At 56.7% G+C, this 110,544-nt stretch carries 120 protein-coding genes and 3 pseudogenes (2 of these 123 running past the window's edge); 65 read left to right on the plus strand and 58 right to left on the minus strand.

Annotated features, from left to right (window positions below):
• A protein-coding gene (locus tag EDF75_RS12565; protein WP_045858404.1) for an MFS transporter crosses the window boundary here: on the minus strand, positions 1–1,003 show its 5' portion. Its footprint begins 251 nt before the window's first position; the window shows 1,003 of its 1,254 coding nt (coding positions 1–1,003); its start codon is at positions 1,001–1,003; its stop codon lies off the left edge, out of view.
• A 117-nt stretch (positions 1,004–1,120) separates the two neighbouring features.
• On the opposite strand from EDF75_RS12565, the gene EDF75_RS12570 reads away from it, so the two are divergent.
• The 3 genes from EDF75_RS12570 (at position 1,121) to bioD (ending at position 4,316) form a co-directional block, all read left to right on the plus strand.
• Positions 1,121–2,023, plus strand: a complete 903-nt coding sequence (locus EDF75_RS12570) for a LysR family transcriptional regulator (RefSeq protein WP_041145753.1) — start codon at positions 1,121–1,123, stop codon at positions 2,021–2,023.
• Positions 2,024–2,147: 124 nt separating this feature from the next.
• On the plus strand, positions 2,148–3,368 hold the full coding sequence (mlc, locus tag EDF75_RS12575) for a sugar metabolism global transcriptional regulator Mlc (protein ID WP_045858401.1): 1,221 nt from the start codon (positions 2,148–2,150) through the stop codon (positions 3,366–3,368).
• A 252-nt stretch (positions 3,369–3,620) separates the two neighbouring features.
• Positions 3,621–4,316, plus strand: a complete 696-nt coding sequence (gene bioD / locus EDF75_RS12580) for a dethiobiotin synthase (protein WP_076946855.1) — start codon at positions 3,621–3,623, stop codon at positions 4,314–4,316.
• On the opposite strand, the gene clcB is transcribed toward bioD, so the two are convergent.
• The 5 genes from clcB to EDF75_RS12605 all read right to left on the minus strand — a co-directional run bounded on the left by clcB (position 4,278) and on the right by EDF75_RS12605 (position 10,110).
• A complete protein-coding gene (gene clcB / locus EDF75_RS12585) occupies positions 4,278–5,561 on the minus strand; it encodes a voltage-gated ClC-type chloride channel ClcB (RefSeq protein ID WP_133599630.1) in 1,284 nt (427 codons plus the stop codon). The genes bioD and clcB overlap by 39 nt on opposite strands.
• Before the next feature lie 180 nt (positions 5,562–5,741).
• On the minus strand, positions 5,742–6,350 hold the full coding sequence (dmsD, locus tag EDF75_RS12590; RefSeq protein ID WP_133599631.1) for a Tat proofreading chaperone DmsD: 609 nt from the start codon (positions 6,348–6,350) through the stop codon (positions 5,742–5,744).
• Between the two features lie 43 nt (positions 6,351–6,393).
• Entirely contained in the window at positions 6,394–7,251 is an 858-nt protein-coding gene (locus tag EDF75_RS12595) for a DmsC/YnfH family molybdoenzyme membrane anchor subunit (protein WP_133599632.1), read from the minus strand.
• Between the two features lie 11 nt (positions 7,252–7,262).
• Entirely contained in the window at positions 7,263–9,698 is a 2,436-nt protein-coding gene (gene ynfE, locus EDF75_RS12600) for a selenate/tellurate reductase subunit YnfE (protein ID WP_133599633.1), read from the minus strand.
• Positions 9,699–9,846: 148 nt separating this feature from the next.
• Positions 9,847–10,110: a DUF1161 domain-containing protein gene (locus tag EDF75_RS12605; RefSeq protein WP_133599634.1), complete on the minus strand. Its 264-nt coding sequence runs from the start codon at positions 10,108–10,110 to the stop codon at positions 9,847–9,849.
• A gap of 136 nt (positions 10,111–10,246) precedes the next feature.
• On the opposite strand from EDF75_RS12605, the gene EDF75_RS12610 reads away from it, so the two are divergent.
• Complete coding sequence (locus tag EDF75_RS12610; protein WP_249792210.1) at positions 10,247–10,924, plus strand: YnfC family lipoprotein; 678 nt, start codon at positions 10,247–10,249, stop codon at positions 10,922–10,924.
• On the opposite strand, the gene speG is transcribed toward EDF75_RS12610, so the two are convergent.
• Positions 10,918–11,478 carry a spermidine N1-acetyltransferase gene (speG, locus tag EDF75_RS12615; RefSeq protein WP_041145744.1) on the minus strand — a complete coding sequence of 187 codons (561 nt, stop codon included), beginning with the start codon at positions 11,476–11,478 and terminating at the stop codon, positions 10,918–10,920. The genes EDF75_RS12610 and speG overlap by 7 nt on opposite strands.
• Before the next feature lie 70 nt (positions 11,479–11,548).
• The gene (locus EDF75_RS12620) at positions 11,549–11,890 is read right to left on the minus strand and encodes a DUF1283 family protein (protein ID WP_133599636.1); all 342 of its coding nucleotides are present in this window, start codon (positions 11,888–11,890) and stop codon (positions 11,549–11,551) included.
• Between the two features lie 148 nt (positions 11,891–12,038).
• Here EDF75_RS12620 and EDF75_RS12625 point away from each other — a divergent pair, with 148 nt between their 5' ends.
• The 8 genes and pseudogenes from EDF75_RS12625 (at position 12,039) to EDF75_RS12660 (ending at position 20,324) form a co-directional block, all read left to right on the plus strand.
• Entirely contained in the window at positions 12,039–12,365 is a 327-nt protein-coding gene (locus EDF75_RS12625; RefSeq protein WP_133599637.1) for a YnfA family protein, read from the plus strand.
• Positions 12,366–12,586: 221 nt separating this feature from the next.
• Positions 12,587–13,801, plus strand: a complete 1,215-nt coding sequence (manD, locus tag EDF75_RS12630; protein WP_133599638.1) for a D-mannonate dehydratase ManD — start codon at positions 12,587–12,589, stop codon at positions 13,799–13,801.
• 10 nt (positions 13,802–13,811) lie between these two features.
• The gene (locus tag EDF75_RS12635) at positions 13,812–14,816 is read left to right on the plus strand and encodes a Zn-dependent oxidoreductase (protein ID WP_133599639.1); all 1,005 of its coding nucleotides are present in this window, start codon (positions 13,812–13,814) and stop codon (positions 14,814–14,816) included.
• 51 nt (positions 14,817–14,867) lie between these two features.
• Positions 14,868–16,244: an MFS transporter gene (locus tag EDF75_RS12640; RefSeq protein WP_133599640.1), complete on the plus strand. Its 1,377-nt coding sequence runs from the start codon at positions 14,868–14,870 to the stop codon at positions 16,242–16,244.
• A 109-nt stretch (positions 16,245–16,353) separates the two neighbouring features.
• A pseudogene (locus tag EDF75_RS27345) lies at positions 16,354–16,578 on the plus strand (bifunctional D-altronate/D-mannonate dehydratase); the annotation flags it as partial.
• 62 nt (positions 16,579–16,640) lie between these two features.
• Complete coding sequence (locus EDF75_RS12650; RefSeq protein ID WP_133599641.1) at positions 16,641–17,975, plus strand: MFS transporter; 1,335 nt, start codon at positions 16,641–16,643, stop codon at positions 17,973–17,975.
• A 161-nt stretch (positions 17,976–18,136) separates the two neighbouring features.
• Complete coding sequence (locus EDF75_RS12655) at positions 18,137–19,600, plus strand: mannitol dehydrogenase family protein (protein WP_133599642.1); 1,464 nt, start codon at positions 18,137–18,139, stop codon at positions 19,598–19,600.
• Between the two features lie 292 nt (positions 19,601–19,892).
• Complete coding sequence (locus EDF75_RS12660) at positions 19,893–20,324, plus strand: universal stress protein (RefSeq protein WP_133599643.1); 432 nt, start codon at positions 19,893–19,895, stop codon at positions 20,322–20,324.
• Between the two features lie 52 nt (positions 20,325–20,376).
• On the opposite strand, the gene EDF75_RS12665 is transcribed toward EDF75_RS12660, so the two are convergent.
• Positions 20,377–21,063, minus strand: coding sequence for a GntR family transcriptional regulator (locus tag EDF75_RS12665; RefSeq protein WP_041145734.1), 687 nt, complete (start codon positions 21,061–21,063; stop codon positions 20,377–20,379).
• Positions 21,064–21,152: 89 nt separating this feature from the next.
• Positions 21,153–21,902, minus strand: a complete 750-nt coding sequence (ydfG, locus tag EDF75_RS12670) for a bifunctional NADP-dependent 3-hydroxy acid dehydrogenase/3-hydroxypropionate dehydrogenase YdfG (RefSeq protein ID WP_133599644.1) — start codon at positions 21,900–21,902, stop codon at positions 21,153–21,155.
• Positions 21,903–22,096: 194 nt separating this feature from the next.
• On the opposite strand from ydfG, the gene dcp reads away from it, so the two are divergent.
• Positions 22,097–24,184: a peptidyl-dipeptidase Dcp gene (gene dcp, locus EDF75_RS12675; protein WP_133599645.1), complete on the plus strand. Its 2,088-nt coding sequence runs from the start codon at positions 22,097–22,099 to the stop codon at positions 24,182–24,184.
• Positions 24,185–24,818: 634 nt separating this feature from the next.
• Here the strand turns inward: dcp and ydfZ are convergent.
• A complete protein-coding gene (ydfZ, locus tag EDF75_RS12680; RefSeq protein WP_133599646.1) occupies positions 24,819–25,022 on the minus strand; it encodes a putative selenium delivery protein YdfZ in 204 nt (67 codons plus the stop codon).
• A gap of 459 nt (positions 25,023–25,481) precedes the next feature.
• Between ydfZ and EDF75_RS12685 the strand changes: the two genes are divergently transcribed.
• Positions 25,482–25,691 carry a hypothetical protein gene (locus EDF75_RS12685; RefSeq protein ID WP_133599647.1) on the plus strand — a complete coding sequence of 70 codons (210 nt, stop codon included), beginning with the start codon at positions 25,482–25,484 and terminating at the stop codon, positions 25,689–25,691.
• Positions 25,692–26,017: 326 nt separating this feature from the next.
• Here EDF75_RS12685 and EDF75_RS27620 read toward each other — a convergent pair whose 3' ends face one another.
• Complete coding sequence (locus EDF75_RS27620; RefSeq protein ID WP_220432782.1) at positions 26,018–26,188, minus strand: YnfU family zinc-binding protein; 171 nt, start codon at positions 26,186–26,188, stop codon at positions 26,018–26,020.
• 319 nt (positions 26,189–26,507) lie between these two features.
• Positions 26,508–27,362: a TER family class A beta-lactamase gene (gene blaTER / locus EDF75_RS12690; RefSeq protein WP_133599648.1), complete on the minus strand. Its 855-nt coding sequence runs from the start codon at positions 27,360–27,362 to the stop codon at positions 26,508–26,510.
• 281 nt (positions 27,363–27,643) lie between these two features.
• Here blaTER and EDF75_RS12695 point away from each other — a divergent pair, with 281 nt between their 5' ends.
• Together EDF75_RS12695 and EDF75_RS12700 are read left to right on the plus strand one after the other, a co-directional pair.
• Positions 27,644–27,904 (plus strand): hypothetical protein, encoded by a 261-nt coding sequence (locus EDF75_RS12695; RefSeq protein WP_045859573.1) that lies wholly within the window; start codon positions 27,644–27,646, stop codon positions 27,902–27,904.
• Positions 27,905–27,988: 84 nt separating this feature from the next.
• Positions 27,989–29,077 carry an AAA family ATPase gene (locus EDF75_RS12700; RefSeq protein WP_133599649.1) on the plus strand — a complete coding sequence of 363 codons (1,089 nt, stop codon included), beginning with the start codon at positions 27,989–27,991 and terminating at the stop codon, positions 29,075–29,077.
• Between the two features lie 28 nt (positions 29,078–29,105).
• On the opposite strand, the gene EDF75_RS12705 is transcribed toward EDF75_RS12700, so the two are convergent.
• Both EDF75_RS12705 and EDF75_RS12710 read right to left on the minus strand, forming a co-directional pair.
• Positions 29,106–30,371, minus strand: coding sequence for an MFS transporter (locus tag EDF75_RS12705; protein WP_133599650.1), 1,266 nt, complete (start codon positions 30,369–30,371; stop codon positions 29,106–29,108).
• Positions 30,372–30,614: 243 nt separating this feature from the next.
• On the minus strand, positions 30,615–33,722 hold the full coding sequence (locus tag EDF75_RS12710; RefSeq protein ID WP_133599651.1) for a beta-galactosidase: 3,108 nt from the start codon (positions 33,720–33,722) through the stop codon (positions 30,615–30,617).
• Positions 33,723–33,943: 221 nt separating this feature from the next.
• Here EDF75_RS12710 and EDF75_RS12715 point away from each other — a divergent pair, with 221 nt between their 5' ends.
• The 3 genes from EDF75_RS12715 (at position 33,944) to EDF75_RS12725 (ending at position 36,508) form a co-directional block, all read left to right on the plus strand.
• Positions 33,944–35,008 (plus strand): LacI family DNA-binding transcriptional regulator, encoded by a 1,065-nt coding sequence (locus EDF75_RS12715; RefSeq protein ID WP_133599652.1) that lies wholly within the window; start codon positions 33,944–33,946, stop codon positions 35,006–35,008.
• 765 nt (positions 35,009–35,773) lie between these two features.
• Complete coding sequence (locus tag EDF75_RS12720) at positions 35,774–36,184, plus strand: Spy/CpxP family protein refolding chaperone (RefSeq protein WP_133599653.1); 411 nt, start codon at positions 35,774–35,776, stop codon at positions 36,182–36,184.
• A 27-nt stretch (positions 36,185–36,211) separates the two neighbouring features.
• Entirely contained in the window at positions 36,212–36,508 is a 297-nt protein-coding gene (locus tag EDF75_RS12725; protein WP_243733533.1) for a glycine zipper 2TM domain-containing protein, read from the plus strand.
• A 135-nt stretch (positions 36,509–36,643) separates the two neighbouring features.
• Here the strand turns inward: EDF75_RS12725 and EDF75_RS12730 are convergent, their stop codons facing one another.
• Complete coding sequence (locus tag EDF75_RS12730; RefSeq protein WP_133599654.1) at positions 36,644–36,838, minus strand: hypothetical protein; 195 nt, start codon at positions 36,836–36,838, stop codon at positions 36,644–36,646.
• A gap of 330 nt (positions 36,839–37,168) precedes the next feature.
• A complete protein-coding gene (locus EDF75_RS12735; protein WP_133599655.1) occupies positions 37,169–37,789 on the minus strand; it encodes a helix-turn-helix transcriptional regulator in 621 nt (206 codons plus the stop codon).
• A 559-nt stretch (positions 37,790–38,348) separates the two neighbouring features.
• Here EDF75_RS12735 and EDF75_RS12740 point away from each other — a divergent pair.
• Together EDF75_RS12740 and map are read left to right on the plus strand one after the other, a co-directional pair.
• The gene (locus tag EDF75_RS12740) at positions 38,349–38,567 is read left to right on the plus strand and encodes a ParD-like family protein (RefSeq protein WP_041145722.1); all 219 of its coding nucleotides are present in this window, start codon (positions 38,349–38,351) and stop codon (positions 38,565–38,567) included.
• A complete protein-coding gene (map, locus tag EDF75_RS12745) occupies positions 38,548–39,327 on the plus strand; it encodes a type I methionyl aminopeptidase (RefSeq protein ID WP_133599656.1) in 780 nt (259 codons plus the stop codon). Before EDF75_RS12740 ends, map begins: the two co-directional genes overlap by 20 nt.
• Before the next feature lie 60 nt (positions 39,328–39,387).
• Here map and EDF75_RS12750 read toward each other — a convergent pair whose 3' ends face one another.
• Positions 39,388–39,720, minus strand: a complete 333-nt coding sequence (locus EDF75_RS12750) for a winged helix-turn-helix transcriptional regulator (protein ID WP_133599657.1) — start codon at positions 39,718–39,720, stop codon at positions 39,388–39,390.
• A 111-nt stretch (positions 39,721–39,831) separates the two neighbouring features.
• Here EDF75_RS12750 and gstA point away from each other — a divergent pair, with 111 nt between their 5' ends.
• Positions 39,832–40,476: a glutathione transferase GstA gene (gene gstA / locus EDF75_RS12755; protein ID WP_133599658.1), complete on the plus strand. Its 645-nt coding sequence runs from the start codon at positions 39,832–39,834 to the stop codon at positions 40,474–40,476.
• A gap of 57 nt (positions 40,477–40,533) precedes the next feature.
• Positions 40,534–40,743 (plus strand): hypothetical protein, encoded by a 210-nt coding sequence (locus tag EDF75_RS12760; protein ID WP_045858319.1) that lies wholly within the window; start codon positions 40,534–40,536, stop codon positions 40,741–40,743.
• 166 nt (positions 40,744–40,909) lie between these two features.
• Here EDF75_RS12760 and EDF75_RS12765 read toward each other — a convergent pair whose 3' ends face one another.
• Positions 40,910–42,322 carry an aminotransferase-like domain-containing protein gene (locus EDF75_RS12765; protein ID WP_133599659.1) on the minus strand — a complete coding sequence of 471 codons (1,413 nt, stop codon included), beginning with the start codon at positions 42,320–42,322 and terminating at the stop codon, positions 40,910–40,912.
• A 98-nt stretch (positions 42,323–42,420) separates the two neighbouring features.
• On the opposite strand from EDF75_RS12765, the gene EDF75_RS12770 reads away from it, so the two are divergent.
• Positions 42,421–43,227, plus strand: a complete 807-nt coding sequence (locus EDF75_RS12770) for an arylamine N-acetyltransferase family protein (protein ID WP_133599660.1) — start codon at positions 42,421–42,423, stop codon at positions 43,225–43,227.
• 90 nt (positions 43,228–43,317) lie between these two features.
• On the opposite strand, the gene EDF75_RS12775 is transcribed toward EDF75_RS12770, so the two are convergent.
• Positions 43,318–44,565: a diguanylate phosphodiesterase gene (locus EDF75_RS12775; protein WP_133599661.1), complete on the minus strand. Its 1,248-nt coding sequence runs from the start codon at positions 44,563–44,565 to the stop codon at positions 43,318–43,320.
• A gap of 314 nt (positions 44,566–44,879) precedes the next feature.
• On the opposite strand from EDF75_RS12775, the gene EDF75_RS12780 reads away from it, so the two are divergent.
• Positions 44,880–45,491 carry a glutathione S-transferase gene (locus EDF75_RS12780; protein ID WP_133599662.1) on the plus strand — a complete coding sequence of 204 codons (612 nt, stop codon included), beginning with the start codon at positions 44,880–44,882 and terminating at the stop codon, positions 45,489–45,491.
• A gap of 142 nt (positions 45,492–45,633) precedes the next feature.
• Here the strand turns inward: EDF75_RS12780 and EDF75_RS12785 are convergent, their stop codons facing one another.
• The gene (locus EDF75_RS12785) at positions 45,634–46,095 is read right to left on the minus strand and encodes a GNAT family N-acetyltransferase (protein WP_133599990.1); all 462 of its coding nucleotides are present in this window, start codon (positions 46,093–46,095) and stop codon (positions 45,634–45,636) included.
• Between the two features lie 146 nt (positions 46,096–46,241).
• On the opposite strand from EDF75_RS12785, the gene pdxR reads away from it, so the two are divergent.
• From pdxR to EDF75_RS12805, 4 genes are all read left to right on the plus strand, one after another.
• Positions 46,242–47,711 carry a MocR-like pyridoxine biosynthesis transcription factor PdxR gene (pdxR, locus tag EDF75_RS12790; RefSeq protein WP_133599663.1) on the plus strand — a complete coding sequence of 490 codons (1,470 nt, stop codon included), beginning with the start codon at positions 46,242–46,244 and terminating at the stop codon, positions 47,709–47,711.
• A 70-nt stretch (positions 47,712–47,781) separates the two neighbouring features.
• The gene (locus EDF75_RS12795; RefSeq protein ID WP_133599664.1) at positions 47,782–48,597 is read left to right on the plus strand and encodes an aminoglycoside phosphotransferase family protein; all 816 of its coding nucleotides are present in this window, start codon (positions 47,782–47,784) and stop codon (positions 48,595–48,597) included.
• A gap of 348 nt (positions 48,598–48,945) precedes the next feature.
• Positions 48,946–49,131 carry a con-10 family general stress protein gene (locus tag EDF75_RS12800; protein ID WP_133599665.1) on the plus strand — a complete coding sequence of 62 codons (186 nt, stop codon included), beginning with the start codon at positions 48,946–48,948 and terminating at the stop codon, positions 49,129–49,131.
• Positions 49,132–49,605: 474 nt separating this feature from the next.
• A complete protein-coding gene (locus tag EDF75_RS12805; RefSeq protein ID WP_133599666.1) occupies positions 49,606–50,010 on the plus strand; it encodes a YdeI family stress tolerance OB fold protein in 405 nt (134 codons plus the stop codon).
• Positions 50,011–50,294: 284 nt separating this feature from the next.
• Here the strand turns inward: EDF75_RS12805 and EDF75_RS12815 are convergent, their stop codons facing one another.
• The gene (locus EDF75_RS12815) at positions 50,295–51,224 is read right to left on the minus strand and encodes an aromatic alcohol reductase (RefSeq protein WP_133599667.1); all 930 of its coding nucleotides are present in this window, start codon (positions 51,222–51,224) and stop codon (positions 50,295–50,297) included.
• A 143-nt stretch (positions 51,225–51,367) separates the two neighbouring features.
• Between EDF75_RS12815 and EDF75_RS12820 the strand changes: the two genes are divergently transcribed.
• Entirely contained in the window at positions 51,368–52,267 is a 900-nt protein-coding gene (locus tag EDF75_RS12820) for a LysR family transcriptional regulator (protein ID WP_133599991.1), read from the plus strand.
• A gap of 69 nt (positions 52,268–52,336) precedes the next feature.
• Here EDF75_RS12820 and EDF75_RS12825 read toward each other — a convergent pair whose 3' ends face one another.
• Both EDF75_RS12825 and EDF75_RS12830 read right to left on the minus strand, forming a co-directional pair.
• A complete protein-coding gene (locus EDF75_RS12825; RefSeq protein ID WP_166646174.1) occupies positions 52,337–52,738 on the minus strand; it encodes a colicin-like pore-forming protein in 402 nt (133 codons plus the stop codon).
• A gap of 20 nt (positions 52,739–52,758) precedes the next feature.
• Positions 52,759–53,595: a hypothetical protein gene (locus EDF75_RS12830; RefSeq protein ID WP_133599669.1), complete on the minus strand. Its 837-nt coding sequence runs from the start codon at positions 53,593–53,595 to the stop codon at positions 52,759–52,761.
• A 63-nt stretch (positions 53,596–53,658) separates the two neighbouring features.
• Here EDF75_RS12830 and EDF75_RS12835 point away from each other — a divergent pair, with 63 nt between their 5' ends.
• The 3 genes and pseudogenes from EDF75_RS12835 to EDF75_RS27350 form a co-directional block, all read left to right on the plus strand.
• Positions 53,659–54,093, plus strand: a complete 435-nt coding sequence (locus EDF75_RS12835) for a TonB family protein (RefSeq protein ID WP_133599670.1) — start codon at positions 53,659–53,661, stop codon at positions 54,091–54,093.
• A 20-nt stretch (positions 54,094–54,113) separates the two neighbouring features.
• Positions 54,114–54,407 (plus strand): hypothetical protein, encoded by a 294-nt coding sequence (locus EDF75_RS12840; protein ID WP_133599671.1) that lies wholly within the window; start codon positions 54,114–54,116, stop codon positions 54,405–54,407.
• A 36-nt stretch (positions 54,408–54,443) separates the two neighbouring features.
• Positions 54,444–54,548, plus strand: a pseudogene (locus EDF75_RS27350) (NAD-dependent epimerase); the annotation flags it as partial.
• Positions 54,549–54,599: 51 nt separating this feature from the next.
• Here the strand turns inward: EDF75_RS27350 and EDF75_RS27355 are convergent.
• Both EDF75_RS27355 and EDF75_RS12855 read right to left on the minus strand, forming a co-directional pair.
• Positions 54,600–54,701, minus strand: a pseudogene (locus EDF75_RS27355) (glutathione peroxidase); the annotation flags it as partial.
• Positions 54,702–54,779: 78 nt separating this feature from the next.
• Positions 54,780–55,013, minus strand: coding sequence for a DUF6434 domain-containing protein (locus EDF75_RS12855; RefSeq protein WP_133599672.1), 234 nt, complete (start codon positions 55,011–55,013; stop codon positions 54,780–54,782).
• Between the two features lie 254 nt (positions 55,014–55,267).
• On the opposite strand from EDF75_RS12855, the gene EDF75_RS12860 reads away from it, so the two are divergent.
• Positions 55,268–55,816: a GNAT family N-acetyltransferase gene (locus EDF75_RS12860; RefSeq protein WP_133599673.1), complete on the plus strand. Its 549-nt coding sequence runs from the start codon at positions 55,268–55,270 to the stop codon at positions 55,814–55,816.
• Positions 55,817–55,866: 50 nt separating this feature from the next.
• Here the strand turns inward: EDF75_RS12860 and EDF75_RS12865 are convergent, their stop codons facing one another.
• Positions 55,867–56,082: a DUF6500 family protein gene (locus tag EDF75_RS12865; RefSeq protein WP_045858294.1), complete on the minus strand. Its 216-nt coding sequence runs from the start codon at positions 56,080–56,082 to the stop codon at positions 55,867–55,869.
• Positions 56,083–56,330: 248 nt separating this feature from the next.
• Here EDF75_RS12865 and EDF75_RS12870 point away from each other — a divergent pair, with 248 nt between their 5' ends.
• Together EDF75_RS12870 and EDF75_RS12875 are read left to right on the plus strand one after the other, a co-directional pair.
• Positions 56,331–57,092 carry a DeoR/GlpR family DNA-binding transcription regulator gene (locus EDF75_RS12870; protein ID WP_133599674.1) on the plus strand — a complete coding sequence of 254 codons (762 nt, stop codon included), beginning with the start codon at positions 56,331–56,333 and terminating at the stop codon, positions 57,090–57,092.
• 14 nt (positions 57,093–57,106) lie between these two features.
• A complete protein-coding gene (locus EDF75_RS12875; protein WP_133599675.1) occupies positions 57,107–58,498 on the plus strand; it encodes a M24 family metallopeptidase in 1,392 nt (463 codons plus the stop codon).
• Positions 58,499–58,843: 345 nt separating this feature from the next.
• On the opposite strand, the gene EDF75_RS12880 is transcribed toward EDF75_RS12875, so the two are convergent.
• Positions 58,844–59,170, minus strand: coding sequence for a gamma-glutamylcyclotransferase family protein (locus EDF75_RS12880; protein WP_133599676.1), 327 nt, complete (start codon positions 59,168–59,170; stop codon positions 58,844–58,846).
• A 117-nt stretch (positions 59,171–59,287) separates the two neighbouring features.
• Between EDF75_RS12880 and gcvA the strand changes: the two genes are divergently transcribed.
• Complete coding sequence (gene gcvA, locus EDF75_RS12885) at positions 59,288–60,190, plus strand: transcriptional regulator GcvA (RefSeq protein ID WP_208113314.1); 903 nt, start codon at positions 59,288–59,290, stop codon at positions 60,188–60,190.
• Between the two features lie 288 nt (positions 60,191–60,478).
• Here the strand turns inward: gcvA and EDF75_RS12890 are convergent, their stop codons facing one another.
• The 5 genes from EDF75_RS12890 to EDF75_RS12915 form a co-directional block, all read right to left on the minus strand.
• Positions 60,479–60,943: a hypothetical protein gene (locus EDF75_RS12890; RefSeq protein WP_133599677.1), complete on the minus strand. Its 465-nt coding sequence runs from the start codon at positions 60,941–60,943 to the stop codon at positions 60,479–60,481.
• A 25-nt stretch (positions 60,944–60,968) separates the two neighbouring features.
• Entirely contained in the window at positions 60,969–61,430 is a 462-nt protein-coding gene (locus tag EDF75_RS12895) for a DUF2569 family protein (RefSeq protein WP_133599678.1), read from the minus strand.
• Between the two features lie 29 nt (positions 61,431–61,459).
• Positions 61,460–61,759 carry a MerR family transcriptional regulator gene (locus EDF75_RS12900; RefSeq protein WP_133599679.1) on the minus strand — a complete coding sequence of 100 codons (300 nt, stop codon included), beginning with the start codon at positions 61,757–61,759 and terminating at the stop codon, positions 61,460–61,462.
• A gap of 377 nt (positions 61,760–62,136) precedes the next feature.
• Positions 62,137–63,147: a type I glyceraldehyde-3-phosphate dehydrogenase gene (gene gap / locus EDF75_RS12910; RefSeq protein ID WP_133599680.1), complete on the minus strand. Its 1,011-nt coding sequence runs from the start codon at positions 63,145–63,147 to the stop codon at positions 62,137–62,139.
• Between the two features lie 78 nt (positions 63,148–63,225).
• A complete protein-coding gene (locus EDF75_RS12915) occupies positions 63,226–64,206 on the minus strand; it encodes a GlxA family transcriptional regulator (RefSeq protein ID WP_133599681.1) in 981 nt (326 codons plus the stop codon).
• A 52-nt stretch (positions 64,207–64,258) separates the two neighbouring features.
• Between EDF75_RS12915 and EDF75_RS12920 the strand changes: the two genes are divergently transcribed.
• Positions 64,259–64,543 (plus strand): LysR substrate-binding domain-containing protein, encoded by a 285-nt coding sequence (locus tag EDF75_RS12920; RefSeq protein WP_463671431.1) that lies wholly within the window; start codon positions 64,259–64,261, stop codon positions 64,541–64,543.
• Between the two features lie 164 nt (positions 64,544–64,707).
• Positions 64,708–65,004, plus strand: coding sequence for a chorismate mutase (locus tag EDF75_RS12925; RefSeq protein WP_133599682.1), 297 nt, complete (start codon positions 64,708–64,710; stop codon positions 65,002–65,004).
• A gap of 189 nt (positions 65,005–65,193) precedes the next feature.
• Here the strand turns inward: EDF75_RS12925 and EDF75_RS12930 are convergent, their stop codons facing one another.
• Both EDF75_RS12930 and EDF75_RS12935 read right to left on the minus strand, forming a co-directional pair.
• Positions 65,194–65,676 (minus strand): glutathione peroxidase, encoded by a 483-nt coding sequence (locus EDF75_RS12930; protein WP_133599683.1) that lies wholly within the window; start codon positions 65,674–65,676, stop codon positions 65,194–65,196.
• 249 nt (positions 65,677–65,925) lie between these two features.
• Positions 65,926–66,843: a LysR family transcriptional regulator gene (locus tag EDF75_RS12935; RefSeq protein ID WP_133599684.1), complete on the minus strand. Its 918-nt coding sequence runs from the start codon at positions 66,841–66,843 to the stop codon at positions 65,926–65,928.
• A 103-nt stretch (positions 66,844–66,946) separates the two neighbouring features.
• Here EDF75_RS12935 and EDF75_RS12940 point away from each other — a divergent pair, with 103 nt between their 5' ends.
• The 3 genes from EDF75_RS12940 to EDF75_RS12950 all read left to right on the plus strand — a co-directional run bounded on the left by EDF75_RS12940 (position 66,947) and on the right by EDF75_RS12950 (position 69,587).
• A complete protein-coding gene (locus EDF75_RS12940) occupies positions 66,947–68,146 on the plus strand; it encodes an MFS transporter (RefSeq protein WP_133599685.1) in 1,200 nt (399 codons plus the stop codon).
• 299 nt (positions 68,147–68,445) lie between these two features.
• Complete coding sequence (locus EDF75_RS12945) at positions 68,446–69,018, plus strand: cytochrome b (protein WP_128878120.1); 573 nt, start codon at positions 68,446–68,448, stop codon at positions 69,016–69,018.
• On the plus strand, positions 69,015–69,587 hold the full coding sequence (locus EDF75_RS12950) for a YceI family protein (RefSeq protein WP_041145653.1): 573 nt from the start codon (positions 69,015–69,017) through the stop codon (positions 69,585–69,587). The genes EDF75_RS12945 and EDF75_RS12950 overlap by 4 nt, the downstream gene beginning before the upstream one ends.
• Positions 69,588–69,894: 307 nt before the next feature.
• Here the strand turns inward: EDF75_RS12950 and mgtS are convergent, their stop codons facing one another.
• The 3 genes from mgtS to ftrA form a co-directional block, all read right to left on the minus strand.
• Entirely contained in the window at positions 69,895–69,990 is a 96-nt protein-coding gene (gene mgtS, locus EDF75_RS12955; RefSeq protein WP_004102377.1) for a protein MgtS, read from the minus strand.
• A gap of 171 nt (positions 69,991–70,161) precedes the next feature.
• Complete coding sequence (locus EDF75_RS12960) at positions 70,162–70,377, minus strand: DUF4177 domain-containing protein (protein WP_041145651.1); 216 nt, start codon at positions 70,375–70,377, stop codon at positions 70,162–70,164.
• A 53-nt stretch (positions 70,378–70,430) separates the two neighbouring features.
• The gene (ftrA, locus tag EDF75_RS12965) at positions 70,431–71,444 is read right to left on the minus strand and encodes a transcriptional regulator FtrA (protein ID WP_133599686.1); all 1,014 of its coding nucleotides are present in this window, start codon (positions 71,442–71,444) and stop codon (positions 70,431–70,433) included.
• Between the two features lie 68 nt (positions 71,445–71,512).
• Between ftrA and EDF75_RS12970 the strand changes: the two genes are divergently transcribed.
• From EDF75_RS12970 to urtE, 7 genes are all read left to right on the plus strand, one after another.
• A complete protein-coding gene (locus tag EDF75_RS12970) occupies positions 71,513–71,905 on the plus strand; it encodes a rhodanese-like domain-containing protein (protein WP_133599687.1) in 393 nt (130 codons plus the stop codon).
• 195 nt (positions 71,906–72,100) lie between these two features.
• The gene (locus EDF75_RS12975) at positions 72,101–73,204 is read left to right on the plus strand and encodes a cobalamin-independent methionine synthase II family protein (protein WP_133599688.1); all 1,104 of its coding nucleotides are present in this window, start codon (positions 72,101–72,103) and stop codon (positions 73,202–73,204) included.
• Between the two features lie 174 nt (positions 73,205–73,378).
• Positions 73,379–74,650, plus strand: coding sequence for an urea ABC transporter substrate-binding protein (gene urtA / locus EDF75_RS12980; RefSeq protein ID WP_041145647.1), 1,272 nt, complete (start codon positions 73,379–73,381; stop codon positions 74,648–74,650).
• 98 nt (positions 74,651–74,748) lie between these two features.
• Positions 74,749–76,314 (plus strand): urea ABC transporter permease subunit UrtB, encoded by a 1,566-nt coding sequence (gene urtB, locus EDF75_RS12985; protein ID WP_133599689.1) that lies wholly within the window; start codon positions 74,749–74,751, stop codon positions 76,312–76,314.
• Positions 76,314–77,387: an urea ABC transporter permease subunit UrtC gene (gene urtC / locus EDF75_RS12990; protein WP_133599690.1), complete on the plus strand. Its 1,074-nt coding sequence runs from the start codon at positions 76,314–76,316 to the stop codon at positions 77,385–77,387. The genes urtB and urtC overlap by 1 nt, the downstream gene beginning before the upstream one ends.
• Positions 77,387–78,184, plus strand: coding sequence for an urea ABC transporter ATP-binding protein UrtD (gene urtD, locus EDF75_RS12995; protein WP_133599691.1), 798 nt, complete (start codon positions 77,387–77,389; stop codon positions 78,182–78,184). The genes urtC and urtD overlap by 1 nt, the downstream gene beginning before the upstream one ends.
• A 9-nt stretch (positions 78,185–78,193) precedes the next feature.
• Entirely contained in the window at positions 78,194–78,892 is a 699-nt protein-coding gene (gene urtE / locus EDF75_RS13000) for an urea ABC transporter ATP-binding subunit UrtE (RefSeq protein WP_133599692.1), read from the plus strand.
• Between the two features lie 48 nt (positions 78,893–78,940).
• On the opposite strand, the gene EDF75_RS13005 is transcribed toward urtE, so the two are convergent.
• Together EDF75_RS13005 and ydeE are read right to left on the minus strand one after the other, a co-directional pair.
• Positions 78,941–79,411 carry an XRE family transcriptional regulator gene (locus tag EDF75_RS13005; RefSeq protein WP_133599994.1) on the minus strand — a complete coding sequence of 157 codons (471 nt, stop codon included), beginning with the start codon at positions 79,409–79,411 and terminating at the stop codon, positions 78,941–78,943.
• Positions 79,412–79,527: 116 nt separating this feature from the next.
• Complete coding sequence (ydeE, locus tag EDF75_RS13010; protein ID WP_133599693.1) at positions 79,528–80,724, minus strand: efflux MFS transporter YdeE; 1,197 nt, start codon at positions 80,722–80,724, stop codon at positions 79,528–79,530.
• Positions 80,725–80,918: 194 nt separating this feature from the next.
• On the opposite strand from ydeE, the gene eamA reads away from it, so the two are divergent.
• On the plus strand, positions 80,919–81,818 hold the full coding sequence (eamA, locus tag EDF75_RS13015) for an O-acetylserine/cysteine exporter (RefSeq protein ID WP_133599694.1): 900 nt from the start codon (positions 80,919–80,921) through the stop codon (positions 81,816–81,818).
• 43 nt (positions 81,819–81,861) lie between these two features.
• On the opposite strand, the gene marB is transcribed toward eamA, so the two are convergent.
• Genes marB through marR form a run of 3 tightly spaced genes read right to left on the minus strand, consistent with a single transcriptional unit; the run spans position 81,862 to position 82,931 of the window.
• Complete coding sequence (gene marB / locus EDF75_RS13020) at positions 81,862–82,068, minus strand: multiple antibiotic resistance protein MarB (protein ID WP_045858245.1); 207 nt, start codon at positions 82,066–82,068, stop codon at positions 81,862–81,864.
• A 30-nt stretch (positions 82,069–82,098) separates the two neighbouring features.
• Entirely contained in the window at positions 82,099–82,479 is a 381-nt protein-coding gene (gene marA / locus EDF75_RS13025; RefSeq protein WP_004862191.1) for an MDR efflux pump AcrAB transcriptional activator MarA, read from the minus strand.
• 17 nt (positions 82,480–82,496) lie between these two features.
• Positions 82,497–82,931, minus strand: a complete 435-nt coding sequence (gene marR, locus EDF75_RS13030) for a multiple antibiotic resistance transcriptional regulator MarR (RefSeq protein ID WP_041145638.1) — start codon at positions 82,929–82,931, stop codon at positions 82,497–82,499.
• A 215-nt stretch (positions 82,932–83,146) separates the two neighbouring features.
• On the opposite strand from marR, the gene EDF75_RS13035 reads away from it, so the two are divergent.
• Positions 83,147–83,815, plus strand: a complete 669-nt coding sequence (locus tag EDF75_RS13035) for a MarC family NAAT transporter (protein WP_133599695.1) — start codon at positions 83,147–83,149, stop codon at positions 83,813–83,815.
• A gap of 64 nt (positions 83,816–83,879) precedes the next feature.
• Here the strand turns inward: EDF75_RS13035 and EDF75_RS13040 are convergent, their stop codons facing one another.
• Positions 83,880–85,076 (minus strand): sugar transporter, encoded by a 1,197-nt coding sequence (locus EDF75_RS13040; protein WP_045858241.1) that lies wholly within the window; start codon positions 85,074–85,076, stop codon positions 83,880–83,882.
• A gap of 200 nt (positions 85,077–85,276) precedes the next feature.
• Here EDF75_RS13040 and EDF75_RS13045 point away from each other — a divergent pair, with 200 nt between their 5' ends.
• Positions 85,277–86,068 carry a PhzF family phenazine biosynthesis protein gene (locus EDF75_RS13045; protein WP_133599696.1) on the plus strand — a complete coding sequence of 264 codons (792 nt, stop codon included), beginning with the start codon at positions 85,277–85,279 and terminating at the stop codon, positions 86,066–86,068.
• Positions 86,069–86,144: 76 nt separating this feature from the next.
• Here EDF75_RS13045 and EDF75_RS13050 read toward each other — a convergent pair whose 3' ends face one another.
• A complete protein-coding gene (locus EDF75_RS13050) occupies positions 86,145–87,089 on the minus strand; it encodes an L-lactate dehydrogenase (RefSeq protein WP_133599697.1) in 945 nt (314 codons plus the stop codon).
• A gap of 145 nt (positions 87,090–87,234) precedes the next feature.
• Here EDF75_RS13050 and EDF75_RS13055 point away from each other — a divergent pair, with 145 nt between their 5' ends.
• Positions 87,235–87,717, plus strand: a complete 483-nt coding sequence (locus EDF75_RS13055; RefSeq protein ID WP_133599698.1) for a GNAT family N-acetyltransferase — start codon at positions 87,235–87,237, stop codon at positions 87,715–87,717.
• Here EDF75_RS13055 and ptrR read toward each other — a convergent pair.
• The gene (gene ptrR, locus EDF75_RS13060; RefSeq protein WP_095103407.1) at positions 87,671–88,549 is read right to left on the minus strand and encodes a putrescine utilization regulator PtrR; all 879 of its coding nucleotides are present in this window, start codon (positions 88,547–88,549) and stop codon (positions 87,671–87,673) included. The genes EDF75_RS13055 and ptrR overlap by 47 nt on opposite strands.
• Positions 88,550–88,667: 118 nt before the next feature.
• Between ptrR and sad the strand changes: the two genes are divergently transcribed.
• From sad to EDF75_RS13095, 7 genes are all read left to right on the plus strand, one after another.
• On the plus strand, positions 88,668–90,053 hold the full coding sequence (sad, locus tag EDF75_RS13065) for a succinate-semialdehyde dehydrogenase (RefSeq protein ID WP_133599699.1): 1,386 nt from the start codon (positions 88,668–88,670) through the stop codon (positions 90,051–90,053).
• Between the two features lie 79 nt (positions 90,054–90,132).
• On the plus strand, positions 90,133–91,059 hold the full coding sequence (gene glsB, locus EDF75_RS13070; RefSeq protein WP_133599700.1) for a glutaminase B: 927 nt from the start codon (positions 90,133–90,135) through the stop codon (positions 91,057–91,059).
• The gene (locus tag EDF75_RS13075; protein ID WP_133599701.1) at positions 91,059–91,424 is read left to right on the plus strand and encodes a DUF4186 domain-containing protein; all 366 of its coding nucleotides are present in this window, start codon (positions 91,059–91,061) and stop codon (positions 91,422–91,424) included. The genes glsB and EDF75_RS13075 overlap by 1 nt, the downstream gene beginning before the upstream one ends.
• A 115-nt stretch (positions 91,425–91,539) precedes the next feature.
• Entirely contained in the window at positions 91,540–92,952 is a 1,413-nt protein-coding gene (locus tag EDF75_RS13080; RefSeq protein ID WP_166646175.1) for a GGDEF domain-containing protein, read from the plus strand.
• 90 nt (positions 92,953–93,042) lie between these two features.
• Positions 93,043–93,573: a GNAT family N-acetyltransferase gene (locus EDF75_RS13085; RefSeq protein ID WP_133599702.1), complete on the plus strand. Its 531-nt coding sequence runs from the start codon at positions 93,043–93,045 to the stop codon at positions 93,571–93,573.
• Between the two features lie 103 nt (positions 93,574–93,676).
• The gene (locus EDF75_RS13090; RefSeq protein WP_133599703.1) at positions 93,677–95,128 is read left to right on the plus strand and encodes a tagaturonate reductase; all 1,452 of its coding nucleotides are present in this window, start codon (positions 93,677–93,679) and stop codon (positions 95,126–95,128) included.
• A gap of 303 nt (positions 95,129–95,431) precedes the next feature.
• Entirely contained in the window at positions 95,432–96,484 is a 1,053-nt protein-coding gene (locus tag EDF75_RS13095) for an alpha/beta hydrolase family protein (RefSeq protein WP_133599704.1), read from the plus strand.
• Here EDF75_RS13095 and EDF75_RS13100 read toward each other — a convergent pair.
• Together EDF75_RS13100 and EDF75_RS13105 are read right to left on the minus strand one after the other, a co-directional pair.
• Entirely contained in the window at positions 96,438–97,463 is a 1,026-nt protein-coding gene (locus EDF75_RS13100) for a helix-turn-helix domain-containing protein (protein WP_133599705.1), read from the minus strand. The genes EDF75_RS13095 and EDF75_RS13100 overlap by 47 nt on opposite strands.
• 115 nt (positions 97,464–97,578) lie before the next feature.
• Positions 97,579–98,589 carry a LacI family DNA-binding transcriptional regulator gene (locus EDF75_RS13105; protein ID WP_133599996.1) on the minus strand — a complete coding sequence of 337 codons (1,011 nt, stop codon included), beginning with the start codon at positions 98,587–98,589 and terminating at the stop codon, positions 97,579–97,581.
• A gap of 220 nt (positions 98,590–98,809) precedes the next feature.
• On the opposite strand from EDF75_RS13105, the gene EDF75_RS13110 reads away from it, so the two are divergent.
• Positions 98,810–99,250, plus strand: a complete 441-nt coding sequence (locus EDF75_RS13110) for a GNAT family N-acetyltransferase (protein ID WP_133599706.1) — start codon at positions 98,810–98,812, stop codon at positions 99,248–99,250.
• A 216-nt stretch (positions 99,251–99,466) separates the two neighbouring features.
• On the opposite strand, the gene EDF75_RS13120 is transcribed toward EDF75_RS13110, so the two are convergent.
• The 5 genes from EDF75_RS13120 to EDF75_RS13140 form a co-directional block, all read right to left on the minus strand.
• The gene (locus tag EDF75_RS13120) at positions 99,467–99,847 is read right to left on the minus strand and encodes a tautomerase family protein (RefSeq protein ID WP_133599707.1); all 381 of its coding nucleotides are present in this window, start codon (positions 99,845–99,847) and stop codon (positions 99,467–99,469) included.
• A complete protein-coding gene (locus EDF75_RS13125) occupies positions 99,838–100,152 on the minus strand; it encodes a carboxymuconolactone decarboxylase family protein (protein ID WP_133599708.1) in 315 nt (104 codons plus the stop codon). Before EDF75_RS13125 ends, EDF75_RS13120 begins: the two co-directional genes overlap by 10 nt.
• Positions 100,153–100,303: 151 nt before the next feature.
• Positions 100,304–101,068 (minus strand): trans-aconitate 2-methyltransferase, encoded by a 765-nt coding sequence (gene tam / locus EDF75_RS13130; protein WP_133599709.1) that lies wholly within the window; start codon positions 101,066–101,068, stop codon positions 100,304–100,306.
• Positions 101,069–101,210: 142 nt separating this feature from the next.
• Complete coding sequence (locus EDF75_RS13135) at positions 101,211–101,501, minus strand: hypothetical protein (RefSeq protein ID WP_041145621.1); 291 nt, start codon at positions 101,499–101,501, stop codon at positions 101,211–101,213.
• 229 nt (positions 101,502–101,730) lie between these two features.
• Entirely contained in the window at positions 101,731–102,921 is a 1,191-nt protein-coding gene (locus EDF75_RS13140) for an MFS transporter (protein ID WP_133599710.1), read from the minus strand.
• A gap of 169 nt (positions 102,922–103,090) precedes the next feature.
• Here EDF75_RS13140 and EDF75_RS13145 point away from each other — a divergent pair, with 169 nt between their 5' ends.
• From EDF75_RS13145 to EDF75_RS13155, 3 genes are all read left to right on the plus strand, one after another.
• Positions 103,091–103,708 carry a LysE family translocator gene (locus tag EDF75_RS13145; RefSeq protein ID WP_133599711.1) on the plus strand — a complete coding sequence of 206 codons (618 nt, stop codon included), beginning with the start codon at positions 103,091–103,093 and terminating at the stop codon, positions 103,706–103,708.
• Positions 103,709–103,792: 84 nt separating this feature from the next.
• Complete coding sequence (locus tag EDF75_RS13150; protein ID WP_133599712.1) at positions 103,793–104,233, plus strand: VOC family protein; 441 nt, start codon at positions 103,793–103,795, stop codon at positions 104,231–104,233.
• Between the two features lie 257 nt (positions 104,234–104,490).
• The gene (locus tag EDF75_RS13155; RefSeq protein ID WP_463671430.1) at positions 104,491–105,672 is read left to right on the plus strand and encodes a YbfB/YjiJ family MFS transporter; all 1,182 of its coding nucleotides are present in this window, start codon (positions 104,491–104,493) and stop codon (positions 105,670–105,672) included.
• Here the strand turns inward: EDF75_RS13155 and EDF75_RS13160 are convergent.
• Positions 105,669–106,511: a LysR family transcriptional regulator gene (locus EDF75_RS13160; RefSeq protein WP_133599713.1), complete on the minus strand. Its 843-nt coding sequence runs from the start codon at positions 106,509–106,511 to the stop codon at positions 105,669–105,671. The genes EDF75_RS13155 and EDF75_RS13160 overlap by 4 nt on opposite strands.
• 92 nt (positions 106,512–106,603) lie before the next feature.
• On the opposite strand from EDF75_RS13160, the gene EDF75_RS13165 reads away from it, so the two are divergent.
• Entirely contained in the window at positions 106,604–107,662 is a 1,059-nt protein-coding gene (locus EDF75_RS13165) for an NAD(P)H-dependent flavin oxidoreductase (RefSeq protein ID WP_133599714.1), read from the plus strand.
• A gap of 44 nt (positions 107,663–107,706) precedes the next feature.
• Here the strand turns inward: EDF75_RS13165 and EDF75_RS13170 are convergent, their stop codons facing one another.
• The 4 genes in view from EDF75_RS13170 to EDF75_RS13185 are tightly spaced (at most 23 nt apart) and all read right to left on the minus strand, a layout consistent with a single transcriptional unit that may run on beyond the window.
• Complete coding sequence (locus tag EDF75_RS13170) at positions 107,707–108,366, minus strand: methionine ABC transporter permease (RefSeq protein ID WP_166646187.1); 660 nt, start codon at positions 108,364–108,366, stop codon at positions 107,707–107,709.
• A complete protein-coding gene (locus EDF75_RS13175; protein WP_133599715.1) occupies positions 108,363–109,154 on the minus strand; it encodes a methionine ABC transporter ATP-binding protein in 792 nt (263 codons plus the stop codon). Before EDF75_RS13175 ends, EDF75_RS13170 begins: the two co-directional genes overlap by 4 nt.
• Positions 109,151–109,957 carry a MetQ/NlpA family ABC transporter substrate-binding protein gene (locus tag EDF75_RS13180; RefSeq protein WP_045858195.1) on the minus strand — a complete coding sequence of 269 codons (807 nt, stop codon included), beginning with the start codon at positions 109,955–109,957 and terminating at the stop codon, positions 109,151–109,153. The genes EDF75_RS13175 and EDF75_RS13180 overlap by 4 nt, the downstream gene beginning before the upstream one ends.
• A gap of 23 nt (positions 109,958–109,980) precedes the next feature.
• On the minus strand, positions 109,981–110,544 hold the 3' portion of the coding sequence (locus EDF75_RS13185; RefSeq protein WP_133599716.1) for an isopenicillin N synthase family dioxygenase. The gene runs 465 nt beyond the window's last position; only the last 564 of its 1,029 coding nucleotides appear in the window; the start codon falls outside the window, past its right edge; its stop codon occupies positions 109,981–109,983.

The following is a 110,544-nucleotide window of genomic DNA, read 5'->3' on the forward strand; positions in this document are numbered from 1 at the left end:
GCATGCCGCTGAATATCAGCCACAGCGAGGGGAAAAGCGTCAGCAGCAGGCCGCCAAGCATCACCGCGATAGAGACCAGCATCACCGGGCCGCGTCCGTAGCGGGCGGTCATGGCCCCGGCCTTCGGCGAGCTCCAGGTTCCGGTCAGATAGGCGACAGAGAGCAGGCCGACCACCGCCTGGTTCAGCGACCACGGCGACATCATCAGACGATAGCCGATGTAGTTAAACAGCGTCACGAAAGCCCCCATCAGCAGGAACCCTTCGAGAAAGAGCAGCGGCAGGCCGCGATCGCGCCAGTGCAGGCGGAAGTTAATCAGCAGGGATTTTGGCCGCAGCGAGGTCGGGCGGAAATGGCGCGACTCGGGCAAAATTCGCCAGAACATAATGGCCGAGGCGAGGGCAAAACAGCCGATCGCCGCCAGCGCCACGCGCCAGCCGAAGAAGTCGGTAAACACCCCGGTGAGCAGGCGTCCGCTCATGCCGCCGATCGAGTTGCCGCTGATGTACAGCCCCATCGAGAAGGCCACCACGCTGGGGTGGATCTCCTCGCTCAGGTAGGTCATGCCGACGGCGGCCACGCCGCTGAGCGACAGGCCGATCAGCGCGCGCATGATAAGGATCCCATGCCAGGTGGTCATGACCGTTGACAGCAGGGCGCAGCAGGAGGCCAGCACCAGCGCGGTGACCATCACCTTTTTACGCCCGATGGCATCCGAGATGGGACCGGTAAACAGCAGCCCGACGGCAAGCATGGCGGTGGAAATCGACAGCGAAATACTGCTGCTGGCCGGTGAGATGCCGAACTCGCTCGACAGGACCGGTAGAATCGGCTGTACGCAGTAGAGCAGGGCAAAGGTGGCGAGACCGGCAGAGAACAGCGCCAGGGTGACGCGCATAAACTGAGGGGTACCGCGTTTGATAAACTGATTTGGCTGGGATACCACATTATTGTCGATGACTTCGCTTGCCGGCGCGATGTCAACGGTAGTTGTACGACTCACGGAAAATCCTTGCTGAGAAACTCGGGGTTAGGTGACCTCACAGATCACATTTTTAGAGTATGAAAATGTAAATATTCTGTCTAATATATTAATAATCTCAAATAAGACGTTTTAAATATGAATATCGAGCTGCGCCACCTGCGCTACTTTATTGCCGTCGCCGAAGAGCTCCATTTTGGCCACGCGGCGGCGCGGCTGAATATCTCCCAGCCGCCGCTGAGCCAGCAGATTCAGATCCTCGAGCAGCAGATCGGCGCCCGGCTGTTTGCCCGCACCAACCGCAGCGTCAGCCTGACGGCGGCGGGAAAGCAGTTTCTTGCCGATAGCCGCCAAATTCTCACCCAGGTTGAGGATGCCGCCGCCCGGGCGGGGCGCCTGCACCATGGCGAAACCGGCGAACTGCATATCGGCTTTACCTCTTCGGCGCCGTTTATTAAGGCCGTCTCCGATACCCTGTCGACCTTTCGCCGCCGCTATCCGGACGTGCATATCCAGACCCGGGAAACCAATACCCGGGAACAAATTGTGCCGCTTAACGAAGGGGCGTTAGACCTCGGGCTGATGCGCAACACCCGGCTGCCGGAAACGCTGGTGTGGCAGTGCATTCTGCGCGAACCGCTGCTGGCAATGGTGCCCAGCGATCATCCCCTGGCGCGCCAGGATGCGGTCAGCCTGGCGGAGCTGGCGCGTCAGCCGTTCGTCTTTTTTGACCCGCACGTGGGTACCGGGCTGTACGACGATATTCTCGGCCTGATGCGCCGCTACGGCCTCACGCCGACGATTGCTCAGGAGGTCGGCGAGGCAATGACGATTATCGGTCTGGTGTCGTCCGGGCTTGGCGTGTCCATTCTGCCTGCCTCATTTAAGCGGGTTCAGCTCAATGAGATGCGCTGGCTGCCGATCGTCGAGCAGGACGCCGTTTCCGAAATGTGGCTGGTCTGGTCGAAGCACCGCGAGCAGGGGCAGGCGGCGCAGCGCTTCCGGGAGCAGCTTCTTCACGCCGCTTTGATGCACAATTAGGACAAAATTAGCTCAAAATTGTGCGGTAAATCACAAGGCTAAGCAAAAATTTGACGTGCACCGTCGAAGTGCTTCACCATAGCTGAAAGTTTATTTCGAAGCGCGAAAATAAAGGGAGTCAACGGTGGTAGCGGATAGTCAGCCTGGCCATATCGATCAAATAAAGCAGACCAATGCAGGAGCAGTGTATCGCCTGATCGATCAGCTTGGCCCGGTATCGCGCATCGACCTCTCCCGTTTTGCCCAGCTGGCGCCGGCCAGCATCACCAAAATTGTCCGCGAGATGCTGGAAGCGCATCTGGTGCAGGAGACTGAAATCCAGGATCCGGGCAGCCGCGGGCGTCCGGCGGTGGGCCTGATGGTGGAAACCGAGGCCTGGCACTATCTTTCCGTGCGCATCAGCCGGGGAGAGATTCACCTCGCGCTGCGCGACTTAAGCAGCAAGCTGGTGGTCGAAGAGCAGCTCGAGCTGGCGCTGCAGCATGAACAGCCTTTCCTGAGCCGGGTCGTTGAGCATATCGACCGCTTTTTTATTCGCCATCAAAAGAAGCTGGAACGCCTGACGGCAATCGCCGTGACCATGCCGGGAATTATTGATACCGAAAATGGCATCATCCATCGGATGCCGTTCTATGACGACGTGAAGGATCTGCCGCTCGGCGAAGTGCTGGCCAACCATACCGGAGTTTCGGTTTATATTCAGCACGATATCAGCGCCTGGACCATGGCGGAGTCGCTGTTTGGCGCCTCCAGGGGGGCGAGGGACGTGATTCAGGTGGTGATTGACCATAACGTCGGCGCCGGGGTGATTACCGACGGCCGCCTGCTGCACGCCGGGAGCAGCAGCCTGGTGGAGATCGGCCATACTCAGGTCGACCCTTACGGCAAGCGCTGCTACTGCGGCAACCACGGCTGTCTGGAAACCATTGCCAGCGTCGAGAGCGTGCTGGAACTCGCGCAGGTAAGGATGACCAAATCAATGAGCTCAATGCTGCACCAGCAGCCGCTGAGCGTGGAGTGGCTCTGTCAGGCGGCGCTGCAGGGTGATTTGCTGGCTCGCGATATTATCAGCGGCGTCGGCCAGCACGTTGGGCGAATTCTGGCAATCATGGTTAACCTCTTCAATCCGCAAAAAATTCTTATCGGCTCTCCGTTTAGCCTCGCGGCGGATATCCTGTTTCCGGCTATTTCTGACTGCATTCGTCAACAGTCGCTGCCGGCCTATAGCCGACACATTACCGTCGAAAGCACCCAGTTCTCCAACCGCGGAACCATGGCCGGTGCCGCGCTGGTCAAAGATGCCCTCTATAACGGATCGCTGCTGATACGACTGTTACAGGGTTAACATTTTTTCATAGTCACACTAAAAATTGCGCTATCTCAAGCTGGCATTCGCCGGCTTCGCGTAGACTTTTCCCACAGTTTTCTATCCATTTTCTGTATATATCCGCACGATTCGCGCAGCCGGAAGGCCGCTACGCAGGGAATCCCGACGCCTTACTTCGCTAAGCGTTCAGGGTGAGCGAGGAGCGCTAACCGCTATGCCGCCTGAAGCATGACGGGTATATATTTCATCAACATAACTGTGGGGTTAGTGATGTTTAAGCGTTTCTTTATAACAGGTACTGACACCGCCGTCGGGAAGACGGTGGTTTCGCGTGCGCTGCTGCAGGCACTGGCCGCTGAGGGCAAAAGCGTCGCCGGATACAAGCCTGTGGCGAAGGGCAGCAAAGAGACGCCGGACGGGTTGCGTAACAAAGACGCGCTGATTTTACAAAGCGTGTCGACGCTGGCGTTACCCTATGATGCTGTCAATCCCATAGCGTTAAGCGAAGATGAAAGCAGCGTGGCGCACAGCGGCCCCATCAACTACGGGCTGCTGACGGACGGACTGCAGCGCCTGAGCGGCCAGGTCGACCACGTGGTGGTTGAGGGAACCGGCGGCTGGCGTAGCCTGATGAACGATCTGCGTCCGCTTTCCGAATGGGTGGTGCAGGAGCAGCTGCCGGTGCTGATGGTGGTGGGCATTCAGGAGGGCTGTATCAACCACGCCCTGCTGACCGCGCAGGCCATCGCCAATGACGGCCTGCCGCTTATCGGCTGGGTCGCCAACCGCATTAACCCGGGGCTGGCGCACTACGCTGAAATCATCGACGTCCTAAGCAAAAAGCTGCCGGGTCCGCTGATCGGCGAACTGCCCTATCTGCCGCGCGCCGAACAGCGCGAGCTGAGCCAGTATATTGACCTGGCGCGGCTAGGTGAGGTGATGGCGGTAGATCGAGTCCTGGCGTAGCGTTCGGGATAGCACCGATGCCAGCACGCTGGCAATCAGTAAGCCGGGCAGTAGCGCATATTGCCCGGTCATTTCACAAATCATCAGGGTCGACATAATTGGCGCGTGCGTTGTTGCCGCCAGCAACGTCGCCATTCCGGCCAGACCCAGCATAATCGCCACCTCCGAACCGTGCAGCCACAGGCCGGTGAAGCTGGCGAACAGCATGCCCATTGCCAGCCCGACAAACAGCGTCGGCGTAAACACGCCGCCGGGCGCGCCTGAGCCGCTGCTGGCCAGTACCGCAAGCAGTTTACAGGCGAATACCACGGCGATTGCCCCCAGCAGCGGCGGCGACTGGAGATAGCTCTGCACCGTGCTGTAGCCGTTGCCCCACACCGCCGGCGTCAGCAGCGACAGCAGGCCGACGATGACGCCGCCGAGCGCCAGCTGCCAGGGCGGCGAGAGGCGCAGGCGCAGAAAGCCGCGGTGGCTCCAGCCCATCAGCCAGACGAAGAGCGGCCCGCAGAGCCCGGCCAGCAGTCCGGTCGCCAGCATCAGCCCGTAGTGAACGGCGGTGAGGGTAAGGCTGAGCGTCACCTGGTAGAGGGGCTGCTGGCTGCCGTTGAGCAGATGGCTGACCAGCAGCGCAACAACCGCTGAAATAACCACCGGGCCGAGCGAGGCCAGCATCAGCGTACCGAACAGAATCTCGGCAATGAACAGGCTTCCGGCGAGGGGAGCGTGATAGGCGCTGGCCATCCCGGCGGCGGCGCCGCAGGCAACCCATAATTTCCACTCCTCCTTTGGCGTAAAGCGCCGGGCGAACTGCGAGGCCGCCAGCGCCGCCAGCAGGATCATCGCCCCCTCGCGGCCAATGGCGCTGCCGGTGGTCACCACCAGCAGAGAGGCGCAGGATTTTATCAGGCTGGCCGGCGTATCGAAGCGGCCGTCGCCGGTTTCCAGCGCCTCCATATAATCGGTCGGCGCATGCGGACGCTGGCGAGTGCGGCGCTGCCAGAGCCAGAGCAGGGTGCCGGCGGCAAATCCGCCGGCCGCCGGCGTCAGCAGCCGTCGCCACCACGGCAGCGATTCGGCGGCGTTGACCAGGCTTCCGCTCCGATTGCTGAGGAGCAGCGCCTCCAGCAGCCCCATTGCGGCATGAAAGAGCGCTACGGCGAGCGCCGCCAGAATACCGATCAGCGTGGCGACCAGCAGGCGGCGAAACATGACCTGAATATCAGGATAAGCAGGCAAACGATGCATCGGACATTACGCGTTGCGGGAATGAGTGCCTTATTGTGCAGGGGAATAACGTTATAAGCAAAAGCGATAAGTGCCTCCTTTGCCGCCGCGCAGCGGCGCAAAAGGAGGAACGAAAGACATCTTATGTGACGTTGTCACTCATCGGCTGGCCATCCCGAGTCCCTCGATATGGCGGTGAGGCTAGCGATAGAGCGGCTTTTCGGCGACGGCAAGAGTCAGCGCGTGTTGCCACTCCGCCAGCGTGGCCTGGCTTAGCTGACCCAGGGCCTGGTAGAACGGATGCCCGGCTTCGCTAACGAAAACCGCCAGGAAGCGGCCCGACCAGGGGAGCAGATGCCGGGCCAGCAGCTGCGAAAAGGCCTCATCCTGCCCGGACTCGCATAGCCAGGCGGCCAGCAGCAGCAGGGTGCCAAAGCTATCTTCCGGCTCGTTGTTCTGCGCGGCGCGGGCGATGCCGTTCTGCCGCATCCACTCCCTGAGTTCCAGCGTCGAATCGCCGAACAGGACGTTCTCTTTATCCAGCCAGACGGAGCCCCACGGTGGCGCCGGCAGGGCCCAGGGGCCGATAAACAGGCGCTGCCACGCCTCGGCCAGCGGCTCGTCGTTGTGCTCGGCGAAGCGGGCAACCACCTCGGCGGGCACCGCAAAGGGCCACTGGGCCTGCCAGCTTCCGTCGCGAAGGGCGCTGACCAGCGGGGCGGCCTGCTCGCTTTGTGGGGCAAACGAAAATAGCGCGCCGAGGGTGCGGGCGCTCAGCGCGACGGCGTCGCGGAATGGGGGTTGCATCATGCTTATATTCCTTACTGCGGCGCGGCTGTTCGCGCGCGAAAAATTAACCGGCAACTGCCGTGCCGACGGTCATATGCAGGCCATAAAACAGGCCGCGGCCAATCAGTTCTCCGGCCAGTACCAGCAACAGCCCGAGGCATAACCCGCCGGTACGCGGGCGGATGCCGCGAATAAGCGGGCACAGCCAGCAGCCGAGACCAAGGGCCAGCAGCGCGATGCGCCAGGTTTGCCAGAACCCGTATCCCGGAACCAACGCGCCGGCGCGCTGCACCGAGCTGTGAATATCGCCGAGGCCAAAACCCTGCAGCACGACGATGGCAATGCTGGCCAGCAGCGCCAGAACGCTCAGCGAGGCGAAGACGCTGCCGTTAAACGACACGTTGGCGGCGCGCAGCAGCAGTGCGGCAAACAGCGGCCCGCTCAGCAGCATGGTCAGAAAAAAGGCGCAGGTGGTATAGCCATTATACCATGTCGGGACGGTATCAATCTGGTAAACCCGGGTCATCGCAAAGACAAAAACGCCCCCCAGCAGCATGCTCGCGGCCAGCCACGGCGCGCTCAGCGCGGCGGGCATTTTGCTGGTGACTGCCAGTAGCCACCACAGGCCGCCGACGGCAAAGAAGATGATGCCGCTGGCGATTTCGTTACTCAGCGCCGACTCGCCGAGGCGATTGAGCGAATTGAACGCCCGCAGCGGTGAACCGAGGTGCAGCGTGGAGGCGAGAAAGCCGACCCCCAGCATCAGCCAGATAGCGATCATGCTGCGCACCAGACGCTGCCGGGCCTCGGAGTTATTTTTCAGCGACAGCCAGCCCAGGCCGCTGACGACGAGCGCTCCCGCCGCGCACTGGCCCAGCACCGTAAACAGCACCAGCGGCCATTCATGCCATCCGTTTCCCATGCTCGTTCTCCTTAGGCTTTGGCAATTTCAACCAGGTTGGTGTGCTGAGGATTGCCTTTCGCCAGCGGCGACGGACGATGGGTGGTCAGCGTATTAATGCAGGCGCCGCGGTCGACACGATCCCCGTCCATATTGGCGTCATGCCACGCACCCTGGCCCATCGCCGAGACGCCGGGCATAATGCGCGGCGTCACTTTTGCCGGAATGCGCAGCTCGCCGCGCTGGTTAAAGACGCGCACCATATCGCCGTTTTTAATCCCGCGCCGCTCGGCGTCCAGCGGGTTAATCCACACCTCCTGGCGGCAGGCGGCCTGCAGAATATCGACGTTACCGTAGCTCGAGTGGGTACGCGCTTTATAGTGGAAGCCAAAAAGCTGCAGCGGAAACTGGCTGCGCAGCGGGTCGTCCCAGCCTTCGAAGGTGGAGGCGTACACCGGCAGCGGGCTGATGGTGTCATCCGGCGCCAGCTGCCAGCTGGCGGCGATATCGGCCAGCCGGCTGGAGTAGATTTCAATTTTACCGGAGGGCGTTTTGAGCGGATTGGCGAGCGGGTCGCGGCGGAAGTCGCGATAGGCGACAAAATGGCCCGCGGGATCCTTACGCTTATAGATCCCCATTGCTTTGAGTTCGTCGTAGCCGGGCAGCGCGGGGTCTTTCGCCAGCATCAGGGCGTAAAGATGCTGCAGCCACTGCTCCTGAGTGCGTCCTTCGGTAAACTTTTGCAGGACCTCATCGCCGAGGCGCTTTGCCACTTCGCTGAGGATCCAGTAGATCGGTTTGCGCTCAAACTTCGGCGAGGTGGCGGGCTGAATAAAGATCAGGTAGCCCATATTGCCGGCGTAGTCGTTGGGGATAATATCCTCCTGCTCGACGGTCATCAGGTCCGGAAGCAGGATGTCGGCATATTTAGCCGATGAGGTCATAAAGTTATCGATCACCACGATGGTTTCGCACCTGCTGTCGTCCTGCAGGATTTCGTGGGTCCGGTTGATGTCAGAATGCTGATTGATAATGGTATTCCCGGCGTAGTTCCACAGGAACTTGATCGGTACGTCCAGCTTATCCTTGCCGCGTACGCCGTCGCGCAGGGCGGTCATTTCCGGCCCGCGCGCGATGGCGTCGGTCCAGCTAAAGCAGGAGATGGCGGTTTTCACCGGGTTAGTCAGCACCGGCAGCCGCTCGATGGTGATGGTATAGGTTGATTCGCGCGCGCCGCTGTTGCCGCCGCTAATCCCGACGTTGCCGGTCAGAATCGGCAGCATGGCGATGGCCCTGGCGGCCAGCTCGCCGTTGGCCTGGCGCTGCGGCCCCCAGCCCTGACAAATACAGGCCGGCCTGGTGCTGCCGATCTCTCGCGCCAGCTTGACGATGCGGTCGACCGGAATGCCGCAAATCCGCGACGCCCACTGCGGCGTTTTAGCGGTTCCATCATCTCCTTCGCCAAGGATCCAGGCCTTATAATGGCTGTTTGCCGGCGCGCCTGCGGGCAGCGTTTTTTCGTCGTAGCCTACGCAATAGGTATCAAGGAACGACTGGTCGACAAGGTTTTCCGTTATCAGCACCCAGGCGATGCCGGCCACCAGCGCCGCGTCGGTGCCGGGGCGAATGGGGATCCACTCGTCTTCGCGGCCGGCGGCGGTGTCGGTATAGCGCGGATCGATAACGATCATTCTGGCGTTGGAGCGCTCGCGAGCCTGTTCGAGATAATAGGTTATCCCGCCGCCGCTCATGCGGGTTTCCGCCGGGTTATTGCCGAACATCACCACCAGCCTGCTGTTTTCGATGTCGGAGGTGCTGTTGCCCTCGTTGCTGCCGTAGGTGTAGGGCATGGCGCAGGCAATTTGGGCGGTGCTGTAGGTTCCGTACTGGTTTAAAGAGCCGCCGTAGCAGTTCATCAGGCGGGTTACCGGGGAAGCGGAGGGCGACGAGCGGGTCATGTTGCCGCCGACGATCCCGGAGGAGTAGTTGATGTAAACCGCTTCGTTACCGTACTCTTTAACGATCCGCTGCAGGCTGCTCGCCAGGGTGTCCAGCGCTTCGTCCCAGCTGATGCGGGCAAACTTTCCTTCGCCGCGCTTACCGACTCGTTTCATCGGATAGTTCAGGCGGTCAGGATGGTTGATCCGCCGGCGGATAGAGCGGCCGCGCAGACAGGCACGCACCTGATGATCGCCATAAATATCCTGCCCGGTGTTATCGGTCTCAACCCACACCACTTCGTCGTCGCGCACGTGCAGACGCAGGGCGCAGCGGCTGCCGCAGTTAACCGAGCAGGCTCCCCACACCACCCGTTCTTCGCCCTGGGTGGCCTGCTGAACGGCCGCCGCCGCGCCGCGCAGGCTAAACGGCAGCGACACTGCGCCGGCCGCTAACGCCAGTGAACCGATCGCTGAGGATTTAATTAGCGCGCGACGGCTGAGGCCGCCGTCATATTCCGGATAAGACATTACTCACTCCCTGATTGTTATTATGATGACATTCCGCCGGGTTCTGCATTCGAGCGGATGGGAGAGTCATAATACTTATATAGAGGTAGATGAATATTATCCCCGGTCAACCCAGGGATAATATCCTTCACTTGAAGCCGGGGCGGGGTTACTGCGCTTCGCTGTCGGTGCCGGCGCTGCGGGTATAGGTGATTTTAAAGGTGTCGTTGGCGCAGTGTCCGACAACCTGGGCGCCGGGCTGGTCAGGCTGGTCGCTGGGGACGATACTCAGGCTAAAGCCCGTCGCCGGCACGCCGTTATTGATAATTTTCTGCTGAATATCGTTTTTTACCCGTTCGCAGGAATCCGGTGCGGCAAGCGCTGATGCCGAACCTAGCAGCAGAGCCGCGCATAGCAAGGGGGATATTTTCATCATAAACTCCTTATTGACGTCATCCAGATTTAAGCATAGCAGAACTGGTGTAAACAATTGTATTTGCTAATATGATTGCATAGGTTCACAGAAGGAATCGGCCGTGAATAAACTGTTTTTACTGGTTTTAGCGACCATGGCGCTAAGCGCCTGCGATAATCAATCCACGCCGCAGGCCTTTACGCCAGAAATGGCGAGTTTCTCCAACGAGTTTGAATTTGACCCGCTGCGTGGCCCGGTGAAAGATTTCAGCCAGACGCTGCTCGATGAGCATGATGAAGTGGTGAAACAGGTCAGCGGGCGATTATCCAGCGAGGGCTGCTTCGATCTGCTGGCTTTCCAGGATCGCGAAAATAACACCGGCGCCACGCTGCTGCTCGACGCGAACTACTATCTCGATGCGCAAACGCGTGAAAAGCGCCTGCGCCTGCAGGGAAAGTGTCAGCTTGCCGAAATGCCGTCGGCGGGAGTGAGCTGGGAAACGGATGATAACGGCTTTGTGGTGACCGCCCGCGGCAAAGAGACCACGGCCAGCTACCGCTATGATGACGAAGGCTATCCGCTAGGCAAAACCACCACCGCCAAAGACGAACGCTTTACGGTGGTCTCAACGCCGGCGGCCGATCCGCGTAGAAAACTGGACTACACGGCGGTGAGCACCTTTAACGATCGCGAGCTAGGCAGCGTGCGGCAGACCTGCGACTACGACAGTCACGACAACCCGGTGAAGTGCGAGCTGCAGGTTATCGATGAAAGCGTGCAGCCGCCGTTAACCCGCCGCTACACCATCAAAAATAGCATCGAATACTACTGAGCCGTTGGCTTCAGCAGCGTCGGGCCCTGTGGGCGGTGTTCGCTAAGGTACTGATGCTGGAACAGGCACATCCGAATAGTATTGCGGTATTCGCCGTTAATGAAAAACTCGTGAATGAGCTCGCCCTCCACCATAAACCCAAGCTTGCGGTAGATGTGGATCGCTTTTTCATTTTCGCTGTCGACGATGAGGTACAGCTTATAGAGGTTGAGTACGGTGAAGCCATAGTCCATCGCCAGCTTAGCGGCGCGGGTCGCGAGACCTCGCCCCTGATAGTCCGGGGAGATAATAATCTGAAACTCGGCGCGGCGGTGGACGTGGTTAATCTCAACCAGCTCGACCAGACCGGCTTTTTCCCCGTCGCACTCAATCACAAACCGGCGCTCGCTCTGATCGTGAATATGCTTGTCATAGAGGTCCGAGAGCTCGACAAAGGCCTCATACGGCTCTTCAAACCAGTAGCGCATGACGCTGGCGTTGTTATCGAGCTGGTGAACAAAACGGAGATCTTCGCGCTCTAGCGGGCGCAGCTTGACGGTATGAGCGTCAGTCATGGGAGTTCCTGTGCAGCAATGCTGGCGATAATAATGAATTATGGCGCCCGCAGGCGCCATGCGTGACGGGTTACGGTGCTACCGCGCGGCCGGTGCGGCGATCGAGGCAGCGCAGGGTGTTCGGCTCCCAGTACGCGTTGACGTTCGCGCTTTTCTGGCAGTTATCCTGGGCATCAAAAGCGACGTCGGCCTTATCCCATTCTTTCTCGGTGCGGGTGTTGACCTTATGGCGTAAAGAGCGGGTATCGTTCCACTGCTCTTTTTCCATGGCGGCGTGCTGGCGGCTCTGCGCGCTATCGCCGGATTCAATCACCAGCGTGTCGGTTTTAGCAAAAGACGAGGCGGTGAAGGCCGCGGCGCTTAGCGCCAGCATGGCGGTCAGGCACCAGCGTTTGTTCAGTGTCATTTTCATCACGGTTTCCTTTGAGTGATAAAAAGGGATAGCCCTTAATATGAGTTTACTACATCTCTTTTCTACGGCATACCCGGCAAAAGGAAGTGGGAGCGCGGCAATTATCGCGTAGAATGCCGCCACTCTCTGCGCTATTTACGTATCTTTAATGCTCAAAACCACGCTGCTCTTTTTTGCCACCGCCCTGTGCGAAATCCTCGGCTGCTATTTACCCTGGCTCTGGCTAAAGCGGGGCGCCACGCCGCTGCTGCTGCTGCCCGCCGTACTCGCGCTGGCGATGTTCGTCTGGCTGCTGACCCTGCACCCGGCGGCGAGCGGGCGCGTTTACGCCGCCTACGGCGGAGTCTACGTCTGCACCGCGCTGCTGTGGCTGCGCTTTGTTGACGGCGTTAAGCTCAGCCACTACGACTGGGCCGGCGCGGTTATTGCGCTGTGCGGGATGCTCATTATCGTCGCCGGCTGGGGCCGCGCCTAGCTAATCTTACGGGCGCAGCGCGGGGCAGAGGATGCGTCGGCCACGCGGCATCGCGCCTGTTTTCACCTCTGTTTATCGCTTTTCTTCAGCCAGCGGCCGCGCGTCGGGCCCGGACATTAATGTGACCAATGGCATCTTTTTCGATCATTATACTTGTATGGTAGTAGGTCTGGTGATTTAATTTTATTCACTAACCGCAGAGATGTAAGGAATAGAAAAAGATGAAGATCGTTGCCGCTGAAGTTTTCGTCACCTGTCCCGGACGTAACTTTGTCACCCTAAAAATCACCACCGATGACGGCATCGTCGGGCTGGGGGATGCCACCTTAAACGGTCGCGAGCTGTCCGTCGCATCGTACCTGCAGGATCACCTCTGCCCGCAGCTTATCGGCCGCGATGCGCAGCGTATCGAAGATATCTGGCAGTTCTTCTACAAGGGAGCCTACTGGCGCCGCGGGCCGGTGACCATGTCGGCTATCTCCGCCGTCGATATGGCCCTGTGGGATATTAAAGCGAAGGCGGCGGGTATGCCGCTGTATCAGCTGCTGGGCGGAGCATCCCGTGACGGGGTGATGGTTTACTGCCACACCACGGGCCACTCCATTGACGAAGTGCTGGATGACTACGCTCGCCACAAAGAGATGGGCTTTAAGGCCATCCGCGTGCAGTGCGGCATTCCGGGGATGAAGACCACCTACGGGATGGCAAAAGGCAAAGGGCAGGCCTATGAGCCGGCGACCAAGGGCCTGTGGCCGGAAGAGCAGCTGTGGTCGACGGAGAAGTATCTTAATTTTACCCCGCAGCTGTTCGCCGCCGTGCGCGAAAGATTTGGCTTCAATGAACACCTGCTACATGACATGCACCATCGCCTGACGCCGATCGAGGCCGCGCGCTTTGGCAAGAGCATCGAGGAGTATCGTCTGTTCTGGATGGAGGACCCGACTCCGGCAGAAAATCAGGAGTGCTTCCGCCTGATCCGCCAGCACACCGTGACCCCCATTGCGGTCGGGGAAGTCTTTAACAGCATCTGGGACTGCAAGCAGCTGATAGAGGAGCAGCTGATTGACTATATCCGCACCACCGTGACCCACGCCGGCGGGATCACCGGCATGCGCCGTATCGCCGATTTTGCCTCGCTTTATCAGGTGCGCACCGGCTCGCACGGCCCGTCCGACCTGTCGCCGGTCTGCATGGCGGCGGCGCTACACTTTGATCTGTGGGTGCCGAACTTCGGTGTCCAGGAGTACATGGGCTACTCCGAGCAGATGCTCGACGTTTTCCCGCATAGCTGGACGTTCGATAACGGCTATATGCACCCTGGCGAAAAGCCGGGGCTGGGCATTGAGTTTGACGAGAAGCTGGCGGCGAAATATCCCTACGACCCGGCCTGCCTGCCGGTGGCGCGGTTAGAAGATGGCACCTTGTGGAACTGGTAAGGAGAACAAAATGAAAAGTATCGTTATCCGCCAGCCCAATGAGCTGGTGATTGAAGAGCGCGCGCTGCCGGAGCCTGCCGCGGGGGAAGTTCGGGTCAAGGTGCAGCTGGCGGGAATATGTGGTTCGGATAGCCATATCTATCGCGGACACAACCCGTTTGCAAAATACCCGCGCGTTATCGGCCATGAGTTTTTCGGCACTATCGATGCCGTTGGCGCCGATGTGACGGATAAAGCCATAGGTCAGCGGGTGTGCGTGGATCCGGTTATCAGCTGCGGACGCTGCTATCCCTGCTCGGTCGGCAAACCGAACGTCTGCACCTCGTTGGTGGTTATCGGCGTGCACCGGGACGGCGGCTTCAGCGAGTATGCGGTGGTGCCGGCGAAAAACGCCTGGCGGGTGCCGGACAGCGTTCCGGACCGGCATGCGGTGATGGTTGAACCCTTCACTATCGCCGCCAACGTGACCGGGCAGGTGACGCCGACCGAGCAGGACGTGGCGCTGGTTTACGGCGCCGGCCCGATGGGCTTAACCACCATCCAGGTTCTTAAGCAGGTGTACAAAGTCGGCCAGGTGATTGTGGTTGACCGAATCGATGAACGTCTGCAAATGGCTAAACGCAACGGTGCCGACCGCACGATCAATAACGGCGAGTACTCATTAGCCGAGGTGTTAGAGGTGAAGCCGACGCTGATTATCGACGCTGCCTGCCACCCGACAATATTACAGGAGGCGGTAACGCTGGCTTCACCGGCGGCCAGAATTGTCCTGATGGGATTCTCTACCGAGCCGTCACAGGTGGCGCAGCAGGGGATTACTGGTAAAGAGCTGTCGATATTTTCCTCGCGGCTAAACGCCAATAAATTCCCGATTGTTTTGCGCTGGCTGGAACAGGGGCTCATTAATCCGGAAATGTTAATTACCCATGCCTTTGACTATCAACAGGTCGCTGAGGCAATTGAGCTGTTTGAAAATGACCGCAAGAGTTGCTGTAAGGTTTTATTAACCTTCTGACAGCCAATACAACGCCAGACTCTATATCCTACACAATTAGAGATTATAAAGATGACGACAGTAAAGAATGAGAGAACAACCTCCGATCTCATCCGCGCGGCTGTATCCGGTTGGTTAGGTACCGCGCTGGAGTTTATGGATTTCCAGCTTTACTCTTTAGGCGCCGCGCTGGTATTCCATGAAATATTCTTCCCCGAACAGTCTGCGGCGATGGCGCTGATTTTAGCCATGGGGACCTACGGCGCCGGATATATTGCCCGCATCGTCGGGGCGTTTATTTTCGGCAGAATGGGCGATAGCATCGGCCGCAAGAAAGTTCTTTTTATTACCATCACCATGATGGGCATCTGTACGACGCTGATCGGCGTTTTGCCCACCTATGCGCAGGTGGGGATCCTTGCGCCGGTGCTGCTGGTCACCCTGCGCGTGATTCAGGGGCTGGGCGCCGGAGCGGAAATATCCGGGGCCGGCACGATGCTGGCAGAATATGCGCCGAAAGGTAAGCGCGGGATTATCTCCTCGCTGGTGGCGATGGGAACCAACTGCGGCACCCTCAGCGCTACGGCTATCTGGGCGGTGATGTTCTTCCTGCTCGACCGCGAGCAGCTGGTGGCGTGGGGCTGGCGCGTTCCGTTCCTTGCCAGCGTGGTGGTGATGATCTTCGCCATCTGGCTGCGCTTGAACCTCAAAGAAAGCCCGGTATTTGAAAAAGTCGCCGAGGGCGGCAGTCGGCAGAGCGCCGCCAGCAGCCAGGAGAATAGCTTTGGCGCGATGCTGAAGAGTAAATCATTCTGGCTGGCAACCGGCCTGCGCTTCGGCCAGGCGGGCAACTCGGGGCTGATTCAAACCTTCCTTGCGGGCTATCTGGTGCAAACCCTGCTGTTTGATAAAGCAATCCCGACAGATGCGTTAATGATTAGCTCGGCGATCGGTTTTATCACTATTCCGCTGCTGGGCTGGCTTTCAGATAAAGTAGGGCGGCGCACGCCGTATATTATCGTCAATATCTCGGCGATTATTTTAGCCTATCCGATGCTGGCGATTATCATGGATAAAAGCCACAGCGTGAGCACCATTATGGCCTCGTTGGTTGTTATTCATAACGTGGCGGTGCTGGGCCTGTTTGCGCTGGAAAATATTACGATGGCCGAGCTGTTTGGATCGCGCAATCGCTTCACCCGCATGGCTATCTCAAAAGAGATGGGGGGGCTGGTTGCCGTGGGTTTCGGCCCCGTGCTGGCGGGTATTTTCTGTAATATGACCGACTCGTGGCTGCCCATCGTGGTGATGCTGGTGAGTTATTCGGTTATCGGCCTGCTTGCCGCATCCCTGATGCCGGAAGTACGCGACCGCGATCTGAGCCTGGCTAACGATGCGGCTGATACTGCCCTGTTGCGTGAAGAACAGAAATCCGGTCAGTATATTTAAATAACAGCCTATAGTTCGGCGCTATTATTTTCTGGTTTTATATCTGAAAAGTGATTATTGATATTAACCATGGCCTCCCGGTCGCAGAACGCACTTCGCCTAAGGCTAATTTGACCTGTGGGTACTGAACTTTGGCTTCCGGGAGTACAAGCGCTATTCCGAACAGATGCTCGACGTTTTTCCCCGTAGTTAAACCTTAGATAATGGCTATACGCAGCCTGGTGACATCCGGGCTGAGTAATAAGTTTGACGAGTGCTGAGGGCAAAATACCCGTCCGATCCGGACTGTCTACCGGTTGCCCGGAGAGGAGACGGTACCCTGGGGAACGGGTAAGCATAATGTATACGCACGAAAGATGTTGATTAACTCAATACCCTATAAAAGGTAAAAAACCTATGGTTGGTTCAGTCGAAGTTAAAAGTGGTATAGGTAATAAACCTATTATTCGCCGAGTGGCCTCTGCATCTGCAATTGGGACCGCTGCAGAATATTATGACTTTTTTGCATACGGAACGGCAGCAGTACTCTTTTTTGGACATCTATTTTTCCCAAGTGACGATCCTTTAATTAGTACTCTTGCTGCTTTTGCAACATATGCAGTTGGTTTCTTAGCGCGGCCATTAGGTGGGATTGTTTTTGGTCATATCGGCGATAAGGTTGGCCGTAAAAAAGCGCTGGTGATTACTATATTAATTGTAGGGTTAGGTACGTTTTGTATTGGGCTGTTACCAACGTATGAAAAAATTGGTATTTGGGCTCCAGCATTGCTTATCTTTATTCGTGTGTTACAAGGCTTTGGTGTTGGTGGTGAGCAGGCCGGTGCGGTATTGATGACAGCTGAATATTCTGAACCAAAGCATCGTGGATTCTTCTCCAGTTGGGTTCAAATCGGTGCACCAGTTGGTTTTTTGCTTCCATTAGCTCTGTTTGCATTATTGAATGCCACGCTCTCTCCAGAGGCGATGATGGACTACGGGTGGCGTATACCGTTCCTGTTAAGTCTGCTACTGGTTATTGTAGGGTTGTTTATTCGTTTAAAAATTGATGAATCGCCAGTGTTCGCTCAAATTCGTGAGACCAAGGCTGAAGAATCTCGCCCATTGGTTGAAGTTATTCGTGATTTCCCCGGAATTGTTGTAAAGGGGGTGTGCGCAAAATTGATCGAAGCGTGTACATTCGCGATGTTTACAGTCATTGTTTTGGCCTATGGTAAGGCAAATAATCTTGATGCTAATATTTTGATGGAAGCAATGATTGTTGCTGTAATAATAGAAATTATTGCAATACCGCTGATGGGATCGCTATGTGATAAAATCGGGCGCAAACCAGTTTATATTATTGGAGCGTTGATTCAAGTTATTATGATTGTTCCATTCTTCCTTGCTATTAATCAGGATAGTTTCTGGCTTACGCAGTTAGTGATGATTTTGGTTCTGAGCGTAGGGCACAGTATGTGTTATGCCCCACAGGCATCATATTTCCCTGAACTGTTCCCGACCCATATTCGTTGTAGCGGTATTGCATTGATTTGGCAGATGGGATCTCTTATTGGTAGCGGGATCCTTGGCCTGGTGGCGGTGAAGATACTGCAAGTTACAGGTGGCCATTATTACGGACTTGCAACCTATGTCATTGTTTTGGGTGTTATCTCAATAATTGGCTTACTTATGATGCCAGAAACTGCACCACAGCGGCTCAAGCGTGAATACCAGCAGTGGCAAAAACACTAATAATCCCTGGCGGCTTCAATGCCGCCAAAACCTCCCCGCGTGGTACATAACTTCAAAATGATGTCATACCAATACTGCAAAACTTAATTCAAATCAAAACATACAACCATACAGGCGTTACTCTGAGACAGTCCTGATTTCATTTATAAGTAGGTTATATAATGCAAAACAAGCTATTGGCGGCAAAGGCTGCACTTCCTGACTACGATCGTACAAAACTGATTTCCCGTATCGTTCACCTCGGTTTTGGCGCCTTTCACCGCGCGCACCAGGCGGTCTATGCCGATATTCTGGCCGCGGAACACGGCAGCGACTGGGGATATACCGAAGTAAACCTGATTGGCGGCGAGCAGCAAATTGCCGATCTGCAGCAGCAGGACCTGCTGTATACCGTCGCTGAAATGTCGGCGGATGCCTGGACCGCGCGGGTGGTCGGCGTCGTGAAGCAGGCGATGCATGCGCAGGTTGCAGGGCTGGAAAGCGTGCTGGCAAAAATGTGTGAACCGCAGGTGGCGATTGTTTCGCTGACCATCACGGAAAAGGGCTACTGCCATTCACCGGCCACCGGTAGGCTGCAGCTGGATCATCCGCTGATTGTCGCCGATGTCCAAAACCCGCATCAGCCGAAGTCTGCGCCCGGCGTTATCGTGGAAGCGCTGGCGCGTCGTAAAGCCGCCGGTTTACCGGCATTCAGCGTGATGTCCTGCGACAATATGCCGGAAAACGGGCACGTATTGCGCAACGTGGTCTGCGCCCTGGCGCGGGCTATCGATAGCGAGCTTGCCGACTGGATCGCCGCTAACGTGACCTTCCCGTCAACGATGGTCGATCGCATCGTTCCGGCAGTGACCCCTGCGACCCTGGATAAAATCGAACAGCTGACCGGCGTGCGCGATCCGGCCGGCGTCGCCTGCGAGCCGTTCCGTCAGTGGGTCATTGAGGATAATTTTGTCGCCGGACGCCCGGAATGGGAAAAGGCGGGCGCCGAGCTGGTGGCCGACGTTGTGCCGTTTGAAGAGATGAAGCTGCGCATGCTCAACGGTAGCCACTCCTTCCTCGCTTATCTCGGCTACCTTGCCGGGTATCAGCACATTAACGACTGTATGCAGGACGAGAACTATCTTCGCGCCGCCCGCAGCCTGATGCTCAACGAACAGGCGCCGACGCTGAAAGTGCAGGGCGTTGATCTGGCTCGCTACGCCGGGCTGCTGATCGAACGCTATAGCAATCCGGCGCTTCAGCACCGGACGTGGCAGATTGCGATGGACGGCAGCCAGAAGCTGCCGCAGAGAATGCTGGATTCGGTACGCTGGCATCTGGCGCAGCGGAGCGATTTTAGCCTGCTGGCGCTGGGCGTAGCCGGCTGGATGCGCTACGTTGGCGGCGTCGACGACCGGGGCGAGGCGATTGAGATTTGCGACCCGCTGCTGCCGGTGATTCAGCAGGCCGTGCGCGCGAGCGCCGATGGCGAAGCGCGGGTGAACGCGCTGCTCGGTATCGAGGCTATCTTTGGCGCCAGCCTGGCGCAGGATCCGCGCTTTGTCGATGCGGTGACTCAGGCCTATCTCTCGCTGCAGCGCCGGGGGGCTAAGGCGACCGTTGCGGCTTGGGCGCTGGCGCAGTAATCTCGCTTCAATGCCGCCGGCTCCGGCGGCATTGACCCGGCTTTGGCGAACGGCGTTCGCCAGCGCGCCTTGCCCATACGTCATTCCGCCGATCTTCACTTTTTCCGCAATAAATATGATCCGCGCCATTGAATATACATAACTATAGCTATCCACAGATAAATAAATATATGCGGTGTTTGTTTTAATGGCTTATGTATTTATTAGACCGATTGTTTGTTCTCCATTTAGAATGTTTATGGCATAGTGAGGCTACTGAAATACACTTCCTCGGGAAAAAGGAGAGCGGGCTATGTACAAAAAAATTTTATTGCCTGTAGATGTTTTTGAAATGGATTTAAGCGATAAGGCGGTACGTCACGCTGAATTTTTAGCCTCAGCGGAAAACGGCGAAATTACGTTATTAAACGTCCTGCCAAACAGCGGTCGTTCTATTCTGCGCGGTTTTGCAGCCGATATTCATAAATTCGAAGCTTTTATGAAAGAGGAATCGGAGAAAAAAATGAAGTCCCTCTCGCGTTTGTTTTCAATTCCGCCAGAGCGTCTTCATACCCGGGTCGTGTTTGGCAACGTGCGTGATGAAATATTAGCTATCAGCAATAGCGATGAGTATGACGTGATTGTTGTCGGCTCGCGCAAACCGGGTATTTCCACCCATCTGCTGGGCTCTAACGCCGAGTCTATTTTACGCTACGCTAAAATACCGGTGCTGGTGGTTCGATAACGGCCCGGTCTGCATCTTTCGCGGCAGGAGAGTGCGCCTGCCGCTAGCGCAACTACTCCTCGCTAAACCAGTCGCGGTTTTCCTGGCGAATTAATAGTACCGACTCGCTTATTTCGTGCAGGTGCAGATGCATCGCCGCGTCTACCGCATCGGCATCGCGATTTTCCAGCGCCTTGAAAATTTGGTGATGCTGACGCAGCAGCATTTCCGGCGAGCTGATGTGATCGAGACTCATATAGCGCACCCGGTCAATCGTCGCCTTAATATTCTCCACGGTGTCCCAGGCAAGCTGGCAGTCGGCAATGAGCGACAGCTTCTGATGAAACTCATCGTCCAGCTGGAAGAAATCATTGAGCTGCTGGCGTTCAACCGCCGTGCGCTGCTGATTAAGATTTTGCTCAAGCTGATAAATTTGCTCGCTGTTGACCATTCCCGCCGCCCGACGAACCACCGCGCACTCGATGGCCTGGCGCACGAAGCAGCCGTTGCGGACCTGCGAAAGGGATATTTTATTGACGTAGCTGCCGCGCTGCGGACGGATTTGGATCAGGCCATTTTCCGCCAGCTTAATAAACGCCTCGCGCACCGGCTGACGGGAAACGTCAAAGCGCACGGAGACTTCCTTTTCAGACAGCGGCGTGCCGGGTGGGATCAGACAATGGACGATATCCCGGCGGAGGATCCGATAAATCTGCTGATTTACCGGCTGTGTTGGATTGAGCTGTGATTCTGCGGCCATTGATGGTTACTTTTTAATGGATTATGTGCGCTATTTTACGCGTTTTTTGCCTTTGCGCCCATACCCGGCCCGCAGGCCGGGCAAGGGGATTAGCCCTGGCGGTGCACGCTGAGGCCGGCGAAGCTTTGGCTAACCGGCATCATTTCCAGGGTATTAATATTGACGTGTTTCGGCAGGTTGGCGACCCACCACACGGCTTCCGTGACGTCGTCTGGCGTCAGCGCCTGGGTATTTTCGTAGGCTTTGCCGGCTTTCGCGTCGTCGCCTTTAAAGCGGACGTTGGAAAACTCGGTGCCGCCCACCAGCCCTGGCTCGATGTCGGTGACGCGAATCGCCGTGCCGTGCAGGTCGGTACGCAGGTTGAGGCTAAACTGACGCACGAAGGCTTTGGTCGCCCCGTAGACGTTACCGCCCGCATAGGGCCAGTTTCCGGCGGTTGAGCCGATATTGATAATATGGCCGCGGTTGCGCTCAACCATCCCCGGCAGCACGGCGCGGGTCATATAGACCAGCCCCTTGTTGTTGGTATCGATCATGTCTTCCCAGTCTTCAACGCTGGCCTTGTGCGCAGGCTCCAGCCCCAGCGCCAGACCGGCGTTATTGACCAGCACGTCGATGGCCTGCCATTGCGCAGGCAGGCTGGCCATCATCTCTTCGATGGCCGCGCGATTACGGACGTCGAGCTGGACCGTATAAATGCCGTCACCAAGCTCGTCTTTCAGCGTTTGCAGACGTTCTTCACGACGTCCGGTGGCGATCACTTTATGCCCATTCTCGACAAAGCGGCGGGTCATACTCTCACCAAAACCTGCAGTTGCTCCGGTAACCAGGATAATCATCTTACTGTTCCTCAACGCTTTTGTGTCGTTATACCATAGCATGCGTTAACGCGGACCGGTAACGGAAATCACTGCGCCTGGTGCGGTTACAGGCGATGAAAAATAGGGAACAGCCAGGCGACACTTCTGGAATTGATTGCGGTCAATCAACGAGTTGCCTAATCTAACCTGATGCCCGCAGCCTGGAGATAATAATGTTGGAAAATAACCCCTTTTTAAGCGTCAGCCTGCTGCCCTATCAGGCGCCGCGTTTCGATCTGATCGAGGATGAACACTACCGTCCGGCCTTCGATGAAGGCATGCGGCGCCAGCGCGAAGAGATTGCCGCGATAGTGAATAATCCGGCGCCCGCGGATTTTGCCAATACGGTGGTGGCGCTGGAGCTGAGCGGACAGCTGCTGTCACGCGTAACCCGGGTCTTTTTTGCGATGGCCGGGGCGCATACCAATCCGCTACTGCAGCAGCTTGATGAGCAGTTTTCCGCCGAGCTGGCGCAGGCGGGCAACGATATCTGGCTTAACACGGCGCTGTTTGAGCGCGTGCAGCGCGTATGGGAGGATCGTGAGCATCTGCAGATCGATGCGGAGTCCCGGCGCCTGCTTGAGGTCACCTGGCAGCGGTTTCTGCTGGCCGGCGCGCGGCTGGCCGAAGAGCAGAAATCGGTGCTGCGGGCGCTGAATACTCAGGCCGCGGCGCTGCAGAGCCAGTTCCAGCAGCGGCTGCTGAGCGCGGCAAAAGCCGGCGGCCTGGTGCTGGATTATCTGCACCAGCTGGACGGGCTGAGCGCGGAGGAGATCGCCGAGGCCGCACAGGCGGCGGCTGAAAAGGGTCTCCAGGACCGCTGGCTGCTGCCGCTGCTCAACACCACCCAGCAGCCGGCGCTGCTGTCGCTGCGCAGTCGTCAGACCCGGGAAAACCTGTTTGCCGCAGGCTGGACGCGCAATCAGAAGGGCGATGATAACGATACCCGCGAACTGCTGCTGCAGCTGGTGGCGATCCGGGCGCAGAAAGCGGAGCTGCTGGGCGCGGCTGACTACGCCAGCTGGTCAATGGCCGATCAGATGGCGGGCACGCCTGCCCAGGCCTTTGAGTTTATGCGCCGAATTGCTCCGGCCGCGCGAGCAAGGGCGGAGCAGGAGCTGGCGGATATTCAGCAGGTTATTGATGATGAAGGCGAGGATTTCACCGCCGCCGCCTGGGACTGGCCGTACTATGCGGAGCAGGTGCGGCGCGCCAGGTTCGCTATCGATGAGGCGCAGCTAAAACCCTATTTTGCGCTCGATCGCGTGCTGCTGGACGGCGTATTCTGGACCGCATCGCAGCTGTTTGGCCTGCGCTTCGTCGAACGCTTCGACATTCCTGTCTATCATCCGGACGTGCGGGTGTGGGAAATTTTCGACGCTAACGGCGCCGGAATGGCGCTATTTTACGGCGACTATTACGCGCGAGATTCAAAAAGCGGCGGCGCGTGGATGGACGTGTTCGTTGAGCAGTCCACGGAGCTGCGGCAGCTGCCGGTTATCTACAACGTCTGTAACTATCAAAAGCCCGGTTCGGGCCGCAGCGCGCTGCTGTCGTGGGATGAAACCATCACCTTATTCCACGAATTCGGCCACGCGCTGCACGGGCTGTTTGCCAGCCAGCGCTATGCCAGCCTGTCGGGAACCAATACCCCGCGCGATTTTGTCGAGTTTCCGTCGCAAATCTTTGAGCACTGGGCCAGCGAGCCGCAGGTATTTGCCCGCTACGCGCGTCATTATCAAACCGGGGAGGCGATGCCCGACGCGCTGCGCGAGAGCATGTACCGGGCAGCGAAGTTTAATAAAGGCTACGACATGAGCGAGCTGCTGGCGGCGGCGATGCTGGATATGCACTGGCATAGCCTGGCGTCGGCGAAGGTCCCGCAGGACGTGGACGCCTTTGAAGCCGCGGCCCTGCGCGCGGAGAAGTGCGATCTTGCCGCCGTACCGCCGCGCTATCGCAGCAGCTATTTTTCGCATATTTTCGGCGGCGGCTATGCCGCGGGCTATTACGCCTATCTGTGGACGCAGATGCTGGCGGACGATGGCTATCAGTGGTTTGTTGAGCAGGGCGGCCTGACCCGCGAAAACGGCCAGCGCTTCCGCGAGGCTATTCTGTCTCGCGGCAACAGCACGGATTTAGCTGAACTTTATCGCCAGTGGCGCGGGCACGATCCGCAGATTGAACCGATGCTGGAAAATCGCGGGCTGAGTGCCCAGGGCCACCGGGAATCCTTCAACCGTCCATCATTGCACTGTTAAGGTGCAATGATGCGCACCCCGACCCGTTCGCAGATCGTCAAGGGAACGCAGTAAGTCAATTCATCGCTCCAAACCCCACAGCCATTCTCTGGGGGGGATTGTCTAAATGACGTACGGAGCAATCTTATCGGCAGGGCGAAAAACAGGATTGTTCTAGCCCCATTTCTCTGTGGGCGGGGCGTTGAGTTTTTCTTTCATATATTCGTATAACTCTGCGTTTTCCGCCCAGCGGAGCAGCGTCTGCTCATCGATATCTATTCGATTCGGATGTAGTCCCACGTACCGAAAGTAGCTGCTGTTGTTTGCATATGCAGGCGGCGGGGGGCCAAGCGGGTCGCACCAACATAGTCGCCCCAGTTTCAGCAACGTCATTAGCCCTTGTTCGCTCGGGGAAATTTTCCGAAACATCATCACCTCCTGCCATTTGCATCTTAGTAAGAGGTGATTTTGCAAAATACTTGCCATATTCAGAGTGGCGCTACAGGGCGACAATGAGTTCATTTGAATACGGGAATGAGGGGGGAATGCGCGTCGGTTAGCCTAAGCCTTGCCTGTGTGAAGAATACGATGATGGGCAGAGACTTTAATTAAATCTGTTTGATTCATGAATGCCGCCTCAGCGGCATTCTTATCGTTAGTGGAAACCGAGGCGAATCAGTTCAACGGGTTCAAACTGGCCTTCACAGCCTTCCACTTCGACGGTTTTACCGCGGCGCAACTGGGCTGGAGTTAACCCATTAGAATGTATGGCAACGATCTTACCTGTTCTACGAGTCCCATTAATCATAACCCGGCTGCCATTGGTAATAGGGTTACGATTACGATCATAAGTGATCATGGTTATTTCTCCTCTTAATGTCTGGGTATAAAAAATCCGCTTAACAATCAGGTCCGTAGTTCACAAGCGGATGTAATACAAATACACCTTTGACATAATGATTTTTTGTTTTTGATCAATGTCACACTTTTTTTCTCCGTTTCCCGGCGAGTGGATTGACCTGCCGGTGACCCGTGCGCCCAGCGTATGACGGCTAAAAATCGCTATCATTTCAATCCGCTACGGCGCGTTTCTTATGCGGCAATCCCGTGAAATAGATTGACGAAATTATTATCTACTGGATAATTTTACTATGTGGTGAATCCCCCTATGCGGAGGGGCGTACTGACCAGGTAATGTCGCAGAAGGTATTGCCAGCTGATGATAACGCGGGTCATAGTCGGTCAGGCAAAGGCTCACCGGGAGGCACCCGGCACCACAGCATTTCTGTAATATTTTATCCCAATGGAAGGGTTGAAAATGATTAAGTTTAATATATCTGCACTGGCTATTTTCCTGCTATCTGGTTGTAGTTCTGATATTGCGATTGCTCCAGCGACAAAGCCTGTTTACAAGCCAATGCCTGAAATAACCCAGTCGGTGACGCCATCGCAACAGCGCGCGATTATGGCTGGTGAGCGGCCTGACTGGTCGGAAAGAACACCGATCAATACAATGAAGCGATATTAATCGACTCTTATTAGTTTAAGGCTGCCCTGCGGCAGCTTTTTTATTTGTGCCGACAGAACGATATTCATTCTGTGGTTGGAAAAAGATGTTTCTTCAGGGCTATTGTGTGGAGCGTTGACGTTGGCATCCGCTGAAGAGGACGGACATGTCGATCGCCCGAAGGGGGCCGCCGCCGGGCGTCCGGCGATATCGGTGATATGGCTGATCAGTTGAAGGGGCCGCCTCAATGAGCCGATCCTGATCCAAAATAAGGTATTGCGCTTGAGCTTTCTATTTACTGAAGCCTGAGAGCGGACTCAAACTTCAGCTGGCGGGTCATCAATCAGTTATTTGATTGGTTTACTTTCAGAAGGAAGGAAAATATTGCCGCAGTAGGGGCAGATTAATGTTATATCGTTTTTAATTCTCGACAGGCTATGCATTGACTGGCGAGAGCAGTGCGGGCAGGTACTTTTTAACGGTCGCAATGTATGTACCTTATCTTTGAGAATAGACATGATATTTGTCCTGGTGAGCGGTTACTAACCATATACCATTGGAGAGAAAATAGCTTGCTTTATAACCACCTATTTTTTGCGGTTACTGAAAACTTAAATGTGCAGTACGGCAGCGAAGAACTGACTCCCTATAGATGTAATGTAATAAAAAATAATGATTTACATAACTTTCCAGATTGGCGGACTCGGCTTAAACCTGCTGACTGTTGAGCAGACGCGTCCACGTCGTGGCGCGGGCAGCAGTCATATGCCCGTTATGCTCGCCAGGCGCGACGGGCGTCCGTTGGCCGCTGCCGCCTCGCCAGCGACAGCGCCTGCCTTACCAGTGCTTAACCAGCGTCTCGCCGATCCCGGCAATCTGCCGGTTCCGCTCTTTCATCGAGGCCTCGGTGCCGGTTAAATAAATAATAACGATGCGTGCGGGCTGCCCGTCCGGGCCGAGGGCGGCGATAATACCGCGCGACCCGCGGTTGCCCGCGCCGGTTTTGTCAGCGATAAACCAGCCGTGCGGCAGCGTCGAGCGCAGCAGCGGGCCGGCGACCTTATCGTCAACCATCCAGCTGCGCAGCTGCTGTCGCGATGCGGCGGAGAGCACGCTCCCGGTGAGCAGATTGCGCAAGGTTTTTGCCATCGCCTGCGGAGTGGTGGTATCACGCGCGTCGCCGGGCAGGGCCTCGTTAAGCTCGGTCTCCCAGCGGTCGAGGCGCGAAGTCTGGTCTCCGCTGCGGCGCAGGAAGGCGGTCAACCCCTTCGGGCCGCCGACGCTCGCCAGCAGCAGGTTAGCGGCGGTGTTATCGCTAAGAGTGATTGCCGCAGCGCATAGCCCGGCTACCGTCATGCCGTCGGCGAGATGCTTTTCGGTCACCGGGGAGTAGTCAACCAGATCCTGCTGACGGTAGCGGACGCGGCGGTCGAGCTTCTCCTCTCCGGCATCCACGCGCGCCAGTACCGCCGCACAGAGCGGCACTTTAAAGGTGCTCATCATCGGGAAACGCTCGCCGGGGCGATAGCTTGCCAGCAGCCGGCCGCTGGCTAAATCCAGCTCCGCGTAACCTACTCTGGCCTTGAGCTGGCGCTCAGCGGCTTTGACCTGGTTTACCGTCGCGTCATGAGCCCGGGCGGGCAGGGCGAATAGGGCGAGCAGGAGGAGCGGGGCAAAAAGAGAGTGGCGCATTTTGGTGACTGTTCCTTAGTTTTTATTTCTTCACGCTGCTATGGGCGCAGCCCGCACCTGAAAATAATGCGAAATAAGAGTTGTGAAGATTCACAATTTCTCTTTTTTCCTTCATCATTCGTCAGCTTTTAGTCGCAATAATCAATACTTAGCTCAGTATAAGAAAGAGTTTTTTTATTTAAGGCCGGTATGAACTATAAGAATGTACTGAAGGTAGCGTTATTGCTACCAGCGGTCGGCTATCGAACGTTAATCATTGACCCCAATCCGGGAGGAACATGGTGGACCCGCTAATTAAGGTCATGCTGGTGGGGGGCAAGGCGGATGGCCTACTGGTCAGCGTCGCCGATACCGCGACGGAACTTTCCGTCACCGCCGCGCAATATGGCGCGAAATCCGGGCAGCCGCTGAGCTATCGGATCGTGTCGCAGACTATCGATAATGAGCGTTACTTTTTTGGCGTGTTTAGCGATACTCATGACGACACGGATAAACTAACCAGAGTTGCGCTGACCCGGGGTATGAAGAAATCGCTGTGCTGAGCCTGCGCCGGACGGCCGATCGTCGTCCGCTCAGGCGGCGTTTTCCCGGCGGCAGCAAATGATTTCGCGATCTTAGGGAGCTCCATGATCCACCATCTGCGCATACAAAATTTCAGATCGGTAAGGGATATCGAACTGGATCTGGGGGCGCTGAATATCGTCTTCGGGCCGAACGGCTGCGGCAAGTCCAATATCTACAAGGCCATCCATCTGCTCACCGCCTCAGCTGACGGCAAATTTTCCAGCTATATCAGCGATGAAGGCGGCCTCGAAAACATCATGTGGTCGGGAAAGAGCGCGCCCACGGCCCGCTACCCGAAGCGGCTGCAGATCGCCTGCCTGACGGAACAGTTCGACTATGAGCTGCAGGTCGGATTTCCGGAAAAGCTGCCGTATCCCACCCAGTTCATGCTCGATCCGATTGTGAAAGAGGAGTCTATCTGGCTGGCCGGCTTCTCCCGCCGCCCCTCGGCCAGAGTGCTGCAGCGTAAAAATCAGGCGGCGTTTCTGATTGACGTAAACGGCGAGAAAAACACCTTTACCGAAGCTATCTACGAGAATGAATCGATCTTCGGCCAGCTTGGTGAACCGCACCGCTTCCCGGAAATATCCCGGGTCCGGGAGACCATGCGCCAGTGGCGCTTTTATCACGAATTCAATATTGGCCGCCACTCCGCACTGCGCCATCCGGCGGTGGGCTATCGCTCGCTGGTGCTGGATAGCGACGGGCACAACCTGGCCGCCGCGTTTCAGACCATTGTCGAAATTGGCGCCGTGGAGCTGCTGCACGAAATCCTCGAGAGCGCCTTTCCGGAGTGCCGTTTCTTCTGTGAAAATGAAAATTCGCGCTTTTCGATAAAGATGCGCCGCGACGGCATTTACCGGCCGCTGCTGGCGGCGGAAATGTCTGACGGCACCCTGCGCTTTCTGTGCCTGGCGGTGGCGCTGCTGAGCCCAAGGCCGCCGGCATTTCTGGCGATTAACGAGCCGGAAAACAGCCTGCACCGGCAGATGTTCCCGGCGCTGGCGCGGCTGATCGTTGAAGCATCGCGCTATAGCCAAATCTGGCTGACCAGCCACTCGGCGGAGCTGACCGAGCTCATCTCGTCGCTGGCGGAAAGCCAAATTTACGAACTGGAAAACAGCGGCGGCGAGACCCGGATCAGGCGCTGAAAGCCCGCCGTGCGGCGGGCGTTATGCCTCAGACGGCGTTGTTATATCCCGGGGCCGGCAGCAGGGTTTTGCTGCCTTTGAGGGTAAACAGCGAAATAAGCGTAAAGCACAGCGTAATCGATCCGAGGATCAGATAGGCCTGATGGAATCCCACCGTGTCGTACATGCGTCCCACCCACGCCGACAGCACCACGCCGGAGAGCTGTTTTGATAAGTTAAAGCCGATCAGGAACAGGGTGGCGGAGAGCTTCGGGTTAAAGGCGGAAGAGATATATTTGAAGGTGCCGACCAGCAGGAACGGAACTTCAAACATATGCAGCATTTTTAATATCACCACTTCGACCGCGCTGGTGGCGAATGAGGAACCGAGAATGCGCACCGACATAATTATCCCCGCGGTCAGCAGCGCATTTTTCGCCCCGATGCGGTTAACAATCGCCGGAGCGCAGAACATAACCAGCGCATTCAGCAGCTCGCCGCCGGTGGTGACAAAACCAAAGACTTCGGTTCCGCGCTGCGGGCTGGAGAAGAAGCCTTTAAAGAAGTTAGCAAACTGCTGATCGAAGACGTCATAAACGCTGGCAACGCCGACCACGTAGATAATAAATCCCCAGAACCGCGGCATGCGCAGCAGCTCGGCGGCAACGCGCAGCGAGAAGGCCTGGCGGTTGGCGCCCAGCGCGTCCATCACCTGGGCGCTGTTGCTGCTTTCCGGACGAGAAAACCACAGCAGCACGCCGAGTGCCAGCGCGAAGCCTGAGGCAATCCAGAAGGTAATATTCGGGTCGATGCCAAACAGGATCCCGGTAATCGACGCGCAGATAGCCCAGCCGACGCAGCCGGCTACGCGCACCTTGCCGTATTCAAACCGGTTGGCGCGGCTGACGCGTTCGATATAGGCCTCGACCGCACCGGAGCCGCTGGAAAAGACGATCCCCAGATAGACGCCGCCCACCAGCGCACCGACGAAAATATTCATCTGCAGCAGCGGCGAAAAGACGAATATAAAGAACGGGGCGAACAGAATTAATAACACCACGATTGTCCACAGCAGATGCTTGCGCAGTCCGAGCTTGTCAGAGATCAGGCCAAATATCGGTTGGCAGATAATGGCGAACAGCGAAATTGAGGAGAAGACGATCCCGGTTTCCGTTTTGGTTAAATGGTTAACGTCCGCCAGCCACACCGGGAAAAAGGGGAAATAGGCCGACATAATGAAGTAATAGAAGAAAAAGAACAGCATGAAATAGATAAAGTTATGCCGTTCTCGCGGCGCGAGTTCAGAGAATTTCATAAAGAGATTCCATTTTTATTATGCCTGTAGGGTTGGGGCGTGACGCCCCGTTTATACCGCTCATACTTCAGGTTGCATGTGCGCTGCTTTTCCTCGCTCATCCCCACCGCTGACGTCGGTAAGCCGTCGGGATCCCTGCCTGCAACTCGAATTATTCCGGGTTTATACCGTTATGAACCAGGCGGCCGGCGGGCGATTCGCTTGCTGAATCACCCGCGGCGTAGCCCGATTATTCCGGGTTTATTACTGGAAATGAATGCTTATCTGATACTGCCACTGCGTCTCCTGCAGCAGCCACTGCGGCAGAACGCTCGGGGTCCAGGAGTCATCGCCGCCGACGCCCATATGCCGGCCGTCGAGGGTGATCCAGACGCCGCTCTCCGGGCGCATCAGGTGCCAGTGGTCGGTCGCCATCAGCTGCGCGGTACCGTAGGGTTGCACCGAGAAGTGGAAGTTGCCCGCGACGTGCCAGCGTCCCCAGTCCAGCGCTTTGCTATCGCAGCGCAGGCCGTTCTCGGTGGGGAAGATGTACGGCGTGCTCATCTCCGCAAGGGGCAGCTGCCAGCGGGAGAACTCCGCGCTGCTGCGGCGATCCGGGTAGTTTTCATGCGGGCCGTAGCCGAGCCACGAGACCGGCTGCTGCTGATCGGCGACCTGGAAGTTGAGGCCGACTCGCGGCAGCGGCGGCAGGGTACCGGCGCGCTCGCCGTCCACCGCCAGGTGTAAGCGGCCTTCGCTATCAAAGGTCATACGCCAGCTGCTGACGATGACCACTTCATCGCCGCGCAGGTAGTGCCAGCGGCTGTCGATGACCACCTCATGGGCCAGACGCTGGGCTTCGCAGCGAACGCAGCGCGCTTCAAGGTCGTACAGCCCGGCGCTTTTCCAGCGCTCAACCCAGGCGTTAGGGTCAATGCGTTCGACTTCGCTGACGCCGATATCGTTATCCAGCGGGGCGCGAACAAACTGGTCGCGCAGCGGGGTCAGCAGCTGCTCCACGCCGTCGGCGCGCCACTGGCTGAGCAGCCCGCTTTGCCGATCGACGGTCCACTGCTGCGATCCCAGGCTAACGACGTAGATCGACTCATCGATCTCCAGCGTCGGCGCGCTGCCGGCAGGCGCCGGTTTGGCGAGCGCCAGCGGGGCGGCGAGGGCAAACTGCTGCCAGGCGACGCGGTGTTCGGCCGGCGACCAGGCGGTAGCCTGCGGCTGAACCACCTCCAGCAGCAGCCAGACCTCTTTTGCTCCCGCAGGCAGGGTCAGGGTATCGCACAGCGTCAGCTCCGCCTCGCCCTGCGGGATGAGATCGAGGGCGGTGCTGCCGCTGGCGACGGTTTCGCCCGCTGACTGCACCTGCCAGCGCAGTTCTTCATTATTTGTCGCGTGGAACAGGTATTCACTATTGACGCTGACCCGCAGCGGCGACTGAGCCAGCAGCGCGAACTGGAAGAACTGCTGGGCGTGTTTGGCCTCGATGAGCGACGGGTGCGGGCGGCGGTCGGGGAAAACCAGCCCGTTCATGCAGAACTGACGGTCGTTGGGTTTATCGCCAAAATCACCGCCGTAGGCCCAGCCGGTGCTGCCGTCTTCGAAGGTTTTGCTAATAGCCTGATCTGCCCAGTCCCAGATGAAACCGCCCTGCAGGCGTGGATATTCGCGGAACGCCTGCCAGTAGTCGGCGAAGTTGCCCAGGCTATTGCCCATGGCGTGCGCGTATTCACAGAGGATCAGCGGGCGCTGCTCGCCCGGCATGCTGATCCACTTTTTGATGCCCCATTTCGGCACCGCCGGAATGAGCTGATCGCGCTCAACGCGGGCGTACATCGGGCAGATAATATCGGTGGCGCTGCTATCCGCTCCGCCACCTTCATACTGCACCGGCCGCGAAGGATCGTTGCGCTTGAGCCAGTGATAGAGGGCTTGATGGTTGTCGCCGCCGCCGGATTCATTGCCCAACGACCAGATAATAATCGACGGATGGTTGCGGTTGCTTTGCACCATTCGCGTCACGCGGGCGCTAAACGCCGGCAGCCACGACGGGTCGTCGGAAAGGCGGTTCATCGGCACCATGCCGTGGGTTTCGATATTGGCCTCATCGACCACGTACAGTCCGTAGCGGTTGCAGAGTTCGTACCAGCGGGAGACGTTCGGATAGTGCGAGCAGCGCACGGCGTTAAAGTTGTTCTGCTTCATCAGCAGGATATCCTGCAGCATATCCTCTTCGGTCACCACCTGGCCGCGCTGGTGATGGTGCTCATGGCGGTTAACGCCGCGGATCAGCAGCGGTTTGCCGTTAAGCAGCAAAAGCCCGTTACTTATTTCGACCCGGCGGAAACCGATGTCCCAGGCTTCCGCTTCAATCAGCCGATCGCCTTGCCACAGCGAGACCACCGCGCGGTAGCAGTGCGGCGTTTCGGCACTCCACAGCGCCGGGCGCTCGACCGCCAGGGTCAGGCTGGCCCGTTCGGCATAGTTACCGCGCTCGTCGATGACCGGCGAGCCGGGGCGCTGGCGGATGCTGGCAACCTGTTTATCTCCTTGCCACAGGCTGACTTCGGCGATCAGCGCCTCGAGCTCCCCGGCAGGCGCGGCAATGGTCAGATCCACGGCCAGCTCGCCGTCGCGGTACAGCGCGTCCAGCCGTGGGGTCAGCTGGACGTCGCTCAGGTGCTGATGGGGCTTGTTGAGCAGCCACACCGAACGGAAAATGCCGCTCATGCGCCACATATCCTGATCTTCCAGCCAGCTTCCGGCGCTCCAGCGCATCACCATCACGCACAGGCGGTTATCGCCCGGCTGCAGGTACGGCGAGAGGTCAAATGCGGCGGGAAGGCGGCTGTCCTGAGAGTAGCCGACCCACTCGCCGTTGCACCACAGGTGGAAGGCCGAGTTCACGCCGTCGAAGATCGCCTGGGTCTGGCCCTCCGCCAGCCACTGCGGATCAACGGTAAAGGTCAGCGAGTAGCAGCCCGTCGGGTTGTCGTCCGGCACGCGCGGTGGCGTGGTGTCGATAGGATAGCGGACGTTGGTATAAATCGGCGCGTCGTAGCCTTCCATTTGCCAGTTTGAGGGAACCTGAGTGCTGCGGCTGTCCGGCAGATCGGCGTCGATCCAGCTGGCGTCAACGGCAAACGGGCTGCGGGCGTAGGAAAACTGCCACCGTCCGTCCAGCAGACGACGGCGATCGCCGGGCAGATTGTCGCGCGCGTCGGCGATATTTCGCCAGCTGGCAAAGGTCGGGTGGGCCGCCAGGCGGTTAAGGTGAGTAATGGTCTGGTTTTGCCAATCTTCACGGGCCAGCACTTCGTGGAACAGCGGAGAGCGGGCGGCGGTTGAGTCGTGTTGTTGCATACGCATACCTGACGGATAAGTGAAGGAAATGTCATTCGCTAGACAAGAATGAATGTGTTATCAGATATTTTTCCTTGTGCCGCAATATCGTTGGAAATGAAACCCATTAACGATCACGAAATGGCGGAGTTATGGCTGATTTTTGTCGTGAATTAGACATAAAATGTTAGCGCAATACATTTAATCAATACCTACTGAATTTTGGCGACCAGGAGAGGACTATGCAGAGGCGTTCGGCAACCTTAGATGATGTGGCGAAAGAGGCCGGAGTCTCTCAGCAGACGGTCTCCCGGGTGCTGAATAACCCGGACGTGGTCTCTGACCGCACCCGCGACAAGGTGATTCGCGCGATGCAGGCGCTGCACTATGTGCCTAACCGCTCCGCTCAGCTGCTGGCGGGGAAGGCGGCGCCGTCCATAGGGCTGATCACCGCCTCGTTGACGCTGCATGCGCCATCGCAAATTGCCGCGGCGGTGAAGCTGCATGCCGGAATGCACCGGCTGGAGGTGTCGATAGCCATGCCGGAACAGACCGACTATGCCTCGCTGCAGGCGCGGCTGGACGAGTTTCGCGCCCAGCATATCCGCGGGGCCATCGTCAGCCTGCCGCTGGAGAGCAGCACCGCCGAGCGTCTGGCCGCCGAGAACCCCGATATCTCCTGCCTGTTTCTCGACGTCGCTCCCGAAACCGAGGTTTCCTGCGTGCGCTTCGATCACCGTGACGGCTGCGGCGCCTGCGTGCGTCATCTGTGGGAATCCGGGCACCGGGAGTTTGGCCTGCTGGCGGGGCCGGAGAGCTCTATTTCTGCGCGAATGCGCCTCGGCAGCTGGCGCGAGGCGCTGCATCGTCTGGGCATCAGCAGGGAGGTGACGGTCTTCGGCGACTGGAGCGCGGCCAGCGGCTGGCAAAAGACCTTTGAACTGCTGCACCTTCAGCCGCGGATCAGCGCTATCGTGGTGGCCAACGATCAGATGGCGCTGGGGGTGCTCAGCGCGCTGGCGCAGCTTAACCGCACCGGCAGCAGCGCCATCTCGGTAACCGGCTACGACGATACCGCCGATAGCCTCTACTTCCAGCCGCCGCTGACCACCGTCGCGCAGAATTTCGATCTGCTGGGGAAAAGGGCCGTGGAGCTGCTGGCTCAGCAGATGGCGACGCCGCAGATGCGGATTCGCGAACTTCTGCCCACCACGCTGATTGTGCGCCAGTCTACCTGGGCTTACGGCGCCGAGCCGGCCCGCGATCCGCTGATCGCTCAGCTCAAAACGCTGGTGGAAAAGCTTTAAGCCGGTTGGTTTAAGCTTCATTGAAGTAGAGGGTGCTAAGGTGCGCGACAGGCGTAAAGAAAGATGGACTCTTTTTTTGCGTACAATGCAAAACACAATCTATCCATGCAAGCATTTATTTACCGCCATTTCACTGGCGGTTTTTTTTCGCCCGCACTTTGCCCACGCGGTGTCCACGCCGCCCGGGCGTATTTTATTTAACTCTACCATTTGCTTGCTTATTAGCCGATTACCGGAATAAACGCTTTGTTTTTGCAGCAGGCGGTGCGCCGGCCTTCCCGGGCGAGAGTTTTCAACCCAGCATAAAATGCTGTGAGGCCACGTGCGGCCGGAAGCCTGGCGCGCTTCCCTCTGCGGCTATCCTCGCGGATGCTGCCGGCGGGCGACAATATAGCCGGGGCTGAGTTGTCGAATCTTATATTCTGCCCTCCTCGCAGGGCTAAGAGCCTATCCCATTAGGGATATTTTACTTGCCATTTTGAACCCAAACTGGCTTCGCCAATTACGCCTGGTGGAACAGGCTCTAAATACCGCTTCGGCGATAATTGCATAATATCTGCACCCGTAACGGGCGCAATAAGAGAACGGCGCCGTCAGGCCTCAGGCGCGCGGTTGCGGAACTCATAATTACCATCAATAGATGTAGTGCAATCAATATAATCAAATAATTAATTGTCCAGATTTAAATTTAACCCTTTGTTACAGATGGAGTTTGTTATTCCGATGATAATTCAGATTCTTTTACAACATTAAGGATAATCTTTCGTGAATAAATTTGTGCGTACTACCCTGATTGCCGTTGCCATTACCACCGGTTTCTCCGCCGCCGCTCAGGCTGCCAGCGCGAGCGAGGTTCCGCCGGTATCACAGGACCCGGTGGTTCAGCATCTTAAATTAAGCAATGAGCAGGTGACTAAAATAAAGGCGCTGCATCAGGAATTTGAAACCAACGTGAATAATATCAAAATTGACGGTTTCAAAGAGGGCGCGCTGGTGGAGACCATTCAGTCCGGGAAATGGGACGATGCAAAAGTGAAGCAGCAGCTGGCGGCCTTTAGTCAGCTCGATCGGCAGGTTCGCTACTACCGCGTAAAATACTATTTTGGCGTCAATCAGGTTCTGACGGCGGACCAGCGCGCCCAGGTTAAAAAAGATCTCAGCGAAGCGCTTAATTAATCTGCTGCCGCCGGCAGCAAAACGGTGGTGGAGTATGGCGTTGTGCAGCAGAGCCAGATTATCAGCAGCCAAACGCGCTCCCACCCTCTGCGTACCGTCGCTGCCGGGGCGCCAGGGGGCGTAGTGGGCCATCAGTTTGGTAACGGTAAAGGACAAACCGCCATGACCGCCGCGGGCGCGGTGGCCGGAGCCGGGGTTTCTCGTCATCGGCAAAGCCAGCAGCAGGCCGTTCAGCAGGTTGACGGCAGCCTGACCTTTAGTCAGGGCGATAAGGTTCGCGTTTTGACGTCCGGGAGCAACATCCGAGTCGATAAATCCGTGTAGTTAACGGTCCGGGCCGTCGCCCGTGCGAAAAAACGTCCTCTGGTACCGGCAGCAGAGGGCGGCTTCAGGCCGTCGCTCGTCGGGCCGTTAGCGACGGGCTAAAATTCACCGAACCCACGCTCTTCGTTGTTAACCCTATCTGTTTACTCTATTAACCAGGGGATTGATGCGCCCGACCGCGCCATGCTGTTTGCTCAGGCAGGTCAGCATCACGCTATCGGACCACTGGCATTTACTGCGCCCGCGATGGGTTGACGATGAGTTAAATAAAGCGCTGATAAGAAGCCCGACAAAAAGGGTGAGCAGCGGGAATGCGAGCGAGGTTTTCACTTTATAACTGTCCTGGCGGTCAATGCGATATTCAGTACCCTACACTAAAAATGTGACAGTTATCCCATTTATGTTTTATATGACCGACCCGGCAGCCCGCTGCGCAGGTGCCGGATCGTCTTTCGCCAGCTGTGAATGCGGTTTGCTGCTGAAAAATATGCTACTGGTGGCGGGGGGAGCCATATGGCATTGCGCTGGGGCATTGGGTTGATACGCCATCCAACCCCTCGGCATCTTGCCGGAAGGAGTAAAAATGTTTCTGAGCGTCTATTCTCTGCTCCTGAATACATTTAAAGGTTTAGCGCAAGGGGAAAAGTGGTCAGGCAATGGCTATTTTTTCTTTATAAAAGCGTGGGCGAACTTGTTGAATTCTTGCTTGTTGCTAATTCTAAATTTTATCATAATATTTTGTTTGTGCGAGAAAACCGTCTTATAGTTCATTTCCAATGCCTTTGCGATGTCAAGATTGTCAAGTCCGGCATTGGTGGCGTGTATGATTTTTAATTGGACAGGAGTAATTGATTTACACTGGCAGTTAATGCAGCGCCTGAGCTTGTTCAATAAAAACTCATCGTTACCAGTGGTTAATGGGATTCGTCTCAGGTGTTGAAATATCTTTTTCGTAATCCGAGGGATAATGTCTTTCGAATAAAGGAAGACTGCACTGTTAATGCAGTTAGGTAATATTCCGGCAGGGATTTCTTTTTTCTGTGGGTGAAATATAAAGGTTGTTGCCTGATTGCTTTGATTGTTCAGAATGTCATGGCATAAAAAATATTCACCCACAACCATTTCAGTAAAAATAAAATCTGCGCTGGCTGCAGTCTGTGGGCTGTACTGTTCATGGAAGCATAGATAGTTCCCCTCCATGTTAGCAAAAATATCTTTGATCAGGTGTCTGAGGCCGATTTTTAAATAGGAGTTGTGAGTGTGAATTAAAATGTTGATCATTAGGGGTTCGCAATAAATAATAAGCAAGTTTCAGTCTTGGTCAGGTTTGAAAATTAAAATAAAATCGCTCGTTATAGTTAAATGATATTTGATTGATTTCTGCTTAAACCGAGTTGTTAAGATATTTCACATTCTGGTGATTTGCAATAGTCGCTCTAAAAATGAGAATGACTCATCATTTTGTGAGAAAAATCCTATTTAACAGCGGATTAAAAAGCATGGTTTTATTTTTTCGTTTTTTTTTAAACAAAATCCCATCATCTCATTCATCAATGAAATTTTAGTGTTAGCGCCTGGCTATCTGCTGACAGTGTCAGAATGATGAGTGTGCAGGTGAATCCTGGGTGAGCGTCGATTAAAAAAGGATGGAGATGAACGATCTTCCGACCGTTTTATCATGGCTGTGTGTAAAATATTGAAATATATCGCTTTTAATGCTATTCGATGGCCGGCGATCCGCCGCATCCGTGGCAAACAGTTTGAGCATGAGGGCCTAAGCACGTGACTTCAGCTGCCAGAAAGCATACGATACGTATATGTTTTATTACGGTGTATATATATGGGAATCGTAAAAATTTCAGATCTGCTGCATGACGATATCCGCGATGCCAGCCGGGCCATGTCGCGGTCGGTGAACGCTCAGGCCGAATACTGGATCCGCGTGGGGATGATGAGCGAGCTCTATCCCGAGCTTAACCATCAGCAGATTAAGCTGCTGATGCTCAAATCAGGGTCCGACCGCCTGCTGGAGGTGATTAATGCCATCCATTCCCATTAAGACCGTCGAAGAGCTGGCTCTACAGCGCCATGCCGGGGAACTGTTAGCCGCCGTTTTTGACATGCTGGACGCGTTTATTCAGCCGGGCGTCACCACGATGGAGATTAACAATCGCGCCGAGGATTTCATCGTCAACCAGCTGCACTCCCGGCCCGCCAGCAAGGGGCAGTATGATTACCCCTACGTGCTGAACACCTCCATCAACGAGGTCGTGTGCCACGGGATGCCGAAGGAGACGGAGCGCCTGAAATCAGGGTCGATTGTTAACGTCGATATTACGCTTGAGAAGAACGGGCTGATTGCGGACTCCAGCAAAATGTACCTGATCGGCGACGTTTCTCCGCTCGCTCGCCGGCTGGTGAAAACGACCTATGAAGCGATGTGGAAGGGGATCAGGGTCGTGAAACCCGGCGCCACGCTGGGTGATATTGGCCATGCGATTCAATCCCATGTTGAGAAGAATGGCTACAGCGTCGTCAGGGAGTACTGCGGCCACGGCGTGGGCAAAGAGATGCATGAAGACCCGCAGGTGCTGCACTATGGTAAACCCGGCGAAGGGGTCGTTTTGCAGCAGGGAATGGTCTTTACCATCGAGCCGATGGTCAACCAGGGCGACAGCAAAACGAAGCTTAAGAAAGATGGCTGGACGGTGGTGACCCGCGATAAGAAGCTCTCGGCGCAATGGGAGCACACCATCGCGGTGACCGACACCGGCTTTGAGGTCCTGACCCTGCGCCAGGGGGAAGAGCGGCAGCTTTGACAGGCCCGCTCCGCCGACCGCCTCATCGATAAGAGACGGTCGGCGAGGAACTGGGTCTCGTCAGCAGTTCGTCGGATCCTGCTTTTGCTTCAGCCACAGCCCCAGCTCCTTAACGACCTCGACCACTTTTACCAGCCTGAGACCGTCGGCCGTCAGGTTGTAAACAACCTTAACCGGCACTTCAGGATAAACGGTACGCTGCACGACGCCGGCCTCTTCTAACGCCCTGAGATCCATGGTGAGCATCCGCTGAGATATGGCGGGGATATCGCGACGGAGGTCGCTAAACCTTTTCGGCTTTTCCAGCAGGTACGACACAATAAGTAAACGCCAGCGGCCGCCTATGAGATTCATCGCAACTTCGACGGAACAGCCGGAGATAACGTCTTTCATATTAATACTCAGTATAATTTATGTACCTACACTACAATAATGTGCCTTCTTTAAAGTATCAACTAACTTTGTTAACCTCGCGCTATACTTAAACGGTGAGGGTGTTATTGCATGAAACTTTATTATTCTCCGGGCAGCTGCTCGCTTTCTCCCCATATTGCTTTACGTGAAGCGGGTCTTGATTTTGAGCTTATTCGCGTTGATACCAAAACCCATACCTGGGGCGCCGGGAATAACTATTATGATATTAATCCGCTGGGCTATGTCCCGGCATTAGAGACCGCCGACGGGGATATATTCAGAGAGGGCGTCACGCTTATTCAATATATTGCTGATTTAGCGCCCGACGCCGGACTGGCTCCTGCCAGCGGCACCCTCGCGCGCTATCGCCTCGAAGAGTGGCTGGTTTTTTTAAATAGTGAAATTCATAAAGCCTTTATTCCCCTCTTTTATAGCGAGCACGGTGGGGCCTATATCAATATTGCGCGCGAGAAGCTGCTTTCGCGTTTTGCGTGGCTCGACCAGCAGCTGGCGGATAAAGCATTTATCACCGGAGCGCAGTTCTCGATTGCCGACGGCTATCTGTTCGCGCTGGTTGGCTGGGCGCAGGCGGAGTGGCTGATATCGGTTTATAACCTGGATATTGACCTGACGGATTATAAAAACATTGCCGCATGGTACCAGCGGGTGCTGGCGAGACCGGCGGTCCGCCAGGCGTTAAAGGAGGAGGGAATCGACTTCCTGCCCCTCATATAATACCGCCCGCTTCCTGTGCTATTATGGCGCTCCACCAACGCTTATAGGGATAAAAGGATGTTAGAACAATATTTTGGTAATGCTGCCACGGCAGAAGAGAAGAAACGACTCCTTGCCGTCCAGGCCGCCTTAGAAATCTCGAAAGCCGCCGTCTCTTCATCAACCGCGAATTCAGGGATCCGCAGCCAGATGGATCTGCGCAACGTGGCGCAGGAAGTGGCTTCATTAGCTGACGCTATTCAGGATGCGCTCGAAGAGAGCGAGTAAACCCGGAGTGGGTTAAGCAGCCCTCAAGGCATAAGCCCCCTGGCGTATCGGCAGCAGGGGGCCTTCACAAAACAGTCTTCCTGCCCGTGGGGAAGCGACCTTAGCCAGCATCGCCTGGTTGAAATCAAAATTATTACGCAATAGAGATAACGCTGCCGCCAGGCTATTAATTCTTGTTATTCGCATGCTGACAAATCTCGCCGAGCTTTATTACCGCCGCTATCAGCTGCGGCGTGGGTTCGCAGGCGCAGTTAAGCCGGAGATAATGGTTCATATCCTGGCGCGGGGAAAAAAGCTGTCCCGGACTTACGCCAATTCCGGCTTCGAGCGCGGCGCGGTGCACGTCAAGCGCGTTAATGGCTTTGGGCAGCTCCACCCACATCAGAAATCCGGCCTGCGGAATGACCACCCGGGTCTGCTCGGGAAATTGAGCCGCTACCGTGCGGGATATGATGTCGACGCTTTTCTGGATCCTGCTCTTGAGGCGTAAAAGGTGACGATCGTAGTCCCCGCGGGACATAAAATCGCTTACCGCCGCCTCCGTCAGCGGCGAGCCGGCCCAGTCGCTGGCCAGCCGAATTTTCATCACCTCTTCATAGTAGCGGCCCGGCGCGATCCAACCCGTGCGCCAGCCTGGCGTCAGCGCTTTCGACACCGAGGAGCAATACAGCACGGAGCCGCTGCGGTCAAATGCCTTACACGCCGGCGGACGGGCGGCATCCCCGGCCAGGTCGCCGTAGACGTCATCTTCTATCAGCGGAACGCCGTGTCTCTCCAGCATCGAAACCAGCTCCCTTTTGGCGGCTACCGGCATCACGGCGCCCGTTGGGTTCTGCGCGCTGGGGGAGACCAGCACCGCGGCAGGGCGATAGCTGACGATGGCCTCATTCAGCGCCGTAAGGGAGATGCCTTCCTGCGGATCGGTAGCGATTTCAAGCGCCTTGAGGCCCATTGACTCCAGAAGCAGCAATGCGCCAAACCAGGCGGGACGTTCGATCGCCACAACATCGCCGGCAACGCAGACGGCCTGTAGCGCCAGGCGTACGGCCTGGGTGGCCCCGCCCGTGACGATCAGTTCGTCGGGGCCGAAGGTCGCGCCCCACTGGACGGCTCTGCGGGCTATTTGATAACGCAGATCGGCTCTTCCCGGCGGCATGCTGTAGGTCTGTCCGCAGGCCTCCAGACGGCGGCTCGCGGACTGCAGAACCCGCTGCAGCCGGGCCGCCGGCAGCCAGGCGGGATCGGGCTGCGCGGCGCCAGGCGGAACCAGGCGACTCTCCTGACCGCTAAACAGCGTTCTGGCGAGGGTCGACATATCCACGGAGACCGGAGCGGCGTTGGGAACCGCGCCAGATGCGGCTGCGGGGGTGACGAGGCTGACGTAATACCCGGAGCGCGGGCGGGCGACGATCAGCCCTTCCGCTTCCAGAAAACGCAATGCTTCCTGGGCCGTCGGGATGCTGACCTGCTCCCGTTCAGCCAGCTTGCGGACTGAAAGCAGGCGGTCGCCGGGATGAAGCGCGCCGGCAGTGATGGCCTGTCGAAGCGAAAGGGCAATGCGCTGATAGCGGGGAAGCATGGGATCTGTACAGGCTGGTTTTCAATAAATCTGAATATATCCGCTTAGCGCCCGTAACGCTATTCTCGGCTGCAGATGACGAAGACACGGAGATTGCCATGAAAGCTACAAATTTTGACCTCGCCGCCTATTTTCAGCGCATTGATTATCACGGTTCGGCGGGAGCGGATGCCGCCACGCTGTATGAAATAATGCAGAAACAGCTGTTTTCAATCCCGTTTGAGAATATCGACGTGCGGGACGGGAAAGGCGTCTCGCTGGTCCCGGAAGATATTGTCGAAAAACTGATTGGACGGCTGCGGGGCGGATATTGCTACGAAGTGAACGCGCTGTTTGCCATGGCGCTTGAAGCGCTGGGTATCCCTTACCAGTTTGCCGCCGCGCGCCCGATGTTCTATCCGGCCCGCCGTCCGCGAACGCATATGGTGGTGATTGCTTTTGTTGAAGGCAGGCGCTGGCTGTGCGATCTCGGTTTTGGTCATTATGGAATACGGGCGCCCGTTGACCTCGCAATTCTTGATACTGAACAGCCGCAGAATCCGGATACCTTCCGTCTCAGCCTCGATGCGACCGGCGTGTATACGCTGCAGGCGCGGGTTGATAGCGGCTGGCACAACCAATACAGTTTCGATCTCTCGCGCCACGAGCTGATTGATTTTGAGCCCGCCAACTATCTGAATTCCACCCACCCGGACACCGTGTTTGTCAGGCAATTAGTGGTCGTGTTACACCACCCTGACGGCAGAGATATTCTCTCCGGCCAGACGCTTAAGACGATCCGCGGTCAGGAGACGCGCCAGCGGCTGCTCTCCGATGACGAGCTCCCGCAGGTACTGCGCGAGACGTTCAGGGTGACAATGCCCGGGCCCGCTTCAGCGCCGGCGGATAAACCGCTCTTCAGCTGATTTTTTGGTCATTAGCGGCGGAGATTATCCGGCCTCCGCCGCTGGGCTCGTGCGCCCTGATGGCGGCGTGAAGGGGATATTCACCGCCGGTTATGGCGCCAGTGCGGCCGCTGGCAGCCCTTTGCCGGGGACCCTGACCGGCCAGCGGACTTCTCCGACGCCGTTCAGCTGGGGTCGGGAGAATAAAAAGCCCTGGAAAAGACGAATTCCGATGGCGTGAAGCCAGCACCACTCTGCAATGGTCTCCACGCCCTCGGCGACGACGGTGATCCCGAGGTCTTCGCAGCATCTGACCACGGACACCACAATCGCCTGCTTGGCTCCGCTCATATGAATATTGCGCACCAGCTCGGCGTCGATCTTAATCTTATTCGGCTGGAAGCGGGTCAGCAGCGAAAGTCCAGAATAGCCGGCGCCAAAATCATCGATGGCCAGGCTCATGCCGGCCACGCGGATATCCTTCAGCACCTGCTGAAACTCTGTGAAACCGGAGATAACCTCGGTTTCGGTGACTTCTATTATAATTTGCTCCGGCTTTAGCCCGGCGTCGCGGATTTTATCCAGTAAAAACGCCACCGAGCCGGAGCGGTTATACAGCGAGCCCGGCAGCAGGTTAACCGCCAGCCGCTGTTCGCCGAGGTTAATGCTGCCGGCAAGCGAAAAGGCGTAGGCTTTGGTTTCCAGATCGAAATCATAGCGCTTCTTTTCCGGCACCGAGGAGAACATCTCCGCCGGTGAGCCGCCAGATGGGCTGCGGATCAGCGCCTCAAACGATGAGATATGGCCGCTTTCCGGCTCGACAATCGGCTGAAGCGCAAACTGGCAGGGCTGCCCGGGAGACAATCCCGACAGCGGGCAGAGCGAAGGGGTGCCACGGCTCTCCATAGTCCACAGCGCGGGATTGAGCCCTTCCGGCAGAATATAGCGCCCGCCGTGCGCGATAAAGGCCTTGATAAACTTGAACATCCGGTCATCCGCAGAGAGTGCGTTTCTGAACTCACCTAAATGGAGGATTTGTTCCGTCAACGCCCCCGGCTTGTTTAGCTGCAAATCAAACAGATGCATACCGATATCGCGAAACCGCCGGTAGGCAGAGTAATCGCGCATTAGCTCCACCACGTCGGTGTGGCGCGGGTCGTTGCGGATCTGGCTGAATAGCGCATCGACCACCTGCTCATCGCCCTCCAGGACCTGAAAAAACTGGGACCCACTAAAAATCAGGATACCCGTGACGTGGAGGTTTGTGTTTTTCTGTCGTGCCCGGCTGACGAGAGTGCCCAGGCCGGTCGTCTGCCAGGCGGGAGCTAACTGACTCCGGTAGATCAGTGTGGTCAGCATATATTTCCTTGTTGGATCGGACTAATGGGTGCCAGTCTGCGCGAGGGAATAAGTCCTGGCCCGAGGTCCTCTGACCTATGCGGGTACGGTGTTCATGCCTTTGCCAATTATCAGGGCGTGACGCCGGTCTTTTCGAATGTCGCTATCACGCTGAGAGTCGCTTACTTTACCCTGAACGGCGCGCTATTCCATGTTTATCTTAGTTCTGACGGGCGTTTGAGGAAAACGTTCTCGGCCTGCTCGTCCGCTAGTGCATAAAGCGTGCCTGCGCGCGCGTAGTAAGGTTAGCATCCACAAATTAACGAGGAGTGGTAATGAAACTGATTGGCATGCTGGATTCACCCTATGTGCGGCGCGTAGCAATATCGCTGGCGGCTTACGGCGTGGCTTTTGACCACCGGCCGCTGTCTGTGTTTAGCGACTATGCGGCCTTTGCCGAGCTGAATCCGGCGGTGAAAGCCCCAACCCTGCTGCTGGATGACGGCACGGTATTAATGGATTCCACTCTGATATTGCACTATCTGGAAGCGCAGGCGGATGCCGCCGCTAAGCTTTTGCCCGCGGATATTGCGGCGCTGGCGGAGGATAGCCGCCTGCTCGGGCTGGCGCTCGCGGCGAGTGAGAAGGCGGTGCAGCACGTCTACGAGCATCGCCTGCGGCCGGAGGAGAAAAGGCACCAGCCGTGGATAGACCGGGTCACCCGGCAGCTGCTGGCGGATTGCGCCGCATGGGAGGCCGGGCTGCAGCATCGTCAAATCAACGACGCCAGCCTGGATCAGGTCGCCATTACCAGCGCCGTGGTGTGGGGGTTCATTCAGATGATGATCCCAGAGGTGGTCAACGCCAGCGGCTACCCGCGCCTGCAGGCGATCTCTCAGCAGCTTGAGGCGCTGCCGCTGTTTGCGAAATTTCCCGCGCAGAGCTGAGCGCTGATACGGGGTATCGTTCTTTGTCCGCGATCGCGGCGTGGCGTTTACTCTCGGCCCGGCGGGTCGGCATCGACTGCCGCCGGACGTTACCGCCGCGCTATGCGGAGGGCGGGGAAGAGGCCGCCGCTCCCGCGCGGGCCTACCTCAGCGGCATACGGTATTCGATCATCCCGCTTTTGCTGGCGATCCAGTCGTAAAGCCGCTGCCCGCGCAGGTTCGTTTCATGCGTATGCCAGTAAAGGTGGGCGCAGTGCCGCTTTCTCGCCTGCCGCTGCACGTGCTCGATAAGCCGCTTACCAATCTGTTTGCCCCGCACATCGACGCTGACAAAGAGGTCCTCCAGATAGCAGTAATCCGTGTCGGCCCACGTCGAACGGTGAAACAGGTAGTGCACCAGCCCGACGACGGTTCCGTTCTCTTTTGCCACCGCGCAGTACACCGGCTCGATGGGATTAAAGAAACGGTTCCAGGTTAGCAGGGTGGTGCTTTCCGCAATATCGACGCGATAAAACGTCTGATAGTTTTTCCATAACGCTAACCACTGCGGGTAATCATTTTCGGCAACGGTCTCGACAGTAATATTGTCCGGAGCGCCGGTCATTGCTGCTCTGTGCATCGCTTTTCCTTGTTTGTGTTATGACCCGATTGTCTCTGTGCCGGTGATGTTAGGGGGATTTTTGGTTCCAGGTAAGTCACGCTTTTTGTATATTTATAGGATCCACTTTTACCAAAAGGACGCGGGCGCCTGTGAAAAAAACCGTTTCTCCTCTGTTTCAGGATCTGCTGTTAGAGAGCGGGACCATCAAGGATCAGGTCTATCATGCTATTCGCCGCGCTATTCTCGACGGCCGCCTGAGCGCGGGCGCAAAAATTCCCTCCAGCCGCGCGTTGGCCGAAGTGATGGGGATTTCGCGTAACTCGGTTATTGCCGGCTTTGAGCGTCTGAGCGATGAGGGCTATCTGGTCACGCGGGAGGGGGCGGGGACGTTTGTGGTCACGCATATCCCCGACTGGCTTACGCATACGGACGGCGCGGGTGGCGGGCAAGTTGACGATCCGCCGTCGGTCGGGTCGCTTAATCCGGATATCACCGCGCTGCGGCCCCTGTGGTCAGAAAGCCAGGCCGGAGGCGGCGCAAACCGCCTGTTTGCCGTGGGCGTCGGCTGCACCGATCTCTTCCCCTACGATCTCTGGGGCCGCCTGCTGGGGAGAGTCTGGCGGCAGTCGCGCCGCGAGATTGGCCTTCACGCCAGCCCCAATGGCTATCAACCTTTGCGGCGGGTGATATGTCAGTACATTCAGTCGACGCGAGGGGTTAACTGTACGGAGGATCGCGTGATTATCGTCAACGGTATCCAGCAGGCGCTGGATATCACCGCGCGCTCGCTGCTTTCGCGCGGAGATGAAGTGTGGCTCGACGATCCCGGCTATAACGGTGCCCGCGGCGCTTTTGCCTCGGTAGGGGCAACGGTCAGGCCGGTGAGGGTCGATAGCCAGGGAATGGACGTTGAGTACGGAATGACGCATTATCCTCACGCGCGGCTGGCCTATACCGCACCCTCGCACCAGTTCCCGCTGTGCGCAACCCTTAGCCTCGCGCGCAGGCTGGCCCTGCTGGAGTGGGCCGAATCCCGTCAGGCGTGGATCTTCGAAGACGATTACAATAGCGAGTTTCGCTACGCCGCGCGTTCATTGCAGTCCCTGCAGGGGCTGGATAAGCATAATCGGGTCATTTACGCCGGGACGTTCTCGAAGATGATGTATCCGGAGTTTCGCCTCGGTTTCCTGGTCGTTCCCGGTCATTTACGCGAGCAGTTTGCCACGACGAAATACTTCTCCGATCTGTGCAGCGGCTATCTTGAGCAGGCGGTGCTGGCCCGTTTTATTGCCGAAGGCCACTACGCCAGCCACGTTCGCCGGGTCCGCAAAGCCTGCTATGAGCGTAAGCTGGCGCTGGCCGCCGCCGTTGAGCGCTATCTGCCGCAGAAAATGACCGTTCATCCGACGGATTCCGGTGTGCATCTGGTGTGCTGGCTGCACGGCGGCCTGACGGCAGAATACGTGGTGGAGAGAGCCCGCGAGCTGGGCATGGGGATCCAAACCTTTGCCCGCTACTGCCAGCGGCCGATGGCGCGGGAGGGGGTCTTGCTGGGTTTTGCCAACCATTCGCCCGCAACGCTCGAGGAGGGCATTCGCCGCCTTGCGCAGGCGCTGTGATGCTGGCCCGATGAAAATGGATAAGCCGTTTGATAAAATGCGCGATTCGCGCAGAGACAGAGGAAAATCGATGTTTAGTCCCTGGCTGAGCCGCTGGGCGCTTATTCCGGATGGGGAACCGGTCATGACCCATACGTCGCAGCTTTTGCCGGTGTTGACCGCCAAAGAGGGCATGAAAGCGATGCTCAAGCTCACCGCAGATAGCAGTGAGCGAACCGGCTGCGAGCTGATGGCGTGGTGGGACGGGCGGGGAGCGGCGCAGGCGCTGGCCCATGAGCCCGGGGCGCTTCTATTAGCGCGAGCGACCGGCGAGGCGTCGCTGTCCGTCATGTCGAGAACGGGGGAGGATGAGAGGGCCTGCCGGATCGTTTGCGAAGTCGCCAGCCGTCTGCATGTCCCACCGGCGGCGGCGATGCCGAAGCTCACGCCCCTGGAGAGCTGGTTTGGCGATCTCGAGCCCGCCGCGCGAACTCATGGCGGCATTCTGATCCGCTGCGCAGCGGTGGCGAAGGCGCTGCTGTCCGCTCCCCGCGACATTGTCGTACTGCACGGCGACCTGCATCACGGCAATATTCTCGATTTCGCCGCTTGCGGATGGCTGGCCATTGACCCTAAGGGCTTAATCGGCGAGCGCGGCTTTGATTTTGCCAATATATTTACCAATCCCGACCTGGCGGATCCCGCGACGCCGATCGCCGTCAGGCCTGAAATCTTTCAACAGCGTTTGCGCGTTGTGACGGAGCAGGCAGAACTCGATCGTCAGCGCCTGCTGATGTGGATAGTCGCCTGGTGCGGCCTCTCCTCCGCGTGGTTTCTTGATAGCGGAGAGCCCGCCCCGGTCACGTTGCGCGTTGCTGAGATGGCGCTGGCCGAACTTGAGCGATAGGGCGAATATTTTTTGCTGCCGTATCAACCGCTGCGCTTATTTTTCGCAGCGCCGTCTGGCTATTGTATTAACTTTACACTTCCCGTATTTATTTACAAAAGCTAATTATTTCGATGAGTTTTTTATCACTTCGCGCTTCCCGCCTCGTTTATTTCATAGCCTTAATAGCCACTTGGCCTGAAAATATTTTTTGCTGCCGCTGTGTTATTTTTTCTTAAATATTTTATTATTCCTGATGTCAGGTTGTTAATAATTTGACTCTCGCTTTCATTGTTCTAGCCTTAAATCTCGAAGGCGATGATTTGTAGGTCTGAATCATTATTAAATCACGTACCTGGAGATAAAATTATGACAGAGCACAGAGGCGGTTCAGGTAATTTTGCCGAAGATCGGGATAAAGCATCTGAAGCCGGTCGCAAAGGCGGCCAGCACAGCGGGGGGAATTTTAAAAATGACCCAGAGCGTGCGTCCGAAGCCGGCAAGAAAGGCGGGCAAAATAGCCACGGCGGCGGCCGTAAATCAGGCGGCAGCTAAGCCGGAGAGGCCGATGTTGAGCCGGGTTAACAAGGCATAGCCTCTGCGGGTCAGCCGGTCCGCAGTGTGTTTATCACGTTCGTGGCGCGGTGCCGAAAGTAGATCATGATGAGTTTGCTGCTGCGGCATGCTCCGGACGTTGGCAAAATCGCCGGGAGATAACGCTGAGGCAAAATTGCCTGGCGGCATAGGAAGAGGGAATCAAGAGGTCGATATGAAATTAACCGACCGCGCCCTTAGCGATATTAATCAGTAACCGCGACAGGTCGTTTTATTTATTCTAACAATAAACGCGACAGCGGAAAGAGGCGTCTATGACCGACGTTGAGAATTACCATGGCTGGCGGCGGGATGCACGCACTCCCGCACTATGGAAAAACAGGCTGAGGATATGCTTATCAATGGCGAAGCGCGTCAGCAATTATCCTGAATTAGGCGCGCGTATTAGAGCATCTTAAATTTACCGGGGGCGTGATGAAAATAATACCGATTTTAATTATCCCTTTATTAGCAACGCTGAACGCGCATGCGGATGAGAAGGGCGGATTTAACGGTAACGCGGCGCCGCCGCCGCCGCATAAGCTGGATGACGGGTATCGCGGCATGGAGGACGCCAGGATAATGACCGTGGAGCATGCGAAAACTATGCATGATGGCGCCACTATCTCGCTGCGCGGTAATCTGATCGAACGTCAGGGCGATGACCGCTATATTCTGCGGGATAAAACGGGAGAAATAACGGCGATAATCCCGGCCGCTGTTTTTACCGATCAAGAAGTGAAGCCTGACCATCTGGTTAGCATCAACGGTAGCCTGGATACCAAAATGGCGCCGCCCGTCGTGCGGGTCGACAGGCTGCAAAAGCAGGCGCCAGAGTAAAGCCGGGTCGTGCGGGCTGATTTATTCGACGCGGCTCGCGTCCAGGATTATCGCGATTTTCACCCATGCTGATTATCCCCCGGACCGCGGGGAAAAAGGTAAGCGCTATCGCTCCCGTTGCACCGAACCGGCGTTGCGGGCGGATGCGGCGGTTCAGCCTGTTCCAGCGTATCGCCGGTGGCGGTAACCGCGTTGGCAAATACGCAAAATGGCAGAATGAGAGAGATAAACAAAGCCGACACTCATATTTTCAATGTCGGCAGCGGCTCCTGAGGGACGGGTAATCAAATCAATGCCTTCAGCCAGCCGGCAACATCCTCGGTGGCGATATTGTTTTTCGCATTAAACGTTTCGCTCATTGGCCACCACGTGCCGACTCCTCGCGCAAACGCGGCACGGTAGCGAAGCATCCGATCGTCGGGGTCAGCACGAAGCGCATCAAGCAGCGCGGGGAGGGTTAATACGTCCTTCCTGAAGGATTGCCGCGTCACCTGCTCTACCGTCGAAGCGAGCTCAGCCCAGGAGAGGGTTTCACCGGCAACGAACACCACTTCATTCCTGATACGCGGCTGATGCAAATAGATGGCGGTCGTCAGGCGGCCAATATCTGCGGGTGAGGTGACCGTAACCCGGGTATCCCAGCTCCCGAGGGCGTTAACTGTTTTTTCGGCGAGATTAACCACGTTAAACGCCGGTTCAAACAGAAAGCTGGTAAACATGCCGGTTGAAACGATGACCCATTCGGTTGCCTTTTGCCCGCGCAGCAGGCTTCTGACATCGTACTGCTCATCCCATACCGGTTGGCCGCTTCCTTTACCGACAACGTCATAGTTAACGCCGAACTGCCAGGGGAAGTAGCGCGTCACCTTCGCGTCGAGAACGGCCTGCGCGATCTTCAGCTGCGTGCCGGCGCCGGCGACAAAGCCCATGCAGTTTATGACGGTGTCATACCCGAGGAATATTTCCCGCAGCGAGGCCGTCGTGGCGACGGCCATATCCAGCGAAATGAATTTAGCGCCCGCCGCCGCGTGCTTTTGATGACTCTCATAGCGCAGGCGGCCTTGTGCATCCCGTGACTCAGGGGAAACGATGACCGTCACTGACCCCATACGCTGCGCCACGGCAGGCACCAGCGCGCTGAGCAGGGCATCGCCCAGTTGTCCCGCTCCCAGCACCAATACTTTCTCTGGAGAAGTGAGTTTACGATCTTGCATGTTGATTCCTCAGCCTGTTAAACAGCGAATTTACTGCACTGAGGGCAAGTTTACTGAGGAGAGAGTCATTCGATAAGTCTACGAATACAGGTTAAACTGTTAGTAAAAATGGAATAGTTGCACGTCAGGGCGAGGGTGAAATGATGGATAAGCTGGATGCAATGCAGGTCTACGTCCACGTGGTGGACACGTACAGTTTCGCCAGGGCAGCGGAGGTGCTGGGCCTGCCGCGATCGACCGTTTCTCGCGTCATCAAGGAGATGGAAACCTATCTGGGACTTCAGCTCTTACAGCGAACCACGCGAAAGCTGAGCGTCACGGCCGACGGACGCCGATACTACGAAGAGTGCAAAAGGATCCTCGCCGATATCGCTACCGTGGAGTCGTCTTTTCCGGGTAGATCGGGCCAGCCGAGAGGGCGCTTTAAAGTCGGGATGCCTCAGTCCCTGGCAAGGCACAGCTTTATCCCCAGGATATACGAATTTTTAGACCGCTACCCTGAGCTGGAAATGATCCTTTGCTCGAGCGATAGCATTGAGGACCTGGTTCAGGAAGGGTATGACTGTGCGATCAGAGCGGGAAGGGTCGAAGACTCAACGACCCTGGTTGCTCGCCCGCTCGCCAGGTTTACATGGGCGGTGATGGCCTCGCCGAACTATATCGCCGCGCATGGAAAGCCTGAATCGCTGGACTGTCTGGAGAACCACCGGGCGGTGGGGTTCCTTAATCACCGAACCGGGCGCACCACGGAGTGGTTTTTTGCGCTGGAGGGCGAAGAGAGGGCGGTTCGCCTGCGGGAAACCCTGGTCGTCGATGATACTGATGCCTATATCCAGGCCGGTCTTGCGGGCGCTGGATTAATCAGAGTGGCCAGCTATCTGGCTGCTCCCTATTTAAAAAAGGGAACCCTGGTCTCCTGCCTGAATACACTCTCCTACGATTTACCCCTGTTTTTGGTCTACCCGCAGAACCGCTACCTCCCTCCCGCGGTGCGCGCGTTCTATGAATGGAGCAGATCGATTCTTAATGCCCCGGGCAAATAGTTAAACCCGGGCATGGATCTGGCGCTGAGATTTATTGAAGAGGACGTTGGGCGTGAAATCGCAATACAGCTAAAGCGAATCAATAAAGTTATTCAAATCCTGCATAAGTTCGTCATCAATTAACACACCTGCAACGCCTAACAGAATAACCAGTGAGGCTGCAGTTAGTGGTGTTAATGTGATAAACGAAAACATCAGGGCCAAAACTTCACCAGCAAGAAGACCTGCAAGAAGTGTTTCTATTTTTAGGAATGTATTATTCCAGTTACCAGTTTGTAGAGATGTCTGAATCTCCCGCCTAATGTTATTTCCATCAATCGCGATTGAAGTAAGACCAAGGCCTCGCTTATATATGGCAAGTTTCGCCTCGATGTCAGCCAGTGTAAGAGATTTTAGAGAATTTTCTATTGCCTTCAGATCAACAGCACTGAACTTCTGGGTTATTTTAGTCTGATATTTATTCCAGGCCACAATAGCCTGTTCATAATTTCTTATTTTTTTCCTTCAGAAAGATACGCTAATTTTGCAGCAGTATTGCCCGCAAGAGTTCCAGCCTGTTCTGTAATATCCTTATAAAGGTCAGATACTGTTTTTAAAGCATCAAGTGTCTTTTGAGTTTCTTGGTTATATTTATATTTATCAGGAACCAGTCCATTATTGATAGACTGAATATCTTTATTCGTTTTGCTGATATTATTGTTGATAGCATCAATTATTTTTTGGTAGCCAGCAATTTGTTGATCGATCTCATCCATCTCTTTTTGTTTACCATCTACATAAACCTGCCCTGCTGCTGCTTCTGCAGTCGAGGTAGGCCACCAGATTTTAGAACTGTTGTAGATTTTATCTGTCTCTATGACTAAACGGTTAGCTTTGAGAGCGTCCACGTTCGCTTTCATTTCGTTAAGTGTCGCCTGTTGTAGTGCCAATTGCGCTTTGGCGTAATCAATCGGTATTTTGGTATTAACCTTATAAAGATTAACCTCTGCGACTGTGCGGTTGTTTTGTGCCTGCATCAGTTTTTCTAACTGAACTTTCTGTGCCTGGAGTGCCTCACCTATCTGAATGGAGAGTTCCTGTTCGTGGAAGCCACGGACTTCCTGCGGACTGGTGGGCGCAGGGAATGCAGCGCCAGCATGCCATGCATCTAAAGTTGCACCAACAGCAGTAATTGTTGACCCTGCGGCCAGGGACGACTTTATCAGTGGACCACCTATCGGGGACTCTACTTCAAGAGTATCCGGATCGGTGAACGCACCGCGTTGCCAGACACCATATTTATTTTTAAAGTAGCCCGCGGCTATCAATTCGCTGTCAGAGTATGCCATTCCGTAATCCTTTTTAGAAAGTTAGTGACAATTATAATTACATGCGCTCAAATGATAATCTAAATGATTCTCATTACCAACCAAATCATAATCAAAGGGGGAGTGATGATAAAAAAATGGCCTATTTTGCTGGTTCTGTTCCTTTCCGCCTGCTTTCATAAATCGAATCCTGTCGCTGTTGAGCGACCGGTTCCGGATTACCCGGTGAAGGCTTACAAAGAGGGGGCTGCGGGCTATGTTAAGCTCAAATATGATGTAAATAGTGACGGGAGTGTTAGCAACATTATGGTTATTGAATCAAGCCCGCCGGGATACTTTGAGGATGCCGTCATAGGTGCTGTTAAGAGATGGAGGTTTGAGAAAGGCAACCAACGCAGGGGAATACCTCTGGTGATCCGTTTCAACCCTACAGGTGATATTCGACCGCCTTCAGGTCCCTGCATCCAGCAATCAAATGGCCAATGTACTCTCTATAAAGAAGCAAGGGTTTCATTTTGAAAATGTCGCGTAGATACTATATGAACCATATTGATATGGGACTGATATTTTTGGGCATTTTTACCCTGTACTGGGTTGAACAGGATGGTGTTAATCCGCTTTTGCTTATCCCGGCGGCTTTTTATGTTTCATTGTTCCCCTTTGCGCGAATAACATTCGAAAGCGTATTTCTCCGCAAGGTGTCAGATAAACACTGGACGGAAGGGGCTAACTCTTTACAACTCCCCGGGGAGCTTCTTTTGGGGGGGGGCATTCTGATTCTGACCCTGCCCCTGTGTATAATCTATGCCATAGCCAGGTTGAAATCGCATTAATAGTCGGGCGAGAATATCCCATGACAAAACCCGGTGCTGAACGCAGAGCAGGTCGCGTCTGCCGCGTCTGAGCGTAGCGTAATTGTCCATGCCGTTAATCCGCCCGGCTATCGAAACGGGGAACAGCTGATTTTGCCAATATTCATCTGATGCCAGGGGGCGGGTAAGCGCTTGTTTTATTCTATCCTGACCTTAGACTTCAAGTGTCGCACGGATTGCGGCTTCCATTTTCTCCGGGGTGGTGAACGGAGCAAAGCGCCTGAGCGGTTTACCTTCACGTCCGATCAGGAACTCAATCGACACCACCGGAACCGGTACGCGCAGAGAGTAGCCGGTTAAGCGGCTACGCTGCGCTGGCGACCAACAAACCCGTCAGCGCAGAGGGGCACTCTCTTTCGGGCGTCGCTGCCTGCGCTTCCACTCATCGACAACGTCACCCAAACTTTTGGCGACATCGTTACGGATCCATGCCATGAATTCACGGTCAAACCGAAAATCCTCCCCACACTCCTTGAGCATAAAGCGGCGGACGTTTTGCGTATTCTTGTACTCTTTATCAATAACGGTATTACGCGTGAGTAACGCACTATGCCAGTCAATTTTCACTTTTCCCGCTCCCGTGGTTAGCCATCGCTAAGACGCCGTGCTACAACTTAACCCAACCGGCGGCAATATTGAATATCCGCTTCTCGCGTAGAGACGGCCTCTAAGGAATATCTGACGCCGCCGTAATTAAAGCGCCCGGTGAATGGCTGCGCAAAGAATCGGTGAGAAACGCCAAAAGAGAATGAAAATTTTCCCGTAATGGGCATGATGCTATTAATCGTTGAGCCTCTAATTTAATCGTTTATGGATGACATATGAAAACGCCTAAGCTGGAAACTTCACGTCTTTATCTTCAACCGCTTCAGGCCGAAGATGCCCTCCAGATTCAGCAAATATTTCCGCAATGGGAGATTGTTCGTTATCTTGCCGCCGGCTTTCCGTGGCCTTTTCCGCAGGATGGCGCCAGCCGTTATGTTAACCAGATTGCGCTGCCGGCCGCAGAAAAAGGCACGGCCTGGTACTGGACAATCCGGCGCAAGGAAGAGCCGGCGGTTATTATTGGGCATATATGCCTCTCGGACGAGCAGGACAACAATCGCGGGTTCTGGCTGGTGCCGGAGTGGCAACGCCGGGGCTATATGACCGAAGCCTGCCGTATCGTGACGGATTTCTGGTTTAACTCTCTTAACCGGGAGGTCCTGCGAGCGCCGAAGGCGAGCGGAAACGACGCCTCCAAAAAAATATCCCTGAATGCCGGGATGCGCCTGATTCAAACCGGTAAGAAACAGTATATAGAAGGGGAGCTGGACTCCGAATTATGGGAAATAACCAGAGAGGAGTGGAACCGTCAGAGCCGAGGCTGAGCGGCCTCAGCCGTAAGCTAATACACGTGAGCAGCAGGCCGCTCTCTTCGTTACATATCTAAAACGAGGGCTTTTATCTTTTCTGCCTTTTCAAAATGATCCAGCTTCATCTCCATGATCCACCAGTGCGCAACCTCCATCAGCAGCTCAGGGTCATCATTTTTATTGGCAAAAAAGGCGTAGAACGAAAGACCCACGTTACTGCCCTTAGCCACGATTTTTGCCTCACAGATGGTGATGATTTTTTCCTTCATTGCTGCCCGCACGTGCTCTCCTTTTTATTCGTCAGACCTAAGACTATTTAAAATAACATCCTCTGACGCGGCAGGCGATACGGACACCACATTCAACCAGCGCCGGCTGTCGCCGCGGCGCGTAGACTCAGGTCATGACAGGGTTGAATAGAAACTATCTGCATCTAAATGCATTATTTTGCATTCAATGGTGCTTGTTTGATCTAAATATTGCAAAATAGTGCACATCATGCCAGGCTGTTTGCATTGAGGAGGTAGCGATGTTCATTGAGGATCGTTTAAACAAAATTAAAAAAATCATTCAGGAGAACAAAAGTGTCTCGATAGAAACACTTGTCTCGCGAATGGGGGTGTCTAAAGACACCATCAGGCGTGACCTGATCAGGCTCGAACAGGACAACGTCATCAAGCGGACGCATGGCGGGGCGGTGATCAACAGCCGTGATGCCCTGATTTTTGATTACAGCCAGCGCTCGGGAACCCTTAACCCGGTTAAAGAAAAGATTGCTAAAAAAGCAGCGGAGTTAATCCAGGACAACGCCAGCGTCATCTTTGATGCGTCAACCACGGTCGAAGCCGTTATTCCTCAACTTGCTGATAAGCACATACTGGCAATAACTAACTCTTTAACCAATGCCAACAGGCTGGCTAAAAACGCAACAGCCGATGTGAAGCTTTTGCCTGGGAAACTGCACAAAGAGCAGCTCTTTTTGTTCGGCAGTGAAACCATTCAGAAATTAGCTGAATATCACGTTGACTATGTTTTGCTGGGAATTTTCGCCATTTCTGACAAAGGCGTTTTCATTCATACCGAAGAAGAAGGCCTGGTGAAAAGGCAGATGGTCATGCAGGGAACCAGGGTCATAGCCCTGGCAGATAACAGCAAAATTAATACCACAGGCTTTTTCAAGGTGTGTGACCTGTCTCTGATTGATTGTCTTATTACGGATATACGTCCTGACGACAGTTTTATTCAGGCGTTGCAGGAAAGCGACGTTGAACTGATTCTGACTGCTACTTGATTGCGAGGTAAATTATGTACTCTAAAGATATCCAGCTGCAAACTGCCGAAGCCCCGCGTAAATTCACCGATGTTTCGCCTGTATTTTTAAGCGATGCAACTATGCTCGAACGAAAAAATAAAGTTCTGGCGAGAATGAATGAGGAAGGTTTCGATGCGCTCGTTATCTATGCGGATAAAGAGCACGGCGGTAACTTTGAGTATCTGACAGGGTTTGTTCCTCGGTTTGAGGAGGGCCTGCTGATCCTCGAAAAATCAGGTAGCGCAACGGTTATTCTGGGAAATGAGAACCTGAAAATGGCTAACTATTGCCGTATTCCGGTCACCCTGAAACATTGTTCATATTTCTCTCTGCCTAATCAGCCAATGGATAATGAAAAGTCGCTCGAAGCGCTGTTCATTGAGTCGGGATTGAACACCCGGTCTAAAGTTGGCCTGGCCGGCTGGAAAATGTTCACATCTACTTTGGCCGATAATAAAGCATATTTCGACCTGCCTTACTTTATCGTTGAGGCTGTTAAAAACAGCACCGCTCCAAACGTGGTTCTCGAAAATGCCGCTCATCTGTTTATTCGCGGCGATAAAGGTGCCCGAAGCACAAATAATGACAACGAAATTGCCCACTATGAGTACGGCGCAAATCTGGCTTCCAACGCTATTCTGGATGCCATGAACGCGGTAGAGCCGGGGATTCGTGAAACCGAACTCGGCGCGCTGTTGGCCGCAGAAGGGCAGTATCAGACCGTTGTGACCATTGCAGCAGCCGGTCAACGTTTTGAAAAAGCGAACTTCTATCCGACATATAAAAAAGTGGAGCGCGGCAATCCTCTTTCACTGACCACCGGCTTTAAGGGCGGGCTATCCAGCCGCACCGGCTTCGTGATAGCAGACGAGAGCGAGCTCCCTGAAAATCAGAAAGATTATCTGGATCGTGTGGCAAAACCGTATTTTGCGGCAGTCGTCAGCTGGCTGGAAAACATCAAAACAGGGATGCCTGGCGGCGAATTGTACGATCTGGTTGAGTCAGTTCTGCCGAAAGAAAAATATGGCTGGCACCTCAATCCGGGTCACCTCAGCGCTGATGAGGAGTGGATGTCCTCTCCCGTCTACCGTCATTCGGAGGAAACGCTGAAGAGTGGGATGATTATGCAGATCGATATTATTCCCTCCGTAGCGGGCTATACCGGGGTCAGCGCAGAGGAGAGCGTGGCGCTAGCAGACGCCGCGCTGCAGAAAAAAATCCAGGCATCTTATCCTGAACTGTGGGCACGTATCACCGCTCGTCGCGAGTATATCCGCAATGTACTTCATATTAATATTGCGGATGAGGCGATCCCACTATCAAATACGGTGGCGTATCTGCGGCCGTTCTTGCTGGCGAAAGATAAGGCGTTTGCCATTCAATAACGTCTCCCCCCAAACGGGGAGGCGCGCTTTTGTGACGGAAGTCATATAATAACGCCCGGTTATTGTGATGCTGTTTGCATTAAATGGATTTTGCACTGTTGAATCAGCCAGCCACATCTCTGCGGGTTTTTTTCGTCCAGCGTGCCCCGAACGAAGATACCGGTCGATTGTCAGGCTGCCGCGCTTCGCGTCAGAGGCGGTCTCGCCGTGCTGCCGGTGAGAGAGAACCTGAGGCTGGCGGCTGCGGACATCGATCGGCTCAGAGAATCGTGCATGTACGCTAAGGAGCGATTGGTACAAGACGTCTTAGCCATTGTGTAACCCGCTCGCAGCGGGCCTTGTTGTTTATGCTTTGAGCATATAGATGTATGATTTTACTGTCTGACCGGAAGATATAGTTACCTCTACCGTTACCCGCTCATACTCAGAACCTTCGAACTCATCGAGTAGCTGCCAATGATTTTGTAAATTCTCTGACGTGAAAAGAAATCCTTGTACACGATTACCTGAACCATCCAATACCATTCCCGGATAACCCATTTCCGCACCCCAACCTTTATCCGATAAAGAACCACCAACATGGCCTTCCTGCCATGTGCCGCCGATATGCTCAAGAATATGAGCATTAGGTCGACCTGGACCAAGTGTCCCGTAAACAAACAAACTGCCCATCACTCCTCCGATTTTCGTTATGGAAATGAAAAACGTTCTTTGTGTAAATTTTGATTATCGGACGCTGGCCTGACAAATCATTTGTTCTCACAACATGCGTGAATTATTATCACGCGTATGATATTTGATCGTCTCCCCCCATTGCAGACTCTGCGTGCTTTTGAAGCCACTGCCCGTCTCTCCAGCATGACACTGGCAGCGGCGGAGCTGCACGTAACGCATGGTGCGATAAGCCGGCAAATCCGGAAGCTCGAAGAGCATCTGGGGTTAAAACTATTTTTCAGGCTGACCCGACAGATAATACTGACGGAGGAAGGGGCTGAATTTCATCGTACCGTTATCCGTCTTCTGAGTGAGCTAATGAGGGAATCCGAGCATCTGCGTGGAAGGAGCCTGGCAAAGAGTTTACGTATCAGTACAACGGTTTCATTTGCCAGTAAGTGGTTGGCCCCGCGTCTTAGCCGGTTCAGACAGAGATATCCTGAGTTTGATATTCAGCTGGATGTTACTGACATTAACGTGGATCTTAATGATGGTCAGGTAGATGCTGCAATTCGTTACGGCCCTGGCCATTATCGCGACGTTTCGTCTGAGCGTATCTTCGATGAAACCGTCACCCCTGTCTGTAGTCCTGGTTTTCTTGAGGAACATAATGGTCTGACAGAGATTAAGGCGCTTTCAAACTGCGTTCTTCTTCATGAGTACAGAATGCAGGCGAACTGGGAGGCATGGTTTGCAATGGCCGGAGACAAAAATTTCCGCTGCCATCAGGGGCCCTTATGGACTCTCGGCAGCATGGCGACTGACGCAGCTCTACGTGGGGAAGGCGTGGCTCTGGGACGCAGCGTTCTGATTGCAGATGATGTAGCAGCGGGAAGGCTTGTTGCTCCGTTTCCGCAGCACAAACTTAAGGCTGAGCGGGGGTACGATTTAGTTTACCGTTCAGATAATCAGGATTCATTTAAAATACGAATGCTCAGGCAGTGGCTCTCTGAAGAAATGAGCTTGCTGGCGGATTAAATGGCGATCTAAAAATAGTCCGCTCCTGGCACACAGCGAACCTCCTGTGGCAAATATGACGTCTGCCAGGAGGCTCCTTTATCTTTTTATTTGTCGGTTATTCCTGATGATGGCTGGAGCATATTCGGGGGCAGGGTTGAAGTCTTCTACTGACATTGGCATGTGGGGATTAGCAGGGAGCAGGATTTTTCATCTATCAAATTCGCCAACATATTGATAGCTGCTGATCAAATTAATTAGTTGAGCTGAAAGGGAAAGTCGTAACTTTCCTTTTCCTGTAAATTATTTTCAATATGTCGTTCTGGCTAGCTCGATGAAAAGTAACAGTCCGGTTATCATTATTATGATAAGGGCCAGGCGACGACAAGGCATCCATTGCTTATATTCTCTGGCGTCGGCTTCACGAATCAATTTTTCTACGTCCGTTTCCTCTTTTTCGTTTTTTTCTCTTTCCAGTATGTGACGATAATGCTTCCTCATACCATAAACAGTGAACGGGAACCAGATAAGCATGGCTGGATAGACAACGACGACCGTTCTTACTATATCTCTCGGGAATGAGTTTGGCCCCGGCAGGAAATAATCATAAGCCCTAAAGAAAAATACAATATAAAGAAATGCTATACCAGCTCCGACCCAGTATTCAATGTGGGTAGATATGGCGTTGTATGCATTTTTAAAATTTTTCCTTCTTAAATCTTGCGGAAGTTCCGCTAACTCTGGGATGCTTTTTTTGGTCCAGTAAATCTTCATCTGAATGTCCTGGTTATCATTGGCGTTAGTTTATAAAAATCGCTTTTGCTCTTTCTGATAAATAAACGTACAAGATAAATAATGAAAAAATAATCATATCAATCAGTAGATTGTCAATATATCCAGCGGCGATGATATCGACTCCGACGTCTACCACATAAATGCCATACAGATAGCTTGCGGCAGGAAGTAATATATAAATGGCGTAAATGTAGAGGAGGAGTTTTTTGGTTATTATTTTTCTTTTAAAGAAAGCATAAAGGAAAAAAACGCATAAAACAGACAGGATAAGAAGAGCAACAAAAGAAATTATGAAGTATCCCCTTACCTGAGAGTCATCATCCAGTGACGCGTATATAGTCAAAAACGTATGCATTAGATCTATTCTTGTTATTAATATGTAGCAAACTGATAACATTATAACAAGCAGGATCGGGCCAAATCTGGGCTCTTTTGTTTTTCTTACGGCTGTATTTTTTTCTTGCATAAAGCATCCTTGTTATTTCAGTATTCCTGCTAACTATCCCTGAGCTGCTGCAGGAGTCGGAGCTCATCACCCTTTGACTCAAGAGAAGCCACGAATCCTTCATGGTTCCAGGTTACTTTGCCCTGAGGTAATACCTGCCGGATTTGCTCAAGCGTGAAGCCAAATTTCTGTACCCGGTCAGTGAGCATGAGTATCAGCGCGGTCGCAGGTGGATAATGGCGATAACCATTATTCTGGCGGGGAGAGGCACCGATTAGGCCTTCCGCCTCGTAATAGCGGATGCGGGAAGGCGTAAGCCCCGTCGTTTTTGCCTGATCGCCTATCTTCATTTCATCTCCGGTGAGTCTCTTGACATTAAACTTATACTTTAAAAAAAGTCAATCCCAGGACATCCGTCCCAACTGTAGAAGAGGAAATGAAATGCAAACGATTCTGGGAGCAAGCGGACAGATTGCCCGGGAGCTGCCCGCGAGTTAACACATTCCTTCAACGCTGAACTGAGGCTTGTTAGCCGCAATCCGCATAAGCTCGCTAACAATCCCTGGAGCCGTCAGGCACGAGCTCAAACTCCGCTTTTGCCGTTAAGGATCGATTGTCCCACCGTCAAACTCACTTTCAATACGCCGCCATGCGGCTACTCGCTCGCGACAGAGATAAAAAATCCACGCCAGGCGTGGATTTTAGAGGAAGGGAAAGAGCAGGGGGGTTAGCGTTCACGCCTTGCCATCAGCAGCGCCAGGTCGACGAGGCGATTAGAGAATCCCCATTCATTGTCGTACCACGCCAGAATTTTGACCATATTGCCGCCAATCACCAGCGTTGACAGACCGTCGATGATGGAAGATCGCGGATCGCCCTGGTAGTCGCTTGAGACAAGGGGTTCATCGCTGTAGCCGAGGATCCCTTTCAGCGGTCCCGCCGCGGCGGCTTCACGAAACGCATTGTTGACCTCTTCTGGCGTCACATCCCGCTCAAGCGTGACGGTCAGGTCGACAATGGAGACCACCGGAACCGGTACGCGCAGCGAGTAGCCGGTTAAGCGGCCATCCAGCTCGGGAATGACTTTACCAAGCGCCTTCGCGGCACCGCTGGAGTAAGGCACAATCGACAGTGCCGCAGCGCGGGCACCGCGAAGGTCTTTTTCCGGCTGGTCATGCAGCGCCTGGCTGTTGGTGTAGGCGTGGGTGGTATTCATCAGGCCATGCTTGATACCGAAATGCTGGTGCAGAACCTGCGCGGCGGGCGCCAGACCGTTGGTGGTGCAGCTACCGTTGCTGACCACGTAGTGCTTATCCGGGGAGTAGAGGCCGTCGTTAACGCCCATCACGATGGTTAAATCATCGTTTTTACCGGGGGCGGAGATAATCACCCGCTTTGCGCCACCGCTATGGATATGCACCGCCGCCTTGTCGCGATCGGTGAAGAAGCCGGTAGCTTCAATGACGATATCAACCTCGCTCTGACGCCACGGGATGTTGGCCGGGTCGCGTTCGCTGAACACGGTGATGGGTTTACCGTCAACCACAAGCTGCCCCTCGCCGGCGGTGACCTCGGCATCGAGCTTGCCGAGCAGCGAGTCGTATTTCAGCAGATGCGCCAGCGTTTTACTGTCCGTCAGATCGTTGATTGCCACAATCTGAATATCCGGATTACCCAGTGCAGCACGCAGTACGTTGCGTCCGATACGGCCAAAACCGTTAATACCGACCTTTACCATGATCAACTCCTTATCTGTTGTCTCTGAAGGTAATGTAGGCCGGTCGCCAGTTGGCGTAAATGACAAAAAAGGATCACTTTACGCCATTTTGCGGCAGTGAAAGCGCTGGCGATATTCTCCCGGCGTCAGGTGAAGCTGTTTTTCAAATAGCCGTCGCAGGTTAATGCTGCTGCCAAATCCGCATTGTTCGGCGATACGATCCAGCGTCTCGTTGGTCTGCTCCAGACGCTGCCGGGCTGCGGCCAGGCGGGCCTCGGCGACGTAGCGCGCCGGCGAAGCGCCGGTTTCCCGGGTAAATACGCGGGTGAAGTTACGCGGGCTCATGGCGACTTTTGCCGCCAGTTTTTCCACGCTGAGGTCGGCGGTGAGGTTCTCGAGAAGCCAGGCCAGCAGATCGTTAATCGGGCCCAGGGTGCTGGTCTGCTGAAGGTTGTAGCGGCTAAACTGCAGCTGTCCTCCGGGACGTCGCAGGTACATGACGAAATCCTGGGCGATGTCGCGGGCGAGGCTGAAGCCGTAGTCCTCCTCAACCAGCGCCAGGGTAAGGTCAAAGCCGGAACTGACCCCGCCTGATGTCCAGATGTGTTCATCCTGAACGTACAGCGGTCCGCCTTCGACGCGCACCTGCGGGAATTCCGCCTGCAGGGTTTCCAGTAGCTTCCAGTGAGTAGTGGCTCGTCTGCCGTCCAGCAGCCCGCTTTGCGCCAGCAGCATCGCACCGCCGCAAATGGAGGCAATGCGACGGGCATGGGGCGCGGCAAGGCGCAGCCAGTCGACCACCGCAATTCCTTCCAGCGGGTTTTGACCTCTGCCGGTGATAATGATGGTATCGAGAGGCTCGCGAGGGTCTATCTCATGCAGGCGATGATCCGCCAGTAGATTTAAACCCGACTGACCATGGATAACCTGATGCGGCTGGGTTGTCGCCAGTTGAACCTGGTAACAGGCGTCCGTAGCGCCTTGCGGATGCAGGCGGTTGGCCTGCATCAGAATGTCGGCAATACCGGCGGATTCAAACAGCATGCCGCCATCGGGGACAATAATAAGTATCTTCTTCATGTCCTGAAAAGTATTCCTTTTACAGAATAAGTCAACAGAACATATTGAACGGATACCGGCCGGTAGTGCATTAGCCTCTATTAATATTGCAGCCGCTATCGGCATAAGCACGGCGGGAACGGGCATAAGTTACGTAACTGATTTTGTCGTTCGCGACGCGCTGGAGAAGGGGGATTTGAGAGAAGTTTTACCGGGTTCGTGCGTCAGGCAGGGGCACTTTTGTGCACTATGGGCCGCCAGACGCCACCTCTCTTCGAGAATACGCCGCTTTGTCGATTTCCTCGCCGAAAACTGGATGAAGTCATCCCGTTCTCAACCGCTCTACGCGTATCGTTAAGCCAATTTCGCAGGCTGGCATGACGGGCAGCGTTGAGCCAGGAGCTGGCATTATCTATTGAAGGAAAGAACCGCCGGCCTTTCATTAATTCATTCCCGGAGCTGGTATCAATTGAGATTTGATCTATTATGTTGAACTCATGTACTAGCTTAGGGGTTCACAAAGTGACTTTTTCCAGCATTGAAGATGTCAGGGGTTGTATCGATCGGATAGATAGCGAATTGGTCAAATTGATTGCTCAACGCGCAGAATGTGTGAAAGCAGCCGCCGCGTTTAAAAGCGATCGCTCCGCCGTTCGTGCTCCGGAACGCGTGCAGCAGGTTATCGATCGGGTTCGCGAGAAAGCGACTGAGGCAGGGCTTCCTGAAGTGATTATTGAGAAAGTCTATCGGAGCATGATAGACGCATTCATTGAATATGAGCTTGAGCAACATCGCCAGTTACAACAGCATAAGAACTGACGTTGCGCGACAAGGATCCGTATTGAAGCAACGCTATCGATATAAATATTGCGCTTTTATCCGCGGCGGTAACCGCACTCTACCTGCGTCCGCGAAGCCATCCGTTGAACCTGCCGCGAGCGGCGGACGTTAACCTTGCGCAGATAACGGAAGTGCTCCGGATGTGGAGGGCTCTGATTACCGGAATGCTTAGATTTCAAGTGCAGCAAGGATTGCGGCTTCCATTTTCTCTGGGGTGGTGAACGGAGCAAAACGCCTGAGCGGTTTACCGTCGCGTCCAATCAGGAACTTAGTGAAGTTCCACTTGATCCGCCCCCCGAGCACGCCCGGCAATTGGTCTTTCAGATAACGAAACACCGGATGCGATGCGGCGCCGTTGACCTCCACTTTCTCAAACATTGGGAAGCTCACGCCGTAGTTGATGTGACAGGTCTGCGCTATTTCGTCAGCGCCGCCGGGTTCCTGCTTACCGAACTGGTTGCAGGGAAAACCAAGCACCACCAGACCCCGAGTAGCGTACTTCTTGTAGAGCGCTTCAAGGCCAGCGTATTGTGGCGTAAAGCCGCAATGGCTGGCGGTATTCACCACCAGAATCAGCTTGCCAGCATAGTCGGCCATAGAGATGCGCTGGCCGCGCAGGCTGGTGGCAGTCAGTTGATAAAAGGGGGTCATGGCGAAATTCCTCATAGCCGCACCCATTCGACGTCGACGCTGCCACGTAGCGCATGGCTGCCGGTGCGCGCGGCGTGGGTCGCGGTGAATAGAGCCTGTTTAAAACGCTATTATACGAACAATATATGCTTCTGGCATCAGGCAGCCACGCGCGACGACCTGGGACGGCTTTGAGCGAGGAGCGGAGGTTGTGCGTTGAGGCGAGTTTTATTATGCCGGCCGGACTCTCTGCGGCTATTCCACGCTGCCCTACGTTGCGAAGGATATATTGCTCAACTGCTGATGCATGAAATCAATTAGCGCTCTTGTTTTAGCGGGCAGATAGCGGCGATCTGAATAAATTGCGAACAGCTGCAGTGGGGCTACCGATTGTTCAAACTTAATCTCGATTAACCGACCATCGCTAATATAGGGCTGGCAGGCCTGCTTAGAGAGAATGGCAAAACCGACACCTGAGACCGCGGCTCGTCCTGCCATCTCTCCGCTGTTTACCCGATAATGACCTCTGACCTTAATGGTTTCGAATCCCCCCTTTTTATTGACGAACTGCCAGGGCGCGCCTTTCAGCGCACTTACCGTGGTAATACAGGGTAACTCTTCAAATTGCTGTATACGAGAAGGGGTGCCATACCGCTGAATGAGGCAGGGGGCTGCAACGATGGTGCAGGGGATCGTCAGCAGATGACGGGCGATGTAGTCACTGTCATCCATTTGACCGCGGCTGACAATGACCGCTAAATCCAGATCCTCGCGCAGGGATTCGAAACCTGACAAATTGGTGACGCAGCTGATCTCCAGCTCCGGATGCTGACAGGCGAAATCGGCAACAACAGAACCCAGCAGCGCAGGCCCTATTTCATTGGGAATGCAGATACGTAATGGGCCCTTGAGCTGCATTTGCCGCAACGTTAATTCTGTCTCAGTTTGCTCAAGCGCCTCCAGTAATGGCTTCGCTCGGGTATAGAGTAGGTGCCCCGCCTGGGTGAGTTTCATATGCCGGGTGCTGCGCTCAATGAGCTGAAGATTCAGTTTGTCTTCTAACTGAGAAATACAACGACTCACGTTAGAGCTCGGCATTTCAAGAGTTTTCGATGCCCCCACAAAACTTTCTCTTTCAACCACGGCAATGAACACTTTCAGGGTATTAAAATCAAGAGCCGGACGCATCAATTATCCCATATATGATAATAATGAGTGTCACTTTTACCATCTAATGAATATTTTTGATAGGGGTTAAACTCGGGTCTCCTTCATCCACAGGTTGCTTGCTATGTCACCGATCGCACCGACGTTTAATCATAAAGCCCTCATGCGGATAGCCGCTGTAATGGCTTTTATCCAGTTCGCTAATGCGCTGGAATATATGATGTTCAACCCTATTTTTGCTTTTATGGCAGCCGATTTCGCCGTTCCCGTCTCCTTCTCAGGCTACGTATCCGGTATGTACACCGCAGGTGCCGTCCTTTCGGGAATTATCGCCTTTTACCGGATTGGTCGTTTCAATAAGAAACGTTTTTTAATTGCCAATATGGCGCTGTTAGGCCTGCTAACACTTTTGACTACCTTCACCGCCAGTTTTAGTCTTCTGCTGACGCTACGATTCTGTGCAGGATTAGTTGGAGGTACGACAATGGGCGTGGGGATAAGTATATTGATAAACAACGCCCCGATGCATTTGCGCGGAAAGATGCTGGCGACGGTCATTGCGTCATTTTCGCTGGTAAGCATTGTAGGCATGCCCACGATATTATTTTTGTGTGCGCATTATGGCTGGCATGTCGCTTTGTGGTTAATTAGTACGCTTTGTTTGTTGGCATTACCGCTGATTGTATTCATCATACCCCAGGACCCCGTCTCTTTTGACAGGCTCCCCGCACAGCCTCTCGATGCGGATACTTTACTGTTTGCCTCCAGCAATGCGCTTGTCCAGTTTAGTCCCATGCTGGTTATTCCGGTTCTGGTACCCTTAATCACCCAGCAGATGGGCGCTTCGCAAGACCTGTTGCCCTGGCTGTTCTTCGTCGGGGGGATGACAGGCTACCTGTCTACAAAAATTACCGGCGTGCTAACTTCCCGTTTTTCCGCTTTGACGCTGGCTAGCGGGTCAACCATCGTCTTTATACTGAGTTTGCTAATACCCATTCTCGGCTATCAGCATGCGGCGTTATTTATGACGTTATTTCTCGGTGCATCCTACAGTCGCCTGGTTTCATCTTCGGCGGTGGCGATTCAGTTTCCTGATGACGGGCAGCGCGCTGGATTCTCTTCATTACAGACATCAATAATGTATCTGATTACAACCGGCGCATTTTTCCTGTCCGCTTTGTTATTACCTGAGCACGGCATGGGACCACAAAATATGAACAAGCTGCTGGTGATATGTGCAATTTCCGCAGCAGGGTTGCCAATTATCGTTATCATCCTGCAAAAGAAACTGGCTAAACGGACTCTCCGGCCTGACCTCCTTTGAACGGCTCAAATGTTTATGTCTATCCGCGCCGCTGTCTGGCTGTGAAACGCTCTCCGGGCTTAAACAAAGAAATGAATGTTTTCTTGAGTTTATGTAAGCGTAATTTACGTAAATAAATAAAAGATTAAAAAGGAAGCATCTTCTTTAATTGTGTATGCGGAATATTTGTAAGAGAAACTTAGGTTTGAACAATAAATTTGAATGCCAATAAAAATTCACATTAAGGTTAACTTAATGATTGATTTATTAATTAAATGAAGTCATTTTGTGTTTTTTGTTACATGAAAGAGTCTGGGTAAATGCGTCTGATAAACTCACAATCAGCTTATGGTTTTATATCCATAACCCTGCACTGGCTCACGGCTGCTGTGGTGTATGGGATGTTCGCGCTCGGGCTGTGGATGGTGACGTTAGGATATTATGATACCTGGTACCATAAAGCTCCGGATATCCATAAAGGGATCGGTATCCTTTTGATGATGGGGCTAATCATCCGGGTGTTATGGCGGTTTATATCCTCTGCGCCTCAGCCGTTAAAAAGCTATTCAAAGATAACTCGCATAGGTGCCGGTTTCGTTCACGCGTTACTTTATCTGGCACTGTTCACTATTGTTATTAGCGGCTACCTCATATCCACAGCCGATGGCAAACCGATAACCGTCTTTGGCTGGTTTTCTGTACCCGCGTTCATATCTGACGCCGCGATACAGGCTGATACTGCGGGCGTAATACACCTGTGGGTTGCATGGGGCGTCGTGGTGGTATCCATTCTTCATGGCCTGATGGCAATTAAGCACCATTTTATTGATAAAGACGCAACGCTGCTCAGAATGCTGGGTAAAACGTCAATACACTCTGGAGTGAAAAAATGAAAAAACACCTGCTGGGACTTTCGCTGTTTACCGCTTTGTTCGTTTCAGGCTCTGCTTTAGCGGCGGATTATAAGATTGATAAAGAGGGCCAACATGCATTTGTAAACTTTAAAATAAAACATCTCGGCTATAGCTGGCTGTACGGGACATTTAAAGATTTTGATGGCACCTTCACCTATGACGAAAGTAACCCATCGGCGGATAAGGTTAACGTTAAAATTGCTACCGGCAGTCTGGACACCAATCATGCTGAACGTGACAAACATCTGAGAGGGGCCGATTTCCTCAATACGGGCAAGTTCCCTGAGGCGACGTTTGTATCGACGGCGGTCAAAAAGAGCGGTGAGAAGCTGGAGATTACGGGTGATTTGACGCTGAACGGCGTTACCCGGCCCGTTGTTCTGGATGCGAAACTTATTGGTCAGGGCGATGACCCGTGGGGTGGCAAGCGTGCCGGATTTGAGGCCACTGGCAGCATCCACCTCAAAGACTTCAATATTAAAAGCGACCTGGGCCCGGCCTCACAGGATGTCGAGCTTATTATCTCCGTAGAAGGCGTCCAGCAGTAATTGAATAAATCCCGGACATAACAAGTCCGGGGTTGACGTCGTTATACAGGTACTCTTTCCCTGTAATACCTGAGTAACTATTTATTGCTCGTATTTTCAGACAGGGACATTTTAAGACAATCAGCGTGATAAAAGGAGCTATAGGGATGCAGCTAAAATATATCTAAAACACGAATGGAAGACGCGGGTTCGGTACTATCGACATTGCTTTCGTTCTGGGTGGTAATCGGCAGAGCGCAATAAAGCAGAACGCCCCTTGATGCATTAGCAGCAAGGGGCGTTTAAGGGTGGGGATTATCGTCGTTCATCAGTCATCCCATTTGTGGCTTAGATACGCAGCAAGAAATCCGAAGAACAGAATGGTTCCCAGTACTGCCATAAATACATGCATATTTCCCAGCATGATTAACCTCCATTGAGTTTTTATTTGCGCTAAGGTTGTCCTTATTGAACAGGGGGTACGGTTGTTGAAGCTATAGTAGCCGGCGCAACTTCAACCGGATGTTAACAAAAGGTATTATTTAAGATCTCAATAATGACGCCCGCGGCGGAAGCGGGCGGGAGAAGAGGGGGATCAGAGGGCGCGTTCAAGTACGAAAAGATAGGCTTCCCGTGACCAGAAAAGGCCGGTGCGGCGCCTTTCCACGGACATCGTTTTCACTTCCCAGCCCTGCATGGTGTATTCATTCAGAAAACGGCTCATCTTATCGGGGTCGGCTTTAGCCTCGCCGAAAAACATACTTCCCAGTATCCCTTCCTTATAAAGCACCACGCGACACTCTTTTTTCATTGGAACCAGCTCCTTGCGTTAGATAAACAAATTAAAGCTATTGTGCTCTGCCGCTACGGTTTTACAACCGCGGGGGCAGAAAACTTCTTGCGATACTGTAACGGGCTGAGGGCAAACTGCTGGCGAAAATGATGGCGCAGGGCGCCGGCATTGGCAAAGCCGCAAAGCTCGGCGATCTTCTCCACGCTAAGCCGGGTGTCGCTGAGGTGCTGCGTGGCGCGCAGCAAACGCTCATCCAGCAGCCAGCGCGCGGGGGTTTTGCCGGTTGCCGCCTCAAAGCGGCGTAAAAAGGTCCGCGGGCTCATGCCGACGCGCTGCGCCAGCGAGGCGACGCTGTGGCTGACCGCCAGCTGCTGATGCAGAAAATCGAACAGCAGCCCCAGACGCTGGCTTTCCCGCGCCTTCGCCACCGGACGGACAACCTGCTGGGCCTGGGCACCGTCGCGGTGCGGGGAGATAACCAGCCTGCGGGCAACCGTATTCGCCGCATCAATGCCGTAGTCTTCGCGCACCAGATGCAGACATAAATCAATTCCGGCGGCGCTGCCGGCCGATGTCATGACGTTTTCGTCGCCGACGTACAGCACGTCGTCGATGACCTCTATCTGCGGATAGCGCTGGCGCAGCTGGTCGGTATAGCGCCAGTGGGTGGTTGCCCGGCGTCCGTCGAGCAGGCCGGCGGCGGCAAGCACGAATACGCCGGAGCAAATCGAGATGATGCGGCAGCCGCGGGCGCGGGCGGCAACCAGCGCCGCGCAGAGCGCTGCGGGAACCGGGGCATCAATTCCGCGCCAGCCGGGGACCACAATGGTCTCCGCGCTGCTGAGCAGGTCCATGCCGCCATCGGCCATCAGCCGTATACCGCCGGTCGCGCGAAGCTCGCCGCTGTCGACGGCCGCTACCGCAAACTGATACCAGCCGGCGCCCATTTCCGGGCGCGGCAGGCCGAAGATCTCGACCGCCACGCCAAATTCAAAGGTACAGAGGCCGTCGTAGGCCAGCGCAACCACCCGTTTCGGTGACAACGTCACGGTTGGAATTGGCATGATTTCAGCGTTTTCTGTCATGGTTGCCAGCGGATAAGAGAGTGAAGGTGTCATTAAATAAGTGGTATCACAGACAAGGAGAATACGCCATGAGTGTTGTTACCGAATTTACCCCTGCCGCACCCGCCGAAGCCGCCGCCTGGTTCGGCAAAAAGCTGGGTCTTGAAACAGATTGTGCTGACGTCCACCGGGCGATGAGCGAAGGCGAGGCCGATTTTGTCCTGCTGCACGTCGTCGGCAGTGCGGAAACTTTTGCCCGCCGCCACCTTCCCGGGGCGCTGCATATTCCGCACCGGCACATTGATGCCGCCAGAATGAGCGAATGGCCGATGGAGACGCTGTTCGTGGTTTACTGCGCCGGCCCGCACTGCAACGGCGCGGACGCCGCGGCGCTGCGGCTGGCGCTGCTGGGTAGACCGGTGAAGATGATGATCGGCGGCCTGACCGGCTGGCAGGATGAAGGGCTGCCTTTCGCCGACTAAGCCGGGCGGCGGTCAGCCTCTGGAGAGTAAGCTGACCGCTGGATGAAAATATTTCATCAACCATGAAATTTTCTCGTTTGCCGATCGACATGCTGCGTGCCAGTATTTGGACATATAGCCATCCAGAAGTCTATAAATTCAAATAATGAACTATCACGGTGGGCAACTAAACCGGCCTGCCGCTAAGGAGACACCATGCAACGCTCACAGGCCCCGTTCCGCGCTGATATTGTCGGCAGCTTCCTCCGTCCAAACGCCATTAAGCTGGCGCGTCAGCAGTTTACCGAAGGTGCTATCGATGGCGTGCAGCTGCGCCGGGTGGAGGATGAAGCGATTCGCCAGCTGGTACAGCAGCAGTGCGACTGCGGCCTGCACGTGGTGACCGACGGGGAGTTTCGTCGCGCGTGGTGGCACTTTGATTTCTTTGACGGCCTGCAGGGCGTCGAGCGCTACGATTCGGACCACGGCATCCAGTTCAACGGCGTGCAGACCCGGGCGCACGGCATTCGGGTGACCGGCAAGCTGGCGTTTGGCGAACATCCGATGCTGAAAGACTTCCGCTTTCTGCAAAGCATCAGCGGCGACGCGCAGCCAAAAATGACCATTCCCAGCCCGAGCGTGCTGCATTTCCGCGGCGGACGCAAAGATATTGATTCCACCGTCTATCCGGACCTCGCCGGCTATTTTGCCGACCTGGCGACCACCTGGCGCGACGCGATCCGCGCGTTCTATGACGCCGGCTGCCGCTATCTGCAGCTGGACGATACCGTCTGGGCCTACCTGTGCTCCGACGAACAGCGCCAGCAGGTGCGCGACCGTGGGGAAGACCCTGACGAGCTGGCGCGGATCTATGCCCGGGTGCTCAACCAGGCCCTCGAAGGCAAGCCGGATGATTTAACCGTCGGTCTGCACGTCTGCCGGGGCAACTTCCGCTCCACCTGGATCTCCGAAGGCGGCTACGAGCCGGTCGCGGAAGTGCTGTTCGGCAGCGTCAATATCGATGCGTTCTTCCTTGAGTACGATAACGACCGCTCCGGCGACTTTGCGCCGCTGCGCTTTATCCGCCCTGGCCATCAGCAGGTGGTGCTGGGGCTCATCACCACCAAGAACGGCGAGCTGGAAAATCCTGAAGGGGTGAAGGCGCGGCTGGCGGAGGCGGCGCAGTACGTTTCGCTGCAGCAAATTTGCCTCAGCCCGCAGTGTGGCTTCGCCTCTACCGAAGAGGGAAATGCGCTGACCGAGTCCCAGCAGTGGGATAAAGTCCGCCTGGTCACCGGGCTCGCCGCTCAGGTCTGGTAACCTCTCTTCTTAGCGCAGCGTTGCACCGTTTTGAGGCAACGCTGCGCCTCCCGTTTTACGCTCCCGCCGCGCGCCGCGCGTTCAGGTTGTTTTGCAACCTGGCATCGTTTTTGCCTTATCACTTCCGGTTAGTCGTTAATTCATATTTTGTTTTTGCGATATTCAGGAGTGAACATGCAGCGTCGAACACTATTAAAAGCTTTTGCACTCTCCGCCTCTGTCATCAGCATGGGCTACACCTTCCCGGCTTTTGCCGCCGACACCATTAAGGTCGGCATTATGCATTCGCTCTCCGGGACGATGGCCATCTCCGAAACGCCGCTCAAAGACGTCGCGCTGATGGCGATCGACGATATTAACGCCAAAGGCGGCGTGCTGGGCAAAAAGCTCGAACCGGTGGTGGTGGACCCGGCCTCGAACTGGCCGCTGTTTGCGGAAAAAGCCCGCCAGCTGCTGACTCAGGACAAGGTGGCGGCGGTCTTTGGCTGCTGGACCTCGGTATCGCGTAAATCGGTTCTGCCGGTCTTCGAGGAGCTCAACGGACTGCTGTTCTACCCGGTACAGTACGAAGGCGAAGAGATGTCGCCGAACGTCTTCTATACCGGCGCGGCGCCAAACCAGCAGGCTATCCCGGCGGTGGAGTACCTGCTGAGCGAGGACGGCGGCGGGGCGAAACGCTTCTTCCTGCTGGGGACGGACTACGTCTATCCGCGCACCACCAACAAGATCCTGCGCGCCTTCCTGCACGCCAAAGGGATTCAGGATAAGGATATCGAAGAGGTCTACACCCCGTTTGGCTACAGCGATTACCAGACCATCGTCGCCAATATTAAGAAATTTTCTGCCGGCGGCAAAACCGCGGTGGTCTCGACCATCAACGGTGACTCCAACGTTCCGTTCTATAAAGAGCTGGCGAACCAGGGACTGAAGGCTACCGATGTCCCGGTGGTTGCCTTCTCGGTGGGGGAAGAGGAGCTGCGCGGCATCGATACCAAACCGCTGGTCGGTAACCTCGCGGCGTGGAACTACTTTGAGTCGGTCGACAACCCAACCAACAAACAGTTCGTGGCCGACTACCGCGCCTATGCAAAAGCCCACAAGCTGCCGAACGCCGATACCGTGGTCACCAACGACCCGATGGAAGCCACCTGGGTTGGGCTGCACATGTGGGCTCAGGCGGTGACCAAGGCCGGTACGACCGATGTGGACAAGGTTCGCGCAGCGATGGCCGGGCAAACGTTCAAAGCGCCGTCCGGCTTTACCTTAACCATGGATGCCACCAACCATCATCTGCATAAGCCGGTGATGATCGGTGAAATCGAAGGCAACGGTCAGTTCAACGTCGTCTGGCAGACCGACGACGCGGTGCGCGCCCAGCCGTGGAGCCCGTGGATCGCCGGTAACGATAAGAAGCCCGACCATCCGGTAAAAACCGTCAGCAACTAAACGTCACTTAGCGTCACCTTCCCGGGCTACGGCCCGGGCGGGTGGAACGCGCATTAACGAGCGTACGGGTGACCCGGAACGCCACAAGGAGAGCAATCATGAAGGCGCTGCGCATCATGGGTTACTACTTCGCGCTGCTGGTGATGATTTTGCCGTGGCGCGCGCAGGCGGCGGACGCGGATGATTTCGTAACGGCAAATCGCAGCCAGCAGGCGCGACTGCTCGAGCAGTGGGCCGCCGCTCCGCAGGCCCAGCGTCTGCCGCTGCTGCGCGCCTTAGCGGCGGAAACGCTGCAGGTTGATAGCAGCGGCCACGCCTTCAGCAACCAGCAGGCGCTGGGCGCGGCGGCGGAACCTTCAGGCACCCCCAAACCGGTGCGGCTCACCAACCGCCTGCGCAACCTGGCCGCCGGCGCGCTGGCCACGCACCTGCTGGTGAGTGACAGTGTCACTGAAAGAGCGGCGGCGGTGAAGATCCTCCAGCGGGAAGCTACCCCCGAAATGAGCGGTCTGCTGCAGCAGCGGCTGGCGGCAGAAACGGATGACGGAATCAAAACGCAGCTGGAGATGGCGCTGGCTCGCCTTCAGCTGAGCAGCCCTGCCAGAGAGCTGCGGCTGGCGGCGGTTGAGCGGCTGGGCCACTCCGCCGACCCCGAAACGCAGGCGCTGCTGATGCCCTTTACCGATGCGCAGCATGAGCCTGATGCCGGCGTACGCAGCGCGGCGGCCGACAGCCTGAGCCAGATTAAGCAGCGGCTGCTGCTCGGGGAAATTCTCGGCCAGGCCTTTATGGGGCTGTCGCTTGGTTCGGTGCTGCTGCTGGCGGCGCTGGGGCTGGCCATCACCTACGGGCTGCTGGGGGTCATCAATATGGCCCACGGCGAAATGTTGATGATAGGGGCCTACAGCTGCTGGCTGGTGCAGCAGGCTTTGTCCCAGTTCGCCCCGCAGTGGCTGGCGCTCTATCCGCTGATTGCGCTGCCGGTGGCCTTTCTGGTCACCGCCGGGATCGGCATGGCGCTGGAGCGTACCATTATTCGTCATCTCTACGGGCGCCCGCTGGAAACGCTGCTGGCGACCTGGGGGATCAGCCTGATGCTCATTCAGCTGACGCGGATGCTGTTTGGCGCGCAAAACGTCGAGGTGGCGAACCCGGCGTGGCTCTCCGGCGGCATGCAGGTGCTGCCCAACCTGATCCTGCCGTGGAACCGGCTGGCGGTGCTTGGCTTTGTGATCCTCGTTCTGTTCTTTACCTGGCTGATTCTGAATAAAACCCGTCTGGGCATGAACGTGCGGGCGGTGACGCAGAACCGGGCCATGGCCGCCTGCTGCGGCGTGCCGACCGGCCGGGTCGATATGCTGGCGTTTGGCCTCGGCTCCGGGATCGCGGGCCTGGGCGGCGTCGCGCTGTCGCAGCTCGGCAACGTCGGTCCGGAGCTCGGTCAGGGCTACATCATCGACTCGTTTCTGGTGGTGGTGCTGGGCGGCGTCGGTCAGCTGGCGGGAAGCGTGGTGGCGGCGTTTGGCCTCGGGATCTTTAACAAAATCCTCGAGCCGCAGCTGGGCGCGGTGCTGGGCAAAATTCTGATCCTGGTGCTGATTATTTTGTTTATCCAGAAACGCCCGCAGGGGCTGTTCGCGTTAAAAGGCAGGGTGATTGACTGATGAGCCAACCGATGACCTTACGACTTGCGCGCAACGCGCCGCGGCCGCTGCGGTGGCTTGGGGCGCTGGTGATAATCGCGCTGCTGAGCATGCCGTTTCTGGCGCTGCTGCCTCAGTCGCATCCGCTGGCGGTGCCGACCTGGCTGCTGACCCTGACCGGCAAGATCCTCTGCTACGCCGTCGTTGCGGTGGCGCTGGACCTGGTGTGGGGCTATGCCGGCATGCTGTCGCTGGGCCACGGCATCTTCTTTGCGCTGGGCGGCTATGCGATGGGCATGTATCTGATGCGTCAGGCGGCCGGCGACGGTCTGCCGGCGTTTATGTCCTTCCTGTCGTGGACCGAGCTGCCGTGGTTCTGGTGGGGAACCCAGCACTTTGCCTGGGCGATGCTGCTGGTGGTGCTGGTTCCCGGGCTGCTGGCGCTGGTGTTCGGCTGGTTTGCCTTTCGCTCCAAAATCAAAGGGGTCTACTTCTCGATAATGACCCAGGCGCTGACCTACGCCGGCATGCTGCTCTTTTTCCGCAACGAGACCGGCTTCGGCGGCAACAACGGTTTTACCGGTTTCACCACGCTGCTCGGCTTTTCCGTCACCGCGACCGGCACCCGCGCGGCGCTGTTTATGGCGACGGTACTGCTGCTGCTGTTAACGCTGTGGATAGGCTTTCGCCTGGCGACCAGCAAGTTTGGCCGTATTCTGACGGCGGTGCGCGACGCCGAAAACCGGCTGATGTTCTGCGGCTACGACCCGCGCGGCTTTAAGCTGCTGGTGTGGACGCTCTCCGCCGTGCTGTGCGGGCTGGCGGGGGCGCTGTATGTCCCGCAGGTGGGGATTATTAACCCTGGCGAAATGTCGCCCACCAACTCGATTGAGGCTGCCATCTGGGTGGCGCTCGGCGGCCGCGGAACCTTAGTCGGCCCGGTGCTGGGCGCGGGGCTGGTCAACGGCGCGAAAAGCTACTTTACGATGGCGATCCCGGAGTACTGGCAGCTGTTTCTTGGACTGATTTTTATCATCGTCACGCTCTTTTTACCGCGTGGGGTGATTGGCCTGCTGCGTAAAGGAGATCGCTGATGCAACCGGATGACGGCCTGTTTACCCGCCAGCTGCCGACGGATCGCTTTCGCCAGCAAACCGACCCGGTGCTGCAGCTGGAAAAGATTAACGTCAACTTCGACGGCTTCCAGGCGCTAACCGACCTCTCGCTGCAGATTGGCGTGGGCGAGCTGCGATGTATTATCGGGCCCAACGGCGCCGGAAAAACTACCCTGATGGACGTGATTACCGGTAAAACCCGGCCGCAGAGCGGCAGGGCGCTGTACGATCAGTCCATCGACCTGATGTCCCTTGACCCGATAGCCATTGCCCGCCAGGGGATCGGGCGCAAGTTTCAAAAGCCGACGGTCTTTGAAGCGCTGACGGTGGCTGAAAATCTCGAGCTGGCGCTGAAAAGCGATAAATCGGTCTGGGCCAGCCTGCGCGCGCGGCTGAGCGGGGAGCAGGAGGATCGCATCAGCGAGACTCTGCGCCTGCTGCGCCTCGATGGCGAGCGCGGGCGGCAGGCGGGGCTGCTGTCGCACGGGCAGAAGCAGTTCCTTGAAATCGGCATGCTGCTGGTGCAGGAGCCGCACCTGCTGCTGCTGGATGAGCCCGCCGCCGGCATGACCGATGCCGAAACCGAGTACACCGCCGAGCTGTTCCGCACCCTCGCCGGAGAGCACTCCCTGATGGTGGTTGAACACGATATGGGATTCGTTGAAACGATTGCCGACCGGGTAACCGTGCTGCATCAGGGTCAGGTGCTGGCGGAAGGCTCGCTGCGCGAGGTGCAGGCCAACGAACAGGTGATTGACGTTTATCTTGGACGCTAAGGAGCGCCGATGCTGCAGGTTAACCAGTTACATCAATACTACGGCGGCAGCCATATTCTGCGCGGCGTCGATTTTGCCGCCCGGCCGGGGGAGATTACCTGCCTGCTGGGGCGCAACGGCGTCGGAAAAACCACGCTGCTGAAGTGCCTGATGGGGCTGGTCCCGGCGCGCAGCGGCGAGGTGATATGGCAGGATAAGACCATCACGGCGCGTAAGCCCCACCAGCGCGTACAGGCCGGGATCGCCTATGTCCCGCAGGGGCGAGAGATCTTTCCCCGCCTTACCGTTGAAGAGAACCTGCTGATGGGCCTGTCGCGCTTTTCCGCCCGCGATGCGCGGCAGGTTCCGGAGGAGATCTATCAGCTGTTTCCGGTGTTAAAAACGATGAAGCAGCGCCGCGGGGGCGATCTCTCCGGCGGTCAGCAGCAGCAGCTGGCGATTGGTCGGGCGCTGGCCAGCCGGCCGCAGCTGCTGATCCTCGATGAGCCGACGGAAGGTATTCAGCCCTCGGTGATTAAGGAGATCGGCGAAGTTATCCGCCAGCTGGCGAACCGTGGCGATATGGCGATCCTGCTGGTCGAGCAGTTCTATGATTTTGCCGCAGCTCTTGCCGACCGCTACCTGGTGATGTCGCGAGGAGTGATTATTCAGCAAGGAAAGGGCGCGGATATGGAAGCCGAGGGCGTGCGCGGAATGGTGGCTATCTAAGCCGCAATAGCCGTTAAGCGCGGCGCCGGGCGTCGCGCTTAACGGAGTCTACTTACGTAATAATCGCTGCAGCCGGGCCTGGCGCCAGCTGCGGGTTACTCCGCCGAAGACAAACAGCCTGGCCGCTCTCATCAGCAGCAGCGCGCCCCAGATGGCAGCGACCCACGCTGACCAGTAGTTTTCGGGGCTGCTGACCCGGTTTAGCACCGCCAGCAGAACGCAAACCACCACCGCTACCGACAGCGAGCGAAAGAAGCGGCTCTCCTGATGGACCCGCTCTTTGGCTTCCTCAATGCGTAAATCGAGCGACTCTTCGTGACCGACGGGGGCGTCGTCGCTCAAACAGGCCACGTTAACCTCAAATACGGCGGCGAGGGCGCTGAGCGTTTCCAGGCCCGGGCGATCGCCGTTTTCGATGCGCTGAATGGTGCGTACGCTGACGCCGGCCAGTTCGGCCAGCTGCTCCTGAGACCATGCGCGCTGCAGACGTAACTGTTTAACCTGATTAATGCTGTTCATCATATCTATCTCCGGGTGAAACCTGAGATGCAGCGTGATGGTTTCCGCCGTCGGCCGCCACGATCCTCTCCCGACAGTAACCCGACACCGACCCGACAGCCCCGTGGCGGCAGGCTTCAGGCGCTGGCCACCGGATAACCTTTTTGCCGGGGAGGATTGTTCATGCCGCGGAAAATCATCAGCCACGCGGCGATAATCGCCACCATCAGCACCACAAACAGCGACCAGTGCGGCATATGGGTTAGAATCGCCCCGGTGATCATTGGATTAAACGCGGCGCCAAGCCAGCCTAACGACTGGGCGGAAAAATAGCTGGCCTTCATGCCCGCCGGCGCAATGTTGTCGATCAGCATATATTCTCCTGGCGCATAGATAACCTCGCCAAGGGTAAAAATCGCCGCCGACACGCCCCACAGCAGCAGGCTGCTGCCGGAAAGAATAAACCCGCCCAGCCCGATGACAAAGCATAGCGTACCGAAGGTCATCAGCGGGCGGATATTGCGCGCGTTCAGCCTGCGCCCGACGGCGTACTGCAGCGCCACCACCACCGCGGCGTTGACCGGCAGAACGACCGCTACCACTTTCTCGGCAAAGTCGCTGTCGGTGACCACCAGCACGTACTGGGAAATGCAGGAGGCGAAAGAGCCGCCGACAAACGACGCCAGCAGCCCGGAGAGCGTAAACCACATTAGCGCCCGATCGCGCAGCAGCACCGAGGGCGACCACGGGCTGGCGCTATCCGCAGCGATCGCCGCCGCTGTCCGCTGGACGAAGAGCTGGATAAACACCAGCGGAAACGCGGCGCAGGCCGCGGCCAGCCAGAACGGCAGGTTAATGCTGTGCATCACCAGCAGGGTGCCGAGCGGGGGCCCGACGGTCCAGCCGATATTGAGGAAGGTATAGTTGAGCGAGAAGATCCGCGCCTTCTTTTCCGGCGTCAGCACGTCGGCAAACCACGCCTTTAGCACGGTGGAGAAGACGGAATAGGCGCAGTTGATCAGGGCGAAGAAAAAGACCACCAGCGGAACGCTGTTTACCAGCGGGATCGCCACAAACCCGCAGATAAAGGCGGTCACGGCTACCAGCATATAGCGCTTTTTATCGAACTTATCGGCCAGAATGCCGAACCCCATGCTGAACACCACCCCGACCGTCAGGGCGATAGACATGGCATAGCCGATTTTATCTACCTCCAGCTGATACTGGCGGGTAAGAAAGATGGTCATAAAAGGGAGCGTCGCGCCGCGTCCGATGGTGAGCAGCAGCGATGAAGCCAGCAGCGCTATCGTTGAGCGCCTGAGGGTCGGTTTCATTTTTTCCTTGCCTGATAAATGTTATTTTTTTGTGGTGCTATTCACAAATAACATGGTCTTTCAGGCTTGTATAGCATTCCCCTATGTCGGAAGGGGCATTACGACCCTGCTAAAAATAATGATCTATCCGGATGACGATTTTTTCGTTACTTTGATTTCATTGATAAAAATTAGCGTAGTAACCGAGGCGGGGTATGACACGTAAAGACGGGCTGCTGGCACTGCTGGTGGTGGTCGTTTGGGGGCTTAATTTTGTGGTGATTAAGCTCGGGCTTCACAATATGCCGCCGCTGATGCTGGCGGGGCTGCGTTTTTTACTCGTCGCCTTCCCGGCGCTGCTGTTCGTGGCGCGGCCCAAAATTCCCCTGCACCTGCTGCTGGGCTACGGCCTGACGATAAGTTTTGGGCAGTTCGCCTTTCTGTTCTGCGCCATCGGCCTCGGCATGCCCGCCGGGCTGGCGTCGCTGGTGCTGCAGGCGCAGGCGTTCTTCACCATTATTCTCGGGGTGTTTACCTTCGGTGAACGCCTGCAGGGCAAGCAGCTGGCCGGCATCGCGCTGGCGATTTTCGGCGTGCTGGTGCTGGTAGAGGCGAGCCTCGGCGCCCAGCATGTGCCGGTGGTCGGGTTTATGCTGACCCTGGCGGCGGCGCTGAGCTGGGCCTGCGGGAACATCTTCAATAAGAAAATCATGTCGAGGCAGGAGAAGCCGCAGATCATGTCGCTGGTGGTGTGGAGCGCGCTGATCCCGGTGCTGCCGTTTATGCTGGCCTCATACCTGCTTGATGGCCCGCAAAAAATGGTCGCCAGCCTGGTGCAGATCGATCTGCTGACCGTGCTTTCGCTGCTCTATCTGGCGTTTATCGCCACGATTGTCGGCTACGGGATTTGGGGTTCGCTGCTCGGGCGCTACGAGACCTGGCGGGTGGCGCCGCTCTCGCTGCTGGTGCCGGTGGTCGGGATGGCCAGCGCCGCGCTGCTGCTTGGCGAAACCCTGAGCGGGCTGCAGCTCACCGGGGCGGTGCTGATTATGGCCGGGCTCTATATTAACGTCTTTGGCCTGCGGCGGGTTCGCGTCGGCGCTGCGCGGGGATAAAAAAAGCCCCGAATGTCGGGGCTATAAAACCGGAGTCGTGCGGTTAGTTGTAGTAGGGCACGCCTAGCTCATCTGACTTGTCGCTACCGGCAGCCATATGATTAAAATCAAACGGCGAATCGTTATGTTCGGAAGGCATTATCATCGCATCGCGGTGGTTATGGCGAACCGGAGTCGTGGTTTGCTCCGCATAGCTCTGGCCTGACGCCAGGGCTACCAGCACAAGGGCGGCGGAAGCGAATAGTTTCATGATTTCCTCAATACGTCTTTTTGCAGGCGATTAACAACAGTTGTTCAGTGGCATTAGATAGCGGGATTCACCCGGCATATTTGTCATGCGATATTTATGCGGCGGAACGTCGAAATAGTTTTTAAAGGTTCGGGTCAGCGTTTGCTGTGATTCAAATCCGTAGCGCTCCGCCAGGTAGAGAATCGGCTCGTTGCTCTGCTTGAGCTTCTGGGCGATCTCGGTCAGCTTGCGGCTGCGGATGTACTGGCCTAAGGAGTGACCGGTCTCTTTCTTGAACATTCTTTGCAGGTGCCATTTAGAGTAACCTGAGCGCTCAGACACTTTCTCCAGCGACAGCGGCGATTCCAGGTTATCTTCGATCCACGACAAAATACTATGGATAGTGATGGCGTCGTTATTGCGTCTGGACATCATCTTACCTCTTCTTATTACGGCAGGACTTTCTTGAGTAAATACTCAAGGGTGACCACTTCATCCGCCGACAGATTTTTTGTTAACTCCTGGTGCAATTTCTGACCCACAACCTGATGACATTGCTCACATAGCGCCGCGCCGTCTGGCGTTAGCTGCACCAGCACGCCGCGTTTGTCAGTGGGGTTGGGTAACCGTTCAATCCAGCCTTTACAGACCAGGCGATCGAGCATGCGCGTCATTGCGCCTGGGTCGACCGAGAGCACGGTTTTCAGCTCAACGGGGGTAATGCATACTTCGCAACGAATGGAACAGAGCACCCGGAACTGGGTGGAAGTGATATCCATCGGAGAGAGGTACTCGTTGAGCAGGCGATCTTTTTTCTGGTTAACCATCTGGATCAAGCGACCGAGGGGGATCATTTCGTTAAACAGGTCACTTGTGCTTTTCACAATGGTTGCCCAGGCAATTATTTAATTGCTGTGGATATTATTGCCTAGGCAACCATAAGTCAACCTGATGAATTTGCGGATGACACGATTTGCTAAAGCACGCCTGCGCAGGCGCTGCGAGGAAAATATCAGCGCTGGTATGATACCGACGACCAACGTTATACTCAGAGCGTAAAATTTTTAATTGTTTAATATTAACAGGGGCTTAATTAATCATGATGGAACTTTTTAAAGCGATAAGTCTGGGGCTGGTGGTGATTTTGCCGCTGGCAAACCCGCTCACGACCGTCGCATTGTTCCTCGGGCTGGCGGGCAACATGAACAACGCCGAGCGTAACCGACAATCGCTGATGGCCTCGGTATATGTCTTTATCATTCTGGCGGTGGCGTGGTATGCAGGCCAGGTGGTGATGAATACCTTCGGTATTTCAATCCCCGGTCTGCGTATCGCCGGCGGGCTAATCGTGGCCTTTATTGGTTTCCGGATGCTGTTTCCGCAGCAGAAGGCTCATCACTCCATGGAAGCCAAAATGAAATCGGAAGAGCTGCAGGACGAGCCGACGGCCAATATCGCCTTCGTGCCGCTGGCGATGCCGAGTACGGCGGGTCCCGGGACCATTGCGATGATCATCAGCTCGGCGTCGACGGTGAAACACGGCGTTGAGTTTCCGGAATGGGTGGTGCTGGCGGCGCCGCCAATCACCTTTGCGCTGGTGGCGCTGATTCTGTGGGCCAGCCTGCGCAGCTCCGGGGCGATTATGCGCATGGTCGGGAAGGGCGGCATCGAGGCGATCTCCCGCCTGATGGGCTTCCTGCTGGTGTGCATGGGCGTGCAGTTTATTATTAACGGGGTGCTGGAAATCATTACCACCTATCATGCCTGACGGGTGAACAGCCGATAAAAAAAGCCGGACAGCGCTGCGCTATCCGGCTTTTTTATTGCCGCTATCAGGAGTGGTGGGGCTGCTCTTCCAGCGACACCGGCCAGCGGCGGAAAATCATTACCGCCCAGACCAGCGCGACCAGCGCCGGAATGGCTCCGACGTAGCCGATAGAGGCCATCGACAGATGGGTGCTCACCTGGCTACCGACCAGCGCGCCGGCGCCGATACCGATATTAAAGATCCCCGAGAACAGCGACATCGCAACGTCGGTAGCATCCGGGGCCAGCGCCAGCACCTTAACCTGCATGCCGAGGCCGATAATCATAATCGCCACGCCCCAGAAGATGCTCAGCAGCATCAGGTGGTTGGCGTTTTGCGATGCCGGCAGCAGCAGCAGCAGACAGGCCAGCAGCAGGCCAATCGCCATATTAATCAGCCCCGAAGCGTGCTTATTGCCCATCTTGCCGAACAGCACGCTGCCGATAATCCCCGCGCCGCCGAGCACCAGCAGCAGTACGGTGGCAAAATTACCGCTCATACCGGCCACCGTCTGCACGAACGGCTCAATGTAGCTGTACGCGGTGTAGTGCGCCGTCACCACGATAGCGGTCAGCAGATAGATGCTGAGCAGCGCCGGGCGGCGAAACAGCAGCGGCAGGCTTTTCAGCGAGCCGGAGTGCTCGCTTGGCAGCTTCGGCAGCAGCTTGTAGAGACACACCAGCGTCACCAGCGCGCCGAGGCCGATGACCAGGAAGGTGGTACGCCAGCCGAAATATTGACCAACGATGCGGCCGATGGGAATACCAAAGACCATCGCCAGCGCGGTGCCGGTGGCGATCAGGCTCAGCGCCTGGGCGCGTTTTCCCGGCGGCGCCATGCGGATCGCCAGCGCCGAGGTAATGGACCAGAACACCGCGTGGGCGAAGGCGATACCGATACGGCTGATCACCAGCACGTTAAAGCTCCACGCAAAAAACGACAGCACGTGGCTGGCAATAAACAGAATAAACAGGCCGATCAGCAGTCGGCGGCGCTCCATCTGGCTGGTGAGCAGCATAAACGGCAGCGACATCAGGGCCACAACCCATGCGTAAATAGTCAGCATCATGCCGACCTGAGCGGTTTCCATCCCAAAGCTGCCGGCAATATCGGACAGCAGGCCGACCGGCGCGAATTCGGTGGTATTAAAGATAAAAGCGGCGATCGCCAGCGTGACTACCCGAAGCCACGCGACCCTGCGTGAAACCGTGTTTGTAATCATAGGTTTTGAACTAGTGCTTAGAGGAAGAAGAGGAGACGATCTTAAAACGATTGCTGCTGAAAATACAACCATTTTGTGATCTGCGTCTCATTATTCCGCCGCGGAGATAAAAGGGCTAACAGATTAATTTCTCTATAGATAGTGTACGAATCCCGCTTTTATGTCATGTTGAAGATAAGTAAAAAAAAAGGACTACAGCGATGCAGGAAATTGATTTTTATCTGGTAGATGCTTTCAGCGATCGTAACTTTGGCGGTAACGCCGCGGCGGTATGCCCGCTCACCGAGTGGCTGCCTGACGAGACGCTGCTGAAAATGGCCCAGCAGCATAATCAGTCGGAGACCGCCTTCTTCGTGCGTACCGATGAAGGCTATGAGCTGCGCTGGTTCACCACGCAGTATGAGATAAACCTGTGCGGCCACGCGACGCTGGCGGCCTCGCACGTTATTTTTGAATACCTTGACCATCCGTCCGCAACGATCGCGTTCAGCACCCGTTTTGTCGGCGAGCTGCGGGTGACGCGCAACGGCGACTGGCTGACCCTCGACTTCCCGGCGTGGTCGACGACGGAAGTTGCCAACCCCCCCGCCGAGCTGTTGGCCGGGTTGGGAATTAGCCACGCGCTGGACGTGCGGGTCGGGCGTGACTATCTGGTGGTGCTGGCGGATCGTCAGCAGGTTGAGGCCGTCCGTCCGGACATGCACCAGCTCCAGCGGCTCGGCAAGATGGTCTGCATCAGCGCGGCGGACGAGGAGTACGACTTCGTCAGCCGTTTCTTCTGTCCCGGCGAGGGCGTCGCCGAAGATCCGGTCACCGGCTCGGCTCACAGCATGCTGATCCCTTACTGGGGCGAGAGGCTTGGCAAAACGCAGATGCAGGCGCGTCAGGTATCGGCCCGCGGCGGAGATCTGCGCTGCCAGTGGCAGGGCGAGCGGGTGCTGATCGGCGGCCAGGCGGTCACCTACCTGATTGGCAAAATTGGCCTGCGCTAGCGTAATCTCGTGAAAGAGGCTGCCATGTCTCGTGGCGGCTGGCCTGGCTCCGCGCTGTCGGACGCCAGGCCATATCTTATTCGAGACGGGCGATATTGGCTTTTATCACCGCCACTGAATGACGGAACTTCTCGCTTTCCTCCGGCGCCAGCTGCAATTCTATAATCTGCTGCACGCCGTTTTGCGCCAGCACGGCCGGTACGCCGACCGCCGCGCCGCGAATGCCGTACTCGCCATCGAGAATGCAGGAGATGGCCAGCGCGCGGTGGCTACCGGTAAAGATATTGCGGCAAATCTCGGCGATGGTTCCGGCGACGCCATATTCGGTGCAGCCTTTACCGGCATAGATCTCAAACCCGAGTTTGCGCACCCGGTCGGCGATTTGCTGACGGTCCAGCGCCTTACCGGTATGTTTTTGGTAAACCTCGGCAATCGGCGAGCCGTACACCGACGAGTGGGACCACACCGGAAACTGGGTATCGCCATGTTCGCCGAGAATAAAAGCATCGATACTCTGGGCGCCAATATCCAGCGCCTGTGCCAGAACCCGGCGCAGGCGGGTGGTATCCAGCCAGACGCCGGTACCGATCACCTGGCCGCGCGGCAGGCCGGAAAGCTGCCACACCTGCCAGGTAATAATATCGCAGGGGTTGGTGGCAATCAGGAAGATACCGTTGAAACCGTTGGCCATCATACGCGGGACAATGCCGCGGACGATTTTCGCCGTACGGGCCAGCTCGTCCAGCCGACTCTCTCCCTCTTTCAGCGCGCCGCCGGAGACGGTGATCACCGCGATATCCACATCGGCGCAGTCGCTGGCATCGCGTACTGAAATGGCCATCATTCCCGGCATATAGGCGGCGGCGTCGCTAAGGTCCTGCGCGTGCGCCTGGGCCCGCGTTTTATCGAGATCGACGAGGATCAGCTCTTCGCAGATATTCTGGTTTAATAATGCATAGGCCGCCGAGGTGCCGACGTTGCCTGCGCCGATGATCATCACCTTGCGCGCTTTGCTATTCATGGTCCGTTCCTGATATCAACCGTCATGGCATAAAATTACTGCGGCTCAATTGGTTAGCGCAAGAGGATGCCGGAGGTATAAGTTAATGCTATGAGAAACGGCTGTATGCGCTGCGCTACAGTGGCTCAAAAAAAGGAGCTCGCCTATGTACACCATCGCCCCGACCACGTTATCCCATCCCGACCTGACCGCCCTGATTGCGCAACTGGACGCTTTCCAGGAGTCGCTCTATCCGGCGGAGAGTAACCACCTCGTTGACCTGAGCCAGCTAAAGGCGGAGTCGGTTATCGTGCTGCTTATCCGGGATGAAAACCAGCGGGCGGTGGGCTGCGGAGCTATCGTCCTCAGCGACGATGGCTTTGGCGAAATGAAGCGGGTGTTTATCGATCCTAACCATCGCGGGCAGATGCTGGGCGAACGGCTGCTGGAGGCGCTGGAAAGCGAGGCCCGCCGCCGCGACTGCCACACCGTACGCCTCGAAACCGGCATTTACCAGCAGGCCGCCGTCAGGCTCTATACCCGCAGCGGCTATCAAACGCGCAGCCCCTTTGCCCCCTATCAGGAAGACCCGCTGAGCCTGTTTATGGAGAAACTGCTCGTTGCCGATCTTCGTTCAGCAGCGCTATAAACGCCTCCAGCTGGCGGGTTTTCGCCCCGCGCCGCCACACCAGCCAGGTGGTTAGCCAGCGCCACTCTTCGGCCAGCGGCCAGGCGGAAACCTGCTGATGGCCGGGCATGCTCTCCAGCATGCTGCGCGGGATCAGCGCCAGCCCGGCGCCGGCAATCACGCACGCCAGCATGCCGTGATAGGACTCCATCTCGTGGATCCGCCCGGGGGTGGCGCGGTCGGCGTGAAACCAGCTTTCAAAATGCCGTCGGTAGGAGCAGTTAGCGCGAAACGCGTAAACGTTGACGCCGTTCACCTCGCTGGCGCGGGTAATGGGGGCATGACCCACGGGGGCGACGATCATCATCTCCTCCGGAAATACCGGCAGGCCTTCGAGGCCAGGGTGCACCAGCGGGCCGTCGATAAATGCCGCGCTCAGGGTACCTTCGAGCACGCCGTCAATCATATTGCCGGAAGGGCCGGTTGAGAGCGCCAGATGGATTTTCGGGTAGCGCTGGTTATAGAGCGCCAGCGCTGAAGGGATCCTGACCGCGGCGGTACTCTCCAGCGACCCGAGCGAAAATAGCCCCTGCGGCTCATCGCCGGCAACCACCATTCTTGCCTCGTCGACCAGCGCCAGAATCTGCTGGCTATAGCGCAGAAAGCTATGGCCGGCGGGAGAAAGGCGCAGGCGCTGGTTCTCGCGGATAAACAGCTCCACGCCGAGGTCGGCCTCCAGCTGGCGAATGCGGGTGGTGAGGTTCGAAGGGACGCGATGCACTTTCTGCGCGGCCTGGGTAATGCTGCCGGTGGCGGCGACGGCGTTGAACATCTCAAGCTGGGTCAGGTCCATAGCATTCTTCTTTTGTGAACGGGTTGCTTAATATTATTCATTTTCAATGAATGGAAGCGTAAGCCAGAATGAGGTCAGTTCGCAATCAACATTCGCCATCAACACAGAGAGAATAACGATGAATTTATCTGCAACTCATGCGGTTTCCGTGAACCCGACCACCGGTGAAATTGTGTCGTCTCTGCCCTGGGCTACTGAACAAGAGGTCGATGCGGCTATTGGTCTTGCGGAGCAGGGCTATCGCCAGTGGCGAGCCGCCAGCGTAGCCCAGCGCGCCGATGCGCTGCGTCAGGTCGGCAGCGTCCTGCGCAGCCGGGCGGAAGAGATGGCGCAGATGATAAGCCTGGAGATGGGCAAGCCGATTGCCCAGGCCCGCGGCGAAGTGACCAAATCGGCCAATCTCTGCGACTGGTATGCCGAGCACGGTCCGGCCATGCTGGCAACCGAAGCCACCCAGGTCGAAGAGAATAAGGCCGTTATCGAATACCGCCCGCTGGGCGCCATTCTGGCGATTATGCCGTGGAACTTTCCCCTGTGGCAGGTCCTGCGCGGCGCGGTACCGATCCTGCTGGCGGGCAACAGCTATCTGCTCAAGCACGCGCCAAACGTGATGGGCAGCGCGGCGCTGATCGGCGATATCTTCGCTCAGGCCGGGCTGCCGGCCGGCGTATTTGGCTGGGTTAACGCCACCAATGAAGGCGTATCGCAGACCATTAACGATCCGCGCATTGCCGCGGTGACGGTAACCGGCAGCGTCCGCGCCGGGAAGGCGATCGGCGCCCAGGCCGGCGCTGCGCTCAAGAAGTGCGTCCTGGAGCTCGGAGGGTCGGATCCGTTTATCGTGCTCAATGATGCCAGCCTCGACGAGGCGGTGAAGGCGGCGGTGATCGGACGCTACCAGAACACCGGGCAGGTGTGTGCGGCATCAAAGCGTTTTATTGTTGAAGCCGGAATCGCCGATGCGTTCAGCAAAAAATTCGTTGCCGCCGTTGAGGCGTTGAAAATGGGCGATCCGCGCGATGAGGCCAACTATCTTGGGCCGATGGCGCGTTTCGACCTGCGCGACGAGCTCCATCAGCAGGTGACGGCGACGCTGGCGGAAGGGGCGACCCTGCTGCTCGGCGGAGAAAAGGTTGCCGGCGCCGGTAACTACTATGCGCCGACGGTGCTGGGTAACGTGACCGCAGAAATGACCGGTTTCCGCCAGGAGCTGTTTGGCCCGGTTGCCACCATCACCGTGGCTCGCGACGCCGCGCACGCCCTCGAACTGGCTAACGACAGCGAATTTGGCCTGTCGGCCACCGTCTTTACCGCCAGTGATGAAGAGGCCGACCGCTTCTCCCGCCAGCTGGAGTGCGGCGGCGTCTTTATCAACGGCTACAGCGCCAGCGACGCGCGGGTGGCCTTTGGCGGCGTGAAGAAAAGCGGCTTCGGCCGCGAGCTCTCGCACTTTGGGCTGCATGAGTTCTGTAACGTGCAGACCGTATGGAAAGACCGCCGCTAATCGACGTAAGCGCCTGACGCCCGTCGCCGCGCTCTGCTATACTCGCAGCCCGAATTTGGTTGTGGGCAAGGAGCCGGGTGTGGCGACGGTCATCAATAATGCAATGCTGGATGCAATTCTGGCAGAAATCAGGTCGCTGATTGGGCGCGGCAAGGTGGCGGACTACATTCCGGCGCTGGCCAGCGTGAGCGGCAATAAGCTTGGCATCGCGATCTGCACGGTTGACGGGCAGCACTATTTTGCCGGTGACGCCCATGAGCGTTTTTCCATTCAATCCATCTCTAAAGTGCTCAGTCTGGTGGTGGCGATGAACCACTACCAGGAGGAGGAGATCTGGCAGCGGGTGGGCAAAGATCCCTCCGGCCAGCCGTTTAACTCGCTGCTGCAGCTGGAAATCGAGCAGGGAAAACCGCGCAATCCCTTTATTAACGCCGGGGCGCTGGTGGTGTGCGATATGCTGCAAAGCCGCCTCAGCGCGCCGCGCCAGCGGATGCTGGAAATTGTCCGACGCCTGAGCGGCGTGGCGGATATCGCCTACGACCCGCTGGTGGCGCGCTCCGAGTTTGAGCATTCGGCGCGCAATGCGGCGATTGCCTGGCTCATGAAGTCCTTCGGTAATTTTCATAACGACGTCGCCACGGTGCTGCAAAACTATTTCCACTACTGTTCGCTGGAGATGAGCTGCGTTGAGCTGGCGCGCACCTTTCTGTTCCTCGCCGATCGCGGCATGGCGCCGCATCTCGATACTCCGGTGATCGCACCGATTCAGTCGCGCCAGGTTAATGCCCTGATGATGACCAGCGGGATGTATCAAAACGCCGGGGAGTTTGCCTGGCGCGTCGGGCTGCCGGCAAAATCGGGCGTGGGCGGCGGGATCGTGGCGATCGTTCCTCAGGAGATGGCCATTGCGGTATGGAGCCCGGAGCTGGACCAGGCCGGGAATTCGCTGGCCGGGATTGCGGTACTGGAGAAACTCACGCAGAAGGTGGGAAGGTCGGTATTCTGATGGATACGATAAACGGTTTATTTAGCCGGCTGCAGCGGTCGGCCTTTCGCTCCCGCTTTAAGCTGGGAATAAAAGAGCGGCAATACTGTTTCGATAAAGGCGCGGAGACGATTGACCAGCACGCGGTGGATTTTATTGCCCGCCGGCTGGCGCCGGCGAATATCCCGAACGACGGCAAGCAAACGCCGATGCGCGGTCATCCGGTATTTATCGCTCAGCACGCCACCGCCACCTGCTGTCGCGGCTGCCTCGAAAAGTGGCACGCGATCCCGCCTGGCCGGGCGCTGAGCGCCGACGAGCAGCGCTACGTTGTGCAGGTTATTCACCATTGGCTGGTGCTGCAGATGAATTCTCCCGGCCATTGATAGTGCGCAATAATCAGGCATAGGTATGCCTGATAAATATTCTCATGCTATGATAATCCGCTAACTAATTATTAACATAATAATTGCCTGAAACAATTAGACGGATAATTACTGAATGTCTTCACTGTCGATTCGGTCATTCACGCTGTTTCGTGAGGAGCAGCCCGTGCGTGATGCGCTGGTGCTATTCACATTAACGCTGCTGCTTCATTTCTTTGGCGCCATGCTGCGCCTGGTGCAGGAACTCTCGTTTTTCTGGCCGCTGAATGCCGTGATGGCAGGGATCTTCGCGCGTTACGTCTGGCTAAACCGCAGCTATTTTTACGCGGTTTGCTTTGCCGCGATGCTGGTTTATGACGGCTTAACCTCGCGCTGGGGAATGGGCTTTGCTTCGCTGCTGATTAATTTCTCCAATATTGTCTTTATTGTGACCCTGGCGCAGCTGGTGCTGTGGGATAAACGGCGCGCCGATTCTATGCCCGGGCCGATTAATGCGCTGAGCCTGTTTTGCTATTGCCTGCTGGCGGCGCTGCTGTGCGCGGCCGTCGGCGCGCTGGGTTCGGTGGACGTCGAGCGTGCCACCTTTATTCCTCAGCTGGCGGACTGGTTTAGCGAGCAGTTCTCGACCGCGGTGCTGATCCTGCCGTTTATTCTGACCCTGACGCTGCCTTCGGCGCTCGGCGCCTTCCGTTTCCGCCAGCTTCTGCCGGTTATCGCGCTGGTACTGTCGATTATTCTCGGGGTTAGCGTGGGCGGAGCAGGGAGCATCACCTTCCCGCTGCCGGCGCTGATCTGGTGCGCCATTCGCTATCCGCTGCCGCTGACCTGCCTGCTGACGTTTATCACCGGCATCAGCGAAATTCTGCTGGTGGCAAACTCGCTGATTCATCTCTCTCCCGACGCGCGGATGCAGCCGTGGCAGCTCTTCTCCACCCGTCTTGGCATCGCCGCGATGCTGATTAGCCCGGTGATCGTCGCCTCAAGCGTGGAAGCCATTAATAACCTGGTGAAACAGCTGGCGCTGCGCGCCGATTTTGATTTCCAGACGCGCGTTTACTCACGCTCCGGGCTCGGCGAGGCGCTGAAGCGGCAGCCGCTGGCGGAAGGGCAGCTATTGACCGTAATGGTGCTGGATATTGACGGCTTTAAGCGGGTCAACGACAGCTGGGGGCACGAGTGCGGCGATTGCGTTCTCGCGCAGTTTGCCCAGCAGGTGCGCCAGCTGGCGGGCGAGCAGGGAATGGTGGCGCGCATCGGCGGGGAGGAGTTCGCCGTGGCGACCCTGACCTCATCGATGCAGGAGAGCCAGGCGCTGGCGGAGAAAATCCGCCAGGGCGTTGAGGCGCAAACCTTTGTCTGGGGCCAGAATCAGATCCGCCTGACCGTGAGCATGGGGCTGGAGTTGCGTCAGGTCGGGAACGAGCGGATAACCGAACTCTTTAATCAGCTGCTGATGGCCGCCGACGACTATCTGGTGAGCGCCAAGAAAGCGGGGCGCAATCGCGTTTGTACCCCCGGACTGGCCTGAAGACGGTAATAAGAAAAAACGATAGTGATTTTTCTTGTGTTAAATTTAGGTTAAAAACATAGTGATGTGGTCAATTTTAAGGAACCTATCATGACCACATCCTTTTCCCTGCGCACGCTCTCGCGTGAAGAAATCCTCGATCAGATTCAACCGTTAAGCGACATTTTGACCAGCTGCGTGAACGGCGGAGCGTCGGTCAGCTTTATGCTGCCATTCTCCGCGCAAACGGCCAGCGACTTCTGGCTGCGGACGGCGCAAAGCGTTGCCGCCGGAGAGCGTATTGTAGTGGTGGCGGAAAATGAACGTCATCAGATTGTCGGTACCGTCCAGCTTATTGTCAGCCAGCCGGAAAACCAGCCTCACCGTGCGGACGTGGCGAAACTTTTGGTTCACCAAAATGCCAGGCGGCAGGGGCTGGCCAACGCGCTGATGAACTATCTGGAGGAGGTCGCCCGCGACCAGGGTAAATCCGTGTTGGTGCTGGATACCGCAACAGGCAGCGGCGCCGAGCGCTTCTACGTTCAGTGCGGCTGGGAAAAAGCCGGGGAAATTCCGCGCTATGCGCTGATGCCGGACGGAAAGATGACCGCCACCTCGTTGTTCTATAAGTTCCTGCAATAACCGCCGATGGTTTGATCAAAACGGGGTTTTAGTCGTAGAGAAAGCTGATAAGTTATTACACCAATTACTCAGGTTGTATGACTACTCTATGAGGGAACCCATTGTGAAAACACTCAATCGTCGCGATTTTCCCGGCGCGCAGTATCCTGAACGCATTATCCAGTTCGGCGAAGGTAACTTTTTACGCGCCTTTATCGACTGGCAGATCGATCTGCTCAATGAGCATACCGACCTGAACGCCGGCGTCGTCATCGTGCGCCCCATTGAGAGCGAGTTCCCGCCGTCGCTGAGCGTTCAGGACGGCCTCTATACCACGATTATTCGCGGGCTGAACGAGCAGGGCGAGGCGGTTAGCGATGCGCGCATGATCCGCAGCATCACCCGGGAAATCAGCGTCTATGCGGACTATGCCGAATACCTGCGCCTGGCGCACAACCCGGATATCCGCTTTGTGTTTTCTAATACCACCGAAGCGGGCATCAGCTACCACGCGGGAGACCGCTTTGACGATGCCCCGGCGGTAAGCTATCCGGCTAAGCTGACGCGCCTGCTGTTTGAGCGCTACAGCTGCTTCTCCGGCGCCAGCGATAAAGGCTGGGTCATTATTCCCTGCGAGCTTATCGACTATAACGGCGAAGCCCTGCGCGAGCTGGTCCTGCGCTACGCCAAAGAGTGGCCGCTGCCGGAAGCCTTTAGCGCCTGGCTGGATGAGGCGAATACCTTCTGCTCAACGCTGGTGGACCGCATCGTCACCGGCTATCCGCGCGATGAAGCGCTGCAAATCGAGCAGCAGCTCGGCTACAAGGACGCCTTCCTGGCGACCGCGGAGCACTTCTATCTCTTCGTTATTCAAGGGCCTAAATCGCTGGCCGCTGAGCTGCGTCTCGATAAGCTGGCGCTTAACGTCCTGATTGTCGACGATATTAAGCCCTACAAAGAGCGTAAAGTGGCGATTCTCAACGGCGCGCATACCGCACTGGTGCCGGTTGCCTTCCTGGCAGGGCTGGATACCGTCGGGGAAGCGATGAACGATAGCCAGATCTGCTCGTTCGTCGAAAAGGCGATTTACGCGGAAATTATTCCGCAGCTGGACTTACCCCGCGAGGAGCTGGAGACTTTCGCCAGCGCGGTGACCGGGCGTTTCCGCAATCCCTACATTAAGCATCAGCTGCTGTCGATTGCGCTTAACGGCATGACGAAATACCGCACCCGCATTCTGCCGCAGCTGCTGACGGGGCAGGCGAAAAACGGTAAACTAGCCCCCCGGCTGACCTTCGCGCTGGCGGCGTTAATGGCGTTCTATCGCGGAGAGCGCAATGAGCAAAACTATCCGCTGCAGGACGATGCCGAATGGATGGAGCGCTACCGGGCGCTGTGGTCCGCGCATCGCGACGGACAGCTGAGTAGCAGCGAGCTGGTGAAAGCGGTGCTGTCGGTCGAGGCGCACTGGCAGCAGGATTTGAGCCAGGTTCCCGGCCTGGTGGAGCAGGTAGCCCTCGACCTCGATGCCATCCTGCTCAAAGGCATGCGTGAGGCGGTTAAGCCGCTCTGCTGATATCCCGTTCAAAACGTTGACCCGGCGATTGCCGGGTTATTTATCCCCTTATAATAGTTACAACATACATTAGATCGCCGATTAAATTGAACGAGCAGACCTGATGCTTCTTCGCCCCTTCTTTCTTCAGCAGAACGGGAGATGGCGCATTCTCCGCGCCCGAATCCGAGAACACGATCTCCTCCTGATGCCGAAAACCAGCGTAAATGAGCAAATTCACGGCCTCGATCGCGTTTTGGGACGTCCTGACGCCGCGGCTCATCTATAAATGGGCCTCAATTCAGCACAGCAGGAGTCATCATAATGTTCAGAAGAGGGTTTCTTTTATTACCGGCTTTACTTATCTGTATCCAGGTTCACGCCAATCCGGGGTTTCGCCAGCTGGCGTTGACCGACCCGCAGGGGAAAAGCCTGGACGTGGCGGTATGGTATCCAACGTCAGCTGAAGGAAAAGCGGAAAAAATCGGCGCCAATCCCGCTTTCGAAGGGGTCGCCGTTATCCGCGATGCGCCCGTGCGGCCCGGAGCCCACCCTCTGCTGGTTATCTCTCACGGCTATAACGGCAACTGGCGAAATTTGTCGTGGATAGCGGCGGCGATGGCCGCGCAGGGATATATTGTCGCGGCGCCGGACCATCCCGGAACCACCACCTTTAATCAGGATCCGCTCGACGCGAAGCACCTGTGGCGACGTCCGCAGGATCTCAGCCAGGTGATTGACTTCACTCTGCGCTCTTCCACGCTGGTCGGGGAGGTAGACGCCGGGCGAATTGCCGCTTTAGGCCACTCTCTCGGCGGCTGGACGGTGATGTCGCTGGCGGGAGCCCGCTTCGATTCCGCCCGCATGCTGCGCGACTGCCGGCACCATGCACAGCGAGGCGACTGCCGGCTAACGCAAAAGCTCGGCATCGATGGCGCCCGCTCGCAGGATGCGCGCTTTGCGGACCTCCGGGATGCCAGAATCAAGGCGGTAGTCTCTCTGGATCTCGGCTTCGCCCCCGGCTTTACCCCGCAGAGCCTGCGCGCGCTCGGCGTTCCGGTACTGATCCTTGCGGCCCAGGCGGACAAGCTCGCGGACCTCGATGCGGAGCAGGAGTCAGGTTACCTTGCGGCCAACCTGGATCCGCAGCGCAGGCAGTATGAGGTCGTTGAAGGGGCCAGCCATTTCAGCTTTATGCAGCTGTGCAAGCCTGGCGCCGAGGCGCTTATTGAGGAAGAGACGCCCGGTGACGGCATCGTTTGTCGCGACGGTAGCGGAGGAGACCGCGCCGCTATTCACCAGGCGCTGATACCTAAGATCGGCAGATTCCTTAATTCGGCACTGGATTACCGCCCGCCTGCTGACGAAACGAAGTAGGCGACAGGCCGCAGATGCGCTGAAACTCGCGGTTAAAATTGGACTTGGTGGTAAATCCGGACTCGAACATGATTTCGGTAACGGGCAGCGGGGTGCTGAGCAGCAGCGCCTGCGCCCGTTCAATCCTTAAACCGTTAATCCACTGAGAGACGTTACATTGGCTGATAGCATTGACCGCTCCTGAGAGCTGGCGTGCGGGGATCCCGGTTTTTCTGGCGAGAAGGCTCAGCGTCAGGTCGGGATTGAGATAGAGCTCCATCTCCCGCACCTGCTTCTCGAGCCCGGCGTAAACTTTCGCCAGCTCTCCCGCCGACGCCGCGGCCCGCGTCGGGAGCGCGGCCTTACTCTCAGATTGCGCGACCGCAGCCGGCCGTCCGGCGATGACGATAGCCGCCGCAATCAGCGGAAGGAGCGCGGCCTGAAAACCCATCACGATCGCCGGCGCTAGCCTGCCGCCGGTCAGGCTGAAGTCAAACGTCACCGCAAGGTCGGTCAGTGCCGACAGACAGAGAAAACAGCCGGCAAAAAAGGCCATTTTCGTGGTCTGCGGCGACTCGCTGAGGCGGCTGAGGGTGAAGCGGTGCTCCCCGCGCCATGCGAGGCGCAGCAGGCTGCCCCCGTAGCCGGCAAAAAGTAAAAACAGGACCGGATCCGTCGCCGGCGGCCAGAAAATCCTGATAACGGCGGCGAGAGCGGCGGGGGCGAACAGCAGCAGCAGGTGACGCCGCCGGTCGATCTCCGTCAGCGAGACAAAACAGTGCCAGGCGATCGGCGGCAGCATTATGGCCAGCCCGGACTGGATATTGCGCAGGAGGCTGGATTCATATTCCCAGCGCAGCGTGCTGACGGCAACCAGCACGATACAGGCAAGCACGAAACGCAGGGTGCCCGCGTGGCGCTGTTTTGGCGCAAACAGGGCCGTTGCCAGCAGGATAAGCAGGGCGGATAAGGTAATAAGCGGAAAAGGAACTGAAAGCATGTCAGCCGTACCATAACGGAAAGTTACCGGGAATGATGGCCGGGAATAGTGACACATATCCCGGCGCGCCGTCGCCGCTGGCGTGATGTTCTGCCGGCAGGCGTTTATTAATAATTTATTCCCGAGAGCTGGAGGCTCTGACCTTTAGCCGGCCGGCCAGCATCACGTGCGTGGCCGCATCCTCCTGATTGCACAGATACTCCACCGCCAGTCGCCCTAATTCGCTGTAGGGCAGCTGAATACTGGTGAGCGGCGGGGTGAGCTGTTCCGATATTTTCTGATCGTCGTATCCCGCCAGCAGGATATCCTGCGGCAGCCGAACGCCGTTGACCGCCAGCGCCTGATAGCAGCCGATCGCCAGCCAGTCGCTGGCGCAGAAAATGGCGTCAGGGCGATCCGGCTGCTCCAGTAGAGAGCAGGTGGCGGTAAAGGACTCGCTGAACTGCCAGTTGGTCCGCCGCACCAGGCGCTCATCGTACGCCTGGCCGGCCTGCTCCAGCGCCGCCTGATACCCCGCCAGCCGCTGGCGGGTTGCCTCCATCCAGCTTTCGCCAGTGATGTGCGCGATGCGCGTCGCGCCCATGGAGATCAGATGACGGGTCACCTGAAAGGCGTTGGCGTAGTCGTCGGGAACAAACGAAGGCAGCAGCGGCGAATCCGGGTCGCGCTGGTTGAGCAGGACCAGCGGCAGGCGGGTGCAGTCCTGAAAATCGGTCATATCTACAAGCGTGGTCACCGGGGAGGCGAGAATAATGCCGATACAGTTACGCTGTTCCAGCTGACGAATAATATTAATCGCCAGCTCGACGTCGTCGCCGTAATCATAGACGGTCAGCAGCACTTCATTGCGCCAGGCCGCTTCCCGCGCCTGGCTGATGGCATCGATAAAAGGATCGTAGCTTTGCAGGGTGCTGACCAGCAGCGCCACCTCTTCCTGATTGCGCGGGGCGTGAATCGCCGGAAGACGGTCGTAGCCGAGCTCGGTCGCGACGGCGATCACCCGCTGACGGGTCTCCTCGCTCAGCTTGATATTCCGGGACTGATTAAGGACCAGCGATACCGTTGCCTGTGATACACCCGCCGTACGGGCGATATCGTTCATTGTGACTTTGTTTTTCCGCTTCATCATCCCTCTCCCCTTGAGAAACGCATTATACCTTAACGACCCGGCACATAGGCAGACTAAAGCGCCGTCGCTAACCTTTCCCGTAGCTCATCGGGCACGGTTTGTGACCCTCATCGCTTTTAGCCACCGAGGGCCGACGGTGGCAAATTGCGTCGGTAGCGCTTGAAGTCATTTTCTTCGAGGAAAATAATGGCCTATTCAGATGAGGTGGGAGGATACGATGGTTATCAATATTCGCGAGCTGCAGCCGCAGGACAAATCGCAGTGGCTAGGATTGTGGGAGGGCTACACCTGTTTTTACGGCAGCCCGCAGCCTGACGATGTGACGCAATACACCTGGCAACGCCTGCTGGACGACGCATCTCCGGTTATCGGTCGGGCTGCGATCGTCGACGGCCGGGTGGTCGGGTTCGCTATCAGTGTCCTTCACGAAGGAACCTGGGTGAAAACGCCCGTTTGCTATCTGGAAGATCTGTTCGTTGACCCGGCAATGCGCGGACGCGGAGTCGCCAGAGCGCTGGTGCAGGCGCTGCATGAGGAAGGAAAAGCGAAAGGGTGGTCGCGCCTCTACTGGCATACGCGTGCTGATAATCCCGCCCGTAAGCTGTATGATGAGTTCACCCCGGCGGATGATTATGTCCGCTATCGGGTGATGCTCTAAGCTGCCGGCGATAAGAAGTTATTAAGATTTTCCCTGTCTAATAGCGGAAAACGACTCAGGAGAATCAAAAATGGAAAAACGCATCGAGACGACCGTTAATGTGATCATCTTTCTTTCACTGCTGGCTACCGCCTGGGATCTCTCCCTGGTGCACCATCTCCCCTGGTAAATCCGGCAGTACGGCGCCCGCTGCGGCGCCGTTAGCTCACCGCCGATCTATCCAGCCAGCATCTCACCGCGGCTAAAGCTCCAGTCGTCGGTATGATTAAACTGAATCACCACCATCACGTCATCGGGGGCAATGCCCAGCTCTGCCTGCAGCCGGTCGCACAGCCGCCGATAGAGGCGCTTTTTCTGCTGCGCGCTGCGCGGCTTGCCGGCAAAAATATGAAACAGCACAAAGTCGCCGCTGCGCCCGCCGCTGAGGTAGTGCGGATCGACGATGCGTCGGGCGTCGGGCAGAGCGTCGATAAACTGAAATTTATCCGCCGCGGGCACCGCAAACTCGTCCACCAGAGTTTGATGAAATAGCGCCGAAAGCCGCGCGATCCACTCATCGTCATAGCCGGCACGAATCGTTATTCGGGTCAAAGGCATGCTGGATCCTCCGGCGGTATGCAGGAGAGCGCGGTGACGGCCGCCGGCCAGCCGGCATAAAAGGCCAGGTGGGTGAAGACCTCGGTTATTTCAGCGCGGGTCAGGCCGTTGCTCGCCGCAAAATCAATATGCCACGGCAGCTGTCTTTCTCTGCCCAGCGCCGTCAGGGCGGCAAGGGTGATCAGGCTTCTCTCTCGCGGTGACAGCTCGCTGCGGGCCCAGATATCGCCGAAAAGCACCTCTTCGGTCAGCTGAGCGAGCTTTGGCGCGATCCCGGCCAGGTTATTGCGGTTAGGTGATGCCATTGTTCATATCTCCGGTTGTCATAAGAGGATGAACAGAGAGTGGCACAGGGCAATACTTCTTAATATCGCAACATTTTTGATAATCAATCCTGAAAATCAGGACGATGGGCAATGCAGGCCGGGCGACATTCTGCGCGCCCGGCAGGCGCTATCAGCCAGCGGCCTGGCGTCGGGCGACGATAAACAGGCGAGGGAACAGCAGCAGTACCTTTCCGTTACACTGTAACGGGTAGTGCTCCTGCAGAAGCACCAGATAGCGGCTGAGAAACGCGTCGCGCTGGCTGTCGTCGAGACGCTGCAGGTAAGGACGCAGCCCCGTCGACTGCAGCCAGTCAATAATCGCCTGATGAGAATCGAGCTGATGGTAATAGGTGGTGCACCAGATATCGACCTCGCAGCCGCTGGCCGTCAGGATATCGTAATACTGCCGGGCGGTGGGAAGCGGGTGGCGTCCGCTCTCCGGATGCCCAAGCTCCTGGGCGACCTGACGCATCAGAGTATGCGACGGCTCCTGCCAGTTATCCGGCATCTGCACCGCCAGAATGCCGTTATCCGCCAGCTGCGCAACCAGCTGCGGGAACAGCGTCTGATGGTCGGTAAGCCACTGCAGGGAGGCGTTGGCGTAAATCACATCCGCCGCACGCTCGGGCCGATACTCGCGGATATCGGCGGTGACGAAGCGACACGCCGGCAGCGCCCGGGAGGCCTCTTCCAGCATCGCCGGCGAATTATCCACGCCGATCACCGTCGCCGTGGGCCAGGCATGATGCAGCAGCGCGGTACTGTTCCCCGGCCCGCAGCCAAGGTCAACGGCGAGGGTAACGGGATGGTGGGCGATACGGGCGAGCAGTTCGGCGGCGGGGCGGGTACGCTCGGCGCCGAACTGTAGATATAACGAGGGATTCCAGTCTGCCATCGATGACTCCGGGTTAGATAAACTCGTTCATCAGCATAGATGGCATTGACCGCGGGTAAAATAACTTTACCCTTTTTTTATACTTAACGTGACAGCGTCACGTTAATCGGCGGCGGGAGAATGCCCTGCGCCCGTCCGCGGACTAATCGGCGTCCTTTAGCGACTCCGCGCGTTTAGCGGTGGCATAGACAAAATCCAGCATCGGCTCAAGATCGGTATCGTATCCGGCCTGGATTATTTTCCCCCGCAGCCACTCAATCTCGCTGGTAATATCCGGGTGGAAAATATTGTTGTCCTGCGCTTTACGCAGCCATTTCAGCAGGAAGTTATTTTTTCCTCTGATCCCGCCCGCTTTCTTAGATTTTCCGTGTATTTTCAGCGCGATTAATATGCAGTAATAGAAATGAACCCGCTGATTAAAACTTTGATGCATGTATGTATTTCCCGCCAGACTCAGGAATTCACCGTCGAGGTCAGTGATTCGGATTGGCCATGATAACGGGCACGGATCGTTTATTATTCGATCTCTGATATCTCACCCGTTTCGCCAGTACGCCCGTTGCCGGGCGTTGAGCGGATGGTGTCACGGATGCCGAATAACAGTCAATTCTTGATTACTTTTTTACCTTTTTCAGCGGGGGCGGCCCGCCGGATACAATTCCTCATGCCCGCCGCAAACCGGCGCGTTGTTGCAGGTATACGCGGAATATCAAGATAAATGCCATCACCACGACCGCCGCCGCCAGCAGATAAATAGTTCCCAGGCTGTAATACCCGGCAACCCAGCCGGCAACGGGGCCGGTCAGGCCGAGAGCCAGATCGAGGAACGCCGAGTAGGTGCCCAGCGCGGTGCCCTGGTTCTGCTCCTCAACCTGTTTCACCGCCTCGACGCCCAGCGCCGGGAAGACCAGCGAGAAACCGGAGCCGGTCAGGAAGGCGCCGATCCCGGCCACCCACGCAGAGGAAGCCTGCCAGATAATCAGCAGGCCGATGCACTCGATAACAAAGCAGGCCAGCGACACCGGCACGCCGCCGTAGCGGGTGATGGTGTTGCCGAGCACCAGACGAATGCAGATGAAACCGACGCTGAACAGCGACAGCGTAAACGCCGCGCCCTGCCAGTCGTGGGCGGAGAAGTAGAGGGTAATGAAGGTGGCTATCACCCCGAAGCCGACCGTCCCCAGCGCCAGCCCCAGCCCGTAGGGCCAGATTTTGCGCACCACCACGTGAAAGGGCGCGCGAACCCCGCCGCTAACGCTGACGTCCTGGCGCGTGCGGGCAAAAAGCAGTCCGATAAAGGCCACCGCCACCACCACCACGGCAAAACCGCTAATGCCAAAATAGCCGTTGAGCAGCACCCCCAGCGGGGCGCCAACCGCCATCGCCACGTAGGTGGCGACCCCGTTCCAGGAGATAACCCGGGAGGTATGGATCGCGCCGACGGTTTTAATTCCCCACAGCGTCGCCCCGGTGGCGGTAAAGCTCTCGCCCACGCCGAGGAAGATTCGGCCAACCAGCAGCGCGGCCACCGCCAGCAGCGGAACGGATTGCAGCAGCACCGCCGCCAGCGTAAAAATCCCGCTCAGCAGGCAGCAGACGATCCCGAGGCTGACCACTTTTTTTGGCCCCCAGATATCGGCGTAGCGCCCGGCGTGCGGCCGGCTGAACAGGGTGGCGATGTACTGCAGACTGATCACCACGCCGGCCATAAAGGTGCTATAGCCGAGCTGATAGTGAATGTAGCCGGGTAAAACGGCGAGCGGCAGGCCTATCGATAGATAGCAAATACAGGTGAAAACCACGATCGAAATGATGCGCAGGTTGAGCTGAGTCTGAGTGGCAGCAGAAGTCATAACGTCAGGTATTTAAAACAAAAGGGGGATTAGCATAGCGCAGACCCAGCGGTCAGCACGAGCCCAGGAGGTGATTTCCGCACGTTTCACTTAAACGGGCGCAGATGAAATTTATGCCGTTGACGCTGCCGCCAAATTTCTCCAGAATCCACTCTTTCGGAGAAAGAAAATGTCCGTCACAGATTCCCTTCTTGCCTTTTCATTCGCTGCGCTGCTCCTGACGTTAACCCCGGGTCTCGATACCGCCCTCATTCTACGAACCTCCGCCGCGGAAGGCGGTAAAAAAGCCTTTCAGGCCGCGCTGGGTATCGACGCGGGATGCCTGATCTGGGGGGCGCTGGTCGCCCTGGGTTTAGGCGCGCTGCTGGCGGCATCGGAGCTGGCCTACAGCCTGTTAAAATGGTGCGGCGCCGCCTGGCTGTGCTGGCTGGGCCTGCAGCTGATCCTCCGGCCGCGTCGCGCTTTTGATGCCGGAACGGCGGCGCCCGCTGCCGGTAACTGGTTCTTGAGGGGGATGTTTGGCAACGTGCTGAATCCCAAAATGGGCGTCTTTTACGTCTCGTTTCTGCCGCAGTTTATCCCGAGCGGCCACTCTCCGGTGGTCTGGACCTTCCTGCTGGTCGGCATCCACGTGCTGCTGGGCACCCTGTGGTCCTTAACCCTGATTATGGCTACCCGCTATGCGTCGGGCCTGCTGAAGGCGCCGGGGTTTATTCCGTGGATGGACCGGGTAACGGGCGGCGTGTTTATGCTCTTCGCCGCGCGGCTGGCGCTCAGCAGCCGTTAGGCCATTTGCTTGCCTTATTGCCTGGGCAGCGCGGCCAATTCGCGGTATATATCTCATCTCGTATATCAACGTCCAGGAGGGAGTATGACAGCCGATTTAGCCGGGATTGAGGTTCTGTTCGTCGCCGGGTTTGGGCCCATTACCCGCAGCGCCGAAAGCAGCCGATCGTTTTACGCCGAGGCGCTGGGTTTGCCTTTGAAGGCGATGGAGGGTAACCCCGACTACCTGCTCACGGAGCAGGACGCGCTAGCCGGGGTGAAGCATTTTGCGCTGTGGCCGCTGGAGCAGGCGGCGCAATCATGTTTTGGCGTTGACCGCTGGCCGGCGGATCTCCCCCAGCCCCAGGCGTGGATCGAGTTTGAGGTGCGCGATATTCAGGCGGCCAGCGACGACCTGCTGGCGAAGGGTTACCGCCTGCTTATCGCCAACCGCGTGGAGCCGTGGGGGCAGACGGTGACGCGTCTGCTGAGTCCGGAAGGGCTGCTGACCGGCATCACCATCACGCCGTGGCTGCGCGGCGAGTAGATGCTCTCCGTTCCCGCCTCTGTTGCGCGACGGCTTGCGCCGGCAGCGGAGACGGGGCGTTTCCCGCTTAATATCCTGCATATTTCGTTGACCGACGAAGCATTCCCCGACGTTTTCTTCTAGTTTCCCGTTCTGACGATCCGCGGCGCTGATCCAACGCCGCTTGCCTGTCCGTCGATTTATAATCATACTAATTAGAGAATTTAAATTGTAAATAATTCTCTATTTGAGATTAATAATTAAAAGGAGTGCGCAACGTGACTGAATGCAGGCCAGAACTGAAGGCTTTCCTGCTGGCGCTGGCCGGTTCGGTGGTGCTGATCGTCGGGATGGGGTACGGGCGCTTTGCCTTTACCGGGATCCTGCCGCTGATGCTGGATGAGCATATTTTAACGCTGCGTGAAGGCAATCTCGCGGCCTCGGCGAACTACGCGGGCTATCTGCTGGGGGCGCTGATGCTGGCGAAGGCCAGGCCGGGCGATGCGAAGTGGCTAAGCCTCGCGTCGGTACTCTTAACCCTGCTGTGCCTGGCGGCGTTAGGCTGGCTACGTTCGCCGCTGGCCATTATTGCGGTCAGGGGCCTGGCCGGCGTGCTGAGCGCGGTGACCCTGATCGCCGCCTCGCTGTGGCTGCTGCAGCATATGAAGCATCATAACGGCGCGCCGATCCTCTATTCGGGCGTCGGAATGGGCAGTTTTCTCTCGGCGGAGTTTATTTCGCTCGCCAAAAGCCACGCCTTTACCAGCCAGCAGATCTGGCTGATCTGCGCCGCCAGCGCCGCGCTCCTGTTTTTGCTGGTCCTGCGCCTGCTGCTGAGCCCGCCGGACTACCTCGTGGACTGGAAACCGACGGCATCGGCTCAGGCAGCAGGCGCAGAAGGCCGACGAGGGGATGCATGGAAGCTGTTGATTATCTACGGCTTAGCCGGATTCGGCTATATCATCACCGCGACCTATCTGCCGCTGTTTCTCTCCGGCTCGCTGACCGATATCGACCCGGTGCAGCTGTGGGCGCTGTTTGGCCTCGCGGCGGTTCCGTCCTGCTTTGTCTGGCACCGGCTGGCGCTTAAGCTCGGCTACCGGCGGGCGTTTACCCTCAACCTGATGGTGCAGGCGACAGGCGTGATCCTCCCCGCCTGGAGCCACTCTCTGGCGTTTTGCATGCTGAGCGCTCTGCTGGTTGGCTTCACCTTTATGGGCACCGTGACCCTGGCGCTGCCGGAAGGCAGGCGCCTGAATCACCTGGTGACGTTCAATATGATTGCCGCCATGACCGCTACTTACGGCATCGGGCAGATTATCGGCCCGCTGGCGGCCGGCGTTCTGCACGGTCTGACCGGCTCCTTTAACGTCGCTCTCGGCGCCGCGGGCGGGGCGCTGTTTGTGGCCGCCGTACTGGTGACGCTCGGCAAACCCGCCGGGCAAAGGCGGGAGAGCTAAATATCGGCCGCCAGCAGCAGCTGCTGGCGCATGGCGTCCAGCGCCGGCGAAGCGTAGCCTTTGCGCCACACCAGCTGGGTTATCGCCGTGCCGACCGGCTGCGTCTCGCAGCCTTCGGGTAGGGTCATGAGCGCCAGCACGCTCTGCGGGACGATCCCGGCATATCCCCCGGAGGCAATGCAGGCAATCACGACGTGATACGAGCCGATCTCCTGGACTTCAACGTTTTTCACGGCGGACAAAAATGCTTCCCCGCGCCGGCGATAGCTGCAGCCCTCGGCAAACGCCGCCAGCCTGAACTCTTCCTGTCCGCCAGGGGTTATCAATACCAGCTCCTCGGCAAACACAGGCAGGTACTCCAGGGCCTCCGGACACTCCGGCTCGCCGCTGGCGTCCGGGGGCAGGCTCACCAGCGCGCAGTCGAGCGCGGCGCTAAGCACGCGTTCGACCAGCTGCCGGGTGGGCATGGTTTGCAGGGTGAGGGCGACCGCCGGGCACTGCTGATGAAAGCGCGGCAGAATTGAGGTTAAGCGGCTGGCGGCGGCGGCCTCCATCGCCCCCATCCGCAGGCTCCCGGCGGGCTGCGTCGGATGCAGCGCCTGCTTCGCCTCTTCGGCCAGGCTGAGGATCCGCAGCGTATAGTCAAGAAAGCGCTCCCCGGCGGCGGAGAGCAGCATCTTTTTATTGCCGCGCACGAACAGCTCGACGTCGAGCTCCTCCTCAAGCTGCTGGATGCGCGTGGTGATGTTCGATTGCGCGCGTCCCAGCCTCTTAGCTGCCCGGGTGACGCTGTGCTCCTGGGCGACAATTTTAAAAATTTCCAGCGTGCTGTGGTTCATGTTTTTCTTCTAAATATGGAATTAATATTGATCTTAGCATCTCAAAAAGAGATGTTAAGCACTGAATATCACAAATTTACGCAGGATCAATCATGAGCAACCGCCTGTTGCAGCAGCTTGGTATCGTTTATCCCATTATACAGGCCCCGATGGCCGGCGTGTCCACGCCTGAACTGGCGGCGGCGGTCAGCAACGCCGGCGGCCTGGGCTCGCTGGGATTGGGCGCCTCTTCGGTTTCTCAGGCGCGGGGGCTGATCGACAAAACGCGCCGGCTCACCGACAGAGCGTTTAACGTGAACCTTTTTTGCCACCTTCCGGCGCGCAGAGACGAGCAGGTTGAAGCCCGGTGGCTGGAGCGGCTGCGCCCGGCTTTTGCCCGCGCGGGAAGCCAGCCGCCGCCGGCGCTGACCGAGATCTATCAAACTTTCCTCGGGCACCAGCCGATGCTCGAGCTGCTGCTCGAACTGGCGCCGCCGGTGGTCAGCTTTCACTTCGGTATTCCGTCACCGCAGGTCATTCTCCGCCTGCAGGAGAGAGGCATCATTACCATGGCCAGCGCCACCAGCGTCGAAGAAGCCCGGCAGATCGAGGCGCAGGGGGTGGATATCGTGATTGCGCAGGGCTACGAAGCGGGCGGCCATCGCGGGATCTTTGACGAACGCGGTGACGACCAGCAGCTGAGCACCTTTACGCTGGTCCAGAGTCTGAAGCGGGCGGTGGGCCTGCCGATTATTGCCGCCGGCGGCATTATGAACGGCGCGGGCATTTGCCGCGCCATGAGCCTCGGCGCCGAGGGCGCGCAGCTGGGGACCGCATTTCTGCTGTGCCCGGAATCGGCGGCGGACAGCGGCTATCGTCAGGCGATTAAAGCCGGCCCCGATCCGCAAACCGCGCTCACCGCGGCCATTTCCGGCCGCCCGGCGCGCTGTATACACAACGGCTGGCGCGCGCTGGCGCAACAGGCTGATACCTCAGAGATCCCGGCCTATCCGCTGGCCTATGCTGCCGGTAAGGCGCTGGCGACGGCGGCTAAAGCGGGAGGGGATGAGCGCTACGGCGCCCACTGGGCGGGACAGGGAGTGGGTCTGATCCGCGAGCTGTCGGCGACGGAGCTGATGGAGACCTTAATTCACGAGTGCGGCTTGCGCTAGCGGCGGGGAAAAAGGGCGATGGGTGATCATCGCCCTTGATGAACCTACCGACGGTGCGCCAGGCGGCGAACCAGACGGTCGCCGGTCATCTGTACGCCCTGGACCATCGCCACCAGGATCAGTACCGTGCCCACCATCACCTCGTTATTAAAGCGCTGGTAGCCGTAGCGGATCGCCAGGTCGCCCAGTCCGCCGCCGCCGATCACACCGGCCATCGACGAAAAGCCAATCAGCATAACGATCGTCAGCGTCACGCCGGCCAGCAGGGTCGGCAGCGCTTCCGGCAGCAGGGATTTAAAAATCACGTGCCAGATGTTGCCGCCCATCGATAAAATCGCCTCAATCCGCCCGTAGTCCACCTCGTCCAGCGCGTTTTCCGTCAGCCGGGCGAAGAAGGGAAAGGCGCCGATAGTCACCGGGACCACCGCGGCGGTGCTTCCCAGGGTGGTGCCGATAATCAGTCGGGTAAACGGGATCAGCGCAATCAGCAGCACAATAAACGGCAGCGAACGGCCGAAATTGATCGCCGCCCCCAGCAGCGCGTTGAGTTTTGGCATCGGCAGCAGGCCGTTTTTGCGCGAGATAAACAGGATAATCCCGGTCGGTAGCCCGAGCAGAACGGTAAAAAATGCCGCCAGCCCGACCATATAAAGGGTGTCCAGGGTGCCGCCCACCAGCAGCGGCCAGAGGTCTTCCCAGCTCATGCTACTCCGCATAAAGGCCTCCCGTGAAAGCCGTGACGCGCCAGAAAGTCACGCTCCGTTTGCGGATCGTGGAGCAGCGACTGACGCAGTTTTGACCACGGCGCCACCAGCAGATCGGCAATTTTTCCGCTTTCAACAATTTCTCCTTTTTCCAGCAGCGCGGCGTGATCGCACAGGGTTTTAACCACTTCCAGCTCGTGGGTGATCAGCACGATGGTCAGATGCAGGCGCTGATTGATATCCGCCAGCAGCGCCAGCACCGAGGCGGTGGTTTCCGGGTCCAGCGCGCTGGTCGCTTCGTCGCACAGCAGCACGTCCGGCCTTGCGGCCAGCGCCCGGGCAATCCCCACGCGCTGCTTCTGCCCGCCCGAAAGCTGGGAGGGGAAGGACTCGGCCTTATCGCTGAGCCCCACCAAATCGAGCAGTTCCTCCACCCGGGCCCGGCGGTCGGCCTTCGCCATCCCGGCGATTTCCAGCGGTACCGCAACGTTGTCGGCGACGCTGCGCGCATGGAGCAGATTAAAATGCTGGAAGATCATGCCGGTGCGCAGGCGATAGGCGCGCAGGGCCGATTTATCCATCTGCGTAATATCATGTCCGTTCACAATAATGCGGCCCGCAGTGGGCCGCTCCAGCAGATTCAGACAGCGTATCAGCGTACTTTTGCCCGCGCCGCTGCGCCCAAGGATGCCGTACACGGCGCCCTTAGGAACGTGCAGCGAGACATCGTTTAGCGCCGGTCGGCCCGTTCCGGCATAAGTTTTACTCAGCCCCAGCACCTCGATCATGACTGCGGCGCGACCGGTATCACCGAGCCGTTATACTGTTTGCGGATAAATTCCGCCACCTGCGGCGAGGTCAGATCCTTCGCCAGCTGCTTGATCCGCGGATCGTTGGCCAGGGACGGATTGGTGACGAGGATATTGGCGTAGGGGTTATGCGCCGCGCTTTCCAGACCCAGCGCATCTTTTGCCGGCGTCAGGCCCGCTTCCAGCGCATAGTTGCCGTTAATCACCGCCAGGTCGACATCGTCGAGCGAGCGGGGGATTTGCGGTGATTCAATCTCAAGAATTTTGAGATGCTTAGGGTTCTCCACAATATCCTTTGGCGTTGCCAGGGTGGTGGCCGGGTCGGTAAATTTCGCCGCCAGCTTAATCAGCCCCTGGCTCTGCAGCAGGAACAGCGCCCGGCTCAGGTTGGTGGTGTTATTCGGCACCGCGACGGTGGCGTTTTCCGGCAGGGATTTGAAATCTTTGTGTTTCCGCGAGTAAATACCCAGCGGTTCAATATGCACCGTTGCCGCCACGGTAAAGGTTTTACCCAGCGCTTTTTCCTGATCTTTCAGATAGGGAACGTGCTGGAAATAGTTGGCATCCACGTCGCCGTTTGCCAGCAGTTCGTTGGCGTTCACGCCGCTGGTGAGCTCAACGATCTTCAGATCGAGGCTCGGATCGATTTTCTTGATGTAATTCAGTATCTCGGCATGCGGTACCGGGTCAGCGGCGACGCGCAGCGCGGCGGCCTGCGCCGAGGACCATGCCAGAGAAAGAGACAGTGCTACCCCTGCCAGTTTGAAAGCGGCATTTTTCATGGTGTTTTCCTTTATTGTTATGTTTAAACGATCAGTTGTTCGGCGCGTTCGCGAAACACATCCTGGTAGTAGCGTTCGGCAACGTCCGGATGCGAGCGCAGGCGCCCCTTCAGGTAGTTCCAGCCCACCTCCCGCAGCAGCGGATTCTGCGGATCGCTATCCGGCCCGAGCGCCTCCTGCGCCAGTTCAGGCGGCAGGGTGTAGACCGGAACCACGGCGTCCAGCTGCGCGCCGAGGAAGAAGGCGATAGAGAGGCGCTGCTGGTTCGCCGGCGGCGAAACGACGCGATGCACCGTCGCGCGCAGATAGCCATTGGTCGCCAGCTCAAGAAGTTCACCAATATTGACCACGAAGCTGCCGGCCAGCGGGGTCGCATCGATCCAGCGGCCGGGCGCGACTTCAACCTGCAGCCCTTTTTGCTCATCCTGGAGTAAAAAGCTGAGGAAACCGGAATCCTTATGCGCGCCAACGCCCTGGGTGCTTTGCGTCTCCTGCTGGCCGGGGTAGCGGATCAGTTTGATATGCTCGTTGGGCTGCTGGCCGTAGAGGGTATCAAAGGCGTCATTAGGTAAATTCAAGGCTTCGGC

The sequence above is a fragment of the Klebsiella sp. BIGb0149 genome (genome assembly GCF_004362605.1).
Taxonomy (GTDB): Bacteria; Pseudomonadota; Gammaproteobacteria; order Enterobacterales; family Enterobacteriaceae; genus Klebsiella; species Klebsiella terrigena.

Coding starts and splice junctions, on each gene's coding strand:
- EDF75_RS12570 (WP_041145753.1), top strand. CDS start 1,121: ATGAATATCGAGCTGCGCCACCTGCGCTACTTTATTGCCGTCGCCGAA.
- bioD (WP_076946855.1), top strand. CDS start 3,621: ATGTTTAAGCGTTTCTTTATAACAGGTACTGACACCGCCGTCGGGAAG.
- clcB (WP_133599630.1), bottom strand. CDS start 5,561: ATGCATCGTTTGCCTGCTTATCCTGATATTCAGGTCATGTTTCGCCGC.
- dmsD (WP_133599631.1), bottom strand. CDS start 6,350: ATGATGCAACCCCCATTCCGCGACGCCGTCGCGCTGAGCGCCCGCACC.
- EDF75_RS12595 (WP_133599632.1), bottom strand. CDS start 7,251: ATGGGAAACGGATGGCATGAATGGCCGCTGGTGCTGTTTACGGTGCTG.
- ynfE (WP_133599633.1), bottom strand. CDS start 9,698: ATGTCTTATCCGGAATATGACGGCGGCCTCAGCCGTCGCGCGCTAATT.
- EDF75_RS12605 (WP_133599634.1), bottom strand. CDS start 10,110: ATGAAAATATCCCCCTTGCTATGCGCGGCTCTGCTGCTAGGTTCGGCA.
- EDF75_RS12610 (WP_249792210.1), top strand. CDS start 10,247: ATGGCGCTAAGCGCCTGCGATAATCAATCCACGCCGCAGGCCTTTACG.
- speG (WP_041145744.1), bottom strand. CDS start 11,478: ATGACTGACGCTCATACCGTCAAGCTGCGCCCGCTAGAGCGCGAAGAT.
- EDF75_RS12620 (WP_133599636.1), bottom strand. CDS start 11,890: ATGAAAATGACACTGAACAAACGCTGGTGCCTGACCGCCATGCTGGCG.
- EDF75_RS12625 (WP_133599637.1), top strand. CDS start 12,039: ATGCTCAAAACCACGCTGCTCTTTTTTGCCACCGCCCTGTGCGAAATC.
- manD (WP_133599638.1), top strand. CDS start 12,587: ATGAAGATCGTTGCCGCTGAAGTTTTCGTCACCTGTCCCGGACGTAAC.
- EDF75_RS12635 (WP_133599639.1), top strand. CDS start 13,812: ATGAAAAGTATCGTTATCCGCCAGCCCAATGAGCTGGTGATTGAAGAG.
- EDF75_RS12640 (WP_133599640.1), top strand. CDS start 14,868: ATGACGACAGTAAAGAATGAGAGAACAACCTCCGATCTCATCCGCGCG.
- EDF75_RS12650 (WP_133599641.1), top strand. CDS start 16,641: ATGGTTGGTTCAGTCGAAGTTAAAAGTGGTATAGGTAATAAACCTATT.
- EDF75_RS12655 (WP_133599642.1), top strand. CDS start 18,137: ATGCAAAACAAGCTATTGGCGGCAAAGGCTGCACTTCCTGACTACGAT.
- EDF75_RS12660 (WP_133599643.1), top strand. CDS start 19,893: ATGTACAAAAAAATTTTATTGCCTGTAGATGTTTTTGAAATGGATTTA.
- EDF75_RS12665 (WP_041145734.1), bottom strand. CDS start 21,063: ATGGCCGCAGAATCACAGCTCAATCCAACACAGCCGGTAAATCAGCAG.
- ydfG (WP_133599644.1), bottom strand. CDS start 21,902: ATGATTATCCTGGTTACCGGAGCAACTGCAGGTTTTGGTGAGAGTATG.
- dcp (WP_133599645.1), top strand. CDS start 22,097: ATGTTGGAAAATAACCCCTTTTTAAGCGTCAGCCTGCTGCCCTATCAG.
- ydfZ (WP_133599646.1), bottom strand. CDS start 25,022: ATGATCACTTATGATCGTAATCGTAACCCTATTACCAATGGCAGCCGG.
- EDF75_RS12685 (WP_133599647.1), top strand. CDS start 25,482: ATGATTAAGTTTAATATATCTGCACTGGCTATTTTCCTGCTATCTGGT.
- EDF75_RS27620 (WP_220432782.1), bottom strand. CDS start 26,188: ATGTCTATTCTCAAAGATAAGGTACATACATTGCGACCGTTAAAAAGT.
- blaTER (WP_133599648.1), bottom strand. CDS start 27,362: ATGCGCCACTCTCTTTTTGCCCCGCTCCTCCTGCTCGCCCTATTCGCC.
- EDF75_RS12700 (WP_133599649.1), top strand. CDS start 27,989: ATGATCCACCATCTGCGCATACAAAATTTCAGATCGGTAAGGGATATC.
- EDF75_RS12705 (WP_133599650.1), bottom strand. CDS start 30,371: ATGAAATTCTCTGAACTCGCGCCGCGAGAACGGCATAACTTTATCTAT.
- EDF75_RS12710 (WP_133599651.1), bottom strand. CDS start 33,722: ATGCAACAACACGACTCAACCGCCGCCCGCTCTCCGCTGTTCCACGAA.
- EDF75_RS12715 (WP_133599652.1), top strand. CDS start 33,944: ATGCAGAGGCGTTCGGCAACCTTAGATGATGTGGCGAAAGAGGCCGGA.
- EDF75_RS12735 (WP_133599655.1), bottom strand. CDS start 37,789: ATGATCAACATTTTAATTCACACTCACAACTCCTATTTAAAAATCGGC.
- EDF75_RS12740 (WP_041145722.1), top strand. CDS start 38,349: ATGGGAATCGTAAAAATTTCAGATCTGCTGCATGACGATATCCGCGAT.
- map (WP_133599656.1), top strand. CDS start 38,548: ATGCCATCCATTCCCATTAAGACCGTCGAAGAGCTGGCTCTACAGCGC.
- EDF75_RS12750 (WP_133599657.1), bottom strand. CDS start 39,720: ATGAAAGACGTTATCTCCGGCTGTTCCGTCGAAGTTGCGATGAATCTC.
- gstA (WP_133599658.1), top strand. CDS start 39,832: ATGAAACTTTATTATTCTCCGGGCAGCTGCTCGCTTTCTCCCCATATT.
- EDF75_RS12760 (WP_045858319.1), top strand. CDS start 40,534: ATGTTAGAACAATATTTTGGTAATGCTGCCACGGCAGAAGAGAAGAAA.
- EDF75_RS12765 (WP_133599659.1), bottom strand. CDS start 42,322: ATGCTTCCCCGCTATCAGCGCATTGCCCTTTCGCTTCGACAGGCCATC.
- EDF75_RS12770 (WP_133599660.1), top strand. CDS start 42,421: ATGAAAGCTACAAATTTTGACCTCGCCGCCTATTTTCAGCGCATTGAT.
- EDF75_RS12775 (WP_133599661.1), bottom strand. CDS start 44,565: ATGCTGACCACACTGATCTACCGGAGTCAGTTAGCTCCCGCCTGGCAG.
- EDF75_RS12780 (WP_133599662.1), top strand. CDS start 44,880: ATGAAACTGATTGGCATGCTGGATTCACCCTATGTGCGGCGCGTAGCA.
- EDF75_RS12785 (WP_133599990.1), bottom strand. CDS start 46,095: ATGACCGGCGCTCCGGACAATATTACTGTCGAGACCGTTGCCGAAAAT.
- EDF75_RS12795 (WP_133599664.1), top strand. CDS start 47,782: ATGTTTAGTCCCTGGCTGAGCCGCTGGGCGCTTATTCCGGATGGGGAA.
- EDF75_RS12800 (WP_133599665.1), top strand. CDS start 48,946: ATGACAGAGCACAGAGGCGGTTCAGGTAATTTTGCCGAAGATCGGGAT.
- EDF75_RS12805 (WP_133599666.1), top strand. CDS start 49,606: ATGAAAATAATACCGATTTTAATTATCCCTTTATTAGCAACGCTGAAC.
- EDF75_RS12815 (WP_133599667.1), bottom strand. CDS start 51,224: ATGCAAGATCGTAAACTCACTTCTCCAGAGAAAGTATTGGTGCTGGGA.
- EDF75_RS12820 (WP_133599991.1), top strand. CDS start 51,368: ATGGATAAGCTGGATGCAATGCAGGTCTACGTCCACGTGGTGGACACG.
- EDF75_RS12830 (WP_133599669.1), bottom strand. CDS start 53,595: ATGGCATACTCTGACAGCGAATTGATAGCCGCGGGCTACTTTAAAAAT.
- EDF75_RS12835 (WP_133599670.1), top strand. CDS start 53,659: ATGATTCTCATTACCAACCAAATCATAATCAAAGGGGGAGTGATGATA.
- EDF75_RS12840 (WP_133599671.1), top strand. CDS start 54,114: ATGAACCATATTGATATGGGACTGATATTTTTGGGCATTTTTACCCTG.
- EDF75_RS12860 (WP_133599673.1), top strand. CDS start 55,268: ATGAAAACGCCTAAGCTGGAAACTTCACGTCTTTATCTTCAACCGCTT.
- EDF75_RS12870 (WP_133599674.1), top strand. CDS start 56,331: ATGTTCATTGAGGATCGTTTAAACAAAATTAAAAAAATCATTCAGGAG.
- EDF75_RS12875 (WP_133599675.1), top strand. CDS start 57,107: ATGTACTCTAAAGATATCCAGCTGCAAACTGCCGAAGCCCCGCGTAAA.
- EDF75_RS12880 (WP_133599676.1), bottom strand. CDS start 59,170: ATGGGCAGTTTGTTTGTTTACGGGACACTTGGTCCAGGTCGACCTAAT.
- gcvA (WP_208113314.1), top strand. CDS start 59,288: ATGATATTTGATCGTCTCCCCCCATTGCAGACTCTGCGTGCTTTTGAA.
- EDF75_RS12890 (WP_133599677.1), bottom strand. CDS start 60,943: ATGAAGATTTACTGGACCAAAAAAAGCATCCCAGAGTTAGCGGAACTT.
- EDF75_RS12895 (WP_133599678.1), bottom strand. CDS start 61,430: ATGCAAGAAAAAAATACAGCCGTAAGAAAAACAAAAGAGCCCAGATTT.
- EDF75_RS12900 (WP_133599679.1), bottom strand. CDS start 61,759: ATGAAGATAGGCGATCAGGCAAAAACGACGGGGCTTACGCCTTCCCGC.
- gap (WP_133599680.1), bottom strand. CDS start 63,147: ATGGTAAAGGTCGGTATTAACGGTTTTGGCCGTATCGGACGCAACGTA.
- EDF75_RS12915 (WP_133599681.1), bottom strand. CDS start 64,206: ATGAAGAAGATACTTATTATTGTCCCCGATGGCGGCATGCTGTTTGAA.
- EDF75_RS12930 (WP_133599683.1), bottom strand. CDS start 65,676: ATGACCCCCTTTTATCAACTGACTGCCACCAGCCTGCGCGGCCAGCGC.
- EDF75_RS12935 (WP_133599684.1), bottom strand. CDS start 66,843: ATGCGTCCGGCTCTTGATTTTAATACCCTGAAAGTGTTCATTGCCGTG.
- EDF75_RS12940 (WP_133599685.1), top strand. CDS start 66,947: ATGTCACCGATCGCACCGACGTTTAATCATAAAGCCCTCATGCGGATA.
- EDF75_RS12945 (WP_128878120.1), top strand. CDS start 68,446: ATGCGTCTGATAAACTCACAATCAGCTTATGGTTTTATATCCATAACC.
- EDF75_RS12950 (WP_041145653.1), top strand. CDS start 69,015: ATGAAAAAACACCTGCTGGGACTTTCGCTGTTTACCGCTTTGTTCGTT.
- mgtS (WP_004102377.1), bottom strand. CDS start 69,990: ATGCTGGGAAATATGCATGTATTTATGGCAGTACTGGGAACCATTCTG.
- EDF75_RS12960 (WP_041145651.1), bottom strand. CDS start 70,377: ATGAAAAAAGAGTGTCGCGTGGTGCTTTATAAGGAAGGGATACTGGGA.
- ftrA (WP_133599686.1), bottom strand. CDS start 71,444: ATGACAGAAAACGCTGAAATCATGCCAATTCCAACCGTGACGTTGTCA.
- EDF75_RS12970 (WP_133599687.1), top strand. CDS start 71,513: ATGAGTGTTGTTACCGAATTTACCCCTGCCGCACCCGCCGAAGCCGCC.
- EDF75_RS12975 (WP_133599688.1), top strand. CDS start 72,101: ATGCAACGCTCACAGGCCCCGTTCCGCGCTGATATTGTCGGCAGCTTC.
- urtA (WP_041145647.1), top strand. CDS start 73,379: ATGCAGCGTCGAACACTATTAAAAGCTTTTGCACTCTCCGCCTCTGTC.
- urtB (WP_133599689.1), top strand. CDS start 74,749: ATGAAGGCGCTGCGCATCATGGGTTACTACTTCGCGCTGCTGGTGATG.
- urtC (WP_133599690.1), top strand. CDS start 76,314: ATGAGCCAACCGATGACCTTACGACTTGCGCGCAACGCGCCGCGGCCG.
- urtD (WP_133599691.1), top strand. CDS start 77,387: ATGCAACCGGATGACGGCCTGTTTACCCGCCAGCTGCCGACGGATCGC.
- urtE (WP_133599692.1), top strand. CDS start 78,194: ATGCTGCAGGTTAACCAGTTACATCAATACTACGGCGGCAGCCATATT.
- EDF75_RS13005 (WP_133599994.1), bottom strand. CDS start 79,411: ATGAACAGCATTAATCAGGTTAAACAGTTACGTCTGCAGCGCGCATGG.
- ydeE (WP_133599693.1), bottom strand. CDS start 80,724: ATGAAACCGACCCTCAGGCGCTCAACGATAGCGCTGCTGGCTTCATCG.
- eamA (WP_133599694.1), top strand. CDS start 80,919: ATGACACGTAAAGACGGGCTGCTGGCACTGCTGGTGGTGGTCGTTTGG.
- marB (WP_045858245.1), bottom strand. CDS start 82,068: ATGAAACTATTCGCTTCCGCCGCCCTTGTGCTGGTAGCCCTGGCGTCA.
- marA (WP_004862191.1), bottom strand. CDS start 82,479: ATGTCCAGACGCAATAACGACGCCATCACTATCCATAGTATTTTGTCG.
- EDF75_RS13035 (WP_133599695.1), top strand. CDS start 83,147: ATGATGGAACTTTTTAAAGCGATAAGTCTGGGGCTGGTGGTGATTTTG.
- EDF75_RS13040 (WP_045858241.1), bottom strand. CDS start 85,076: ATGATTACAAACACGGTTTCACGCAGGGTCGCGTGGCTTCGGGTAGTC.
- EDF75_RS13045 (WP_133599696.1), top strand. CDS start 85,277: ATGCAGGAAATTGATTTTTATCTGGTAGATGCTTTCAGCGATCGTAAC.
- EDF75_RS13050 (WP_133599697.1), bottom strand. CDS start 87,089: ATGAATAGCAAAGCGCGCAAGGTGATGATCATCGGCGCAGGCAACGTC.
- EDF75_RS13055 (WP_133599698.1), top strand. CDS start 87,235: ATGTACACCATCGCCCCGACCACGTTATCCCATCCCGACCTGACCGCC.
- ptrR (WP_095103407.1), bottom strand. CDS start 88,549: ATGGACCTGACCCAGCTTGAGATGTTCAACGCCGTCGCCGCCACCGGC.
- sad (WP_133599699.1), top strand. CDS start 88,668: ATGAATTTATCTGCAACTCATGCGGTTTCCGTGAACCCGACCACCGGT.
- EDF75_RS13075 (WP_133599701.1), top strand. CDS start 91,059: ATGGATACGATAAACGGTTTATTTAGCCGGCTGCAGCGGTCGGCCTTT.
- EDF75_RS13080 (WP_166646175.1), top strand. CDS start 91,540: ATGTCTTCACTGTCGATTCGGTCATTCACGCTGTTTCGTGAGGAGCAG.
- EDF75_RS13085 (WP_133599702.1), top strand. CDS start 93,043: ATGACCACATCCTTTTCCCTGCGCACGCTCTCGCGTGAAGAAATCCTC.
- EDF75_RS13095 (WP_133599704.1), top strand. CDS start 95,432: ATGTTCAGAAGAGGGTTTCTTTTATTACCGGCTTTACTTATCTGTATC.
- EDF75_RS13100 (WP_133599705.1), bottom strand. CDS start 97,463: ATGCTTTCAGTTCCTTTTCCGCTTATTACCTTATCCGCCCTGCTTATC.
- EDF75_RS13105 (WP_133599996.1), bottom strand. CDS start 98,589: ATGAAGCGGAAAAACAAAGTCACAATGAACGATATCGCCCGTACGGCG.
- EDF75_RS13110 (WP_133599706.1), top strand. CDS start 98,810: ATGGTTATCAATATTCGCGAGCTGCAGCCGCAGGACAAATCGCAGTGG.
- EDF75_RS13120 (WP_133599707.1), bottom strand. CDS start 99,847: ATGCCTTTGACCCGAATAACGATTCGTGCCGGCTATGACGATGAGTGG.
- EDF75_RS13125 (WP_133599708.1), bottom strand. CDS start 100,152: ATGGCATCACCTAACCGCAATAACCTGGCCGGGATCGCGCCAAAGCTC.
- tam (WP_133599709.1), bottom strand. CDS start 101,068: ATGGCAGACTGGAATCCCTCGTTATATCTACAGTTCGGCGCCGAGCGT.
- EDF75_RS13135 (WP_041145621.1), bottom strand. CDS start 101,501: ATGCATCAAAGTTTTAATCAGCGGGTTCATTTCTATTACTGCATATTA.
- EDF75_RS13140 (WP_133599710.1), bottom strand. CDS start 102,921: ATGACTTCTGCTGCCACTCAGACTCAGCTCAACCTGCGCATCATTTCG.
- EDF75_RS13145 (WP_133599711.1), top strand. CDS start 103,091: ATGTCCGTCACAGATTCCCTTCTTGCCTTTTCATTCGCTGCGCTGCTC.
- EDF75_RS13150 (WP_133599712.1), top strand. CDS start 103,793: ATGACAGCCGATTTAGCCGGGATTGAGGTTCTGTTCGTCGCCGGGTTT.
- EDF75_RS13160 (WP_133599713.1), bottom strand. CDS start 106,511: ATGAACCACAGCACGCTGGAAATTTTTAAAATTGTCGCCCAGGAGCAC.
- EDF75_RS13165 (WP_133599714.1), top strand. CDS start 106,604: ATGAGCAACCGCCTGTTGCAGCAGCTTGGTATCGTTTATCCCATTATA.
- EDF75_RS13170 (WP_166646187.1), bottom strand. CDS start 108,366: ATGAGCTGGGAAGACCTCTGGCCGCTGCTGGTGGGCGGCACCCTGGAC.
- EDF75_RS13175 (WP_133599715.1), bottom strand. CDS start 109,154: ATGATCGAGGTGCTGGGGCTGAGTAAAACTTATGCCGGAACGGGCCGA.
- EDF75_RS13180 (WP_045858195.1), bottom strand. CDS start 109,957: ATGAAAAATGCCGCTTTCAAACTGGCAGGGGTAGCACTGTCTCTTTCT.